Below are 115343 nucleotides of genomic sequence, written 5' to 3' on the forward strand. Positions count from 1 at the left end.
AGACACCCAGCTTCGAATCCTTGGCCAGCTCCCAGCGGCTGTCGAGCAGCGAACCGCGGCCGGCGTTGGCGATCAGGTCGGCGTCCGCCTCGTCGTCGACCCGGAACCAGGCGCCCATGCGCCGCCGGGCGCGCTCGCCCATCGGCAGGTCCGCCGCTTTGGCCGCCTCGGCCTCGGCGCGGGCCGACGCACGCGCCTGGTCGCGTGCCTGCGCCTCGGCTTCCTTCGCAGCGCGCGCCTGTTCGTCCGCGGTCCGCGTGTCGCGGGCAATCCTGCCCAGCGCGTGGTCGTAACAGGCCAGGCGGGCGGCATCGTTCTCGAGCAGGAAGCAGGCCTCGGCGGAGGGAACGGCCGGTGCGTCCTGCGCCTGGGCAGCGAACGAGAGGGAAACGCCGATGGCGAGCGGCAGGAGTCGGGCGCGGTGCGTCATGCGGGGCTCGATCAGGGAAGGCGGGTGGGGAGCGGTATTCTGCCAGCCATGGGCGCGAAGGCGCGTCGACATGGCCTAGAAGATCCAGGCGAAGGCGAACAGGCCCAGCATCGCGAAGGTCAGCCCCAGCTTCAGGACAACGCCCAGCACGATGCCCAGCCAGGTCCCCAGCCCGACCTTCGTCGCCTGCCGCAACTCGCGCCCATGCCAGAGCTCGCCGAGCAGCGCACCGATGAACGGGCCGGCCAGCAGGCCGATGGGCATGAAGAACAGGCCGGCGAAGGTGCCGATCACCGTGCCCCAGAGCGCCTTGCGGCTGGCGCCGACACGCTGCGCGCCGACCGCGGTGGAGAAAATGTCGGCCGCGAACGAGAGCGCCGTGAGCAGTCCCAGCACCACCAGCGTCACCCAGCCGATCTGCTGGAAGTCACCCGCCCAGGCGGCCAGCAGCATGCCCGCGAACACCAGCGGCAGGCCGGGCAGGGCAGGCAGGATCACCCCGGCCACGCCCACCAGGATCAGTACCACCGCCAAGGCGTAATAAAGCATCTGGATGTCCAATCAAATCTCCTGAGGAATCAAAGGGTTGTCTGGGGGTTGACTTTTCGGCTCACGTGTTTGCATTTTGCCAAATGCCGGGTTACTGTGCGGCCGCTGCCGTTGCCAAGGTCACCGTGAATCGTGGCCTGATGGGGTAGATCCATGATCCGCTGCATCCTTGTACCTCGCTTCCTCCTTGCAACCAGCCGCCCAGCAGGCGTATCCACCACCCGTTTCAAGGAGCAAGTAGATGTCTGATCGTGAAACCGGAACCGTCAAATGGTTCAACGATGCCAAGGGCTTCGGCTTCATCAGCCGCGAGAATGGTGAGGACGTATTCGTGCATTTCCGTGCCATCCAGACCCAGGGCTTCAAGAGCCTGAAGGAAGGCCAGAAGGTCAGCTTCACCGTCGTGCAGGGCCAGAAGGGCCTCCAGGCGGATGCCGTCCAGCCGGTCTGAACTGGAGAATGCAGGACCGCGCGAAGGCGCGGGCTCCACAGGAAAAAGCCCGGCGGATGCCGGGCTTTTTCTTTGCTGCGGTGTGGCGCGGGCGATCAGCGGATGACCACGCGACCGTTCTGGATGCGGACGTAGGTGTTCTCCCGGACCCCGCCGAGGTCGCGCTGGCTGATCGTCACGCGGCGTCCATCGTCCATGCGCACCGTGATGTTGTAGGTGTCACCGGTGGTGCGGTTCTGGATCGCGTTGCCGGCGGCGGCACCTGCCACCGCGCCTGCGACCGTGGAGACATTCTTGTTGCCTTCGCTGCCGCCCGTGCGGTCCGAGATCTGGCGGCCGGCGACCGCACCGACGATGCCGCCCAGCACGGCACCGGTCGCCGACGGAGCGCTGCGGCCGGACGACACCACGTCGATGCGTTCGACGATGCCGCAGTCCGCGCAATAGCGATTGGCGGGCGCATTGTTGTAGCCACCGCCGTAGCCGCTGCTGCCATAGCCCGGGGACGTGCTTGCGCAGCCGGCGAGGGCGACGGCCGTCGTCATGCCGATGGCGAGAAGACGCAGGTTCATGGATGCCTCCTGTGGATGGTAGGACCGTCAGGGTGATCGTGTCCCGTCGGGGCGCATGCTCCACATGACCGCGTGAACATCATGACAATCGGGCCGCTTGCGCGGCCCGGATGTCAGGTGCGATTCATGCCGCGGCTATCGTCATCCCCGGAAATCCTGATGGCAGGCCTTGCAGTCCGCCCCTACCTTCTCGACCAGGGCGCCTGCGGCTGCGCAGTCGGTGGGCGGCGCGCTCAGGGCCGCGTCCAGGTCCGCGCGGAACTGGCTGGTATGCGCTTTGAACCGCTGGTCGTCCGCGATCCCTGGGAATGCCATGTCCAGATCGTTCGCCATCGCTCGCAGCGTGCGTACGTGCGGGATGGTGTCGGTGGCCGCGCAGCGGTTCTGCTTCACCGTGTCGGCTAATTGCGCCGAGTGCTTGGCCATCACGTGCATCACGCTGTGGGGGAATGGATCCTGCCGCGCCTGCAACGCGCGCATCGCCATGACCGTACAGACAGCACCCACCACCAGGCCGATCAGGAAGAGGAAGAGGTAGCGCGACGCGGCGGAGGGCTTCTTGATGTCGGGTTGGCTGGCCATGCGGCGGGCTCCTTGTGGATGACGCCGCGATGGTACGACGGCCATCACGGTTTGCGCCACGGCTTACACTGGCGCCATGAAGAAAGAACTCCGGGACCGGTTCGCCGGCATCGACCGCCTCTATGGCGTGGGAACCGTAGAACGCCATGCGCAGGCGCGCGTCGCCGTGGTGGGCATGGGCGGCGTGGGCTCGTGGGTGGTGGAGGCGCTGGCGCGCTCCGGCGTGGGTCATCTCACATTGATTGATGCCGACGACATCTGCGTATCCAACACCAACCGCCAATTGCCGGCCCTCGAAGGGCACTACGGGCGCAACAAGGCCGAGGCGATGGCCGAGCGGTGCCGCGCGATCAACCCGCTGATCGATATAGATGCGGTGCCGCAGTTCCTTACGTCCGGCAACATGGGCGAGCTGCTGGATCGCGGCTTCGACCTGGCGCTCGATGCGTGCGACAGTTTCCGGGTCAAGGTGGAAATGATCGCCTGGTGCCGCCGCCGCAAGCTGCCGATCGTGGTGTCCGGCTCCGCCGGCGGTCGCACCGATCCCACCCAGATCCGCCTGCGTGATCTTTCGCGTACCGAACACGACGCGCTGCTGGCGCTGGTGCGCAAGAAGTTGCGCGCGGAGTTCAATTTCCCCAAGAACAGCGACCGCTACTTCGGGGTGCAGGCCGTGTACTCGCTCGAAAACGTCAAGTATCCGCAGGCCGACGGCAGCGTCTGTGGCCTGCGCCCGCAGCTGGGGGCGGATGCGGCGCTGAAACTGGATTGCGGCGTGGGTCTGGGGGCCGCCACCCATATTACCGGTGCGTTCGCGTTCGCGATGGTGGGCAAGGCGCTCGAACTGCTGGCCAAGCCCGCGAAGACGGCGGTCAGGCCACCGGCAGCTTGAAAAGGCGCTCGGCGTTGCGCGTGGTCGCGGCAGCGACGTCCTCCGGCGCTATGTCGCGCAGGCTGGCAATCACGTCGCGCACTACGGACAGGCGTTCGGGCTCGTTGCGTTGCCCGCGGATGCCGGCGTCCGGCTGGTCCGGCGCATCGGTCTCCAGCAGCAGGTAGTCGAGCGGCATCGTGCGTGCCAGTGCGCGCAGGCGGTTCGCACGCTCGTAAGTGACGGGTCCGCCCAGGCCGATCAGGAAACCCATCCCCCACAACTGGCGCGCCTGCTCCGGACTGCCGGAGAAGCTGTGGACGACGCCGGTCAGTCCACCCACGCGCCTGATCGCTGCGATCACGGCGTCCACCGCGCGTCGTGCATGCACGATCACCGGCAGGCCGAATTCGCGCGCCACCCGCAGTTGGCCATCGAAATACTGTTGCTGTGCGTCGGCATCCAGACCGTCCACGAAGAAGTCCAGTCCGCATTCGCCGACCGCCACAGGATGCTCGCGCTGGATCCACTGCCGCAGTGCGTCCAGATGCTCCGGGCGATGCTCGGCGAGGTACATCGGATGCAAGCCATAGGCGGGGAACAGACCGGAGTCCTGCAGGCAGACGTCACGAAGTCCGTGCCAGGTCGACGCGGCAACCGCCGGAACGATCTGGCGCGTCACCCCGGCGCTGCGCGCACGCGCCAGCACCGCGGTGCGATCGCCATCGAACTCGGCGGCGTCGAAATGGCTGTGGCTGTCGACCAGCATCTGTCAGCGCTGGGTGGGCTCGATGGCGGGCGGTGGTTCCTTGCGCCGTTTCCAGTTCGCCAGCAACAGGGTGCCCAGGCCGAAGAGGATTTCGTCCACGAACGGGAAGGGATCTGGCAGGAACAGCGTGACGACGAAGAGCGCAGCCGTGATCTTGAACAAGGTCGGATAGCGCAGCTTGCGGGCCCAGTCGAGCAACGGCAGCAGTAGCGGGTTCGGCATGGAGGAGACTCGTTCCGGAGTGCAACGGACGCCACGCTAGCATGATCCGAACGTCGCGGAAGCGTTCATTTTTCGTTCGTTTTCGTGGGCCTTCACCGGTACTTTGTTCAGGTTCCCAGTGGTGCAATGATGGCCAATGTGAATCGGGGCAGCCCGACTTGGAGGCAGCGATGAAGAGCAATACCACAACGATTCTGGTTGCCGTCGGCGCATTGCTGGTGGGCGGTGTCGCCACGGCGGCATTCCTCAAGGGCGGCGACAAGAGCCCGACCGGCCAGGACGGCCTGGTGACGTCGGCCGATGGCACGCTGGTCACGGATGACGCGGCCATGATCGACAACCAGATCCCCACGGGCACGTTGCAGTACGCCACCGTGGTGAAGTCGGAGCCGGTCACCAGTTCCGAGAAGCTGTATGCGACGGTGATCGGCACCGAGGCGGTGCGCGAGACCACCACGACCAGTTCGCCGCGCGAGGTGTGCGAAGACGTGGTCGTGCAGGAGCGCCTGCCCGAACGCGATGGCAACGCGGGGGGTACGGTGGCCGGTGCGGTGATCGGTGGCCTGCTGGGCAACCAAGTGGGCGGCGGCAACGGCAAGAAGGCGGCCACGGTCGTGGGTGCCGTCGCGGGCGGTGCGATCGGCAACCAGGTGGACAAGCGCCACGTGGGTGGCCGGGTCGTGAATCGCACCGAGCGCCAGTGCCACACCGAGAACGCGACGTCGGAGTCGTCGCGGGTGACGGGCTACAACGTGACGTACCGCAATCCTGATGGCTCCACCGGCACCATGCGCATGGACAGCAAGCCGGGCAACCGTATTGCGCTCGGCACCACCGACAAGGTGATCGGCTACGACGTCACCTACCGTTTCGAGGGCCAGGACAAGACGATCCGCCTGGACCAGAAGCCGGGCGATCGCCTGCCGGTGATCGACGGCCAGGTGGTGACCCAGACGGCCAGCGTGGATGCCCCGGACAAGGGCTGACGATCCGGCCCGGACCGGGCCTGCATTTCAACGTGGCACCCCGCAAAGGCCGGCATTTCGCCGGCCTTTGCTGTGCGGACTGGCGCTTACCGCCCCCGACGGCCACCGCATACAATCACCGGATACCTCTTATGCCGGTTGAAGCGCGATGGCCCTGAACCCGTACGACCTGTTCGATGTCCGTTCTCTGCTGAGCGAAGAGGAGCGCGCCGTCCAGGACGCCGTCGCCCGCTTCACCGACGAGCGCGTGCGCCCGATCATCGGCGACGCCTTCGACCAGGGCCGGTTTCCGAAGGAACTGGTGCCGGAGATCGCCGAACTTGGCCTGCTGGGTTCCTCGCTGCCGGAAAAGTACGGCTGCGCCGGCCTCAATGCGGTCAGCTACGGCCTGATCTGCCAGGAACTCGAGCGCGGCGACAGCGGTATCCGCAGCTTCGTCAGCGTGCAGTCCTCGCTGTGCATGTATCCCATTTACGCCTACGGCAGCGAAGAACAGCGCGAGCGCTGGCTGCCGGAAATGGCGGCCGGCAAGGTGATCGGCTGCTTCGGCCTGACCGAGCCCCACGGCGGCTCCGACCCGGCCAACATGAAGACCCACGCGCGCCGCGATGGCGACGATTGGGTCATCAACGGCTCGAAGATGTGGATCACCAACGGCAACCTGGCCGACATCGCGATCGTCTGGGCGCAGACCGACGACGGGATCCAGGGCTTCCTGCTCGAGAAGGGCATGGCCGGGTTCACCGCGCAGGAGATCAAGCACAAGATGAGCCTGCGCGCATCGGTGACCAGCGCGCTGTTCTTCGACAACGTGCGCGTGCCCGACAGCAGCCGCCTGCCCAACGTCAAAGGCCTGAAGGGGCCGCTGGGCTGCCTGACCCAGGCGCGCTACGGCATCACCTGGGGCCCGATCGGCGCCGCCATCGCCTGCCTCGACGAAGTGCTTGCCTACACCAAGGAACGCATCCTGTTCGACCGCCCCGTCGCGGCCACCCAGAGTGCGCAGATCAAGATGGCCGAGATGGCCCGCCGGATCACCCTGGCGCAGTTGCTGTCGCTGCAGCTGGGTCGCCTGAAGGATGCCGGCACCATGGCGCCTTCTCAGGTGTCGCTGGCGAAGTGGAACAACTGCCGCATGGCCATCGACATCGCCCGCGAATGCCGCGACCTGCTGGGCGGCGCCGGCATCACCACCGAGCACGCCGCCATCCGCCACGCGCTGAACCTGGAATCGGTCATCACCTACGAGGGCACGGAAACCGTGCACCAGCTGGTAATCGGCCGCGAGCTGACGGGCATCAACGCGTTCTGAGCGGGTCCCGCAACGCGCACGTCCGACGGCGTGCGCGGACCGGGTGTTCAGCGCGTGGGATGGCCTTCCGTTCTGGGATGACGTGGCACCGATGGACCTTTCCGAACTCCAACTCGACACGCCCCGCCTGCTGCTGCGCTTGCCGCGGCGGGAGGACTACGAAGCGTGGGCCGCGTTCGCCACCGATGAAGAGACCATGCGTTACATCGGCGGCACGCAGGCCCGTTCGCCGGCATGGCGCAGCCTCGCCGCCACGCTGGGCAGTTGGCATCTGCAGGGTTTCGGGATGTTCTCGGTGATCGAGAAAGCGACCGGCCGCTGGATCGGCCGGGTAGGGCCGTGGCAGCCGGAAGGCTGGCCGGGCACCGAAGTGGGCTGGAGCATCGCCCGTGAGTCTTGGGGCCGCGGTTACGCGCCGGAAGCGGCGACGGCCAGTATCGACTGGGCGTTCGAACACCTGGGCTGGGAAGAGGTGATCCATACCATCGATCCGGAGAACGCCAACTCCAAGTCGGTCGCCGCGAAACTTGGTTCGACCTACCTGCGGATGGATCGCCTTCCCGAACCGCACCACGAGAAACCGGTCGAAGTCTGGGGCCAGACGCGCGCGCAGTGGCAGGCACGCAGGGTCGCCCAACCGTGACGTCGACGTCCGCGCTGTACGCAGGCCTGCACGATGCCTTGCCCGAGCTGATGCGGACGTTCCGCGATCCCTGGTGGATCATCGGCAGTGCCGCGATGGTGCTGGCGGATATTCCGAATGTCGCACCGCAGGACATCGACGTACTCTGCAGCCGTCGCGATGCGCTGCAATTGCGGGAGGCCTGGATCGATCACGTCGATGCGGCCTACCGCCCTGCAGACGAAACCCGTTTCCGTTCCGCGTTCGCCCGCTTCGTGCACCTGCCGATGCCGGTGGAAGTCATGGGTGGACTGGAACTGATGACGGCCACGGGATGGCGGCCCGTGCAGGTGCACGAAGATCTACGCCTCGACGTCGCCGGTCATGAAGTGCGTGTGACGACGTTGGATGAGCAACGTCGCATCCTGCTCGCGTTCGGTCGGGAGAAGGATCTCGCCAAGGCCGCCCGCATTCCCGTATCGCCGGAGTACCCGCATGTCGCCTGATCCCGTCACCGTCCATGGCATGTCAACCTCCGGCAACTGCCACAAGGTGCGCCTGTTGCTCGAACAGCTCGCACGGCCTTACGCGTGGGTCGAGGTCGACAGCGCCAACGGTGGTACCCGCACGCCGGACTACCTGGCGAAAAACCCCAACGGCAAGGTGCCGATGCTGGAGCGCGCGGACGGCGCGATCCTGGTGGAGTCGAACGCCATCCTCTGCTGGCTGGCCGAGGGCAGCCCGTACTTGCCGGCCGATGCCTGGCAGCGTGCGCAGGCATTGAGCTGGCTGTTCTTCGAACAGTACAGCCACGAGCCCTACATTGCGGTGGCGCGTTTCATTCGCGGATGGACGCCCGTGGATTCGCCGCGTCGTGCCGACTTGCCTCGTCTGCAGGAGCGCGGCGCCCAGGCGCTGGCCGTGATGGAAAAACACCTGCAAGGCGCGGCGTGGTTCACGGGTGACGACTACGGCGTGGCCGACATCGCGCTGTTTGCTTATACCCATTGCGCCGATGACGGCGGCTTCGACCTCGCCGCATACCCGCATATCACCGACTGGCTGGCCCGCGTACGCGCGCAGCCGGGTTTCGTTCCCATGCCCGGCGTGAGCGACGATGTCGCCGCGCGCCTGGCGTCCTCCTGATCCGAGCGAGCACATGACTGCCAAAGCAATTCCCGCACGCATGAAGGGCCTGAACCGGGCCGAGATCTGCGACCAGAATTTCATCGAGTTCGTCAGGGAATGGGACGGCCAGGTGCGCAGCGCGCCGGCCCACGGCGAGCCCGTGCTGCCCGGCAGTGCGCTGGATGCGACTGGCTTCGTGGAACTGCTCGAATCCCAGCTCGTGAGCCGCCATCTCGACCTGATGGCGCGCGTGCTGCGCGTGCAGAACAAGATCTTCTACACCATCGGCAGCTCCGGCCACGAAGGCAACGCGATGGTGGCGCGGCTAACGCGGTATACGGATCCCGCCTTCCTGCACTACCGCAGCGGCGGGTTCATGGCAGAACGCTTCCGCAAGCTGCCCGGCATGGATCCGGTGATGGACTCCGCGCTGAGCTTTGCTGCCAGCGCGGAAGACCCCGCGTCCGGCGGTCGCCACAAAGTGTGGGGCAGCAAGCCGTTGTGGGTGCTGCCGCAGACCTCGACGATCGCCTCGCACCTGCCCAAGGCACTGGGCACCGCCGTGGCGATCGAACAGGCGCGCCGCATCGGCCATGCGCTGCCGATTCCCGACGACAGCATTGCGATCTGTTCGTTCGGCGATGCGTCCTCGAACCATGCCACCGCACAGACCGCGTTCAATGCCGCCGCATGGACCGCATACCAGAAACTTCCCGCCCCGGTGCTCTTCGTCTGCGAGGACAACGGGATCGGCATTTCGGTGAAGACACCGGACGGCTGGATCGGCCGCAATTTCCGCGACCGCAAGGACCTGGACTATTTCCACGCCGACGGCCTGGACTTGGCGAGCGGCTATGGCCAGGTGCAGGCGGCGGTCGAGCATTGCCGTCACACCCGCCGCCCGACCTTCCTGCACCTGCGCACCACCCGCATCATGGGCCACGCCGGCACCGACTTCGAAATCGAATGGCGTCCTTTGGAGGAACTGTGCGCCGTCGAGGCGACCGATCCGCTGCTGCGCAGTGCCGCGATCGCGCTGGCGTCCGGCCTGTACACCAAGGACGCTCTACTCGCGACATACGAAGCGATGCGCAAGCGTTGCTTCGCTGCCGCCGAAGATGCCGACCGCCGTCCGCGCATCACCACGCTCGATCACGTGATTGCGCCGCTCGCGCCCTATACGCCCGACGCGGTGGCGGCGGAAGCCGCGCGCGAAGCCCCGCACGAACGGCGCGTCGCGGCCTTCGGTAGCGAGGACAAGCTGCCCGAGAAGTTGCCGCCCCGGCATCTCGCCATCCAGATCAACAACGCGTTGCACGACCTGTTCTGCAAGTATCCGGAGACGCTGCTGTTCGGCGAGGACGTGGCGCAGAAGGGCGGCGTGTACACCGTCACCAAGGGCCTGCAGAAGGCGTTCAAGGGCAGCCGCGTGTTCAACACGCTGCTGGACGAGACGATGATCCTCGGCATGGCCCAGGGTTACGCCAACATGGGCATGCTGCCGCTGCCGGAGATCCAGTACCTGGCGTACTTCCACAACGCCTGCGACCAGATCCGCGGCGAGGCGGCCAGCCTGCAGTTCTTCAGCAACGACCAGTACCGCAACCCGATGGTCGTGCGCGTCGCCGGCCTCGGGTACCAGCGGGGATTCGGCGGACATTTCCACAACGACAATTCGATCACGGCCTTGCGCGACATCCCGGGACTGGTCGTCGGGTGCCCCTCGCGCGGCGATGATGCGGCTACCATGCTGCGCACGCTGGCGGCACTGGCGAAGGTGAACGGGCGCGTCACCCTGTTCCTCGAGCCGATCGCGCTGTACATGACCAAGGACCTGTACGAAACCGGCGACGGGCAGTGGCTGTTCCCGTATCCGCCGCAGGACGAGGCGATGACACTGGGCGAGGGGCGCGTATACGGTGACGGCGCGGACGATCTGGTGATCTTCACCTATGGCAATGGCGTACCGATGAGCCTGCGTGCCGCAAGGACCATCGAACGCAAGCATGGCTGGAAGGTGCGTGTGGTCGACCTGCGCTGGCTTGTCCCGCTCAATGCCGCGTTCATCGCGGCGCAGGCGAAGACGGCGAAGCGGATCCTGATCGTCGACGAAGGTCGCCATGCGGCGGGCGTGGGCGAGGGGGTCATCACCGCGATCGCCGAGGCCGGCTATCGCGCGCGTCCCTTCCAGCGCGTGGTCGGCGCGGATACGTACACCCCCTTGGCCGGCGCAGCCTTCCTGGTACTCCCGGGCGATGACGATATCGTCGCGGCGGCCGACCGGCTGGCATGATGGCGGCCACAACCTGATCGAGAAACGCACATGCCCACGCCCCGCATCGGTCTCATCATCGGCAGCCTGCGCTCCGGCTCCTACAACCGGCAGCTCGCGCATGCGGTACAGCGGCTGGCCGGTGATCGCTTCGCGTTCGAGGAGATCGGCATCGGCGAGCTGCCGTTGTACGACCAGGACGACGATGCGGATTTCCCCGCGACGGGCCGGCAGTTCAAGCAGCAGGTGGAAGCCTGCGATGCGCTGCTGTTCATCACGCCTGAGTACAACCGCTCGATTCCTGGCGTGCTGAAGAACGCCATCGACGTGGGCAGTCGTCCCGGCGGCAGCAATTCCTTCGGCGGCAAGCGCGCGGCGATCATCGGTACCTCACCGGGCGCGCATGGCACGGTGTCGGCCCAGCAACACCTGCGCAACGTGCTGGCGGCGGTCGACGTGGCGGTGCTGCCGCAGCCCGAGATCGCCATCCAGTATCGCGAAGGCCAGATCGATGCGACGGGCGATATCGCCGACGAGCGCCTGCGCAAGCGCCTGCAGCTGTTCCTGGATCGTTTCGAGGCCTGGGTGGCCTGAACCGTCAGGCCGGGCGCAACAGCGCCAGGCCATCGCGCAGGCGCTGCAGCGGCCGACGGTCGTTCGGGCTCTCGTCGGCCAGCATGCCCGCGAGCGCACGCCGGAAAGGGGTCAGTCGGCGACCCGCTCGCAGCACCCCCTCGCGCAGCAAGCGTGCCGGCGCACGGTCGTCGGTGTAGAGCTCCACGATGGCGCGCGTGGCCAGGTACAGCGGCCGCGTGCCGCGGCGATGGCTGCGCTCGTAACGCGCCAGCCCTTCCGCGCACCCGAGGTCGCCCTTGCGCTGCATCGCGTCGCGCGCCATGGCAGCCAGCCGCTCGACGCTGGCCAGCCCGAGATTGAAGCCATGCGCCGTGACCGGGTGCATGCCGACCGCGGCATCGCCGGCCAGCGCGAACCGGCGCCCGACAAACCGGCGCGCATAGACGCCCACCAGCGGATACACATGCCGGCTGCTTTCCAGCTTCATGTGGCCCAGGCGATGCCCGTAGCGCTGCTCCATCTCGCAGGCGAATGCGTCGACGTCCAGTGCGGCGAGACGTCGCGCTGCGGCGTCGGGCAGGGTGATGACGACGGAGGATTCATGCTCCTTCAGCGGGAGCAGCGCCAGTGTCTGGCCGTGGCCGAACCATTCCCACGCCACGCCCTGGTGCGGCTGTTCGTGATGCATGCGGCAGACCAGCATGCTCTTGCCGAAATCGTACTGATCGGCCCCGATACCCATCGCGCGGCGCGTCTCGGAGAAGCGGCTGTCTGCCGCGATCAGGAGCGGTGCTTCCAGGCGGAGTCCGTCGCCGAGGGTGATGCCGGCATGGTCGTCGGTCGTGCGGACGGCATGGATCCGCGCGCCATCGAAGAAATCCAGCCCGGGCAGGTCGCTGACGGCCTTCAATGCCGCTTCGCGGATCTGCTGGTTCGGCACCAGCATGCCGAGCTGTTCCTTGCCGGCCAGTGCGGCGTCGATGCGCATGTCATGCAGGCAGTCGCCTTCCATGATGCGGGCGGCGCGCAGGGGCGAGCAGGCGTCGTCGGGCAGATGCTGCCAGATTCCGAGGTCGCGCAGCAGGCGCATTGAGGCATGCGTCAACGCGATCTCACGGCCGTCGAACGCGGGCTCTGCGATGGCGGCGCGCGACTGCCGCTCCACGAGCGCGACCTTGAGGTCGAGATCGCACAAGGCCTTGGCCAGGCACAACCCCGCGGGGCCGGCGCCGATGATGATGACGTCGTGGTGCATGCGCGTGTCTTCGTGCCTGGGTTCACGGCAGTCTAGGCACGCAGTCGCCCACGTCATTGACGTGGATCAATCGCCACGCAGGATCGTCAGCGGCTCAGGCCGTCCAGCAAGGGAATGCGCGTCAGCGGCTGCGTATCGGCCAACACGCCTTCGCCGGTGTGGTCCAGCGGCAGCACGGCCAGCAGCAGGGTCTGCGGACCGTCGGCCACCGTGCTGACGACTTCCCCGATGTCGCGCTCGCTGTCGCGCACGATGGCGCCCGGAGCGACGGAGCCTGCCGCGTGGAAGCCCTGCAATGCGCGCTTGGCCTTGCCGAGGAAGTGGGTGCGCGCCACGATTTCCTGCCCCGGGTAGCAGCCCTTCTTGACGCTGTAGGCGGCCAGCCTGTCCAGCGCCAGCTGCTGCGGCGTCCATTGTTCGCGCTGGGCATCGGGAAGGCGGGGAAGACCATGACGCAGGTCGGCGGCACGCCACGAGGCCTGCTGCGCAACGTCATCGACGCCCGGTGCACCGACACGCAGCGTGCGCGGACCGCCTTGTCCGCTCCAGTCCAGCTCCAGCACTCCGCCGTCCATCCCCAAGGTCGCGCCGCGCGCAGCGTGGGGTACGGCGAAAGCGCCGCTGATCGTCGTATCGACGTGGAGTTCGATCTTCAACTTTCGTCTAAACACGAAACGTCGCAGGGACTCGACGAACGCAGGGGCAGGGTGGTCCGGCAGTACGAGCCAGACGCGATCCTCCGCCAGCCGCGCCAGCGCAAACACCGCCATCACGCGTCCCTTGGGCGTCAGCCACGCGTTCCACTGCCATTGCCCGACCGGCAGGCCGGCCACGTCGTTGGCGAACTGGGCCTGTGCAAACGCCGCCGCATCAGGCCCTTCCAGCGTCACCAGGGCATGGTCGGACAGGGCGAAAGACGGCGCGGTGGTACGGGAAAGGTTGTCAGCCAAGGGGGCGGGGATTAAAATTTTGTGCGTTGCGAGACCGCCATGATAGGTCAAACTCCCCCGACTCCCGAACCCGATCCCGGAACACAGCCATCCGCTGCCTCGACGCCCACAGCCGGCGAAGGGGCGACGGATACGGTCGTGCAGAAGGAGATCGGTGGCCGCGACGGGCCCGAACCCACGCGTTACGGGGATTGGGAAAAGAACGGACGCTGCATCGATTTCTGAGCAGTGCACGTATAGCCAACGCGGTCCCTGACTGCCCAGCCGAGACAACGAGCGCAACGAATGGCGACTCCACAACGTCCGCTTTCCCCCCATCTCCAGGTCTACCGTTGGCAGATCCAGATGGTGACCTCCATCCTGCATCGTGCGACCGGCGTCGTGCTCGCTGCGGGCGCCCTCCAGATCACGGCCGGCCTGGTCGCGCTGATGATGGGTCCTGAGGCCTGGAACTGCTTCAGCAGCCACGCCGGCGCCTGGTACGGCCAGGTGTTCCTGTTCGGCTGGACATGGGCCTTCGCCTACCACCTGTGCAACGGCATCCGCCACATCGTGCAGGACTTCGCCATCGGCTACCGGATCGCGACGTTCGTGCGCAGCAGCTGGCTGTCGGTGATCGGCAGCCTGGTCATCACCGCCCTGGTGTGGGCGTACGTAATGGCGGGAGCTGGGGCATGAGCAACTTCCGTACCCCCATCAAGAACGCGCGCGGCCTGGGTTCGGCGAAGACGGGCACCGAGCATTTCGTGCACCAGCGCCTGACCGCCACCGCGCTGGTCGCGCTGACGATCTGGTTCCTCGTGTTCGTGCTCAGCCTGGCGGGCGCGGACTACGTCGCCGCCACGGCCGCCATCGCCAAGCCTTGGAACGCGATGCTGCTGGTCGGCTTCCTGGTCGCGATGTTCTGGCATGCGCAACTGGGCCTGCAGGTCATCCTGGAGGACTACATCCACAACTCGCTGCTCGCCCTCGCGGTGCAGACCACCGTCAAGTTCATCGCCGTGCTGGGCGCCATCGTGAGCGTCTTCGCCGTGGCCCGCATCGCGCTGGGGAATTGAGTCAATGTCCGCTTACAAGATCACCGAACACAAGTACGACATGGTCGTGGTGGGCGCCGGCGGCGCCGGCCTGCGCGCGACCTTCGGCCTGGCGGCCAAGGGCCTGCAGACCGTCTGTCTGACCAAGGTCTTCCCGACCCGCTCGCATACCGTGGCGGCGCAGGGCGGCATCTCCGCCGCGCTCGGCAACATGGGCGAGGACGACTGGCGCTATCACTTCTACGACACCATCAAGGGCTCGGACTGGCTGGGCGACCAGGACGCCATCGAGTACATGTGCCGCGAGGCCATCCCGGCCATCATCGAGCTGGAGCACTACGGCGTGCCGTTCTCCCGCACCGAGGACGGCAAGATCTACCAGCGTCCGTTCGGCGGCATGACCACCAAGTTCGGTGAAGGCCCGCCGGCGCAGCGTACCTGCGCCGCCGCCGATCGCACCGGACACGCCATGCTGCACACGCTGTACCAGCAGTCGCTGGCGCACGACGCGCGCTTCATGGTCGAGTACTTCGCGCTGGACCTGATCTTCGACGAAGAAGGCGCCTGCCGTGGCGTACTCGCCCTGGACATGGCGACTGGCACGCTGCACCTGTTCCGCGCCCATGGCGTGGTGCTGGCCACCGGCGGCTACGGCCGTGCGTACTTCTCGGCGACGTCCGCGCATACCTGCACCGGCGACGGTGGCGGCATGGTGATGCGCGCCGGCCTGCCGATGCAGGACATGGAGTTCGTGCAGTTCCATCCGACCGGCATCTACGGCGCGGGCTGCCTGATCACCGAAGGCGTGCGCGGCGAAGGCGGCATCCTGCGCAACAGCAACGGCGAGCGCTTCATGGAGCGCTACGCACCGCACTACAAGGACCTGGCGTCGCGCGACGTGGTCAGCCGCTCGATGACCATCGAGATCCGCGAGGGCCGCGGCGTCGGCGAGCACAAGGACCACATCCTGCTCGACCTGACCCACCTGGGCCCGGAAGTCATCAACGAGAAGCTGCCCGGCATCGCCGAAAGCGCCCACATCTTCGCAGGCGTGGACGTGACCAAGCAGCCCATCCCGGTCATCCCGACCGTGCACTACAACATGGGCGGCATCCCGACCAACTACCACGGCGAAGTGGTGCGCAAGGTCGGCGACAACCCGGATGCCGTCGTGCCCGGCCTGTACGCCATCGGCGAAGCCGCCTGCGTATCGGTGCACGGCGCCAACCGCCTGGGTTCGAACTCGCTGCTCGACCTGGTCGTATTCGGTCGCGCGGTCGCCAACCGCTGCGCCGAGACCATCAAGAGCGGTTCTGCGCACAAGCCGCTGGCCGGCGATGCCTGCGACAAGGCGCTGTCGCACCTGGACAAGCTGCGCAACGCGAATGGCGACACGCCCACCTCGGTGATCCGCGACAACATGCAGCGCACGATGCAGGCCGACGCCGCCGTGTTCCGCACCAGCAAGACGCTGAAGGAAGGCTGCGACAAGATGGCGGACATCTTCTCCAGCTTCCAGGACGTCAAGGTCAGCGACCGTTCGCTGATCTGGAACTCGGACCTGATCGAGACCTACGAACTGCACAACCTGCTGCTCAGCGCGGTGGCCACGATCAATTCGGCCGAACAGCGCCATGAGAGCCGCGGCGCGCACGCGCACGAGGATTTCCCGGAGCGCGACGACGTCAACTGGCAGAAGCACACGCTGGTCAACGTCGCCGACGACGGCACCTGCAGCTTCGATTCCCGCCCCGTGCACATGTACACGCTCAGCAAGGACGTGGATGTGGTGCCGCCCAAGCCGCGCGTCTACTGAGCCCGGGAGACCTGACACATGGCCGAATTTTCGCTCCCGAAGAACTCGCGCGTCACCAAGGGCAAGCACTTCCCCGCGAAGGGCGCCAAGAACGTGCGCACCTTCAAGGTGTACCGCTGGAACCCGGACGACGGCGCCAATCCGCGCACCGACACCTACGAGATCGATCTCGACAAGTGCGGCCCGATGGTCCTGGACGCGCTGATCAAGATCAAGAACGAGATCGATCCCACTCTGACGTTCCGTCGCTCGTGCCGCGAAGGAATCTGCGGTTCGTGCGCGATGAACATCGATGGTACCAACACGCTGGCCTGCACCAAGGCCATCGGCGATTGCGGCAAGGCGGAAGTGCCGATCTATCCGCTGCCGCACATGGACGTGGTGAAGGATCTGGTTCCCGACCTGACCCATTTCTACGCGCAATACGCCTCGATCAAGCCCTGGATCCGCACGCAGACGCCGGCCCCGCCGGATCGCGAGCGCCTGCAGTCGCCGGAAGACCGCAAGAAGCTGGACGGCCTGTACGAGTGCATCCTGTGCGCCTGCTGCTCGACGAGCTGCCCGAGCTACTGGTGGAACGGCGAGCGTTACCTCGGCCCGGCGATCCTGCTGCAGGCCTACCGCTGGATCATCGATTCGCGCGACGAGGACACCGGTGCGCGCCTGGACGATCTGGAAGATCCGTTCAAGCTGTACCGCTGCCACACCATCATGAACTGCGCCCGGACCTGCCCGAAGGGCCTGAACCCGGCGCTGGCGATCGCCGAGATCAAGAAGCTGATGATGGCGCGTCGCGCCTGACCGCATGAGCGACGGACCCGCCACGGCAATCCTCTGGCCCGCCGTGGCGATGGCCGGCCTGACCTTCCTCGTGTGGGTCAGGCTGTACCAGCTTCGGCTGGGGGAAATGGCCCGCAAGCGCATCCACGCGCAATCGCTGGCGAATGCCGCGGATTCGGTACGCCTGCTGAGCGACACCCGCGCGTCGGACAACTTCCGCAATCTCTTCGAGCTGCCGGTGCTGTTCTATGCCGGCGTGATGCTGGCGGCGCAGCTCGGCGTCTCGGATGCGGTCTCGCTCGCGCTGGCGTGGGCCTTCGTCGCGTTGCGTACCGTGCACAGCCTGGTGCACTGCACCTGGAACCATGTCATGACCCGCTTCGTGGCCTATGCGCTGGCAACGCTGGTGTTGATCGCGTTCTGGGTGCGCCTCGCGCTGGCGATGGCCGCGGCATGAGCGACGATCCCGAACTCAAGCGCATCCGCTGGCGCTGCCGGCGTGGCATGCGCGAACTGGACCAGCTGTTCGGACGTTATCTCGACCGCTGCTGGGCGGTCGAATCCGAACCGCAGCGCGTTGTTTTCCTACGGCTGCTCGATTGCGAGGACGATAAGCTCTGGCGCTGGTTCATGGGCTACGAGCACTGTCCCGATGCGGAACTCGCCGCGCTGGTCGAACGGATCCGTCAACTGCCGGCTTGAGTGGCGGCCGTCGCGCCTGCTGCAGGCGGTGCTGATCCTGCTGGGTGCGCTGGGTGCCGTCTCGATCCTGACGAGCGAAATGCCGCGACCGATCGCCTGGCCTGCCGGTGCTTTCGCGCTCGGGTATGGCCTGTGGCTGTCGCGCAAGGAAGGGCGGAAGTCCCCCCTGGTTTTCTGGTTTCCCGGCGACGAGCGGGCCCCCAGCGTCGACGGCGTGCCGATGTGCGCGGTTTGCCTGCGGTGGCGGGGTCCGCTGGCGTTTCTCCGTTGGCGCGAGCGCGCCGGCGGGCGCTGGCGTCATGCTGCCTGGTGGCCGGATACGCTGCCGGCTTCACGGCGGCGTGAACTCCGGCTTGCTGCGGGCGGCGGGGATGCTGGGCGGCACCGGAGGGATCGGGCACCATAGGGGCATGTTCAAACCCATCCCTGTCGCCATCGGCCTGCGCTATCTCCGCGCCAAGCGCCGCAACGGTTTCATCTCCTTCATCTCGCTGGCCTCGGTCGTCGGCATCGCGCTGGGCGTGATGATCCTGATCACCACGCTGTCGGTGATGAGCGGCTTCCAGCGCGAAATCCGCGACCGCTTGCTCCAGGCCACGGCGCACGCGACGGTAATGGGCGCAGGCGAGGCCATGCACGACTGGCCGCATGCCACCAAGATCGCGATGGACGACCCGCGCGTGTCGGGTGCCGCCCCTTTCATCAACGTGCAGGCGATGCTGACCGGCAATGCCGATCCTCAGGGTGCGCTGGTCACCGGCATCCTGCCTGGCGAGGAGCCGAAGGTTTCCGTGATCGGCGACAAGATGAAGGCCGGCACGCTGGACTCGCTGAAGCCGGGTGAATTCCACATCCTGCTGGGTCAGGAGCTGGCGGCCTGGCTCCGCGTCGGCGTAGGCGACAGCGTCGTCGTTACCGCGGGCGACTTCCAAGGCACGCCGATGGGCGCGATGCCCAAGATCAAGCGCTTCACCGTCAGCGGCATTTTCTCGGTCGGTCACAACGACGTCGACCGCAACCTCGCGCTCGTGCACATGGGCGACTTGCAGCGTGTGTTGCGGATGGGCGAGGGCGTGACCGGCGTGCGTCTCAAACTGCACGACATGTACCAGTCCTGGGAGGTGGCACGCGACCTCGCGCTGCGTCTGCAGGGCCCTTACCGGATCAGCGACTGGACCAGCGAGAACGCCAACCTCTACCACTCGCTGAAAATGGAGAAGACGGTGATGGGCATCCTGTTGTCCTTCATCATCCTGATGGGCGCGTTCTCGCTGGTGAACTCCCAGGTCATGCTGGTCACCGACAAGCAGGCCGATATCGCCATCCTGCGCACGCTGGGCCTGACGCCGCGCGGCGTGATGCAGGTGTTCATGGTGCAGGGCCTGCTGATCGGCGTGATGGGCACGGTCCTTGGCGTGGTCGGCGGTATCCTGCTGACCATCAACCTCGAGTACATCCTCGCCGCCATCGAAGCCGTGTTCAAGGTGACGTTGCTGCCGCCGGACGTGTACTACATCACCGGCTTGCCCTACGAACTCAGCGGCAGCGAAGTCGTGCTGATCGCCGCCGTGGCCTTGACGATGAGCTTCCTCGCCACGCTCTATCCGGCATGGCGGGCCGCCCGCACCCAGCCCGCGGAGGCGCTGCGCTATGAATGACGCCATCCGTTCCGCTGTCGTCCACGCCGAGGCGCTGGGCAAGACCTATGCCGAAGGCAAGCTGCGCACGCCGGTGTTCGACGGGCTGGAGTTGAACGTGCAGCCCGGCGAGACCGTCGCGATCGTGGGCGCGTCCGGCGCGGGCAAGAGCACGCTGTTGCACCTGCTCGGCGGCCTGGATACGCCGACCTCGGGCGAGGTGTACGTCGCCGGACAGAAGATGTCGTCGCTGTCCGACGCAGCGCGTGGCCAGCTGCGCAACCGCTCGCTCGGGTTCGTCTACCAGTTCCATCACCTTCTGCCCGAGTTCACCGCGCTCGAGAACGTCATGATGCCGGTGATGCTGGGTGGCGCGAACGCGGAAACGGCGTCAGGCAAGGCGAGGGCTTTGCTGGAGTCGGTCGGCCTGGGGCATCGCCTGGCGCACAAACCTGGTGAATTGTCGGGCGGCGAGCGGCAGCGTGCCGCGGTGGCGCGCGCCCTGGTCAACCAACCGGCCTGCGTGCTGGGCGATGAGCCCACGGGCAATCTGGACGAGAAGACCGCGGCGACCGTGTTCGACCTGATGCTTGAGCTCAACCGGGCGCAGAAGACCAGTCTGGTACTGGTGACCCATGATCGCCGCCTGGCGCGCCGGCTGGACCGGGTGCTGGAACTGCACGAAGGCAAGCTGCGCGAGCTGCCCCGCGACGCCGTCTGATCGGTGGCGGCGCGACCACGCGCCGCGCTCCTGTATCAAGCGGCAGGCGCGCGCTTCCGATAGGTCGCGATCCGGATCGCCAGCCACGCCATCGGCATGTAGGCGAACAACAGGTCGCAGACCTTGAACCAGATGGGTGCGGGAATCATCACGCTGGCGGCGATGCCTCCACACAGGAACAGAAGGCCAATCACCCAAGCGAACAGTGCCTTGCGGCTGCCGGCGATCGCATGCGCGGCAAGCGCACCGACCAGCGTCCCCAGTGCGTGCGCAACAAACGGTGCGATGAAATGCCGGGGCTGCAACAGGGGCATGGCCTGTCGCAGGCCCTCCGCCGTCGTCATGTCCACGCCCGGCGGGGGCGGGAAGAGCGCGGGTCCGAGCATGACGACGGTCATGTTGGCGAGACTGCCGAGTACGAGGCCGGCGACGACGGCAGCGATGTTGCGAAGCATCTTCGACATGGCAGGCTCCAAGAACGTGCGGGGATCTTACCCCCGTACTCGGCTGGAAGGGATCCTGTCCGTTCGGCGCCGCGGGACGGACGCCGCTGCTAAGGCGCTGAGCTACCTGCGCTTGGCTGACGCGATCTTGCCGGCGACGTACAGCAACACCCCACCCACGCTCAAGCCCGCGACAAGAAAACGTCTGACTTCGTCACTGGGCACAGGATCTTTGGCAAGTCCCTCCAGAAAAAGGAAGACTGCGATGGTGACCAGCGCGATACCCGTCTTGCAGTACGTATCGGGTGAACAATGCAGGCGAGTTTTCATGCTGCTGACTGCAAGTTCCCCATATGGCTCACGCGGGGCCTGATCCCAGAATCAACCCGAACCGCGAAACGGGTTCGGCTTGAATGAATTGTTAGGCCGCATCACTGCGACCTGACAGCCTTAACCTTGCAGTGCATTTCCTCTAGAAGTTCATATCCTCTGCGCGCCTCCCCCGACACATACGCAGAGTAGGCTCTGTCTGTCAGGTCGATGCAGGTGGCTAGCAAATCCCTCTTGCCGGCAAGATAAGCGAATCCCTCACGGAGCCCTTGGAACGCCAGCGACAGCGACCATTGCTCGTCAAGGCCGACACCTTCCCGATTTGGGAAGAGATCTGGAGAGCATAGTTTCACGAACCCAATATAGTCCTTGAAGCTATGCAGGTCGTTGAACGGGAAACGTGCCATGCACTCTCCTATGCGGCCTAACACCAGAATTAAGCCGACCCGCGAAGCGGGTTCCGCTTGAATGAAATGTTAGGCGGCACTCGGCGATCAATCATTGATCATGCGGCCAAACTTGAATAAAGCAGTGCTGTCGCGAAATAGGCCAAAGTAGTTTTCACCCGTATCACAGTTGACGTGGCGGAGCTGGTCGCCTGGCTGCATTATGGGAATGGCCGTCGCCCATCCTGCCGAGTCTGCAAGATTTGGGTTACCCAACAGATCAGCAAAGTCTAAAGTTTCATAGCGCCTCATTGACTCTGAAATTTCGCACCCGGCGGCAAGCACAAAACCGCGCGCAACGCGTGCGTGCTCCGTTTTTGGTCCAAGGCGATGATGAACACAGCTTGTGATGAGAGCGGCGCCCAGCGTTGCCAATACAAGCTTTGAGAGCAGGTTCCTTGGATATCGACAGTGCATGGTGTGCCGCCTAACGCCTGAATTAAGCCGACCCGCGAAGCGGGTTCGGCTTGAATGAATTGTTAGCCCCCAGCTTATACTTTGATGTGCCCACTGACCCACCACTGTAGGAACTTGCCCAAGGAAGGGGCAATCCAGGTGCGGCTATCATCCTCATGGGACCAAACAAAGATATCAGGCCGCCTTACCTCTCCAGCTTGAATCGGGAAGGCGAACTGGTCGCCATTGCCTGCGTCACCGAAAAAGAGAAGCGAGTCAAACGGCATGTAAAGTTCGGGGAAGCTTGGATCGCTACGGAACTGCAAATTGTCACTCTTGATCCGCTCGGCAGGCCAAACCAATCCGAGCTCATACTCGCCGAGCACACCATCCGACGCCGCAAGAAGAGACTTGAGGTCGTCGGGGAGCAATAAGCCAAGCCCTTGCTCGCATGCGAGAACTTCCGCGTCGGTGGCGCCGGACGTCAGTTCAATACTGGGGTATAGGTCTTGGAGTGTCCTGAGCCATTCCATGGGAGCTAACACCAGAATTAAGCCGACCCGCGAAGCGGGTTCGGCTTGAATGAATTGTTAGCACTCATGGCATGACCCTACAGCATGTAAAGCCGTTTGCGGGGCCCCAGCGATACTGACGTCAGACTGGACCTGCATTCATGCACGTAGCGAACAACGTGCAGATCGGCTGGAACAGAGTAGGCGGCAACGCTGGTCAGGGGTCCCGATGTGTACACCCAGACATCGGAAGGCTTGGCACTAACCAGTTTTTGGTCTAAGCCACGCCCCTGCACTGGATGCTTCTCCAAGTACCTGGCCGCTTGGGCACGACAGTCGTCAGCGTGCAGGTGAGGTAAGACGTAAGCGCCAGCGCCAAAAAGAACTGCAATAGCTGTAGCTGCTCCGACGAATAGAAGAGGGGATCTCTGTCCGCTCATGAGTGCTAACACCTGAATTAAGCCGATCCGCGAAGCGGGTTCGGCTTGAATGAATTGTTAGGCGTCATCTTGAAACTGGCGGTCAAAGTCTGCAACTGCCTCCTCAATCGAGCTTCGTGGCGACATGCGCTGCTCTGGAGGTGCCTCGCACATCAACTCTTCGAACTGCCGATCAAGCCGAAGTATTTGTTCTTGTGCGGTATCTGGGAAGATGTGATCGCAGCTCTGAACTACAAATCCGACACCCAAAATCTCCACGACGCGATACAGGAGCAGGTGGCCATCGTGACGGCGCCAAGTTGGGATGTAGCGATACAAGTAGGACGACGTTTCGAGACTCATGTGACCGTCAATGACGCCTAACACCTAAATTAAGCCGACCCGCGAAGCGGGTTCGGCTTGAATGAATTGTTAGAGCCCTGCCCGCGATAGCACATGAGTCAACTCCAACTGGTTGCAGCCATGGTCTTGCAGGATGCCGTCAGCATCTAGCACTCCAACCTCAAATCCCCCCTCAACATCCTCGTAGTAAAGCAGGCCAGAGGGTAACTCCGCAACGACAAGGACATGCTCCAAGACGCGGTTGCGATGGAAGGGTGCCGAGTAAAAAGGTACGCGATACGAGGCAAACGCAATCTGCTGAGCAGGTGAGCAGTTGGGAAGCTGATCGGCAACCAGCGCCTCAAGCTCAATGACTGTAATGGGCTGCCAAGTTTCCAAAGGGCTCTAACACCAGAATTAAGCCGACCCGCGAAAGCGGGTTCGGCTTGAATGAATTGTTAGGCGCGTCACTCCGTATAGCCGCGCGCATAGCCATTCCAATGCAGGACATGAGTTGAGATGGACATCTCACGGAATGCCTTGCCCTCGACGGTTCTGGAGTCGCGCCGAATTACTTGTACCAGACCATAGGGATCTGCCACGAGCTGAAGGCCATTGGCCAAATGGCAATCTACTACACCTGGCCCTCCGCCGAGACAGAAGCCAAGATCAAGTCCCGTCTTGGCTGGGAAATCCTCAAGCCTGTCTCCGACGCTGACGAATGTCGAGAGTCGGGCCAGCATTACTGGCTTGGGCAGATCCGAGTAGATGATTCTGGAAATCTCATCTGATACGTCAGATGGCGTCGTTTGAGACCACGCGGCAACTGAGCTGAGCGTGGCTGCGGCAACCAGCAAGACGGAAGTGATCTGGCATTGAACTTTCATAAGCGCCTAACACCTGAATTAAGCCGACCCGCGAAGCGGGTTCGGCTTGAATGAATTGTTAGGCCCCGGACAGTGACTGCCAGAACCCGGACCAGTCTTGTGACTCAGGATACTTTGTCCTGACAGAAAGTCGAACGGAGCGAGGCTGACGTGACCACCATGTGTCGAAGTCATCCCGATAGGACTCTCCGATGCCCATGCGCCACCCCGAGGATCTGCGGGGAAGATTGGGAAACTTGACCCATGGCGGGTGCATGAACCCCTCCGCATCAAAGTCCGGAAAGGGCGGGTCGGGCCAATGCTCTACTTTGAGATTCTCGTCGTGGCTCATACGGGGCCTAACACCAGAATTAAGCCGACCCGCGAAGCGGGTTCGGCTTGAATGAATTGTTAGGCCTGCACTCCAGGCTGACTCGGCTGCTGGCGCCAAAGCTGGCCCTCGATGATGACCTCAGTGATAGCAGGCGGAATGTAACTCATCTTTGTTGTACCAGCGATGCCATCCGCCACTCGTCGTGCAGTCAGTGGCCTTGGGAAAAAAGTCGGAGATCGGGCCGGGCATGTGCACGCGAAGCCAAGTCCGCAGTCGGTGCGGATGACGTGTATCCCAGAAATTCTCGGGCATATGCAGATCGACTGAGTTGTGAGGCATTGCGACCCCAAGATGCTGTTGTGCAGGCCTAACACCAGAATTAAGCCGACCCGCGAAGCGGGTTCGGCTTGAATGAATTGTTAGGCTGCAGCGCCATGTAACGTTGCAACCAGCTCGCCTGCAGATTGTCTTGTGAGTGGGCGGGTGAGCAAGGGGTTGGCTAGCTCCCAGATTGCCTCAGCGATCGCCGGGGGCTGGGGAAAGCTGATGTCCTCACGGCACTCAATAGCATTGGCCCAGGCCTCTACGTCAGCATCTGAAATATCACCCGCTAGGAACCGACCGAGAATGGCCGAGATGTGCCCCGACTCCAAGGTGGCCAACTCCTCCTCCGAGTCCCAGGAAAAGGCCGATAGATCATGGGTCACGTCGGCGAGAGGGCGGCTGAAGTGAAGAAGGTCTTCTAGGTGGGATGTGCGCGTCTCTGTCACTGCAGCCTAACACCAGAATTAAGCCGACCCGCGAAGCGGGTTCGGCTTGAATGAATTGTTAGGCGGCAACCTACTTGCGTAACGCGACCTCACGAGTTGCCGCCGTGTAGCAATCAGAGTCCGCGCCGCTGTATGACTCACTGTGGGTAGGATTGATCTCATGGGAAAGGTCCAAGAGTGACTGAGTGTCCAGATGTTGCCCGGACAGCAGAGAACGGCAAAGGTCTGCTCTGGAGAGCGCGGGCCTAGTGGGCTGAGAGCCAGCCCTGGTCGCCGTGTCCGTGGCATCAGGTGTTTCAGACCCGCACGCCGCGAGGACGAGAGACCCGAGAACTAGAAGAGCTAGAGCTGAAAGCGTGCGATAACTCATCATTGCCGCCTAACACCGGAATTAAGCCGACCCGCGAAGCGGGTTCGGCTTGAATGAATTGTTAGGCGGCAAGCTAGTTGCCTTGCCGCGCCGCCGACAGAGTGAGAGTGGATAGGTCATTGCTATCAAAGCGTACCGTGACCTGTATGTGCTTGTCTGGAAGTAGCCGCAGTGACGAAGTTATCGCGGCCGGCCACTCATCCTTATCCATACGGCGGATGAAATCTTGCCGGTTTGGAGAGTCTAGGCAAGTCGCTGCCCTCTTAGCGTTGTAGTGCCCAAACTCCCAAGAGGTGTTGGGTAGCAGGTAGGTGCAAAGCGACTTGCCAGGCTCGTAGCCGGAATGCTGGCAGTCATGCGTCATGAGTGCATCGGGAGTGTCTCCGCCCCAGCCGCCACGCAATGTGATCGCGTGGCTTTCTCCGGTCGTGGCCGCCGATGCGAACTTGGCAATCTCGGCGCACATCTCGTCTTGCGATCTCATCGTGCCCGTCGAGCACGACGCTACCAAAGGCAGGAGCACTGGGGACAGATAGCGAATCCACATTGATGTCTCCATGCCGCCTAACACCAGAATTAAGCCGACCCGCGAAGCGGGTTCGGCTTGAATGAATTGTTAGGCTGCAGCGCGACGTAACGTTGCAACCAGCTCGCCAGCAGATTGCCTTGTGAGTGGTCGGGTGAGCAAGGGGTTGGCTAGCTCCCAGATTGCCTCAGCGACCGGCGAGGGCTGGGGAAAGCCGATGTCCTCACGGCACTCAATAGCATTGGCCCAGGCCTCTACGTCGGCATCTGAAACATCACCCGCTAGGAACCGACCAAGAATGGCCGAGATGTGCCCCGACTCCAAGGTGACCAACTCCTCCTCCGAGTCCCAGGAAAAGGCCGATAGATCATGGGTCACGTCGGCGAGAGGGCGGCTGAAGTGAAGAAGGTCTTCTAGGTGGGATGTGCGCGTCTCTGTCACTGCAGCCTAACACCAGAATTAAGCCGACCCGCGAAGCGGGTTCGGCTTGAATGAATTGTTAGAGCCCACCAAGCCAAGGCTCCAGCTTTGAAGAAGCCACAGAAAACGCAGCCTGCCAATCGTCACCTGGGCCGAATCCATTTGGATCAAATTTGACGACGGGATTGTCAGGTGAGGCCAAGTCTATGCAGTAGTGGATGGCACAGCCAGCATGAATAATGGGGAGCAAATGCTTAGGCCAAGCCCAGCCGGGATCTTCTGTGTCTGGCTCGTTGAAGATGCGGTAGAGGCTTAGAGCCGTGTCGCCTTGATCCGTCAGATGGCCGGAGCCCAAGCCGAGCAAGCCGTAGTCCGGCCCGAAGCCACCATTGCCTCGTTTGGCATAAAGCTCGACGAGCGCAGATGGGAGCGAATAACCGATCGTGCTCTCAACCTCGGCGATTTCTTCATTTGTAGGTGCCGGGTATCTCACGTGGGCTCTAACACCAGAGTTAACCGGACCCGCCATGGGTCCGCTCCGACACCGATGATAGCCGGATCCCTGCCGAAGACGCGGCCCCGATGCGGGTTCCGGTTGAACGACTAGTTATGCGGCAGCGGTCCGGATGCGTGCGATGCGGAGCGTCCGTCCCAGCGATGCCTGCTACCTGAAACCCCTCCGCTGAAGCGCCCGGCAAAAGCGGCTGACCGGAGCACCGCAAGCCTCGGCTTGTGGCGCGCCGGTTGCGCCGCTTTTGTAGCAGCTGATCGCGGCCGCGGGCAATCAGAAAGCGGCGTGCAGTGATGTCAGACCTTGCCCAAGCAGAAACAGATCTGATTCCGCCCTGCCGTATAACACCAGAATTAAGCCGACCCGCGAAGCGGGTTCGGCTTGAATGAATTGTTAGGCACGGGCTGCGCGCCGCGATGACAGGAATCTGCGTGTGGCCGGTGCTAAGAGCAGAAGTAGTAGGAATGCCATAAAGATGCCAATGGCGGCTGCGATAGCTACCGGAATCTTTGCCGCAGCGAAGAGAGAGAAAGCGATGGCCAGGGCAGTGCAGACAACCAGAAACCAGTAGGCAAAGCTAGAACCGCGCCAAAGGAACCAGCAGGTCGCAAGGGTCACGGCGGTGCCACCCGCTTGGCTCCACCGGAGGCTTCCGGCAGCGAGAAGCAGTCCTTTGAGAAGCAGGTCGCCAATCACCAAGATGGCTATGAAGGCGAGCAAGTAAAGACGCCCACGATCTTCTGCTGATTGCATTGATGCCTCTCCCCGTGCCTAACACCTAGTAGACCCCATTCCGGGGTAATAGCGCCGAGTATTCAGGCTCCTCCACACAGCGTCAATCAGGCTTTCCTTACGTCCGTTCAACGGCTTGGCTGATGGTTTCGATGCGAGCTGCCTGCGACGCTGGCAGCGTTATCCGCATGGAATGCGATCGCAATGGAATATCAGCCTGAGGACGGGGCGGTATCGGATGGGGTGTCGGCGGCCCGGCGGGGTTTGTTGGAGGAGGTGGAGCGCCGGCTTCGGGTGGGTCACTACAGCATACGCACGGAGCGGGCGTACGTGGGGTGGATACGCCGGTTCATTGCTGCCAATGGCAGGCGTCACCCGCGGGAGCTGGGGGTGGTGCAGGTCGAGGCGTTCCTGACGCAGCTGGCGGTCGAGGGGAAGGTGGCTGCGAGTACGCAGAACCAGGCGCTGTCGACGGTCCTGTTCCTCTATCGCGAGGTGTTGGGGTTGAAGCTGGCGTGGATGGAGGATGTGGTGCGCGCCAAGCGACCGCAGCGGGTGCCGACCGTACTGTCGCAAACCGAGGTGCGTGCCTTGCTCGCGCACATGGATGGCCGCATGGCGGTGCTGGCGCGGCTGCTGTACGGCAGCGGCATGCGCCTGATGGAAGGGGTTCGCTTGCGGGTGAAGGACGTGGACTTCGCCCGCAACGAGATCACCGTGCGCGAGGGCAAGGGCGGCAAGGACAGGCGGACGGTGTTGCCGGCGTCGCTGGTGCCGGCATTGCAGGCGGAGGTGGAGCGGGTCCAGGTACTGCATGCGCAGGATCTCGCGCGCGGCGCCGGCGAGGTGTGGCTGCCGCATGCGTTGTCGCGCAAGTATCCGAACGCGGCGCGCGAGCTCGGCTGGCAATACGCGTTTCCCGCGCGCGCCATCAGCCTGGATCCGCGCGATGGCCGTTGGCGACGGCACCACATCGACGAGGCCATGCTGTCGCGTGCGCTGAAGCGTGCGCGGGTGGCGGCGGCCATCGTCAAGCCGGTGAGCGCGCATACGCTGCGCCATTCGTTCGCCACCCACCTGATCGAAAGCGGCTACAACATCCGCACCGTGCAGGAACTGCTGGGGCACAAGGATGTCGCCACCACGCAGATCTACACGCACGTGCTCAATCGCGGCGCGGGCGCGGTGCTCAGTCCGCTGGATCGCTGAGATGGGGCGGACGGACGCACCCGTTCCGGCGCCGGCCGGGTTGGCATGCGTGGCGGCGCTCCTGCTCGGCATGGTGGGCATGCTGTGGCAGGCGACCCTGCCGGCGGTGGCCATGCTCTGGCTGGGACTCGCCGCAGGCGCCGCAGGCTGGTGCGCCGCATGGCGCTGGCGCTGGGCGGGCGCGCTGCTCGCGGGTGCGGCATGGGCGGGCCTGCATGCCACGTGGAGCCTGGGTGTGCAGCTCCCGGTGGCGTGGGAGGGCAGGGAGGTGGAGGTCTCCGGGCGGGTCATGGGCCTGCCCGAGCCCGGCGCGCGACGAACCCGCTTCCTGTTGCGGGTCGACGCCGATGCGCATCAACCGGCCCCGTTGCGGGGTCGCCTGTTGCGGCTTTCGTGGTACGACGACTTCGGGGCCACCGCACCCGGTGCGCGCATGCAGATGGGGGCTGGCGAACGCTGGCATCTGCGGATCCGCGTGCGTGCGCCGCGTGGGCTGGCGAACCCGGGCGGGGTTGACACCGAGCGTTACGCCGCGGCGCAGCGCATCAGCGCGATGGGCTACGTGCGCGACCCCGGCACGGCGCGTCGGCTGTCGCCGGGGCGTGGCATCGATGCCTGGCGCAGCCGCATGTCAGCGCGCATCGCTGCCGCCGTGCCGGACCGCATGGCGCGTTTCGTGCGGGCACTGGCACTGGGCGACACGCAGGGGCTGGATGACCACGACTGGCAGGTGCTGCGGGCTGCCGGGCTGACGCATCTCATCGCGATCTCGGGCTTCCATGTCGGCATGGTGGCCGGCGCCTGCGCGCTGGTGGCCGCAGGTGCGTGGTGGGTGTTTCCCGCGCTGGCCCGTCGCATTCCGCGCCCACAGGCCGCGGGTGCGGCGGCATTGGCCGGAGCGCTGGCGTATGCCGCCGTGGCCGGATTCGCCCTGCCGACGGTGCGCACGGTGTTGATGATCGGCGTAGTGGTGCTGGCGCGCGTGGCAAGACGCCACGTGCGGGTCGTCGACTTGCTGGCGCTGGCGATGTGGGCAGTGCTGCTGTGCGATCCGCTGTCGCTGCTCGCGGCGGGCTTCTGGCTGAGTTTCGGCGGCGTTGCGTGGCTGGCCTGGTGCCTGCCGGCATCGATGCACTGGGCGAAAGCCTTCCTGCCGGCACAGGGCGTCGCGACGATCGGCCTGTTGCCGTTCACCGTCGTGCTGTTCGGCCAGGCCTCGCTCGCGGGTCCGCTGGCGAACCTCCTGGCGATTCCCTGGTGGAGTCTGGTCGTCGTGCCGCTGGCCCTGCTCGGGACGGCACTGGAGGTGCTGCACCCGGGTGCCGGTGGATGGGCCTGGAGCTTGGCGGCGACCTGCTTCGAACCGAGCTGGGGATGGTTCGAGCGGGTGGCCGCGCATCCCCACGCGTTGTGGTGGTTGCCGGAAAGCCCCGCGTGGACGCTGTGGCTGGCGTTGATCGGCGGATTCTGGTTGTTGCTGCCCCGCGGTGTGCCGGGGAAATGGCTGGCGGTGCTGCTGTGGTTGCCGTTGCTGTGGCTGGATCGCGAAAGGCCCGGCGCGGGCGAGGTGGAGCTGGTCGTGATCGACGTGGGACAGGGGCTCTCCGCGCTGGTACGCACGGCGAACCATGCGCTGCTGTTCGATGCCGGGCCGGCGGTGGAGGAGGGATTCGATGCCGGCGAACGTGCGGTGGTGCCGGCCCTGCGAGCGCTGGGGGTGCCGCGCCTGCATGCGCTGGTGGTCAGCCATGCGGACAACGACCATGCCGGAGGGGTCGACGCCGTGCGCGACAGCCTGCCGGTAAACGTCGTGCTGGCGCCTCCTGGCAGCGGCGTGGACGCCAGCGCGGCCTGTCTCGCCGGCGCGTCGTGGACGTGGGACGGCGTGCATTTCCGCTTCCTGCACCCGGGTCTGCATTTCCCTTATCTGGGCAATGAATCGAGTTGCGTGCTGAAGGTGGAGACCGCGCACGGGAGCGCGCTGCTGCCGGGCGATATCGGCGCCATCGTCGAGCGGAGCCTGGTCCATCGCGATGCCGCCGGATTGCGCGCCGACGTCGTCGTGCTGCCGCACCATGGCAGCGCGGGGTCGTCGGATCCGGCCTTCATCGCCGCCACCTCGCCGCGGCTTGCACTGAATGCCAGTGGGGCCGGCAATCGGTTCGGCCACCCGCGGGCCGGGGTGGTGGCGCGCTGGCGCACCCAGGGGGCGGAGGTCGTCGATACCCAGACGGGCGGAGCCCTGCGCGTGTGGCTGGGCAAGGGCGGGCTGCAGCTGCGTGAACGGCGTCACGCGCGACCGCGCTGGTGGGACGCCGTACGGTGGCGGCAGGCCGGTGGGCTATCCTATCGGCTGGAAGAAGGACGGCCGGATGCGCCGGAGGACTGAACGTGCTGGAACTGGTGAAGGCCGGCGGTTGGCCGATGATCCCGCTGCTGCTGCTCGGCGTGCTGGCCCTGGCCATCGTGGTGGAGCGCTTCTGGTCGTTGCGCCGCAAGGAGATCCTGCCGCCCGGACTGGGCGAGGAAGTCCGTGCCTGGGCCGCGCGGGGCCAGCTCGAGGCCGCGCACGTGGAATCGCTTCGGCGCAACTCCCCGCTGGGTGAACTGCTGGCGGCGGCGCTGGACATGCGCAGCAAGCCGCGCGACCAGATCCGCGAGCGGATCGAGGACACCGGCCGCCACGTGGTCCACCGGATGGAGAAGTTCCTAAACGCGCTCGGCAGCATTGCATCGGCAGGCCCGCTGCTCGGCCTGCTGGGAACGGTGGTCGGCATGATCCAGATGTTCCTCGGCATCCAGGACAGCGGCGTCGGCGATGTCAATGCGCTGGCGGGCGGTATCGGCAAGGCGCTCGTGTGCGCGGCGGCCGGCATGATCGTCGCCATCCCTGCGCTGCTGTTCCATCGCTATTTCCGGGGCAAGGTCACCGGCTACGTGATCGAGATGGAGAAGGAGGCCACCGCCCTGGTCGATGCGCTGGAGGCGCGCCACCCGCGCGCGGTCGTCCGGCCGGGCGGCGCGGTCGCGCCGGCCACAGCACCGACGAGCGCCTGAGGCCCGCGCATGCGCATCCGCGACGACCGCTCGCAGGAAGAGCCCGAGATCAACCTGGTGCCGTTGATCGACGTGATCCTGGTGCTGATCATCTTCTTCGTCATCACCACCACCTTCGATGCCCGCTCGATGCTGCAACTGCAGTTGCCGAGCGCGGCGGGCGAACCGGTCGCCGCACAGGTGAAGGCCCTCAGCGTGCTGGTCAACGCCGACGGACGCTATTTCGTCGACGAGCACGAGGTCATCCGTCCCGACATCGACGCGCTCAAGCAGATCCTGCAGCAGGTGGCCGGCAGCGACCGCAGCCGGCCCGTGCTGTTGCGTGCCGACGCGCGCACGCCGCACCAGGCGGTGGTGACCGCACTGGATGCGCTGGGCCAGCTGGGCTTCCGCCGGATCAACATCGCCACTGCGCCGGAGGCGCAGAAGTGAGCGGAACCGATTCGCCCTGGCAGGTCTACAAGCGGCTGCTCGGCTTCGCCACTCCCTATCGGGGACTTCTGCTGCTGGCGGCGATCGGCATGCTGCTGGAAGCCGGTGCCGGCGGCGCGTTCGCCAAGCTCATGGAGAGCGTGGTCGACGAGACCTTCATCAAGCGCGACGAGGCGAAAAGCCTGCTGTTGCCGGCCTACATCGTGGGTCTGTTCGTGATCCGCGGGCTGGCGGGCTACATCACCGACATGGGCATGGGCAAGGCGGCGCGCAGCATCGCCCGCGATTTCCGGGTCGATGTCCTGGGCAAGTACCTGCGCCTGCCGGGCCTGCGCTTCGACACCGAACCGGTGCCCTCGATGCTGGTCCGCCTGGGATCGGACAGCGACCAGGTGGCCCAGGCCGCCGTCGATGCGATGAAGGTGATGGTGCAGCAGTCGTTGCAGGTCATCGCCATGCTCGCGGTGATGCTGTACACCAGTTGGCAGGTGACGATCGCCATCCTGCTGATGGCGCCGCCGCTGGCCTGGATGATGGATACGGTGGCCAAGCGGTATCGCCGCATCAGCCACCGCATCCAGGAAAGCGGTGCGCAGATGATGCAGGCCGCCGACCAGACGCTGTCCAACCAGCAGGAAGTGAAGATCTACGGCGCCCAGCAGAACGAACTGGCCCGCTATGCCGGGCTGGCGGACACCAACCTGCGGCTGGCCATGAAGGTGGAGGCGACCCGCAGCATCTCGTCGGCCATGGTGCAGCTGATGGGTGCGGTGGGACTGGCGCTGCTGCTGTTCTTCGCCGGGCGCGAGGCGATGGCGGGACGCCTGACGGCGGGCGGCTTCGTTTCGCTGATGGTGTCGATGATGGCCATCATCCCGGCGCTGAAGCAGCTGACCAACGTGCAGAACATGCTGCAGCGGGGCGTGGCCTCCGCACAGCGCCTGTTCGCCGTGCTCGATGCCGAGGACGAACAGGACCATGGCCGGCGTCCGCTGGACCGTGCCAGCGGCGTGATCGAGTTCCGCGACATCACCACCCGCTATCCGGGCCAGAGCCGGCCTGCGCTGGAGGGCATCAGCTTCACCGCGCGCCCTGGCACGGTGACCGCCATCGTGGGACGCTCCGGCAGCGGGAAGTCGACCCTCATCAAGCTGATCCCGCGGTTCTACGAGGCCGAGTCCGGCCAGATCCTGCTCGATGGCCATCCCCTGCAGGACTACCGGCTGGCCGACCTGCGCCGGCAGATCGCGCTCGTCGGCCAGCAGGTGATGCTGTTCGATGGCACGGTGGCCGCGAACGTCGCCTATGGCGAACTGCAGGGCGCGGATGCCGCGGCGATGGAGGATGCCGTGCGCGGCGCCAACGCGATGGAGTTCGTGCACGAGCTGCCCGAAGGCATGCAGGCGCCGATCGGCAACAAGGGCGGACGCCTGTCGGGCGGGCAGCGCCAGCGCCTGGCGATCGCACGCGCGATGCTGAAGGACGCGCCGATCCTCATCCTCGACGAAGCGACCGCAGCGCTCGACAACGAGTCCGAGCGCCTGGTGCAGAACGCGCTGCAGAAGCTGATGCCGGACCGCACCACGCTCGTCATCGCGCACCGCCTGTCGACCATCGAGCATGCAGACCAGGTGTTGGTGCTGGACCAGGGGCGTCTGGTTGAGCAGGGCACCCATGCCGAACTGCTCGCGCACGGCGGCCTGTACGCTCACCTCTACCAGATGCAGTTCCGCGAGGGCGAGGCGGGGTGAGCAGGCGCGCGATGCCGCAACCTCCCGCGTACTGGTTCGGCGACGGCACGGTGCCGCTGTGGGCGCGTGCACTGGCCGCCGTCTACGGCGCGCTGGTCGCGGCGCGGGCGCGCCTGTACGGGCTGGGCGTGTTGCGCCGGCACCGCGTCGGCGTTCCGGTCATCGTGGTGGGCAACATCACGGCCGGCGGCACCGGCAAGACACCCCTGACCATCGCGCTGGTCGAGCGGCTGCGCGCGGCCGGGTTCAAGCCGGGTGTGGCCAGCCGCGGCTACGGCCGCGACGACGACGGCCAGGCCCGGTGGGTCGACGCCGCCACGCCGCCGGCCGACGGCGGCGACGAACCCGTCCTCATCGCCCGACATACCGGTACCCGCGTGCGCGTGGATCGTGATCGCGTCGCCGCCGCCAGGGCACTGGTGGCCGCGGGCTGCGACCTGGTCATCTGCGACGACGGTCTGCAGCACTATCGCCTGCAGCGTGACGTGGAGATCGAAGTGATCGACGGCGCGCGCCGCTACGGCAACGGCCGCTTGATGCCTGCCGGTCCGTTGCGCGAGCCGGTCGAGCGCGCGGCGGCGTGCGCGTTCCGCGTCGTCAACCTTCCCGATGCACAGGCGGATGCCGCATTCGGCGAATGGCCCATGCATTTGCAGGCGGACGATGCGCTGCCCTTGCGCGGTGGCCGGCCGAAGCCGTTGTCTGCCTTCGTCGGCCAGCGTGTGCATGCGGTGGCCGGCATCGGCAATCCAGGCCGTTTCTTCGCCATGCTGCGCGCGAAAGGCCTGGGCGTGGTGCCGCATGCGTTCGCGGACCACCATGCGTACCAGGCCGAGGATTTCTCGTTCGGCAGCGAACTGCCGGTGCTGATGACCGAGAAGGACGCCGTGAAGTGCGCGACGTTCGCCAACGCATGGTTCTACAGCGTGCCGGTCGTAGCGAAACTGCCGGAGGCGTTCTGGATAGCCCTGCTGGAACGACTCACGCCCGCTGCCAATGCGGCCGCAGAATAGAAATCCTCTCCCGACCCGCTCCGGATTCCGATGACCGATTTCATCGTCGCCATTCCCGCTCGCTATGCGGCTTCACGGCTGCCGGGCAAACCCTTGCGACTGCTCGGCGGCACGCCGCTGGTCGTGCATGTCGCCCGTCGTGCGCTGGCCGCTGGCGCGCGCGAGGTGTGGGTGGCCACCGATGACGCCCGCATTCGCGAGGCGTTGCAGGGCACCGAGGTTCTGGTCGCGATGACGTCCGAGCGCCACGCGTCGGGCAGCGACCGGCTCGCCGAGTGCGCCGACATCGCCGGCTGGGCCGATGATGCGCTGGTGGTTAACCTGCAGGGCGACGAACCGTTCGCGCCACCGGCCGGCATCCGTGCCGTGGCCGATGCGCTGGCTACGAGCGGCGCGGACATGGCGACGCTGGCCGTGGCCGTCGACGATGCGGCGACGCTGTTCGACCCGAATGCGGTCAAGCTGGTGCGCGCAGCCAATGGCGATGCCTTGTATTTCAGCCGCGCGCCCATTCCGTGGGACCGCGACGCGTTCGCACGGTCGCGCGACGTGCTGCCGCCGGGTGCATGGCTGCGGCACATCGGCATCTACGCCTACCGCGCGGGATTCCTGCGTCGCTTCTCGGCGATGCCGCCGGGCCGGCTCGAGCAGGTCGAGTCGCTGGAACAGTTGCGGGTGCTGGAGGCGGGGCACCGCATTGCCGTCGCGCTGACGCCGGAACCCTTCCCGCCCGGCGTCGACACACCGGAAGATCTCGCGCGTGCCGAGGCCATCCTGCAGGCGCAGGCGTGAACCTGCTGGTCGTGTGCCTGGGCAACATCTGCCGGTCACCGATGGCCGAAGGTGCGTTGCGCGCGCGTCTTGAGGCCTCCGCGCTGGCCGGGCGGGTGCGGGTCGATTCCGCGGGCACCGGCGGCTGGCATGCCGGCGAGCCCCCCGATCGGCGCGCGATCGCCTGCGCACGCGGACACGGCGTCGACATCGGCGGACAGCGGGCACGCCAGGTGACCGCGGACGACTTCGACACCTTTGACTGGATCCTGTGCGCCGACCGGGCCAATCTCCGCGATGTCCTGCGCATGGCGCCGGCCGCGGCCCGGGGACGCGTCGTGCTGCTGCTGGAGTGGGCCGGCCTGGAAGCCGCAGGCGAGGTACCCGATCCCTACACGGGCGGGCCGGAAGACTTCCAGCAGGTCTGGCGACTGGTCGATTCGGCGGCACAGGCGGTCGTGGCCCGACTCGCCGCCAACTGAGACTGGGGCATAATCGAAGCGGATGAACGACACGACCCTGGCTCCCGAACTGCCGCGAGGCCTGCAATGGCTGAACGCGCCCGCGACCTCGCTGCACGAGCAGCGCGGCCGCATCGTGGCCCTCGCGTTCGTCAATAGTGCCTCCGCCTGGTGCGCGCAACGGCTCAACGACCTGGCGGTCCTGCAGGCGCGTTACCTGGGGCGGCTGCAGGCCCTGGCGATCAACGTACCCCGTTTCGACAGCGAGCGGGACCCGCAGAGCGCGGTGAAGCGCCTGCGCCGCCACGGTGTTTCGCTGCCGGTAGCGCACGACGGGGATTGGGTCGCCTGGCAGCGCTATGGCGTCGACGCCTGGCCCACGGTGCTGCTGATCGATGGCGAAGGCCACGTGCGCCACCGTGCGATGGGGGCCGAAGGGCTGGCAGACCTGGAGCGGCAGATCGCACGCCTGTGCGATGGCCTGCATGTGCCGCCGGACGATGACCTGCGGGTGTTCCGGGACGCCCACCCCGAGCCCCGGATGCCATTGTGCTTTCCGACCGGACTGGTGGCCACGCCGGACCGGCTGTTCGTCGCCGACAGCGGCCACCACCGGGTGCTGGAGTGCAACCATCATGGTCGGGTCATCCGCCAGTTCGGCATGGGTACGCCGGACTTCGCCGATGGTGAGTTGAACCATGCCGCATTCCGTCGCCCGCAGGGCCTGGCGCTGGTGCGCGAGTCGCTTTACGTCGCGGATACCGGCAACCACGCGCTCCGCCGCATCAACCTGCCGACCAGCACGGTGGATACGCTGTGCGGCAACGGCCGCGCGGGTGATCCGACCGAGGGCGTGGTCGGCGCCGCGCGGGACGTGGCGCTGAACCAGCCGCAGGCGCTGGTGGTGAACAACAACCAGATCTTCCTGGCCATGGCTGGCGACAACCGGATCTGGAGCTACGATCTGGGGACGCGTGAGATCCGCGCGCGCGCCGGGTCGGGCCAACTGGATGTCCGCGATGGCAGCGGTCCGATGGCGGCGTTCGCGCAGCCCGTGGGACTGGCCGCGGTCCTGCAGACCCTGTACGTCTGCGACGCCCTGGGTTCGGCCGTGCGCTCCCTGCAGCTGCGTGGCGATACCGTGCAGACGCTGGTCGGCCAGGGCGTCTGGAGCTTCGGCGACGAGGACGGTCCGCGCGACCGCGCCCGCCTGCAGCACCCGCAGGCGGTGGCGCTGAGCCCCGATGCGCCGGTCATGTGGATCGCCGACAGCGGCAACGGCACGCTGCGTACGCTGCGATTGGGCGGCGGCGAACTGACCACGGTCTCGCTGCCGCGACGCTTGCAGGGACCGGCCGGCCTGTCGGTGGCGGCAGGTGCCGTGTGGATCGCGGAAACCGATGCCCACGCGGTGCTCCGTTACGATATCGCCACCGGCGAACTGAGCCACGTCCCGATCGACGAATGAGCGGCAGTCCCCAGGCGGAATTCGACGGCAAGGCATTCGCCGCCGGCTTGAGCACGGCACCCGGCGTGTACCGCATGTACGCGGCCGACGATACGCTGCTCTACGTCGGCAAGGCCGGCGCGCTGCGCAAGCGCGTGGCCAGCTATTTCAGCAACTCGCCCAAGTCGCCGCGGACCCTGTCCATGCTGACCCAGGTCGCGCGCATGGACGTGACGGTCACGCGCACAGAAGCGGAGGCGCTGCTGCTGGAGAACCAGCTGATCAAGTCGCTGACGCCGCGCTACAACGTGCTGCTGCGCGACGACAAGAGCTATCCGTACGTGCTGCTCACGCGCGAGGCGTGGCCGCGCATCGCATTCCATCGTGGCGCGCGCGCAGTGCCCGGGCGCTACTTCGGTCCGTATCCCAGCGCCGGCGCGGTTCGCGAAACCCTGAACCTGATGCAGAAGCTGTTCCGCATCCGCAATTGCGAGGACAGCGTGTTCCGCAACCGGTCGCGGCCTTGCCTGCAGTACCAGATCGGCCGCTGCAGCGCGCCGTGCGTCGGACTGGTGGAAGAGGCGGACTACGCGGAAGCGGCGCGGCGAGCGACGCTGTTCCTCGACGGCCGCAGCGACGAACTGACGCGCGAACTGGGCAGCGCGATGGAGCAGGCCAGCGCGAACCTGGAGTTCGAGCAGGCGGCGCGGCTGCGCGATCTGGTGGCTTCGATCCGCACGCTGCAGGCGCGCCAGTACGTGGACGGACACGCCGCCGACCTCGACGTGCTGGCCTGTGCGATGCAGGGCAGCCAGGCGTGCGTGCTGTTGCTGGCCTTCCGCGATGGGCGCAACCTCGGCACGCGCACGTTCTTCCCGAAAACCAACGGCGAGGACTCCGCCGCCGAAGTGCTGGGTGCCTTCGTGTCGCAGTACTACGCCGAGCAGCCGGCACCGCAGGAGATCGTGCTGGACCGCGAGATCCCCGAGGCGGAGCTGATCGAACATGCACTGGCGGCCGCGGCCGGTCGCAAGGTGCAGCTGAAGTGGAACGTCCGCAGCGAACGCGCGGGCTACCTGGACCTGGCGCGGCGCAATGCGGAGATCGCGCTGGTGACCGAACTCGGCAGCCGGAACGCGCAGACCGCACGCAGCGAGGCGCTGAAGGAACTGCTGGGACTGCCCGAGGTCGCCAAGCGCATCGAGTGCTTCGACATCAGCCACACCATGGGCGAAGCGACGGTCGCGTCCTGCGTCGTGTTCGACGCCGCCGGCGCGGTACGTTCGCAGTACCGTCGCTACAACATCACCGGGATCACGCCCGGCGACGATTTCGCCGCCATGCACCAGGCCATCGAGCGGCGCTTCCGGCGCGCGGTGGAAGAAAGCGGCGTGCTGCCGGACGTGCTGCTGATCGACGGTGGCGCGGGACAACTCGCGCAGGCGCAGTCCGCGCTCGCGGACCTGGGCGTGGATGGCGTCACGCTCGTCGGAGTGGCAAAGGGAGTCGAACGGCGCGCGGGGCACGAGGCGCTGGTCCTGCCCGATGGCCGCGAATTGCGGCCGGGTGCCGCGTCGCCGGCCCTCCAGCTGATCCAGCAGGTACGCGACGAGGCGCACCGCTTCGCCATCACCGGGCATCGCGGCAAGCGGCAGAAGGCGCGCATGACCAGCAAGCTGGAGGACATTCCCGGCATCGGTCCGCGCCGGCGCGCGAGCCTGCTCAAGCACTTCGGCGGGCTGGCCGGGCTGAAGGCCGCCGGTGCCGACGAGATCGCCCGCGTCGACGGGGTGAACGCCGCACTGGCCGAGCGAATCTACGCTAACCTGCACGGGCTGCCGTCCCCCGAGGCAGGAAACGAGTAAGCCTGCGATGAAGTTGACCGTTCCCACCTGGCTCACGTTGCTGCGGATCGTGCTAATCCCCGTGCTCGTGCTGGTGTTCTACCTGCCGTACTCGTGGACCAACTTCGCGGCGGCCTTCATCTTCGTGCTCGCGGCGGTCACCGACTGGCTGGATGGCTGGATCGCCCGGCGTTACCACCTGTATTCCGCCTTCGGCGCCTTTCTGGACCCGGTGGCCGACAAGCTGATGGTGGCGGTGTCGCTGTTCCTGATCGTGCAGGACACCCCGACCATGTGGATGGCCATCTGGGCCGCGGTCATCGTGGGTCGGGAGATCGCGGTGTCCGCGTTGCGCGAATGGATGGCGGAACTGGGCCAGCGCGCCACGGTGAAGGTCGCCGCGCTGGGCAAGATCAAGACCATCGTGCAGATGGTGGCATTGTCCTGCCTGCTGTACGCCTCGACGCCGGGCAAGCAGGTGCTGGCCGACATCTGGATGGGGCGCTGGGTGTTCCTGCTGGGCGACTGGCTGCTGGCCATCGCTGCGTTGCTGACGCTGTGGTCGGGCATCCAGTACCTGATCGCGGCATGGCCGATCCTTCGCGACGGCGATAGGAAGCCTGTTGACATGCCGGAACAAGACGCTACAATTTCGTCTCTCTCGACGCGGGAATAGCTCAGTTGGTAGAGCACGACCTTGCCAAGGTCGGGGTCGAGGGTTCGAGTCCCTTTTCCCGCTCCAGTTTTTCGTCCTGAGAGGGACGGTCCACAAAACCCCGTTCGCGGGGTTTTGTGTTGTAGGGCGCCTTGAAAACGTGCCTTGATTGCGCCAGTCTGGCGCGGTCGCCATCGGCCTGGTGGCAGAGTGGTCATGCAGCGGACTGCAAATCCGCGTACGCCGGTTCAATTCCGACCCAGGCCTCCAAACCAGAAGGACCGCGATGGTCTTTCGATGCGGGAATAGCTCAGTTGGTAGAGCACGACCTTGCCAAGGTCGGGGTCGAGGGTTCGAGTCCCTTTTCCCGCTCCATACATGCTCCTCGTCGAGCACGCACGAAGCCCCGCCCGCGGGGCTTCGTCGTTCCTGGCATTCGCATGCACGCCGCTTTCCAAGGCGGCCGCAGTGAGGCAGGCTATCCCCGGGCCCGGATGGCGAAACTGGTAGACGCATCGGACTTAAAATCCGCCGGCCGCAAGGCCATGCCGGTTCGATTCCGGCTCCGGGCACCACGCACGCGTTATCGCCTCAGCGCTGCCGCTTCTTCTCTTCTTCGCGCACCTTGCGCCGGACGAACAGCGCCACGAAGACGCTGATTCCCACCATGACGATGCTGCCGCCGATGGCCAGCCAGCCGACGGGTTCCATCAGGATTTCGCGCAGGATCGGATGCATGTCGTGCTCTCCCGGTTGTGGTGATGTCAACCTCGCATTGCGCATGGGTGCGGGCATTGATCCGGATCAACCGTGCGGGACGCCTGCGGCATGCCGTCGCAGGGCATGGCATAGAATCGACGCTGGCCCTCGGGAGACTGCCGATGCAGCGTTACCTCGCCTATGCCGCCAGCCTCGTGCTGGCCTTCGTTTCGCTGGCACTCGCGCTGGCCTGGCCGGTCGCGTGGTGGGGTGTCGCCGTCTTCGGTGCCTTGGCGCTGCTCGGTACCTGGGACGTGCTGCAGACGCGCAGCACGCTGCGCCGCAACTATCCGGTGCTGGCGCATTTCCGCTACGGACTGGAATCGGTCGGTCCCGAGATCCGCCAGTATTTCATCGAGGGCGATACCGCCGAGGTGCCGTTCTCGCGGCAGCAGCGCGCGCTGGTCTACCAGCGTGCCAAGGGTGTCAGCGACGTGGTCCCGTTCGGCAGCCAGCAGGATGTCTATGGCGTGGATTACGAATGGATCAACCATTCGATGGCGCCCGCGAGCGTGGACTCGCACGACTTCCGCATCGTCATCGGCGCGGGTACGGCGCAGCCGTATTCGGCGAGCGTGTTCAACATCTCGGCGATGAGCTTCGGCTCGCTGTCCGCCAACGCGGTGCGTGCACTGAACGAAGGCGCGCGACGCGGCAATTTCTACCATGACACCGGCGAAGGCTCGATCTCTGCGTATCACCGCGAGAAGGGCGGGGACCTCGTATGGGAAATCGGCTCCGGGTACTTCGGTTGCCGTGACGACCAAGGGCGATTCGACGAACAACGCTTCACCGAGAACGCGCGGTCGCCGCAGGTGAAGATGATCGAGGTGAAGCTGTCGCAGGGCGCCAAGCCCGGCCACGGCGGTGTGCTGCCGGCCGCCAAGGTCAGCGCGGAGATTGCCGCCACGCGCGGGGTGCCGATGGGGCACGACTGCGTCTCGCCGGCGAAGCACTCCGCGTTCTCCACGCCGGTGGAGCTGCTGCAGTTCATCGCTCGCCTGCGCGAGCTGTCGGGTGGCAAGCCCACCGGCTTCAAGCTGGCGATCGGGCACCCCTGGGAGTGGTTCGGCATCGCCAAGGCGATGCACGAGACCGGGCTGCTGCCGGACTTCATCGTGGTGGACGGGGCCGAAGGCGGTACGGGCGCCGCGCCCGCTGAATTCATCGACCATGTCGGCGTGCCGATGCACGAGGCGTTGCTGCTGGTCCACAACACGCTGGTCGGACTGAACCTGCGCGACCGCATCCGGATCGGTGCGGCAGGCAGGATCATCAGTGGCTTCGACATCGCCCGGACCATGGCGATGGGGGCGGACTGGTGCAACGCCGGGCGAGGGTTCATGTTCGCGCTGGGCTGCATCCAGGCGCAGAGCTGCCACAACAACCGTTGCCCGACCGGTGTCGCCACCCAGGACCCGAAGCGCTGGAAGCACCTGGATGTGTCCGACAAGTCCGTGCGCGTGCAGCAGTTCCACGACAACACGCTGAAGGCCCTGCGCGACATGCTGTGCGCGGCCGGCCTCGAGCATCCGCAGCAGCTGGGGCCCGAGCACATCCTGAGGCGGGTGTCGCCCATCGAAGTGCGTTCACTGGCAGCGCTGTACAAGTTCCTGGCGCCGGGCGAGCTGCTGGCGGGGGTCCCCACGCACGCGGTGTTCCGCGACTTCTGGCCGGATGCGCGCAGCGACTGTTTCGCGCCGCCGCGGCGGGTCAGTGCACTGTGCGACACCAAGGACCGCTGACCGGCGGGTGCGTTGACCGCCCCCCCGGTCGACGGCTATCATTCGCGCCCCGATGATTTCGGGCGGTTAGCTCAGCGGTAGAGCACTGCTTTCACACGGCAGGGGTCACAAGTTCGAAACTTGTACCGCCCACCAGTTCCAGCGAAAAGCCCGGCCTCGGCCGGGCTTTTTCGTTCCCGAACGGAGCTGCGCGGGAGTGCATGGGCGGCCGCGTCGGCCACCGCTTCCCGGGTAGGGCGAGCAGGCGCATAAGTGCTTGTTTCCCCGGCTGAAACCGTCGGTCTGGCGCGCCTGCTGTGGTACACTCCACCGGTTGCAGAACCCGCCGGAATCCCCGCCTGTCGCTGCCTCGCCGACCTTCGTCGGCTAGGCGTGTTTTGGCCCGGATTCGGGCCCGAGACAACCAGAGAAACACGGAACCCGAATGGCCGAGACCGCCAAGGAAATCATCCCCGTCAACCTCGAAGACGAGATGCGTCGCAGCTATCTCGATTACGCGATGAGCGTGATCGTGGGGCGCGCGCTTCCGGATGTCCGCGACGGACTGAAGCCCGTCCACCGGCGCGTCCTGTTCGCCATGAACGAACTGGGCAACCACGCCAACAAGCCGCACGTGAAGTCTGCCCGCATCGTCGGTGACGTGATCGGTAAGTACCACCCGCACGGCGACCAGTCGGTCTACGACACGCTGGTGCGCATGGCGCAGCCGTTCTCGCTGCGCTACATGCTGGTCGACGGCCAAGGCAACTTCGGCTCGGTCGACGGCGACGCCGCGGCGGCCATGCGTTACACCGAAGCGCGCATGGCGCGGCTCACCCATGAGCTGCTGGCCGACATCGACAAGGAAACCGTCGATTTCCAGCCCAACTACGACGAGAAGGAACAGGAGCCGACGGTCCTGCCGACGCGCTTCCCGAACCTGCTGGTCAACGGTTCGGCCGGCATCGCCGTGGGCATGGCCACCAATATCCCGCCGCACAACCTCTCGGAAGTGGTCAACGGCCTGATCGCGCTGATCGACAACCCGGAACTGGATGTCGACGGGCTGATGCAGTACATCCCCGGCCCGGACTTCCCCACCGGCGGCATCATCAACGGCACCGCCGGCATCGTGGCCGGCTACCGCACCGGCCGCGGCCGTGTGCGCATGCGCGCCAAGGCCGACATCGAGGTCAACGACGACAACGGCCGCGAATCGATCATCGTCACCGAGATCCCGTACCAGGTGAACAAGGCCCGGCTGATCGAGAAGATCGCCGAGCTGGTGAAGGAGAAGAAGCTCGAGGGCATCAGCGAGCTGCGCGACGAGTCCGACAAGGACGGCATGCGGATCTACATCGAGGTCAAGCGCGGCGAGTCGGCCGAGGTGGTCCTCAACAACCTGTACCTGCAGACGCCGATGGAGTCGGTGTTCGGCATCAACATGGTTGCGCTGGTCGACGGCCGCCCGCAGCTGCTGAACCTGAAGCAGATGCTGGAAGCGTTCGTGCGCCACCGCCGCGAAGTGGTGACCCGCCGGACCATCTTCGAACTGCGCAAGGCGCGCAACCGCGCCCACATCCTGGAAGGCCTGACGGTCGCGCTCGCGAACATCGATGAGATGATCGAGCTGATCAAGACATCGGCCAACCCGCAGGAAGCGCGCGAGCGCATGCTGGCCAAGACCTGGGAGCCGGGTCTGGTCGGCGCGCTGCTCGCCGCCGCAGGCGCCGAGGCCTCGCGTCCGGAAGACCTGCCGGCCGCGATCGGCTTCGTCGACGGCCGCTACCAGCTCAGCGAGGCCCAGGCCACGCAGATCCTGGAAATGCGCCTGCACCGCCTGACCGGCCTGGAGCAGGAAAAGCTCACCGAGGAGTACCGCCAGCTGCTGGAGACCATCGCCGGCCTGATCCGCATCCTCGAGAATCCGGACGTGCTGCTGCAGGTGATCCGCGACGAGCTGCTGAACGTCAAGGCCGAGTTCGGCGACGAGCGCCGCAGCGAGATCCGCCACAGCGAAGAAGACCTGGACATCCTGGACCTGATTGCGCCGGAGGACATGGTGGTCACGCTGTCGCATGCGGGCTACGCCAAACGCCAGCCGGCCAGCGCCTACCGCGCGCAGAAGCGCGGCGGCCGCGGCCGCAGCGCGGCAGCGACCAAGGAAGAGGATTTCATCGACCAGCTGTGGCTGGTCAACACGCACGACACGCTGCTGACCTTCACCAGCAGCGGCAAGGTGTTCTGGCTGCCGGTGTACCAGCTGCCCGAGGCCGGCTCCAATGCGCGCGGCCGGCCGATCATCAACTGGATCCCGCTGGAACCCGGCGAGAAGGTCCAGGCCGTGGTGCCGGTGCGCGACTACGAGGAAGGCAAGTTCGTCTTCTTCGCCACGAAGAACGGCACGGTGAAGAAGACGCCGCTGACCGAGTTCGCGTTCAAGCTGGCGCGCGGCAAGATCGCCATCAACCTGGATGAGGGCGATGCGCTGGTGGGCGTGGCGCTGACCGATGGCGAGCGCGACGTCATGCTGTTCGCCTCCAACGGGCGTGCCGTGCGGTTCTCCGAATCGCTGGTGCGCGCCATGGGCCGTACCGCCACCGGCGTGCGCGGCATGCGGCTGGCGGAAGGCGCCGATGCGGACGGCGAGGGTGAGCAGGACGAGGGCGAAGCGGCCGACGGCGAGGGCGGCACGACGATCGCCGAGGCCGGGTCCGAAGTGGTCAGCCTGGTCGTCATCGATGGCGATGGCGACATCCTGACCGCCAGCGAACGCGGCTACGGCAAGCGTACCCCGGTGGTCGATTACCCGCGCAAGGGGCGCGGCACCCGCGGCGTGATCGCGTTGAAGACGACGGAGCGCAACGGCCGCCTGGTCGGCGCCATCCAGTTGTCCGACCACCACGAGGTCCTGCTCATCTCCGACGGCGGCACTCTGGTACGTACGCGCGCGGCGGAAATCTCCCAGGTGGGGCGCAATACCCAGGGCGTCACCCTGATCCGCCTGGCGGACGGCGAGACCTTGCAGGCGGTGGAGCGCCTCGACGCCTCGCTGGACGAGGACGAGGCGGTCGACGGCGTGGTGGCGGCAGGCACCCCCGTGCCGGAGGCCACCGATGCGCCGCCGGAGGCCTGATCGCCGCGTGAGATGAAAGTGCGCGGGGCTTGAACCCGCCACTGTCATTCCTGCGTTCTATACTGCCGGTACGACCACGGCAGGGAATGGCACATGGGATCGGCAATTCGCAACACCCGTAGCGCGCGCAGCCGCTGGATGCGCGCGTTTTTTATTGGCCTGATCGCAGCGGCGTCGCTCGCCGGTTGCAAGCGCAACGAATCCGGGCAGCTGCCCGAGGCCAGTGGCGAGCCGATCAAGGCGCAGGCCGCGAAAGTCGAGGGCTTCGCGCTCGTGGGGGTCTATCCGGACCAGCACGATGGCGACCTCGCCATCGCGCTCGAGTTCAGCCAGCCCCTGGTCAGTTCCCAGGACTTCGACACGCTGCTGGTGGTCAAGGATGCCAATGGCGCGGTGGTGAAGGGCAGCTGGGTGCTCGACGACAAGGGCATGATCCTGCGCTTCCCGTCGGTCGAAGCGGCGAAGGATTACGAGGTCACGCTGAAGGCTGGCATGTCCGCTGCCGACGGCACGCGCCTGGGCAAGGACGACACCCGCAAGGTGCATACCGGCGAACTCGACCCGGCGGTCGGCTTTGCGTCGCAGGGCAGCGTGCTGCCGGCGCGCGAGAGCCGCGGACTGCCCGTAGTGTCGATCAACGTGCCGGAAGTGGACGTGGAATTCCTGCGCGTCACCGAAAAGCAGCTGCCGAAGTTCTTCGCCGAATACCAGCGCGGCGGCCGCCGCGGCAGCTGGGACCTGGACAGCGAGTACGGCGACAGCACGCCGTTGGGCAAGCTGGCCGAACCCGTGTACCTCAACCGCTTCGTACTGGGTGGCAAGCCGAACGAGCGCGTGCTGACCTACCTGCCGATCCAGGATATCCGCGAGCTTCAGGATCCCGGCCTCTATTTCGCGGTGATGAAACGTACCGGCAAGTTCGCCGGCGAATTCGAGACCGCATTCTTCACCGTCAGCGACATCGGCCTCCACACGCGCGCGTACAAGGACAAGCTGTTCGTCCATACCGCCTCGCTGCAGGACGGCTCGGCGACCGGCAGCGTGGAACTGAAAGTGCTGGACGCGCGCGGCGAAGCGATCCTGGCCGGCGAGACCGACGGCAACGGCAATGCGCTGCTGAACTACACGCTTGACGCCGGCCACGTGCTGGTGGCAACGCGCGGCAAGGACGTATCGATGCTGCCGTTCAACCAGCCGGCGCTCGATCTGTCCGAGTTCGCCGTCGCCGGTCGCGAGCAGGCCTGGTTCGACGTGTTCGCGTGGTCGGGACGCGATCTGTACCGTCCCGGCGAGACCGTGCGCATCTCCGCCCTGCTGCGCGACAACGACGGCAAGCCCGTGCCGGCACCCAAGCAGGGGGGCGGACAGCCCGTCTTCCTGCGCTTCAAGCAGCCCGACGGCAAGGTCTTCCGCGAAACGCGCCTGCAACCGGGCGCGCAGGGCTATTTCAGCTTCGAGCAGGCGATCCCGGTGGAAGCGCCGACGGGTCGCTGGCAGGTGGAGTTCCGCACCGATCCGGCCAGCAAGGAGGCGGTGCAGGGCATGACGCTGCGCATCGAGGAGTTCCTGCCCGAGCGCATGAAGCTGGACCTGGACGCGGCGCCGGTGCTGAAGCCGGGCCAGCCGCTGAAGCTCAAGGCGACAGCGGCCTACCTGTATGGCGCGCCGGCCGGCGGCAACCGCTTTACCGCGAAGCTGGCGGTGGCGGTGGAACAGCATCCGCTGGAGCAGCTGCCGGGCTATTTCTTCGGTGACCCGACGATGGAACTGCCGAAGGAGGCCAAGGATGTCATCGACACCACGCTCGGCGAGACCGGGGTGCTGGAAGAGGACATCGCGTTGCCGGCGGAAGCCAAGCCGCGCAGCACCATCGCCGCGCTGGTGTCCGGCAGCGTGTACGAGACCGGCGGAAGGACGGTGAACCGCACGCTCAAGCGCGTGTTGTGGCCTGCCGACGCACTGGTCGGCATCCGCCCGCTGTTCGACGACAAGGACGGCGCGGACGCGAACGGCAACGCGGGCTTCGAACTGGTGCGCGTGGATGCGGCCGGCAAGCCGCGACCCGGCAGGGGCCTGAAGGCGACGCTGGTGCGCGAGCTGCGCGACTACCACTGGAACTACGACGAAGACGGCGGCTGGGACTACGACTTCACCCGTCGCTTCGAGAACAAGGACACGCGCGCGCTGGACGTTGGCACGGGAGCGTCGAAGATCGATTTCCCGGTGGAGTGGGGCGAGTACCGGCTGGATGTGTTCGACCCGGCGACCGGCCTGACCACGCGTTACCCGTTCCGTGCCGGCTGGAGCTGGGACGACCAGAACCGCGGCCTCGATGCGCGCCCCGACAAGGTCAAGCTGGCGCTGGACAAGACCGGCTACAAGGCCGGCGACACCTTGAAGGTCACCGTCACGCCGCCGCACGCCGGCAAGGGCCTGCTGATGGTTGAGAGCGACCGCATGCTGTACGTGCAGGCGATCGACGCCAAGCCGGGCAGCACGTTCTCGATTCCCGTGACCAAGGAATGGGAACGCCACGATGTCTACGTCACCGCGCTGGTGTTCCGTGGCGGCTCGGCGCCCAGCAAGATCACGCCGGCGCGTGCGGTCGGCGTGGCGCATGTGCCGATGGATCGCCGCGACCGCCGCGTGGCGGTGGGCCTGTCCGTGCCCAAGCAGATGCGTCCCGAGCAGAACCTGCCGGTCACCGTCAGCGTGCCGGAACTCGCAGGCCAGACCGCCCATGTCACCGTCTCTGCGGTGGACGTGGGCATCCTCAACATCACCCGCTTCCCCGTGCCGGACGCCAACGCGCAGTTCTTCGCGCAGCGCCGGCTGGGGGTGGATGCGTACGACATCTACGGACGCGTGATCGAGAGCTTCGAAGGCGGCAGCGCGAAGATGCGCTTCGGCGGCGACATGGCGCTGTCGGCGTTGCCCCAGGCCAAGCGGCCGACCGCGCGCGTGCAGACGGTGGACCTGTTCTCCGGGCCGGTGAAGCTGAACGGCAAGGGCAACGCACGCGTAGCGCTGAAGGTGCCCGATTTCAACGGCACGCTGCGCGTGTCGGCTCTGGTCTATTCGGACACGCGGTACGGCAACCGCGACCGCGAGACGGTCGTGCGCGCGCCCATCGTCGCCGAAGCCAGCCTGCCGCGGGTGCTGGCGCCTGGCGACAGGAGCACGGTGACGCTGGACGTGCAGAACTTCACCGGCAAGGCCGGCGCGTTCAAGGTGCTGGTGAATGGCGAGGGACCGCTCACCATCGGTGACGGCAGCAAGGCCGCCGACCTGGCGATCGACGCCAAACGCACGCTGACGTTCCCGATCACGGCGGGCGAGGGCTATACCACCGCGCAGGTACGCGTGCGCGTCGAAGGCAACGGCTTCAAGGTCGATCGTCGCTACGACGTGCCGGTGCGCGCGGGCTGGCCGGCGGTGCTGCGCTCGCGCACGCAGGTGCTGGACAGCCTGGTGCCGGTGGACATGGGCGCGGGCTTCGCCGACGGACTGATGCCGGGTTCGGTGACCGCGCGCATGACCGTCTCCGCGCTGCCACCGATTCCGTTTGCCAGTGCGCTGAAAGGCGCGCTGGAGTATCCGTACGGTTGCGCGGAGCAGACCACCAGCAAGGGCTATGCGGCGCTGGAACTGGACGACGCCACCGCCAAGCTGCTGGGCATCGATGGACTGGAGGCGAAGAAGCGCCGCGAGCGCATGGAAGGCGCGTTCGGTCGGCTGGCATCAATGCAGGTGGCAAACGGCCATTTCTCCATGTGGGGCGACGACGACTATGTCAATCCGGGCCTGACGCCGTACATCGCCGAGTTCCTGCTGGACGCGCGCGAGGGTGGATTCGCCGTGCCGGACACCGTGCTGCAGAAGGCGCTCACCCGCCTCAACGAAGACCTGCTGGCCGGTGGCGCGCAGTTCTACGGTTACGACCGGCGCGACCACCTCAAGTTCGCCAACCAGGCCTATGCCGGCTACGTGCTCGCACGCGTCAACCGCGCACCGCTGGGCACGCTGCGCGCGCTGTACGACAACGAGCGCGGCAAGACGCTCACCGGCCTGCCGCTGGTGCACCTGGGCATCGCGTTGACGTTGCAGGGCGACAAGGCGCGTGGCGCGAAGGCGATCGCCGAAGGCTTCGCCAAGACCGGCGACCGGCCGGAGTACCTGGGCGACTACGGCACGAAGCTGCGCGATGATGCGTTGATGATCGCGCTGGTGCACGAGCGCAAGCTCGCCAAGCCGGAGTACGACCGCCGGGCGATCTCGCTGGGCCGTGAACTGGATGCGCGCCGCAACAGTGGCTGGATGTGGCTGAGCACGCAGGAGCAGGTGGCGCTGGCAAGGTTGGGCAAGGCGCTGATGGTGGACCAGAAGAAGCTGGTCTCCGGCCAGTGGAGCATCGGTGGGGACGCCGAGGTGATCGCGCCGGTACGCCTGTTCGGCCGCAGCGTCGACTACGCGACGCTGGCACGTGGCGTGCGTTTCGCCCCGGAAGGCTCGCCGCCGCTGTACGCCTCGCTGGACGTGGCAGGCATTCCGCGCAATGCGCCGGCACCCGATGATCGCCAGATCGGCATCGAGCGCCGTTATTACACGACGGATGGGCAGGAGTGGAAGGGCGGGTCACTGAAGGAAGGCGAAGCGCTGATCGTGCGCGTCGGCATCACCGCCAACGTCGCCATGCCGGATGCACTGTTCACCGACCTGTTGCCGGCAGGCCTGGAGATCGAAAACTTCAACCTGGGCGACGCCAAGCAATGGGCCGAGGTGGTCGTGGACGGCATCGCGATCAGCGATCGCGGCAGCGCCGCCGACGTCAAGCACGAGGAGTTCCGGGATGACCGCTACGTGGCGGCGCTGAAGCTGGAGCGCCGCGATACCGCCAAGCTCTTCTACCTGGTCCGCGCGGTGACGCCGGGCACGTACACCGTCCCCCCGTCGCTGGTGGAAGACATGTACCGTCCGGACATCCGCGGTGTCGGCAGGGCTTCGCCGGCGACGATCACGGTGGTGCAGCCGTGAGGCATTTCTTCTCCACACATGCGGGGAGAAGGCTCCGCACACCTGTTCGCCGTGGGAGCGATGTAAGTCGCGACAGATGACCGAAGGAGCCTATTCGCGACTGACGTCGCTCCCACGGTCATACACGGCGCTACGAGCCTCCATGCGAAAGCGGCGTTTTCCCAGGCTCTTGAGCTGTCTGCGCTGGGCGACTGTCGCCGGGCTCGTGGGACTGCTGCTTCTCGACCTCGCATTCCCGCCACCGCTCCCGAAGACCCGCGACACCAGCACCCTGGTCGTCGCGCGTGACGGCACACCACTGCGTGCCTTCGCCGACCGCGAGGGTGTCTGGCGCTATCCCGCGACGCCCGAGACGGTATCGCCGCTCTACCTGCAGGCCCTGCTGAACTACGAAGACCGCTGGTTCTGGCGACATCCCGGCGTTAACCCGTGGGCGCTGGTGCGCGCCGCCGGGCAGTTCGTCCGCCATGGGCGCGTCGTGTCCGGTGGATCGACGCTGACCATGCAGGTGGCGCGCATGCTGGACCGGCACTCGCGCACACCCTGGGGCAAGGCCAAGCAAATGCTGCGCGCCGTGCAGCTGGAAGCCCATCTCTCCAAGCGCGAGATCCTCACGCTCTATCTGGAGCGTGCGCCGTTCGGTGGCACCATCGAGGGCGTGGACGCGGCCAGCTGGGCTTACCTCGGCAAGCCGGCCGCGCGCCTGTCGCATGCCGAAGCCGCGCTACTCGCCGTGCTCCCCCAGTCGCCGAGCCGCTTGCGCCCGGACCGCCATCCCGACGCCGCGCGCATCGCGCGCGACAAAGTGCTGCAGCGGATGGTCGATCTCGGCGTCTGGTCGAAGGCCGATGTCGACGATGCCCGCATCGAGCCCGTCGTCGCCCGCAGCCTGCAGGCCCCGTTGAGCGCTGCGTTGCTGGCCGAGCGCCTGCGTCGGCAGCAACCGCGCGCATCGCGCATCGTCTCCACGCTCGACGCCAGCCTGCAACGGACCCTGGAAGAACGCGTCCACAGCTACTTCTCCACCTTGCCGGCGCGCACGTCGGCCGCCCTGCTGGTGGTCGACAACGCGACGATGCAGGCCCGTGCCTACGTGGGATCGGTCGCCTTCGGCGATCGCGAACGGCTGGGACACGTGGACATGGTGCAGGCCTGGCGCTCTCCCGGTTCCACCCTCAAGCCGTTCCTGTACGGGCTGGCGCTGGACGATGGGCTGATCCATTCCGAGAGCCTGCTGGTCGATGCGCCGCAGTCCTTCGGCGGATATCGGCCCGGCAACTTCGACGCCGCCTTCAACGGCCCCGTCAGCGCGGCCGATGCGCTGCGCCTGTCGCTCAACGTGCCGGCGGTGGACCTGCTGGATCGCGTGGGTCCGGCGCGCTTCTCCGCGCGGCTGGCGAACAACGGTCTGGTGCTGCGCTATCCGCGCGGTGCGCAGCCCAACCTGTCGCTGATCCTCGGTGGCACGGGGGCGCGTCTGGAAGACCTGGTGGGCGCGTACGCCGGACTGAACCGGGGCGGGCTGTCCGGCCGCGTGCGTTACACGGACGAGGATCCCGCCTCCGATCGACGCCTGCTGTCGCCCGGGGCGGCATGGATCATCCGCGAAGTGCTGGAGGCGCATCCGCGCCCGGGGTACGGCAGCGGGCTACTCGATACCGGCAACAGGCCGCGCGTGGCGTGGAAGACCGGCACCAGCTACGGCTTCCGCGACGCATGGGCATTGGGAAGCACGCGCCGCTATACCGTCGGCGTGTGGGTGGGCCGACCCGACGGCACCCCGCTACCCGGCCAGTACGGCGCGGTGACGGCCTTGCCATTGATGTTCGAAGTGATCGACAGCCTGCCGCGTGCGCCGGGGGATGCCGGGCCGACGCCGCCCCCGGCCGGCGTGATCGAACAGGCGATCTGCTGGCCCTTGGGAACGCTGGCGGACACGGAGTCGACGCCGCTGTGCCACCGCAAGCGCGATGCTTGGACACTGGGCGGCAACGTGCCGCCCACCTTGCCCGAGCGCGACGCGCGGCTGTGGAATGCCGGACGCGAACGGTTCGAGGTGGACGCGCGCACCGGCTTGCGGCTGTCCGGTGAGTGCGCCCGCTCGCATGAGACAAGGCCCGCGGAGATCGCGCGCTGGCCCGCGCTGGCATCGCCGTGGCTGCCGGCCCGCGAGCGCGACGCCGCGCGCCTGCCGAGGCTGTCGCCCGACTGCCAGCCCGACGGCCGCGACGCGGGCGAGGAACTGCGCATCGACGGGCTCAACGACCTCGCCACCCTTGCGCGTGCGCCAGGCAGCCCGCATGGCGTGCGCCTGCAACTGCGCGCGCTCGGTACCGATACCCGTGTGCAGTGGCTGCTCGACGGCCGCTGGATGGCCGAAACGCACGGCGCGCAGGCATTCCAGCAGGACTTCGGCGAACCTGGCCAGCACCAGCTCACCGCGCTGGCCGACAGCGGTGCGTGGGCGAGGGTGCGGTTCAACGTGTTGCAGTGATCTCAGCGGTAATGCGCGATGAATTCACCGAGTGAGGCGGCATTCGGTACCAGCAGATTCATCACGGCGCCTGCAACGAGGAGGGACAGCATCGCCGCTGCGAAGGGCTTTCCGGTATGCCGCAGCGTGGTGGAGAGCCAGTGATCGTCGGTGCCCGGGTGTTTCAGGCGACGGTAGAGGCCAGCCGACAGCACGGCATCCAGTGCAAGCTCGGCCATCAACACCGGTGCAATCCAGATCACCCAGCCTATCGCAAGCAGGGCGCCTCCCAGCACCACCATCACCACGACGACAGGCAGCGCCTCGTCGGCATCAAGGCTGTTGTCGAGGGAGGGAAGTTCTACGGACGTCGGGACGGTATCAATGGAAGCCAGCGAGGGTGGCGAGGCCGGTGCGTCGAACGATGCGCTGGCGCCCCCACCGCCGGAATGGCCACCTCCACCCTGCCACTCGTGCTTCCCGCCGGATGGCGACGGTGATGCGCCGTCGCCGGAGGGAAGGTTGCCGAGGTCCCATTCACGGTGACGACGCCACGACCAGATGAGCGCCAAAAATACGCCGTACGCGACCAGCACGCAGACCGGATAACGCAGCCACAGCGCATCCATGCCGACCGCGGAAAACACGACGGATGCAAGGAACCCGCTGGCAGCCGTCAGCAGCACCAGCAGGCTCATCTGCAGACGCGGCACGCTGACCTGTGCCGCGATCAATCCCCTCAAGGCAGCGTCCGAGGCGCCACGGCGACCCATGCGTCAGCCGATCTGTTCCAGCACATGCTCGGCGCCGGAGACCTTGTATTCGCCCGGTGCCTCGACGAACACGTTCTTCACCACCCCGTCCTCGGCGTACAGCGCGAAACGCTTGGCGCGGATGCCCATGCCGTACGCGCTGGCATCCATCTCGAGGCCGAGGGCCTTGGCCAGGTCGGCGTTGCCGTCCGCCAGCATCTGCAGCCCGTCCGGCACGTGCTGGGTCTTGCCCCATGCCTGCATGACGAAGGGGTCGTTGACGGATACGCAGAACACCTCGATGCCGCGGCTGCGGAAGTCGTCGAAGTGCTGCACGTAACTGGGCAGGTGCTTCTCCGAACAGGTCGGCGTGAACGCGCCCGGCACGGCGAACAACACAGCCTTGCGGCCTTCGAACAGCGCGGCGGTATCGACCGTCTCGACGCCTTCGCGGATGCGCTTGAGGGTGACTTCGGGGATGCGCTGGCCTACCTGGATGCTCATGGGATTGCCTTGTCTGGACGGAAACTGAATCCAGTGTAGCGTGCCCGCGTGGTCGGATCGTCACGGGCTTGAAAGCAGCGGGCGCGCGCCTATTTCCCCGGCATCGGCGCCGCCGTGATGGCGCCCTTTTCGAGGAGACATCGACATGAGCATCGTGCAGTACAACCCCTGGGGCAACGCCCGCGGCCTGCAGGACGAGATCAAGCAGGTCTTCGACCGCTTCCTGGGCGAAGCTGACGCCGACCAGTCCAACGTCGTGACGAGCCAGTGGGCGCCGCGCGTGGACATCCGCGAGGATGCCGACCGGTTCGTGATCCTGGCCGACATTCCGGGCGTGGATCCGCAGGACATCGAGATCCACATGGACAAGGGCATCCTGACCCTGCGCGGCGAACGCGCGTCCGAGAAGAAGGACGAGGGAAGCCGCTATTCGCGCATGGAGCGCGTGCACGGCACCTTCTACCGCCGCTTCTCGCTGCCGGACAGCGCCAACCCCGACGGCATTACCGCCACCGGCCGGCACGGGGTGCTGCAGATCGACATTCCGAAGAAGCCGGAGACCACGCCGCGCCGCATCCAGGTGCAGTGATCCGCCGGGTCTCTGCCGCACCCCGGCAGGGCCACGGGCGTAGCGATAGAATCGGCCCGTGGCGCCCGCGTCGCGGGCCGTTCTTTTTCCGATGCCGTGCGGTCGCGCGGCATCCGTCTGCGGAGATTCCATGCAGTTCAAGGACTATTACGCGGTACTGGGCGTGGAACCCAGCGCCGGCGACGCGGAGATCAAGACCGCGTACCGCCGCCTCGCCCGCAAGTACCATCCGGACGTCAGCAAGGAGCCTGGCGCCGAGGACCAGTTCAAGGCCGTCAACGAGGCCTACGAGGCGTTGCGCGACCCGCAGAAGCGCGCGGCCTACGACCAGTTGCGGGCGCGCGGCTACCGGCCCGGCGAAGAGTTCCGTCCGCCACCGGACTTCGGGCGTGGTGGGGCGGGATCGCAGGAGTTCGACTACGAGGAGATCTTCGGCGGTGCCGGCGGCGGAAGCGGGGGGTTCAGCGATTTCTTCGAAGGCCTGTTCGGCCGCCGTGCCCGCGCCGAACAGGGTGCGCCGCGTGGGCCGCAGCCGTCGCGCGATTCGCGCGCCAAGCTGGCCGTGCCGCTGCAGGCGGTCCATGACGGCGGCAGCGTGCGCGTGAACGTCAACAACAAGCAGTTGGACGTGAAGGTACCCAAGGGCGTCAAGCCGGGCCAGGTGATCCGGCTGGGCGGGCAGGGCAGCCAGGGCGGCAACCTGTTGCTGGAAGTCGAATACGCACCGCATCCGCAGTTCGACGTGGACGGCCGCAACATCATCCATGTGCTGGCGTTGACGCCGTGGCAGGCGGCACTGGGCGCGACCGTCAGCGTGCCGACGCTGGGGGGCGAGGTCGAACTGAAGATTCCGCAGGATTCGGACACGGGCCGCAAACTGCGCCTGCGCGGCCGCGGCCTGCCCGGCACGCCGCCCGGGGACCAGATCGTCGAGCTGGAAGTCACCGCGCCGCGTGCGGAGACGGACGAGCAGCGCAAGGCCTACAGCAAGCTGGCCAAAGCATTCGGAAACGCGTGAGGCAGCGCATGCCCTCGTTGTAGGTGCGGGCCATGCCCGCGATGCTTTTCATGAATCCGGTTCGCGAGCATTGCGGGCATGGCCCGCTCCTACAGAGTTCGGGGGATTGCGACATCGCCCGCCGTCACGCGTGCCGGAGCATGGCGAAAATTTCGCCATCCATCTTGACAGGCCCGTCGTGCAAGGCCGTCGCGCGGTTATCCACAGTTTCGTGCACGCGTCATCCACACCCGCTGTGGAGAACCCCGCGACCGGCGATGGACGTTCCCGGCCCTGAAAGCATCACGCCACCCGAAGGTGGCGTGATGGAACGCGTCGGGATGCGTCGAGTGCTTACTTGACGGGCTTGCCCGCCGGTGCGCTGGACGGCGCGGTCAGGCCGCGCTTCTCCAGCAGCGGCTCGATCTTCGGATCGTGGCCGGCGAAGTCGCGGAACAGCTTCATCGCATCCTGGCTGCCGCCCTGCGACAGCAGGGTCTTGCGGAAGTGGTCGCCGTTCTCGCGCTTCAGGCCGCCGTTGTTCTTGAACCATTCCACGCTGTTGGCGTCCAGCACTTCCGACCAGATGTAGGCGTAGTAGCCGGCCGAATAGCCGCCCATGATGTGGCTGAAGTACGGCGTCTTGTAGCGCGGCGGCACCGGCTTGTAGTTGATGCCGTCCGCGGCCAGCGCATCGGCTTCGAACTTCATCACGCCAGCCGCATCCGGTACCTGGTCGGCGGTGATCTGGTGCCAGCGCTGGTCGAGCATCGCGGCGCCCAGATACTCGGTCGTCGCGAAGCCCTGGTTGAATTTGGACGCTGCGATCACTTTGTCCAGCAGCGCCTGCGGCATCGTTTCGCCGGTCTTGTGGTGCTTGGCGTAGTTCGCCAGGATCGAAGGCCAGTCGGCCCACATCTCGTTGACCTGCGACGGGTACTCGACGAAATCGCGCGGCACGCTGGTGCCGCTGAAGTACGGGTACTTCACGTCGGAGAACATGCCGTGCAGCGCATGGCCGAACTCGTGGAACGTGGTGGTCACTTCATCCCACGTCATCAGCGTGGGTTCGCCGGCCGGTGGCTTGGGCACGTTGAGGTGGTTGGCGACCACCGGCTGGTCGCCGGTCAGGCCGGACTGCGACACGTACGAGTTCATCCATGCGCCGCCGCGCTTGGAGTCGCGCGCATACGGGTCGAAGATGAAGATCGCCAGCTGCGACCCGTCGGCGTTGAACACGTCGTAGGTCCACGTGTCGGCGTGGTACTTCGGCAGGTCGGTGCGTTCCTTGAACGTCAGGCCGTACAGCTGGGTGGCGGCGAAGAACACGCCGTTCTCCAGCACGTTCTTCATCTCGAAGTACGGCTTGAGCTGCGATTCGTCGAAGTTGTACTTCGCGGCGCGCACCTTCTCGGTGTAGAACGCCCAGTCCCACGGCTCGAGCTTGAACGTCGGTTCGCCCTTGGCCTTCTGCTCTTGGTCGATCATCGCCTGCAGGTCGGCGGCTTCGCGCTTGGCGTTGGCCACCGCGGCCGGCGCCAGCTTGCCCAGCATCGCGTTGACGGCTTCGGGCGTGCGTGCGGTCTGGTCTTCCAGGCCGTAAGCGGCGTGGTTCGGGTAGCCCAACAGCTTCGCGCGGTCGGCGCGCAGCTTCATGATGCGCGAGACCAGCGCGGTGGTGTCGAATTCGCCGCCGCGGCTACCGCGCGCGACCGAAGCTTCGTGCAGGCGCTGGCGCAGGGCCCGATTGGTCAGCTGCGACTCCGGCGGCTGGCCCGTGGTATTGAGCAGGGTCAGCACGTACTTGCCTTCCAGGCCGCGCTTCTTGGCCACGTCGGCTGCGGTGGCGATCTGGCCTTCGGTCAGGCCGTCGAGCTGCTTCACGTCGTCGACCACGACCGCCGACGCGTTCACTTCCTTCAGCACGTTGTCGCTGAAGGTGGTGCCCAGCGAGGCCAGTTCGCCGTTCATCTTCTTGAGCGTCGCCTTGTCGGCGTCGTTGAGATTGGCGCCCGACCGCACGAAGCTGGTGTGGTAACGCTCGATGAGGCGAACGCCTTCCGCATCCAGCCCCAGTTCGTTGCGCTTGTCGAACAGCGCCTTGATGCGCGCGAACAGCTTCGGGTTCAGGCTGATGGCATCGCCGTGGGCGGCGAACCTGGCGGAATAGTCGGCACGCAACTTGTTGCGCGCGTCATTGGTGTCGGTGCCCACGAGGTTGAAGAACACCGTGGTGGCGCGGTCCAGCACCTGTCCGCTCTTTTCCATCGCGATGATGGTGTTCTCGAACGTGGGCGCGGCCGGGTTGTTGGTGATGGCATCCATTTCCTTCAACTGCTCGGCCATGCCGGCGTCGAAGGCGGGAGCGAAGTCGCTGTCCTTGATCTTGTCGAACTGCGGGTAGTGCAGCGGCAGCGGGCTTTCCGCGAAAAAGGGGTTGGCGGCCTGGGCGGCCTGGGTGGCCGGCGTTGCTGCCTGGCTGTAGGCGGGCATGGCGAGTCCGAGGGTCGCGGCGAGCGCGAGGGCGAGGCGGGTGGTCATGAAGCGCGACGTCCTTACAAAGGTGGATTCCCAAGGGTAACCCAGCGAAATGGGCCGGACCCATGACGAAAGGCATGGGCCGCCGGCCCGGCGTGCCTTCACGCTGCGGCAGAATGCGCCGAGCGCCCCCGACGGAGAGTCCTGTGAAGCCTGTCCTTGCCTTCTGCTGTGCATTGTTGCTGGCGCCGTCGGCGCTGGCTGCCGAGACGCTGAAGTACGTCGCCCTGGTCGATGGCGGAAAGAAGGCCGGCGAGCAGACGGTCACGGTGGGCGACGATGGCGTGACGCGCGTCGACTTCATCTTCAAGGACAACGGGCGCGGTCCGGAACTGAAGGAGGAATTCCGCCTGCGCGATGACGGCACCTTCGATCGCTACCAGGTCAAGGGCGCGTCCACGTTCGGCGCGCCGGTGGACGAAACGTTCACTCGCACGGGCGACACCGGTACCTGGAAAAGCACGTCGGACAGCGGCACCCATGCCTACACCGGCACCGCGCTGTATACGCCGCTGGGCGGCACGCCTGCGGCCACGTCGGTCGCGCTGGCCGCACTGGCCAAGCGTCCCGACGGGAAGCTGCCGCTGGTGCCCAGCGGTACGCTGACGCAGCGCAAGGTTGCCTCGATGCAGATCGCCAGCGGCGGGAAGACCCAGACGGTCGACCTGGTGGCGCTGACCGGCATCGGGTTCACGCCGAGTTTCGTGTGGGTGACGCGCGACGCCGTGCCGCGCATGTTCGCCTACATCTATCCCGGGTTCCTGCAGTTGATCGAGGACGGTTGGCAGGGCAGCGCCAACGCACTGGAAGCGCGACAGAAGGTCGCCGAGCGTGAAGCGCTGGTAGCGCTGCAGCAACGCCTGGCGCATCCGTTGCCGGGCACCACGCTGATCCGCAACGCGCGCGTGTTCGACAGCGAGAATGCGGTCCTTGGCGCCGCCGCGGACGTCGTCGTGCGGGATGGCAAGATCCTATCGGTGTCGCCGGTCGGGCAATCGAGGGTCGCGGCCGACATCGTGATCGACGCCGGCAATCGCGTGCTGCTGCCCGGCCTCTACGACATGCACGTGCATGCGGGCAGCTGGGAAGGCGGACTGCATCTTGCGGCCGGCGTGACCAGCACGCGCGACATGGGCAACGACAACGCGACGCTGCAGCAGCTGATGGCGGAAGTGAAGGCCGGCACGCTGATGCATCCGCGGGTGATTCCCGCGGGTTACATCGAGGGTCAGAGTCCGCATTCGTCACAGGGCGGATTCGTGGTGAAGGACCTGGCCGGCGCGAAGCAGGCCATCGACTGGTACGCCGACCACCATTATCCGCAGATCAAGATCTACAACTCGTTCCCGAAGGAGATTCTGCGCGACACGACGGCCTACGCCCACCAGCGCGGCTTGCGGGTCAGCGGGCACGTACCGGCCTTCCTGCGCGCGCAGGACGTGGTGGAGCAGGGCTACGACGAGATCCAGCACATCAACCAGGTGATGCTGAACTTCTTCGTCACGCCGGAAACCGACACGCGCACGCTGGCGCGCTTCTACCTGGTCGCCGACAGGACCGATGGCTTGGACTTCGACAGCAAGCCGGTGCAGGACTTCATCGCGGAGCTGGCCAAGAAGCAGATCGTCATCGACCCGACGCTGGCGACGTTCGAGTTCATCCACCAGCGCGAAGGACAGCTGTCGCCGATCGTCGCCGACGTGGCCGACCACCTGCCGCCGGACGTGCAGCGCAGCCGGCGTGCGGCCGAGATGGACATCAAGGACGATGAAACCGGCGCGCGCTACAAGCGCAGCTTCGACAAGCTGGTCGATTTCACCGGTCGCATGTACCGCGCGGGTGTCCCGCTGGTCGCCGGGACCGACGAACTGCCGGGCTTCACCCTGCAGCGCGAACTCGAACTCTATGTGCAGGCCGGACTGAGCCCGTCGCAGGCCCTGCAGGTAGCGACCTGGAACGGTGCGAAGTACAGCCGCACGCTGGACGATGCCGGCTCCATCACGCCGGGCAAGCGCGCGGACCTGGTGCTGGTGGATGGGGACCCCACCGCCAACATCGCGGACATCCGCAAGCTGGCGCTGGTCATCAAGGATGGCCGGGCGTATTACCCGGCGGAGATCCACGAAGCGCTGGGGATCACGCCGTTCGCGCCAGCCATCAAGGTACAGCCGGCTCGGTAAGCCGAAATGACGTTGTGGGAGCGATGTCAGTCGCGATCAGACTGCCGCTGCGTTTCATTCGCGACTGACGTCCCTCCCACAACAGCAGTCAATCACACCAGGATTTCGCAGCGCCGCCAGATCCACGAGAGGATGCACAGGCCGACATGGCTGGCGGGGTTGGGGTCGTGCATGGCGGTGTCGTGGGTCCGTATCGACACGGTAGCCGAATCGGGACCCCGTTCCCGTGGGGCGGCATGCTCCCCGGCGGCTTGCCCGGCGGACGCGCCGGGTGTCTGATAGCGCCTTTCCCGGAGCCAATCACCCCATGACCACCGCCTACGATTTCTCCGCCCAGGACCTCGACGGTCGCGAACGCTCGCTGTCCGAATACCAGGGCAAGGCCCTGCTGATCGTCAACGTGGCCTCCAAGTGCGGCTTCACGCCGCAGTACACCGGCCTGGAAGCCCTGTGGCGCGAGTTCGGTCCGCAGGGTCTGGTCGTGCTGGGATTCCCGTGCGACCAGTTCGGCCACCAGGAGCCGGGCGACGAGGCCGAGATCCGGAATTTCTGCTCGCTGAACTACGACGTGACCTTTCCGATGTTCGCCAAGATCGACGTCAATGGCGACGGTGCGCATCCGCTCTGGAAATGGCTGAAGAAAGAGAAGGGTGGCCTGCTGGGCATCAGCGCGATCAAGTGGAACTTCAGCAAGTTCCTGGTCGGGCGCGACGGACGGGTCATCAAGCGCTATGCGCCTACCGATACGCCGGAATCGCTGGCGGGCGACATCCGCGCCGCACTGGGTTGAGCGCGACGGCATGAGCGGTGTGCACGCCCCGTCGTTCCATATCGCGTTCGGTACCACCGACTACGGACTGCGCGCGTGGGTGACCGGTACGAACGGCACGCTGGAAACGACGCTGGCGTACTGGCAGGCCATCGCGGAGGAAGTGCGTCGGCTCACGCCGCCGTCTCTGCTGGTGGTGGACGACATGGAAGGCTTGCCGCCTCCGCCCGCGCAGTTGCTGCAGTTCGTGCAGGCCATGCAGGGGCAGGGGATGGAGGCCGTCCGCATCGCGTACGTGGAGAAGCACGCCGAACAGCTGCCCGAGGTGGAGTTCGCCGGCCTGCTGGCCAACGAGAACGGCTTCGATGCGCGTGTCTTCGCGGACGAAGCCGCGGCGATCCGCTGGCTGCGTTACGGCGAACGCTGAGCGTCCAGGCGTGCAGGGCCGGCGTCCGTGAGCATGCGCCGGGCGAGGGGAGACCACACCTTCCACGCATGGCCGCCCTCTGCCACGACCACGTGGTCCGCCGGCAACAGTCCGGCCAGCGGCGGCATGGCGTCGGCCAGCCGGTCCTCCGCGCCATAGCCCAGCCAGACGGAGCGCGTACGTGCCGGATCGGCTTGCCAGCCCTGCAGGTGGCGCCACAGTTCGCGCTGGTAGTTGCTCGCATCCACCTCGGCCGGTACGGGCCCCGCGTCCCACTGCCGCAGGCCCCGCGTGCGGATGTCCTTCACCAGCGAGCGGTCGCCCAGATAGGGCGCCAGCAGCACCAGGCCATCGGCGTCGCCGGGATAGGCGCGGTCGTACATGAGCGTACCCATGCCTCCCATGGAGGCGCCGATCAGCCAGACCTCGCGATAACCGCGGGCACGGGCGGGCACGATCACTTCATCGTGCAGCCGCTGCGGCGCGCGTCCCTGCATGTAATAGGCGAAGCCAAGCCCGGTGAGCACGACATCCGCATCGGGCCACGCTGACTGGATGGCCGGCGCGATGCCGCTTTCGCGGAGCGCCTGCACGTCGTCGCCGCGTCCGGGCAGCACCACCACCAGGCGCGTGGGTGGTGACGCCGCCGGCACCAGCGCCTGCGGCACGGGCGCCCGGGCATCGATCGCCGGCAGGCAGCCCGCGAGCGCCAGCGCCATCACGATCACGACCCACCGTTTCCCCGTGCCTACCATACCGTGCTCCCCGCGTGCGATGCGCGGAGACTAGCATCGGCCAGGCGACGCGCGCGTGCACGCGGGGCTGGACGCAGCGCCATGTCCCGACCGCGACGGGCTTGGCGTTCTATGCGTCATGCGGGAAACAAGTTTCCGGGAGATGACGGTGGTCAAGAAGGCGTGGGCGTTCGCGCTGCTGGCGTGTGCCGGCATCTGTGCGGACGCATCGTTCGCGGCACCGGTGCCGCTGGCCGTGGTGGGCGACTCGGACAGTCACGCTTACCACGACCGCACGCAGTTCACGGGCGAAGACGGCGCGCGCGGTGGCGTCTTCCACGACACGACATGGCAATGGACCGAGTGGCTGCATCGCCTGCGCGGCGGCGAAGTCGACCAGGGGCACTGGGGCCGTTCCGGCAGCCGACGGATCGTTGCGATGGTGGAGGAGGCGCTGGGCCTGCCGGCGCGGACGCCGGAGAAGGAGGACTTCGGCTACAACTTCGCCGTGTCCGGCGCGGTCTGCAACGACCTGATGAACGTACAGCGCCAGGTGCCGCACCTCGTGCAGCAGATGGACGAAGTACCCGCCGCGTGGCGGGGAGGCATCGTCGTCGTCCGCATCGGAGTGAACAGCTTCGGCCAGCGTGAGCACCTCGAGCGGCTGGCCGCCTCCGCCGACGATCCTGCCGTGGCAGCGGAGATCGACGGATGCATCGACGATGTACGCGCGGCGGTGTCGTACCTCCATCGCCACCATCCCGATACGCGGGTGGTGCTGGTCGGCATCTTCGACAACGCCAACATCGGCGAGAACGTACGACGCTGGTCGTCAGCGCGCGAACAGGCCAACATCACCCGCGCACTGGATCGCTACGACGCCGCGCTGAAGGCCATGGCGGTGCGGGATCCCCGCATCGCTTTCTTCGACGACCGGGCCTGGTTCGCAGCGCTGTGGGGTGGCCGCGACGCGACGGCTCGCGCGGCATACAAGGCCGTCCGCATCGGCGAGGACCTGGTCGTCACCAACACGCAGGGCGATGCGCCCTGCCACGCGATCCTGTCGGACGGGCACGCCGGCACGGTCTGGAATGCCTTGTGGGCGAAAGCGCTTGTGCACGTGGTGAACCAGCGCTTCGGCGCCGGCATCACGCCCATCACGTCCCAGGAGTTGGCTTCACGCCTGGGCGGCGAAGCACTGCGCGGCAGCGAGACCTGCAGAGCGCAGTGAGTCGCCACCGGGTCGCGCTCACTTTTCGACGAAAGCGCGCTCGAACACGTACTGCCCCGGCGTGCCGATGCGTGGCGCGGCGGTGAACCCGCGGCCGTCGAGCAGGGCGCGGAAATCGGCCAGCATCTGCGGGCTGCCGCAGATCATCGCGCGGTCGTGTTCCGCATCCAGCGGCGCAATGCCCAGGCTGTCCATCATCGCGCCGCTGGCCATCAGGTCGGTCAGGCGCCCCTGGTGGACGAAGTCCTCGCGCGTCACCGCCGGGTAGTACAGCAGCTTCTCGCGGATGGTCTCGCCGAGGAACTCGTGCTGCGGCAGTTCCTTCTCGAAATAGTCGCGATAGGCGAGGTCCTCGGCATGGCGCACGCCATGTGTCAGGATGACCTTGTCGAAACGCTCGTAGGTGTCCGGGTCCTTGATCACCGACAGCCAGGGCGCCAGGCCGGTGCCGGTGCCCAGGAGATAGAGGTTGCGGCCGGGATGCAGGTCGCTGATCAGCAGCGTGCCGGTCGGCTTGCGCCCGATCAGCACGGTGTCGCCGGGCTTGATGTGCTGCAGGCGCGAGGTCAACGGGCCGTCCTGCACCTTGATGCTGAAGAACTCGAGCTGTTCTTCCCAGTTGGCGCTGGCGATCGAATAGGCGCGCAGCAGCGGCTTGCCGTCGACTTCCAGCCCGATCATGACGAACTGGCCGTTCTCGAAGCGGAAACCGTCGTCGCGGGTGGTGGTGAAGCTGAAGTAGGCGTCCGTCCAGTGACGGACGTCGAGCACCGTCTCGGTGCCGAACGCAGAGGACATGGGGGAAGTCAGGCGAGTGAAGCGACGCGCCATTGTAGCCGACCCGCATTCGACGGCCTTGATCCTGCTCAATCGCCCGCCGCCGGGGCGGGGGGCGGATCGCCGCGCCGGTGGAAGCAGAGTTGCTCGACGACGCGCCGCATCGGACGTGCCGCCAGCAGCAGGTTCACCGGAACATCGAACTGCGCGTGGTCGAAGGCCCATCGCAGGGCGCGCTTGAACGCGAACCCCGGGACCGGCGGCGGCGACGCCACATCCGGCCCGGCGCGTCCCGACAGGGAACGGGCCAGGCTGCGTCCCACCATCGCGCCGTGCGTCAGTCCGGCATGGATGCCGCCTGCGGTCAGCGGCGACACCATGCCGGCCGCATCGCCGATCAGCACGACGTCGTCGCGCTGCATGGGCCGGACCGGACCGCCGCAGGGAATCAGCCCCGCGCGGATGCTGTCGGGTCGTCGCGTGACGGACAGTCCGGTCATCGGCGCGACGTGCTGCAGGAAGCCCGCCATGTCCGGCACATGCGTGCCGCCGGAGCGGTATCGCCGGGCGAGACCGGCCTGCACGCCGGTCGGTGTCTGCGCTACCCAGCCCAGGTAGCCCGGCGCGAAGCGCTTGCTGATGAAGCAGTGCAGGGCATCGGGTTCGCGCAGGGCGAAGCCGTCGAACTCGTATTCCACGCCATGGAGATACTGGTCCACACGACCCAGCCCCAGCTTCTCCGCGACCCGCGAGCGTGCGCCGTCGGCGCCGACGAGCACGCGGGCCTCGCCGATGCCGTCCAGCCGCCATCCGGTTGTCGTACGGGTGGCGTCACGGAAGGCAAGGCCACGTTTCAGCTCGACGCCGCAGGCTTCGGCGCGCTGGCCCATCCAGCGCAGCAGCGCCGGTGTATCGGTGGTGTAGAAGCGATAGCCCTCCGCGCCGAGCCGCACGCTGCGCAGGTTGGGGGCGTACAGGCGCACGTGCGGCACGGCACGCACGAGTGCCGGCGGCAAGCCGGCCAGCAGCGGCGCATCGCAGGCTTCCTGTACCAGGATGCCGGTGGTGTGCATGCGTTCGCCGAGGTCCTGCTTGCGGTCGATCACGCAGACCCGCAGGCCATGCATGGCAAGTTCCCGTGCGCAGGCGAGGCCGGCGAAGCCGGCCCCCACGACGATCACGTCATAACGGCAATCCTGCATGATCTGGCACGCGCTCCATCACGGAAAGGCGTGCAGCGTGCAGGCCGTTCGCGGAGCGGCGATGAAGTCGCCATGAAGTCCGCGCCTCCGATCCGCACATGCGAAGAAGGCGCCCGTGGGCGCCTTCTTGGTGTCGCTTCAGCCGTGGCCACCGCCGCGGGGGCCGCGCTGGCCGCCACCGCCGGGCCTTCCACCGCCTCCACCCGGTCGACCGCCAGGACCACGGCCGCCTGCAGGACGACCGCCCGGCCCTGGCCGCGGACCGGCCTGCTGCGGGCGATTGCCGCCGCCAGGCCGTCCCTGCGGACGCGGGCCGCGCGGCTGCTGGCCGTACGGATTGAAACCGGGGTTGGCATGGTCGGAGGGAAAGCTCGGCGCGCTGGCCGGGTGGCCGTACGGACGCGCCGCACGCTGAGGCTTGCCGGCGCCCTGGCCGCCACGCGGTCCACGTTCGGCGCCGAATCCGGGGCCGCGTTCGTTGCCGAAGCGGTCGCCGCCGAAGCCGCCCTGGCCGCCGCCCGGGCCACGCTTGCCTGCGCCGCCACCGGGCTTGCCACCGGCACCGAGACGTCCGCCCGGCTTGCCGCCGTAGGGCTTCTTCGGGCCGCCGGGACCGGCGTTGCGATGCCCGGCAGGACCGGTGTCCACGCCGTCCGGCACGTACCAGCTGCGGAAGGCGGCCGGATTGCCATCGGGCAACGGCTTCGGGCCCTTGGGCGTGCGCTGCTTGAACGGGCGCTGCGACTGCTTGGCCGCCTGTTCGCCGCTGACGGTCAGGCCGCCGTGCGGCTTCTTGCCGCGACCGCCACGACCGCGGTCTTCGCGCACGTGGTCGAAGCGGCGCAGCTCGCGGCCTTCGTCGGCGCTGTTGTGGCCGTTGACGTAGGCGCTGCCGCTGCGGCCGCCGCCGACGTGCACGGTCGACTTGGCGGCCTTGCGCTGGCCGATCACCGGCTGCAGCGTCAGGGCGGCGGGGGTGCCGACATCCAGGCCCAGGTCCTTGCGCAGCGCTTCGACCTGCGCGTCCGGCAGTTCCTGCGTCTGGCCGCGCAGCAGCGGCTGCGGCAGGCTGACCTTGCCGTAGCGCACGCGCTTCAGGCGGCTGACCTGGCAGCCCTGGGATTCCCACAGGCGACGCACTTCGCGGTTGCGGCCTTCCTTGACCACCACGCGGAACCAGTCGTGCGAGTCGGTGCCGCCGATGCGCTCGATCTCGTCGAACTTGGCCGGGCCGTCGTCCAGCGCCACGCCGCGGCGCAGGCGGTCGACGATGTTGTCCGGCACGCTTTCCTGGCCTTCCGGCGCACGCACGCGCACGACGTACTCGCGCTCGACCTCGTAGGACGGGTGCATCATCGCGTTGGCGAGTTCGCCATCGGTGGTCAGCACCAGCAGGCCGGTGGTGTTGATGTCCAGGCGGCCGATGGCGATCCAGCGCGCGCCCTTCAGTGCGGGCAGCGCTTCGAAGATCGTCGGGCGGCCTTCGGGGTCTTCACGTGTGGTGACTTCGCCTTCCGGCTTGTTGTAGATCAGCACGCGCGAGGGTTCGGTCAGCGCGCTGGCGACGAACGTCTTGCCGTCCAGCTCGACGCGGTCGCCGCCCTTGACCGACATGCCGGTCTGCGCGGTTTCGCCATTGACCTTGACCAGGCCGTCGGCGATGCGCTGTTCGAGCGCGCGGCGCGAGCCCAGGCCGGCCTGGGCCAGCACCTTGTGCAGGCGTTCCTCCAGGCGGGTGGTTTCCGGCGTCTCGGCGCCTTCGCCGCGCTTCAGCGACAGCTTGCCCAGGGGGGCTTTCTTCGGGGGGGTGTTGCTCATTGTTTCTGCTCCGACGGTGCCTGGTCTTCCTGCTCGGAAGCAGCGGCGTCGTCATCTTCGGGTTGAGGTGCTTCGTCGTCCCCGGCGTCGTCGCCGGTTTCATCCGAGTGGGTGTCTTCGTCGGCATCGACAGATGCCGGGATGTCCTGCTGTTCATCGTCCTTGTCGCCGTGGTCGCCCACGTCTGCGTCCGCGTCCTGCGGGCTTTCAAGCCCGGCGTCGTCGACGGCATCGCCGCTGGCGATGCTGACCGGCAGCGGCGCGCCATCCAGCGGCAGCTGCGGTTCCAGTTCGCCGATGTCCTTCAGCTCGGACAGCGGCGGCAGTTCGTCCAGCCGCTTCAGGCCGAAATAGTCCAGGAAAACCTTGGTCGTGCCGAACAGCGCCGGCTTGCCGGGCACGTCGCGGTGGCCGACGACGCGGATCCACTCGCGCTCTTCCAGCGCCTGGATGATGTTGCTGCTGACCGCCACGCCGCGAACCTGTTCGATCTCGCCGCGGGTGATCGGCTGGCGGTACGCGATCAGGGCCAGGGTCTCCAGCGTGGCGCGCGTGTACTTGGTTTTGCGCTCGGTCCACAGGCGCGCGACCCACGGATGCACGTCGGCCTTGACCTGGTAGCGGTAGCCCGAGGCGACCTCCACCAGTTCGACGCCGCGGTCGGCGCAGCCGGCGGCCAGATCCTCGAGGGCCTGCTCGACGCTGCTTTCCGGCGCCGGCTCGTCCTCGGGGAACAGGCCATGCAGCTGCGCCAGCGTCAGGGGCTGGGTGGCCGCCAGCAGGGTGGCTTCCACGATGCGGTTGATGAGCGATTGATCCATGCGGTCCTGTCGTTCGGAAGTGCGGCGGGGCGTTCGTGGCCCCGGCCGGGTTCACTGGCTGTCGTTGGCGGCGTCGCTGTCGTCGAATTCGCTGGAGAACTGCAGCGGTTCGTTGGTGTTGTTCAGTGCCAGCGACTTGATGTAGATCGGGGCGAGCGGAGCTTCCTGCACGATGTCGAGCAGCTGCTCCTTGGCCAGTTCCAGCATGGCCAAGAAGGTCACCAGCACGCCCAGCTTGCCTTCCTCGGGCGTGAACATGCTTTCGAAGCGATGGAACTTGCCGTCCTCCAGCCGCGTCAGCACGTCGCCCATGCGCTGGCGCACGCTGAGCGCCTCGCGCTTGATCGCGTGGCCGGTGAACAGCTCGGCGCGCTTGAGCACGTCGTGCAGCGCCAGCAGCATTTCCTTCAGTTCCACCGGCGGCGGCAGCTTGACCGCGGCGCGATCCGGCACGTCGGCGTGCACCGGCGTGGTGTCGCGGTCCTGGCGGGGCAGGGCGTCCAGGTCCTCGGCGGCCTGCTTGAAACGCTCGTATTCCTGCAGGCGGCGGACCAGTTCGGCGCGCGGGTCGCCTTCCTCGCCTTCCTCGCTGACCGGCCGCGGCAACAGCATGCGCGACTTGATCTCGGCCAGGATGGCGGCCATCAGCAGGTACTCGGCGGCGAGTTCGAACCGCAGTTCCTGCATCACGTTGATGTAGTCCACGTACTGCCGGGTGATCTCGGCGACGGGGATGTCAAGGATGTCCAGGTTCTGCCGCCGGATCAGGTACAGCAACAGGTCCAGCGGACCTTCGAACGCATCCAGGATGACTTCCAGCGCATCCGGCGGGATGTACAGGTCCTGGGGAATCTGCAGAACAGGCTGGCCATGCACCACCGCCAGCGGCATTTCCTGCTGCTGGGGGCGCGTGGTCGGGGGTTGTGGGTTCGCGTCGGACGCGAGTTCTGGGCTCATCAAGGAACAGCCATCGTGCGGGTCACCCTGCGGGCCTGCCCGAGGCAGGACGGCGCGGCACCGGCAATGCACCAACCATCATCTACGCGTCGCAGGGCGAACGCTTCCCTTACAGCAACCGGCAAAGCACACCGCAGGAATGCGGGGAGCGAACAGCGAGGTCGTCGGGCGCGGGCGGAGGGGGGCAGCGAATCGAACGTCCAGGAGGTCCCTCGACAGGGCAGGGAGGCCGGCGTGGCCGGGTTTTCCCCTGGACGGGCCGCTGCTTCCGGCCGTGCAATGGATGACAGGGTAAGCGTTGGCCCTGACCGTGTCCAGCACCCGCCGCGCGGGTCGCACGTACAATTCAGTCTTCGCCCTGGGAGTGAACACCATGTGGTATGCCATTGAAGGCCATGACGGGACCGATGTCCTTCCGTTGCGCTTGGCCTCGCGACCGGCGCACCTGGCGCGCCTGACCGCCCTGCGCGACGAGGGGCGCCTGCTGCTCGCCGGTCCCTGCCCGGCGATCGATGCCGAGGATCCGGGTCCGGCCGGTTTCAGCGGCAGCATCGTCATCGCCGAATTCGATTCGCTGGAAGACGCGAAGGCCTGGGCCGATGCCGATCCCTACGTAGCCGCAGGCGTCTATGCCCGCGTCGATGTCCGGCCGTTCCGCAAGGTCCTGCCGTGAATCGGGTGGAGCGCATCCGGGCAGCTCTCGAATCCGCCCTGCGGCCGCTCGCGCTGGAGGTCGACGACGACAGCCACAAGCACGCTGGCCATGAGGGCGCCCGCGATGGGCGTGGGCATTTCACGGTGCGGATCACCAGCGAGGCCTTCGCCGGCAAGCTGCCGCTCGCCCGCCACCGGGCCGTCTACGCAGCCCTCGGCGACATGATGCAGACCGACATCCACGCCCTGGCCATCGAGGCCCGCACGCCCGACGAATCGCGCTGAGGGGCTGCCCGCATCTGGCAGCGCGACATGCAGGGTGCGGTGAAAACGTTTACATTCGCCCCCCTCCGATAGGCCGGGAGGGCCCCCATGAACCTGAAACCCCTCGTTTCGCCGCGACCCCTGCTGATCGGGATGTTCGCCGCGCTCTTGTCGGCGCCCGCCGTTGCGACGCCTCCGGTCTATGCCACGCCCGAAGAGAAGGCGTTCGTCGACGCCCTGCTGGCGAAGATGACGGTGGAGGAAAAGCTGGGCCAGCTGAACCAGCCGCCAGGCGTCGGCAACAACACGGGCCCGGCGGCCATGGCCGGCAACGAGGACCAGATCCGGCGTGGCGAGATCGGCTCGTACCTCGGAACCCAAGGCGCGGCGTTGACCTGCCGCCTGCAGAAGATCGCCGTCGAAGAGTCCCGGCTCGGCATTCCGCTGCTGTTCGGTTACGACGTCATCCACGGCCACCGCACCGTGTTCCCGGTGCCACTGGGCGAATCGGCCAGCTTCGACCCCGCGGAAGTGCAGCATGCCGCCCGCGTCGCCGCGATCGAAGCGTCGGCGCATGGCATCCACTGGACCTATGCGCCGATGGTCGACATCTCGCGCGATCCGCGCTGGGGCCGGGTGGTCGAGGGCGCAGGCGAGGACCCTTACCTGGGTTCGGTGCTGGCGGCCGCGCGCGTGCGCGGTTTCCAGGGCGACGACCTGCGCAAGCCGGATGCGGTGCTCGCCACCGCCAAGCATTTCGTCGCCTATGGCGCGGCCGAGGCGGGGCGCGACTACAACGTCGCCGACATCTCCGAGCGCACGCTCCACGAGCTCTACCTGCCGCCGTTCAAGGCTGCCGTGGATGCGGGTGCGCAATCGATCATGGCGGCCTTCAACGAGATCGCCGGCGTTCCGATGCACGCGCACCGGCCGCTGATCGAGGACCTGCTGCGCAAGGAGTGGGGCTGGGATGGGTTGCTGGTCAGCGACTACACCGGTGTGATGGAGCTGATGCCGCACGGCATCGCCGCGGACCGCAAGCAGGCCGGCGCGCTGGGCTTGCGGGCCGGCGTGGATGTCGACATGGTCAGCCAGATCTACGTGAAGGATCTTCCCGCCGAAGTTAAGGCCGGCAGGGTGCCGATGGCGCAACTGGATGCATCCGTGCGTCGCGTGCTCAACGCGAAGTACCGGCTGGGCCTGTTCGACGATCCCTACCGCTCCTGCACTCCGGATGGCGCCCACGAGCGCGCGATGACGCTGACCCCTGCGCATCGCGCCGATGCGCGCCGGATGGCGCAGAAGTCGCTTGTGCTGCTGGAGAACGACAACGACGTGCTGCCGCTGTCCAAGTCCGTGCGCACGCTGGCGGTGATCGGGCCGCTGGCCGATCACCGCCGCGCGATGCTGGGCAACTGGGCGGTGGCGGGTAAGGAAGAAGATGCCGTCACGCCGCTGGAAGGCCTGAAGGCCGCGCTCGGCAATGACACCCGCATCACGGTGGCGAAGGGCGCCGAGATCGACAGCCAGGATACGTCCGGCTTCGCCGACGCGGTGGCGGCGGCGCAGAGTGCCGACGCGGTGGTGATGTTCCTCGGCGAACATCCGGACATGAGCGCCGAGGCGAACAACCGCACGACGCTGGACCTGCCGGGTGTCCAGGAGCAGCTCGCCCTGGCGGTGGCAGCGACCGGCAAACCGGTGGTGGTGGTGCTATTGAACGGCAGGCCGCTGTCGATCGGTCGCCTGAAGGGCAAGGTGCCGGCCATCCTCGAAGCCTGGTTCCCGGGCGTGGAGGGCGGCCATGCGATCACCGACGTGCTGTTCGGCGACGTCAATCCGTCCGCCAAGCTGCCGGTGACGTTCCCGCACAACGTCGGCCAGGTGCCGATCTACTACGCGCACAAGAACACCGGCCGTCCGCCGCGCGAGGAAGAGAAGTACACCAGCAAGTATCTCGACGTCCCGTGGACGCCGCTCTACGCGTTCGGCCATGGCCTCAGCTATACGACGTTCCGCTACGACGCGCCCAGCGTGGCATCGCCGACGCTGAAGCTCGGCGATCTGCGGCAACGCGTCAGCGTGCGCGTCAGCAACACCGGCAAGCGCGCAGGCGAAGAGGTGGTGCAGCTGTACGTGCGCGACGACGTTGCCAGCATCACCCGTCCTGTGAAGCAGCTGCGGGGTTTCCAGCGGGTGGCATTGGCGCCGGGCGAGTCGAAGGTCGTCACGTTCGAGCTCGGCTTCGAGGATCTGGCGATGTACGACGATCGCATGCAGCGGGTGGTGGAACCCGGCACGTTCACGGTCTTCGTCGGTGGCAGTTCCGATCGCACGCGCGATGCCGCATTCGAGGTCGTGCCGAAGTAAAAGTGGGAATTGCAGCAGCGGATCATGCTGCAATGCAAAATTTTCCCGGCCGCTCGGAGGTTCATGCAAGTGCATGAATTTCCGAGGGTTTGCGTGTCGAATAACGCGGGCTTTACACGTTTCCGTGAAAACGGTTACAGTCCGCGCCACTTGCAGCAGTCATCACCGCGGAGGGGCGGGGAATGGCGCGAACCTCGGTCACCATCAAGGACGTCGCACGTGAGGCGCGGGTTTCCGTCGCCACCGTGTCGCGTGCGTTGAATGGCCACGAGAATGTCGCCGAGTCCGTCCGCCAGCAGGTGCTCGCCACCGCCGACCGCCTCCGCTACCAGCCACACGCCGCTGCGCGCAGCCTGAGCAGCCGGCGCACGCAGACCATTGGCGTGGTCCTGCCCGATCTGTACGGCGAGTTCTTCTCGGAACTGGTACGCGGCATCGACCAGGTCGCCCGCGCGCGTCGCCAACATCTGCTGGTCTCCAGTTACCACGGTCACCCGGAAGAGCAGGGCGAGGCGCTGCGTGCGATGCGGGGCCGCGTCGACGGATTGCTGGTGCTGTCCCCGTACAGCGACCGTCCTGGCTTCCTCGTCGACAACCTGCCGTCCTCCCTGCCGGTCGTGCTGATCAATACCGACGTGCAGGATGCGTCCTATCCTGCATTGACCATCGACAACTACGGCGCTGCCGTGGCAATGGTGGAACACCTGGCGAACGCCGGGCACCGCCGCATCGCCTTCATCGGTGGCCCCGAGGGCAACTTCGATGCGCGCGAACGCCTGCGCGGTTACCGCGATGCCATGGCGCGTTTCGTGCCGGGGACGCCACCGCAGGAATTCGCCGGCGACTTCAGTGAGTCTTCGGGCTATGAGGCCGGCAAGCGCATGGCGCAGTCGGCGGACCGGCCGCAGGCCGTCTTCGCCGCCAACGACATGACGGCACTGGGCTGCCTGTACGCCTTCAACGAGGCCGGCGTGCGCGTCCCGCAGGATGTGGCGCTGGCCGGTTTCGACGACATTCCGCTGGCGCGTTTCGTTCACCCGACCTTGACCACGATGCGCGTCAGTATCGCGGAGCTGGGTGGACAGGCGATGAGCCGCCTGCTGGATGCGATCGATTCCGACGGCGCGCGCGTCGCGCCGTCCGCCATGCTGATTCCAGAACTGATCGTCCGGGCTTCGAGTGTGGGAGAGGGCCGCCACGCAAAGACTTAGGTTGAGACAGGACCGCTTTTTTTTGGGCGGGGATGTAATCGATTACAAGCGGCATCAAGCCGATATGCACCACATCAATCTTTGGAGGGAGAGCCAATGAAACAGCGCAACCGGAACATGTTCCAACCCAAGCGCAAACTGCTGACGTGCGCACTGGCCAGCGTGCTGGTCGTGGCGAGCGGCCACGCGATCGCGCAGTCGTCCAACGCCACGCTGCGCGGCAAGGCTGACGCTGGCGCGCAGGTCACGGCGGTCAACACCGCTACTGGCAGCAAGCGTCAGGTCACCGCGAATGCCGACGGAAGTTACGCGCTGGCCGGTTTGCCGCCCGGCACCTATACGGTGTCGTCGGGCGGCACCGAACGCACCGTCACCCTGCAGGTAGCGACGTCGGTCAGTCTGGACCTGGTGGGTGGTGCGCCTGCCGCGCCGGCGGGTGACGCGACCACGCTCGACACCGTGCGCGTGTCCGCACCGCCGCTGCAGGAGGTCAAGACGTCCGAAGTCGGTACCAATGTCTCGCTCAAGCAGATCAACACCGTCCCGCAGCTGACGCGCAACTTCCTCGAGTTCGCCGACACGGTCCCGGGCATGCAGTTCGAGACAGACCAGAGCAGCGGCCAGTCCAAGCTGCGTGGCGGCGCGCAGAAGACGAGCGCCATCAACGTCTACATCGACGGCGTCGGCCAGAAGAACTACGTGTTGACGGGCGGCGTAGCAGGTCAGGACCAGAGCGCGGGCAACCCGTTCCCGCAGCTGGCCATCGGCGAATACAAGGTCGTGACCTCGAACTACAAGGCCGAGTTCGACCAGGTGGGTTCTGCGGCGATCATCGCGCAGACCAAGTCGGGAACGAACGAGTTCAAGGGTGAACTCTTCACCCGTTACACCAATACCTCCATGCGCCAGCCGACGGTCGGCGAAGAGGCCAAGGGTGAAGACAAGTCCCAGACGAAGCAGAACGAGTATGGCTTTGCGTTGGGCGGCCCTATCATCCAGGACAAGATGCACTTCTTCTTCAGCTACGAAGCCAAGGATTTCGTGCTGAATGTCAATCCGGTCGCTACGGAACGTCAGTGGGAGTCGTTCGAGGACTTCCTGCCTGCGGGCGTGCGCGCGCAGCTTGGGCCGACGACGCAGCCTTTCAATGAGGACCTGTACTTCGGTAAGTTGAGCTGGGATGTCGGCGACAATGACAGGCTTGAACTGTCAGCCAAGTATCGCGACGAAGAGGGCGTCAGCGGTGCGGGCGGCACCACCACGGACAGTGCGGCCAAGGTCAACTTCAACACCGACAAGCGCTATGACCTACGTTGGATGCATTACGGCGAAACATTCCTCAACGAAGCGCGCGTTACCTACGAGGATTCACTGTTCAATCCGGCGGCTTTCACGATTGGCAACCAGTCGGTCTACACCCGCGGTCCGAATCGAAACGACGTACTGATCACCGCCGATTCGACAAGCGCCTTGTCGATCCAGCGCAAGGGGCAGAAGGGGCCAGCGTTCCAGAACGACCTTACCTTCAACTCGTTTGAGTGGATGGGCGACCACGTCGTTAAGATGGGTGTCAAGTACAAGTCGGTCGAACTGACCCAGAGCGAGAATTCGGCTATCAACCCGACATTCCGGTACTCCGTCAACGACGGTTCGCTCGCCGTCACGCCGTATTCTCCGGTGGGCACCAACAGCATTCCCTACATGGTGAGCTTCAATGCGCCCTTCGAGGGTGCCTCGCCCATCGTAGAAACCACCGCCAAGCAGTACGGCATCTACATCCAGGATGATTGGGATGTCACCGATCGGCTCCAGCTGAACCTCGGCCTGCGCTGGGACTACGAGGAAATCCCGTCCTACGTGGATTTCCGTACGCCGCAAGAAGTCGTCGACGCCCTGTACGGTCCGGGCACGGGCAGCAATTCGGGCGGCATCTATGCCGACCAGCTGCGCGCGGGCGGCGTCAATATCGAGGACTACATCAGCACGGGCAACAACCGCAAGTCCGACAAGAACAACTGGGCGCCGCGCCTGGGCTTCTCGTACGATCTGGCTGGCGACGAACGCTGGGTGTTGTTCGGTGGCGCAGGCCGCAGCTACGACCGAAATCTCTACGACTATCTGGGCCTGGAACAAGTCAAGGCCGCCTTGGCGACTTACGACATCAGTTTCGTTGAGAGCTCGGGTTGCACGCCGGCCCCTGGCACCTGCGTCAACTGGGACCCGCGCTTCCTCAACGGTATCGATGAGCTCTACTCGCTGATCGACACGCGCCGTCGCAACGGCGAAATCGATTTGATGAACAACGATCTGGTGACGCCTTACTCGGACCAGTACTCGTTGGGCATTCGCGGCACCATCGGAGAATGGAATTCGTCGGCCACCGTCGCGTACGTCCATAGCAAGGAGGGCTTCGTCTTCACTCTGGGTAACCGCTATCCGAATGGCAACTTTTATGACGCGCCGTCCTGGGATGCGGCAGATCTGGCACAGCCGTGGGAGCACCAGCCGCCGGGCTTCGGTGCGCTCATCTTGGGCGACAACGGGATAGAGACCAAGACCACCCAGTTGCTGCTGTCCACGGAAAAGCCGTACACGGAAGAGTCGGGCTGGGGTTTCACGGCGGCGTATACGTTCTCGCGCGCCAAGGGTAACCGCGGCGGCGATGAGCATTACTCGTTCGATGCCGCCACCATCGATGGCTATCCCTTCATCGACTTGAAGGCCGTACCTCGCCACCGCTTGGTGATGACCGGCATCTACGATTTGCCGTGGGGCTTCACTGCATCGGCAAAGGTCACGCTTGCAACGCCGCCCCCGCTTAATGCGGTCGTCGGCTGGCGTGACTACGGTAGCAGCACCGCCGCCCCGCCGCTCATCGTCTCGACCGACACGCCCGGTACCTTCGGCACCAAGCAATTGGACCTATCGTTGTCCAAGCGCTTCGACATCGCCGAAGACATGGCATTCGAAGTACGTGCGGACATGATCAACGTCACCAACGCGAAGAACTACAGCTCGTACCGCACGGTCTGGGGTTCTGGTGGCGTATACGATCCGGAGACCAGCGTGGTCAGTACCGGCAACGGCGTCACCAGCTACACGCCGCCGCGTACGCTGTTCGTCAGTGCACGTCTGACCTGGTAGCGGGACGGCGTCATCGGTCATGTTCGGGACCCGCGCAAGCGGGTCCCGTCATATGGGGGAGGGGAGATGGACGGGAATTCGATTCGCGAGGTCGTCGTGGTGGGCGGTGGCTCCGCCGGCTGGATGGCGGCGTCGGCACTGGTCCGGCATCTGGACAGAAGCTGCAAGGTGCGGCTGGTGGAGTCGGACGAGATCGGCATCGTCGGCGTCGGCGAAGCGACCGTGCCGCACATCCGGACGTTCAACGCGCAGGCACTCGGGCTGGATGAGGCCGAGTTCGTGCGTGCCACGCAGGGCACCTTCAAGCTCGGCATCGAGTTCCGCGACTGGGCGCGCATCGGCGACCGCTATATGCACGGCTTCGGAACGGTCGGCCACGATCCCGGCCCCGCCGCGTTCCATCACTACTGGCTGCGGCTGCTGATGGCAGGCAAGGACGTGGGTGATATCGGCTCCTATCAGTTGCAGACGCTCGCGTCGCGCGAAGATCGGTTCCTGCCCGGTGCCAACGACGTACCGCCGACGTCGCCGCTCGCCAACGTTGCGTATGCCTATCACTTCGATGCGACGCTGTACGCCCGCTACCTTCGCGCATTCGCCGAACGCTTGGGAGTCGAGCGGGTGGAAGGCAAGGTGGTCGACGTGGAACGGGTGCCGGAAACGGGATTCGTGAGCGCTGTGGTAATGGAAGACGGTCGCCGCGTCACCGGCGACCTCTTCATCGATTGCTCCGGCTTCCGCGGGCTGTTGATCGAACAGGCGCTCCAGACCGGTTACGAAGACTGGAGCCATTGGCTGCCCTGCGACCGTGCGGTCGCCGTTCCCTGCGACCGCGTCGGCGATCCCACGCCTTACACGCGATCCACCGCGCGTACCGCCGGCTGGCAGTGGCGGATTCCGTTGCAGCACCGCACCGGCAACGGCATGGTCTACTGCAGCGATTTCATGAGCGAAGACGAGGCGATCGGAACGCTGCTGGGCAACCTCGACGGAAAACCACAGGCAGAGCCGAGACCGCTGCGCTTCGTCACCGGCAAGCGGAAGCAGTTCTGGAACCGCAATGTCGTCGCCATCGGGTTGGCCAGCGGGTTCATGGAGCCGCTGGAATCCACCAGCCTGTTGCTTATCCAGACCGGCATCCTGCGCCTGCTGGACATGTTCCCGCATCGCGACATGGATCCGGGGCTGGTGGCGCGCTACAACGCGCGTACCCACTTCGAATACGACCATATCCGCGACTTCCTGATACTGCATTACAAGGCCGTCGAACGCGACGAGCCTTTCTGGCGGCGATGCCGGGACATGCCGATTCCCGATACGTTGCAGGCGAACCTGGACCTGTTCCGCGCTACCGGGCGCTTCTACCGTGACGGCGAGGAATTCTTCGCGCTGCAGAGCTGGGTGCAGGTGATGTTGGGGCAGCGGATCGTGCCGCATGCGTATTCGCCCCTTGTGGATCGCATGCCGGAGGAGGATGTGGTTCGGTTGGTGGCCAGTGTCCGCGAGACGCTCCAGCGATGCGTGCAGGCCATGCCCAAGCATCAGGCCTTCATCGACCGTCATTGCCGGGCACCTGCGACGGTGTCGTGAGGGCGAGCGTGGGGCGAGCGCTGGGCGCTGGACACGCCACGAATCTACGTTGCGATGCAGCAGAGAGCGGCTGGAATTTCCCCTTTTTGTCGGCGGCCTGCACGGCGTGACGGGGATCGCACAAACGCTTTTGCCACCCCCGCTGAAAACGGTTACATTGCGTCCAGTGAAGGTCAGCCGTGGAGGGCGGACGTGACGCACGGGTGGCTCACCTGCGAGGTGCGCAAAGGGTGGCAGGTCATGACGCGACGTCCTGCCTGGTCATCGAGCCGTCAACGCATGGCCCATCCCGTGGATTTTCTCTGGCACGCGACAACGCCACGAAGCGGCATGCCTTCGGGCGTGTTCGGCACATCCATGAGACGGACGGGCGCGGGGAGCGTCACGGTACACGGCAGCGATGCCGCTTTTTTGGTGCGAAAGATGTAATCGATTACACGCGGCATGAGTGTCGCAAACGCTGTACCCATCCTGGAGGGGAGACCGCATGAAGCATCACGGCCGCAACACGTTCCAACTCAATCGCAAACTGTTGTCCTGCGCACTGGCGAGTTGCCTGGCGATGGCGGCACCCCACGCGCTTGCACAGTCGACGTCCGCCACGCTGCGAGGCGCGGTTGCCAGCGATGCCACCGTCACCGTGATCAACGTGGATACCGGTCTCACCCGCAGTGCGAAGGCGACCAATGGCAGCTACAACATCGGTGGTTTGCCGCCCGGTGCGTACCGCATCGAGGTGACGGCCGGCGGGCAGACCAGCAGCCGTGCGGTGACGTTGGCGGTCGGCCAGACGGCAACCTTGAATCTTGAGGGATCCGCCGCCCCGGCGCCCGCCGGCGACGCCACCACGCTCGATACGGTTCGCGTGACCGCGCCGATGCTGGTGGAAACCAAGACATCGGAAGTCGCGACCTACGTGTCCAACAAGCAGATCGAACTGCTGCCGCAGAATTCGCGCAATTTCCTCGCGTTTGCGGACACCGTGCCGGGCATGCTCTTCACCACGCCGCCGAGCGGGCAGGAGAGCCAACTTCGCAGTGGTGCGCAAGGCGCCAGCAACATCAATGTCTACATCGACGGCGTGGGCCAGAAGAACTACGTCACCCCGGGTGGCATCACCGGACAGGACGACAGCGAAGGCAATCCGTTCCCGCAACTCGCCATCGGCGAGTACAAAGTCATCACGTCGAACTACAAGGCCGAGTACGACCAGATCAGCAGTGCGGCGGTCACTGCCGTTACGAAGTCGGGCACCAACGAGTTCAGTGGAAGTTTCTTCTGGGATCGCACCAGCGAGAAATGGCAAAGTCCGACGCCCCAAGAGAAGCGCTTGGGGGCCGAAGCCATCGAGCGTGTGGAGCAGTATGGGCTTTCGGTCGGTGGCCCCCTGATTCGCGACAAGCTGCATTTCTTCGTTACTTACGAGGCGAAGGACATCCTCCGACCTGCGCTCATGCTGCTGCCCACGGACGCTGCCGGCGCGAACCTGCCGTCGCAGATCCTCGCGCCATACGACAGTCTCTACAGCCGTCCCTTCAACCAGGATACCTACTTCGGAAAGTTGAGCTGGCAGGCAAGCGACAATCACCTGGTCGAGTTCTCGGCACGCCGTCGCGACGAAGTCGGTGTTTCGGGCATCGGTGGCGTCAACCTGCCCGAGGCCGGTACCGGCCTGGTCAACGATGAAACGCGTTACGACCTTCGATCGGTCTACTCGGCCGAGCGCTGGATGAATGACGCGCACATCACCTTCGAGGAATCGTCCTACAACCCCTCTCCGCTGGTGAATGCGCCCAGCAGCCGTTACACCATCGTCAACCCGCGTAATCCGAGCCAATTGGACCTGGTCGTGCTGAATGCCGGCGGCGGACCCAATTTCCAGGACAAGGGCCAGAAAGGCTGGTCGCTGCAGAATGACTTCACGTTCTACGGGTGGGAGGGACACACCCTCAAGGCCGGCATCAAGTACAAGCGGGTCGACCTGACGGCGTTCCAGCAGTTCCCGCCCTATCCGCGCTACTGGTACGACGTCAACGAAAGCCTGACGCAGCCATACCGCATCGAGTTCACGACAGCGCGTCTCGGCCGTGACCCGTTCGTGGAGTCCGCCAACAAGCAGTTCGGCATCTACCTGCAGGACGACTGGGCCGTCACCGACAAGCTGACACTCAACCTCGGCGTGCGCTGGGACTACGAAGAAATCCCGAGTTACACCGACTATCGCCTTGATCCCCGCATCGCCACCGCGTTGCGTGGCTGGACCAACATCCGCGATACCGACTACGACATCGAGGATTACATCAGCGATGGCAGCAATCGCAAGGACTTCAAGGGGGCCATCCAGCCACGCCTGGGCTTCTCCTATGACCTGACCGGCGATCAGCGTCATGTGATCTTCGGTGGTGCAGGCCGCGCGTACGACCGCAATCTGTTCGACTACATGGCGCGCGAGTACTACGGCGGTGCGTTCACCACTTACAGCATCCGTTTCCCGACACCACTGCATCCCTGTGCCGCCAGCGCCAGTTGCATTCCTTTCAATACCGCGTTGCTGACTCAGGCAGGCCTGGACGCCTACAGCGCCGCCAATCCGACGGCGGGCGGCGAGGTCAATCTGCTCAACAACGACCTCAAGACCCCGTATTCCGACCAGTTCAGCCTGGGCATGCGCAACATCGTTTCGCTTTGGGGCCTCGACTGGAACACGTCGGTCACGCTCTCCCATATCCGCAGTCGCGACGGCATTTACTCCCATTTGGGCAACAGGCGTCCGAATGGAACGTTCCATGAGTTCGAGGCGCTGGGCCAGACATGGGGCGGGGCGCCGTTCGGCTTCGCCATCCCCGGTTACGGCAGTCTGATCCTCGGAGACAACGGCTTCGAGTACAACCTGAATTCGCTGCTGCTCTCCATCGACAAGCCGTATACGGCGGAATCGCCGTGGGGCTTCAATGCGGCATATACCTACAGCGATGCGGAAGAGAATCGCCCGAACGCATCGACTGGCGAGACTTATCTCTTCGACTACGCCTTCGCGAATGACCAGATGTACACCTCGACCGGCGTGCCGAAGCATCGCCTTGTCCTGAGCGGCATCTACTCGCCGGGCTGGGATGTCGTGTTCAGCGGCAAACTGGTGCTGGCAACACCGATTCCGAAATCCGGTACGAACTGCCTGAATTCGCTGCCTGCGCCTGCACCCAATTATCTGTGCTTCTACGATCCGTATACGCCCAATGGCACCATCGGCTTCAAGCAGTTCGACTTTGCAGCCGAGAAGCGGTGGGATACCGGCACGGACCTGAGCTTCAAGGTCCGGGTCGATCTGATCAACGCGTTCAACTGGAGGAACTGGAATCAGTACGACGGCGCGTACGGTACGGGCAACGGTGGGCGCGGCCCGGTCAATCCGAACCTGGGTAACCGCACGGGCATCGAGATTTTCGAACCCACCCGCACCTTCAAGCTCTCCTTCGGCTTCGACTGGTAATACCCACCCGCCCTCGGGCGACGTCTTCGGGCGTCGCCTGACCGGCGGGTTTCTTCCACACACGTCTGTAAACGGTTACAACGGGAAATCGCTTTGAACAAGATCACCCCAGCCCCGCGCATGTCCTGGTTCATCGGCGTCGCGCTGACTCTGTTGATCGCCGGTTGCCAGAAAGCGCCAGAAGACAAGGCTGCGCCTGCACCGGCGGCGAAGCCGGCCGTGCCTGCTGTGGCGGCCAAGCCCGAGCCTCCGGCAAAGCCGGAATTGCCGCCGCTCTTCCGCGACATCGAACGCCGCACCTTCCAGTTCTTCTGGGACACCACCAACGAGGTGAACGGCCTCACGCCCGACCGTTACCCGTCGCGCCCGTTCGCCAGCATCGCGTCCATCGGCTATGCGCTGACCGCGTATCCGATCGGCATCGAAAACGGCTGGGTCAGCCGTACCCAGGCGGTGGACCGCACGCTGACGACGCTGAAGTTCCTGCGCGACGTGCCGCAGGGGCCGCAGAAGGAAGGGAAGGGCGGCCACAAGGGCTTCTACTACCACTTCCTCGACATGAACACCGGCGAGCGCTTCAACACCTGGGTGGAACTGTCCAGCGTCGACACCTCGCTGCTGCTTATGGGCGTGCTGTTCGCGCAGTCCTACTACGACCGAGACGACGCGCGCGAGAAGGAAATACGCGACATCGCCGACACGATCTACAAGCGCGTCGACTGGACCTTCCTGCAGAACAACAAACCGCTGATCTCGATGGGGTGGTTTCCCGAGAGCGGCGTCATTCCGCATGACTGGAAGGGCTACAACGAGGCGATGATGGTGTACGTGCTGGCGATGGCATCGCCGACGCATCCGGTCGGTCCCGAGGCCTGGGAAGTGTGGACGCGCAGCTACAGCGAGCTGTGGGGTGTGTTCCAGGGCCAGGAATACCTGACGTTCGCGCCGCACTTCGGCCACCAGTACAGCCACGTCTGGATCGACTTCCGCGGCATCCAGGACGACTACATGCGCGAGCGCGGCATGGACTATTTCGAGAACAGCCGCCGCGCCACGTACGCACAGCGCGCGTACGCCATCGAAAACCCGATGAAGTGGAAGGACTACGGCGAGAACGTGTGGGGCCTGACCGCGTCCGATGGCCCGCAACAGACCCAGCAGGAGTACCGTGGCGAGCAGCGCTCGTTCCGCCATTACTCTGCCCGTGGCGCCGGCTTCCGCGAGAATTTCGACGACGGCACCGTCGCGCCGACCGCGGCGATCGCCTCGTTGCCGTTCGCCCCGGAGATCGTCATTCCCGCGACCGAGGAAATGCATCGTCGCTACGGCGACTACCTGTACTCCAGCTACGGCTTCCTGGATTCGTTCAATCCGAGCTTCGACTACGACATCCCGCTGAAGACGGGGCGCATCGTCCCGGGCAAGGGCTGGGTGGCCAGCGACTACATCGGCATCGACCAGGGCCCCATCCTGGCGATGATCGCGAATTACCGGAACGACTTCGTCTGGAGCGTGATGAAGAAGAACCCCTACATCCGCGATGGCCTGAAGAAGGCCGGCTTCGAAGGGGGCTGGCTCGACGCGAAGACCGAGCAGGCCGCGGCCAGCGCCGCGACCGCGCCGACCGCTCCCCCCGATCTCGATGCCGCGGCGGCACGCGCACTGGGGACGGCGGAATCGCGCGCCAACCAGGCCGCACAGCCCGAGGCGGCGCGTCCGCAGCAGCCGGAGTAAGCTGCTCGCATGGATCGGCGTGCGCCAGCAAAGGTCTCTCCAGCACGCATCAGGGCCTTCTCCGGTGGAAGGAGGGCCCTGGTGCGCTGCTGTTCTTTCGTGACGCTGCTGTGCGCGCTGGCGATCGCGGGTTGCGCGCGCACGAACGACGACCGCACCGTCGTGCGGTTCTGGGTGATGGGGTATGAAGGCGAAGTCGTCGCACGGCTGCTGCCCGAGTTCGAACGCCAGCACCCGGATATCGATGTCGACCTGCAGATCGTGCCGTGGCTGTCGGCGCACGAGAAACTCCTGACCGCGTTCGCGGGCGAGTCGCTGCCCGACGTCAGCCCCATCGGCAACACCTGGATTCCCGAATTCGCGGCGCTCGGCGCGCTCGAGCCGCTCGACGACGAGATCGCGGCGACGCCTGGCTTCGACCAGCCGGACTTCTTTCCGGGCGTGTGGGATACGGGCGTGATCGACGGGCGCGCGTATGCCGTGCCCTGGTACGTCGAGACGCGCCTGCCGTTCTACCGTCGCGACATGCTGGCCAAGGCCGGCGTGCGGACGTTGCCCGCCAGTTGGGACGAATGGCGCGTCGCGATGCGGCAGGTCAAGCAGGTCGCAGGGCAGGGCAACTATTCGATCCTGCTGCCGCTCAACGAGTTCGAACCACTGCTCAGCCTTGCCATCCAGCAGCCCGAGCCCTTGCTGCGCGACGATGGACGCTACGGCAATTTCCGCAGCGAAGGATTCAGGCAGTCGCTCGGGTTCTACAAGGAAATGTTCGACCAGCAGTGGGCGCCGGTCGTCACCAACAACCAGATCTCCAACGTCTGGGACGAGTTCGGCAAGGGGTTCTACTCGTTCTACATCTCCGGTCCCTGGAACATCGCCAAGTTCAAGGAGCGCCTGCCCGCCGCGCAGCAGGCGGACTGGGGGACGATGCCGCTGCCGGGGCCCCGTGGCCCGGGCGCATCGCTGGCCAATGGCACCAGCTTCGTCGTGTTCAGGGACTCGCCGAACAAGGATGCGGCGTGGACGCTGATCGCGTGGTTGTCGTCGCCGGACGTGCAGGCCGAGTTCCACGCGCTGACCGGCGACCTGCCGCCGCGTCGTTCGCCGTGGCTCACTCCCGCACTGGCCGATGATCCCTATGCGAAAGCGTTCCGCGAGCAGCTGGAGCGTGCCGTGTCCACGCCGAAGGTGCCGGAGTGGGAGCGCATCGCCACGGAGATGCGCCTGGTGGGCGAGCAGGTCGCCAACGGCCGGCTGACCGTCGACCAGGCCGCGGAAGAACTCGACCGACGCGCCGACCGCATCCTCGAGAAGCGCCGCTGGATGCTGGACCAGGCGGGCAAGCCGGGGCCTGCGCCATGAGGTCCACGCACTCACTGGCCGGCTGGCTCTTTGCCGCCCCCGCGCTGACGGTCATCGTCGTGTTCTTCGGCCTGCCGGTGCTGGCGGCGCTGGCGCTCAGTCTCACCGACTTCGACATCTATGCGCTGGCCGACATCGGAAACCTCCGCTTCGTCGGCGTCGACAATTACTTGGGCCTGCTGCAGAACCCGATGTTCTGGAAGTCGCTGGGCAATACGGTGTACTTCGTGGTGGTCGGCGTTCCGCTATCCGTGGCGCTGTCGCTCGGCGCCGCGCTGTTGCTGCACTCGAAGCTCGGCCGCTTCAAGGGCTTCTTCCGGACTGCGTTCTTCGCACCGGTGGTCACCACCGTGGTCGCGGTCGCGGTGATCTGGCGCTATCTCTTCCACACCAAGTACGGCCTGGTGAACTGGGGGCTGTCGTGGGTGGGCATCGATCCGATCGACTGGCTCGGCGATCCCACCTGGGCGATGCCGACCATCATCCTGTTCGCCGTATGGAAGAACTTCGGCTACAACATGATCATCTTCCTCGCCGGCCTGCAGAGCATTCCGGAAGACCTGTACGAAGCCGCGCGCATCGACGGTGCCTCGCGCTGGGCGCAGTTCCGCCACGTCACCCTGCCGCAGCTGGGGCCGGTGCTGCTGCTCGTCGGCATCCTGACCATGGCCGGGTATTTCCAGTTGTTCGCCGAGCCGTACGTGATGACGCAGGGCGGGCCGCTGGAGAGCACCAAGAGCGTGCTGTACCTGATGTACGAAGAAGGCTTCAAGTGGTGGAACCTGGGCAACGCGTCCGCGGTGGCGTTCCTGCTGTTCCTGCTGATGACGGCGGTGACCAGCGGGCTGCTGTGGTTCGCACGCAGGCGGGGTGTCGAATGAACCAGCGCGTCGCCGCCGTCACCGTCAACGCGCTGCTGGTCGCGCTGGCGATCCTCAGCATCGGTCCACTGCTGTGGATGCTGTCGGTGTCCTTCATGCAGACCGGCGAGGCGGGGCACTTCCCGCCGCCGCTGCTGCCGTCGGCGCCGACGCTCGACAACTACCGCGAGCTGTTCGTGCGCGCGGGCATGGGCCGCTACCTGCTCAACAGCTTCATCGTGTCGACCAGCGTCATGCTGCTGTCGCTGCTGTTCAACACGATGGCCGGCTACGCGTTCGCGAAGCTGCGCTTCAAGGGTAGGGACCGTACCTTCCGTGCGCTGCTGGCGGCGCTGGTGATACCGGCGCAGGTGGCGATGATGCCGCTGTTCCTGCTGCTCAAGCAGATGGGCCTGGTGAACACCTACGCGGGCGCCATCGTCCCCGGCATGGCGGCGATCTTCGGCATTTTCCTGGTCCGCCAGTACGCACGCTCCATTCCGGATGAGCTGCTCGAAGCGGCCCGCATCGACGGCGCAGGCGAGGCGCGCATCTTCTTCCAGATCGTCCTGCCCGGACTGAAACCAATCCTGGTGACGCTGGCGATCTTCAGTTTCCTGGGCGCATGGAACGACTTCATGTGGCCGTTGATCGTCCTGAGCGACGATGCCCTGCAGACGCTGCCGGTCGCGCTGGCCGGCCTGTCGCGCGAGCACGTGATGGACTACGAACTGATGATGGCCGGCTCCGTCGTGACCATCCTGCCGGTGCTGCTGCTGTTCCTCGCTTTGCAGCGTTACTACATCCAGGGCCTGTTGCTGGGCAGTGTCAAAGGCTGATCCGAAGCGGGTCATTGTGGAGCTTGAATCACCATGAACATCGAACCGTCCTTTCCGCGCAAGCGGGAATCCCGTGATGTCGCTTTCTGCCGCGCGGCACTGGCGTGCAGCGTCCTGCTCGCAGGCGCCACGCCCGTCCTCGCCGCGCCGGAAGGCGTGCGCGTCCTCGACGACTTCAGCGATCCGTCGACGTGGCGCGTGGTGACGTCCAACCAGGTCAGCGGCGCGCTGCGGCAGGTCGACGGCGCGGAAGGCAAGGCCCTGTGCCTCGACTACGATTTCAACGGGGTATCGGGACATGCCGGTATCCAGCGCGACCTGTCGATCGCGTATCCGCAGAACTACCGGTTCGATTTCCAATTGCGCGGCGATTCACCGCGAAACGACCTGCAGTTCAAGGTGGTCGATGCCAGTGGCGACAACGTCTGGTGGGTCAACCGGCCGAAGTACGACTACCCGACAGCGTGGACACCCGTGCGTTACAAGCAGCGCCACATCGACAAGGCGTGGGGTCCGGATCCGGACCGCGTGCTGCGCCGGAGCGAGAAGCTCGAGTTCACCGTCTACAACAACGTCGGCGGCAAGGGATCGGTCTGCTTCGACCAGCTGACGTTCCAGGCGCTGCCGATCGACGATGGTGCGCCGTTGACGGGCGCGGCGAGTGCCTCCGTGGCGTTCCCCGCCGGTGCGGCGCGCATGGCGGTGGACGGCAAGCCCGGCACCGCCTGGTCGGCGGACCTGCACGGCGATGCCGATCCGCAACTGACGCTGGATCTGGGCAAGTTGCGCGAATTCGGTGGTCTTGTGCTGCGCTGGAAGCCCGATCAGCACGCCTCCGACTATCTGGTGCAGCTGTCCGACGATGGCCAGCAGTGGCGTGATGTCCGCACCGTGGTCGACGGCAACGGCGGCAACGACTACCTGGCGCTGCCGGAATCGGAAGCGCGCTACGTGCGGCTCACCATCGGCGACGGACCGGGCCGCTCGTTCGCACTGGCCGAGCTCGAGGTGAAGCCGCTTGCCTTCGCCGCGCATCCCAACGACCTGATCAAGGCGATGGCGTCCGAAGCGCCTAAGGGCTGGTTCCCGCGTGGTTTCAGCGGCGAGCAGCCGTACTGGACGATCGTGGGACTGGATGGCGGGCGCGAGCAGGGGCTGATCGGTGAGGACGGTGCCATCGAGATCGCGAAGGGCGGCCTGAGTGTCGAGCCGTTCGTGCGGGTCGATGGACGCTGGGTCGGCTGGTCGGACGTGCAGGCGACGCCGTCGCTTCAGGACGGTTACCTGCCGATCCCGACGGTCGCCTGGCAACACGCGGACTTCGCGCTGTCGACCACGGCATTCGCTGCCGGCACGCCCGGCGACGCGCGTCTGGTCGCGCGCCATCGCCTGACCAATACCGGCAAAGCCCCTCGCGACTATGTGCTGGCGCTCGCCGTGCAGCCGTGGCAGGTCAATCCGCCCAGCCAGTTCCTCAACACGACCGGCGGCTTCAGTCCCATCAACGATCTTGCGATCCGCGATGGCGTGGTCAGCGTGAACGGGCGCGCCAGCCTGCGCTTCGCCAAGCCGGATGCGGCGCTGGCCTCGCGGTTCGATGAAGGGTTGGTGCGCGAACGTCTGGCATCGATGGACGCAGGCTTAGCCAGCGGCCTTGATGCGCAGGTGGCAGGAGAATCGACCGGACTCGCCTCCGCCGCGGTGTTGTACCGGATCACCTTGGCGCCGGGCGAAAGCCGCGATGTCGCGTGGGTCGCTCCGCTCGAAGGCACGCTACCCGCCCGGATCGACGCGGAACGCGACCAGCAGGCCATGGCGACCGTATGGCGCGGCAAGCTGGATGAAATGAAGCTGCAGGTCCCGGCCGAAGGCCAGGCCATCGCCGACACCCTGCGCACCGCGCTGGCCCACATGCTGATTTCGCGCATCGGTCCGCGCCTGCAGCCGGGTACGCGATCGTACTCGCGCAGCTGGATCCGCGATGGCGCGATGATTTCCGAGGGCCTGCTGCGCCTGGGCCGCCCGGAAGTGGTGAAGGAGTACGTCGAGTACTACGCGCCCTACCAGTTCGATAACGGCAAGGTGCCGTGCTGCGTGGACGACCGTGGCAGCGATCCCGTACCCGAGAACGACAGCCACGGCGAGCTGATCTTCAACATCGCCGAGTACTACCGCTATACCGGCGACAAGGTGTTCCTGAAGAAGATGTGGCCGCACGTGCAGGGCGCTTTCGCCTACATGGAAGAGCTGCGTCTAAGCGAGCGGACCGAGGCCAACTGTGCGGTGAATGCGGCGTTCTACGGGATGATGCCGGCCTCGATCAGCCACGAAGGCTACTCGGCCAAGCCGATGCATTCGTACTGGGACAATTTCTGGGCCCTCCGCGGCTACAAGGATGCCGTCGAGATCGCCGATGCGCTGGGCGACAGCGCAGCCTCGCGGCGCATGGCCGCCTCGCGCGACCAGTTCCGCGACGATCTCTACGCCTCGCTGCGGGCGGCGACCGCCCTGCACGGCATCGCGTATATGCCGGGTGCGGCGGAGATCGGCGACTTCGACCCGACATCCACGACCATCGCGTTGGCGCCGGGTGGGGAGCAGGACGCGCTGCCGGCGGATCTGCTGCACGGCACGTTCGAGCGCTACTGGACCGAGTTCGTGCAGCGCCGAGACGGCAAGCGCGAATGGAAGGACTACACGCCGTACGAATGGCGCAACGTGGCGGCTTTCGTCCGGTTGGGCTGGCGCGAACGCGCATGGGACGTGCTGGACTTCTTCTTCAAGGACCGTGCGCCGCAGGCGTGGAACCAGTGGGCGGAGGTGGTGTCGCGTACGCCGCGCAAACCGTTCTTCGTCGGCGACCTGCCGCATGCCTGGGTGGCGTCGGATTTCGTACGCTCGGCGCTGGACATGTTCGCCTACACCCGCGAAGCGGACGACAGCCTGGTGCTGGCGGCCGGCGTGCCCACGGGCTGGCTGGACGGCGAGGGCATCGCCATCGATGGCCTGCGCACGCCCAGCGGTGTACTCGGCTACGCGCTGCGCAAGCAGGGGGATGAGGTCGTCCTCGATGCGAAGGCCGGGCTGAAGCTGCCGGCCGGCGGTCTGGTACTGCCCTGGCCTTACGAAGCCGCGCCTGGCGAGACGCGCATCAACGGCAAGCCCGCGCAGTGGAAGGACGGCGAGCTCCGCATCACCACGCTGCCGGCGAAGGTCAGCATCCTCACGCGCTGACCGTCTCGTAGAGCGGAGCTTGGTCCGCTGATCCGGCGTGCCCTGAACGCGGACCGGTCTTCCATCGCCGGGCCAGCCCCGCTCTACGTCATGTCGCGGGACGGAGTACATTGCGCTGCACGTTCCGTCCCCTCTCGCCGCGATGGTCGCCGACAGCCCGCGCATCCCGCTCTGGCCCTTGCCGCTGCTGTTGACGTTGCTGTTCGTGATGGCGGCGCACGTCGCCTACCTGCTGTCGATCCAGGGCGGCCATGTCCCGGCATGCGTGCCGTACATCGACGGCTGTGTGTCGATCAGTCGCGCTGCACGGCACGGTTGGGGCAATCACCTGTTCCAGTTGCTGGTGATCCCCTGCGCGGTGCTGCACGCGCTGGCGTGGTGGCTGGCCAGGCATTGGCTGCGTGGCGGTCGCGTCATGGTGGTGCTGGGCGTGATGTCGGCCCTTGCGCTGGCGGTGTACGCGACCTTCCTCGGCACCGAAGGCGAGGCGTATCGCTTCCTGCGGCGCTACGGCGTGGTGGTGTACTTCGGATTCGGCTACCTGGCGCAGCTGGCGTTGATGCGGCGTGCGGCCGCGACGAAAGCACTGCCTGCGGGCATCATCGTGGCGATGTCGTGGATCTCGATCGCGATGCTCGGATTGGGCGTGGCGAACGTCGTGGCCGGGGTGGTGGTCGATGATCCGTCAGCCAAGGACCGCTGGGAGAACATTTTTGAGTGGTGGCTGGGGCTGCTGATGGTCGGCTGGCATGCGGTGCTGGCATACGGCTGGAAACGGCAAGGCCTGGCGCTGGAGCTGACGTGAAACGATGCAATGCAGGAGCGGCATCAGTATGTTTCCGGCAGCGAGGGCGTGACGGCGCACGCGCCTCACGGCATTTCACTTCTGCGGTCGCGACTTGCGTCGCTCCCACGGAAAAATTCAGCCGCCCCGAACCCGCTGTACGATACCGGCCGCCTTCGCCGAGCTCTCGGTGACCTTGTCCCACTCGCCGTTGTCCAGCCAGCCCTTCGGCACCATCCACGAGCCGCCGATGCAGACGACGTTCGGCTGCGAGAGGTAGTCGGCCGCGGTGTCCTCGGTGATGCCGCCGGTGGGGCAGATCTTCAGCTCCGACAGCGGTCCGGCCAGACCCTTCAGCATGGCCAGGCCGCCGACCGCGGTGGCCGGGAAGAGCTTGCAGACGCGGAAGCCGCGCGCCATGAGGGCCAGCAGCTCCGTAGGCGTGGCCGCGCCCGGGACCACCGGAATGTCGGCGGCGGCCAGCGCATCGGCCAGCGCCGGCGGCGTGCCGGGGGTGACCAGGAAGTCGGCGCCCGCATCGATGGACTGCTGCATCTGCTCGGTCGTCAGCACCGTGCCGGCACCGATCACGATGTCCGGAAGTTCCTTCTTCAACATCGCCAGCGCGTCCATCGCCACCGGCGTGCGCAGCGTCAGCTCGATCGCGGGCAGGCCGCCCTGCAACAGCGCTTCGGACACCTTGCGCGCTTCATCCAGGGTGTGGACGGTGACGACCGGCAGGATGCCGGCGGCGCGGAGGAGGGATTCGGCTTTCTGCTGGCGGGCTTCGATGGTCATGGGGGCAAGTGTGGCGATTCGTGTTGTGGGAGCGACGTAAGTCGCGATCGGCGTCAGGTGGAAGCTTCGCGACTTACGTCGCTCCCACGGAAATGATGTCCGGAAGAAGAGCCTGATTCGACGTTACGCATCCTTGGCTTCGTGGGGTGCCTCCGCGGCGTGCGCGGCGTCGCCCAGTTCGTACTCGGCGTCGTATTCCCAAGTGCCATCGTGGTACGGCAGGCCACAGGAAATCGACATCGCGCCGCGGTCGGCCGGCGTGACCACGTCGCGGCTGACCGCGAAGAGGTTGCGGCCCAGGTCCAGTGCCGCGGGCGACGTGTTCGGTGCGATCTCGCGCGCCGCCCATTCGGCGGCGTCGACCAGCGCTTCCAGCGTGCCGGCTTCGGCATCGAGCCGGATGATGTCGCCTTCGCGCAGCTTGGCCAACGGACCGCCGCGCGCGGCTTCCGGGGTCAGGTGGATTGCGGCGGGAATCTTGCCGGAAGCACCGGACAGCCGGCCGTCCGTCACCAGGGCCACGCGGCGGCCCTGGTTCTGCAGCAGGCCGAGCAACGGCGCCAGCGAATGCAGTTCCGGCATGCCGTTCGCGCGCGGGCCCTGGTAGCGGACCACCGCGACGAAGTCCTGCGGCAGTACACCGGCGGCGTGCAGCTTGTTGAGCGCACGCGGATCGTCGACGACAACGGCAGGCGCTTCGATGAAGCGGTATTCCGCCTTCACGGCCGAGGTCTTGATGAGCGAACGGCCCAGGTTGCCGCGCAGCAGGCGCAGGCCACCCTGTCCCTCGAACGCGCGCGAGACCGGGCGCACCACCTCTTCGTCCGCGCTCTGGGCGATGCCCGGCGCATAGGCCAGCTTGCCGTCCTGCAGGCGGGGTTCATCGCAGAAGGCGCGCAGGCCTCCCGGCACGATGGTGGTGATGTCGTGCATCAGGCCGGCGTCGAGCAACTCGCGGAACACCAACTGGGTGCCGCCCGCCGCGGCGAACCGGTTCACGTCGGCTTCGCCGTTCGGATACACGCGCGCCAGCAAGGGCACGGTCTGTGCGATCACGTCCATGTCGTCCCACGTCAGCACGATGCCGGCCGACCGTGCCACGGCGATCCAGTGGATCGTGTGGTTGGTGGAACCGCCGGTCGCCATCAGTGCGGCCATGGCGTTGACGATGGCGCGTTCGTCGATCAGGCGTCCGATCGGTCGGTAGTCGTCGCCCAGCGCGGTGATCGCCAGCGCGCGCTCTGCGGCCGCGCGCGTCAGTACATCGCGCAGCGGCTGGTCGGGATTGACGAACGAGGTGCCCGGCAACTGCAGGCCCATCGCCTCCAGCAGCACCTGGTTGGAATTGGCGGTGCCGTAGAAGGTGCAGGTGCCCGCCGCGTGGTAGCTCGCGGCTTCGGCTTCCAGGAGTTCCTCGCGCGTGGCTTCGCCCGCGGCATAACGCTCGCGTACCGCGGCCTTTTCCTTGTTGGGGATGCCGGGCGACATCGGGCCGGCCGGCACGAACACCGCCGGCAGGTGGCCGAACGCCAGCGCGCCCATCAGCAGGCCGGGGACGATCTTGTCGCAGACGCCCAGGTACAGCGCGGCATCGAACATGTCGTGGCTCAGCGAGATCGCCGTGGCCTGCGCGATCACGTCGCGCGAGAACAGCGACAGCTCCATGCCCGGGCGACCCTGCGTCACGCCATCGCACATCGCCGGCACGCCGCCGGCGACCTGCGCGGTCGCGCCGAGGTCGCGTGCGGCCTGGCGGATCATCTCCGGGTAATGCTCGAACGGCTGGTGCGCCGACAGCATGTCGTTGTAGGCATTGATGATGCCGAGGTTCGGCGTCACGTCCGCGCGCAGGCGCCCCTTGTCGGTGGGGCCGCAGGCAGCGAAAGCGTGCGCGAGGTTCCCGCAGCTAAGGCGCGCGCGTTGCGGGCCGTCGCGGTGGGCGGCGTCGATGCCGTCGAGGTAGGCACGGCGCAACGGGGCGCTGCGCTGGCGGATGCGTTCGGTGACTTCCTGGATGCGGGGGTGCAGGCTCATGGGCGTAGGACTAGGCTGCAGACGGATGCATTCTGCATGGCATGGCGGAAAAGGGCCGTGCGGAGCGGCCTTCCTGCAGCTCCAGCGCGTGGAGGGGAAGGGCGACGAACGACGGCGACGGCATGCTGCTTTCTACCGCCTTTGCCGCAGGCGCGAAAGCGACCAAAGGCAGACCAGTCCGCGTGAGGGCGCGCCGCGCGTGCTGCGTTGCAGCGCGTATCTGCGCAAAACCTCAGGCGTGCGCGGGCGTTTTCGGTCCGAACAGTTCGACCGCATACGCGGCCGCGCCGAGCAGGCCGGGACGCGGATGCATGTTGGCGAGCGTGGGCACGCGTCCCATCGCGGGCGAGAAGCGGCCCTTGTGTTCGAAACGCTGGCGGAAGCCGGAATGCTGCAGCGACGTGAGCAGTTTCGGCACCAGGCCACCGGTGAGGAACACGCCATCCCAAGCGCCGGTCGTCAGCACGAGGTCGCCGGCGATCGCGCCGAACACGGCGCAGAACACGTCCAGCGTGCGCACGCAGCGCGGATCGCCCGCGGCGGCGCGCGCAGTGACATCCTTCGGCTCCAGCGGACCGCCGGGATCTTCGCCGGCGATCTCGCTCAGGGCGCGATACAAGTTGACCAGGCCGGGACCGCAGATCAGGCGCTCGTTCGAGACGCGGCCGAACTGCGCGGACAGGATTTCGAGGATGCGGATCTCTTCCGGCGTACCGGGCGGGAAGCTGACGTGGCCGCCTTCGGTTTCCAGCGGATAGGCGCGTCCGTCGCGGATCACCAGCGCGGCGACGCCCAGGCCCGTGCCCGGGCCGATCACGGCGTACGTGCGTGGCACCGACAGCGGCGCGGGGGCCCAGTGCGCGCCCCCGATGGCGACCACATCGCGCGGCGTGAGCAGCGACACCGCCATCGCCTGCGCAGCGAAATCGTTGACCAGTTTCAGGCCCTGGAAGCCCAGCGCCTGGCGCGTGCGGTTCACCGAGATGACCCACGGATGATTGGTGATGCGTGCTTCATCGCCGTCGACCCGTCCGGCGACCGCAAACACGCCGTTCTGGGCGGTGGCGCCGGTCTCGTCCAGGTAATGCTGGGCGGCGTCGGCGAGCGAGGGAAAATCGGCGACGACGAATTCACGCACGCTGTCGTCGATGAGCGGCACGGACGCGGACGTATCGGCCAGCGCGAAGCGCGCATTGGTGCCGCCTATATCGGCGAGAAGGACACGATCGGCGCTGCTCATGCGGCCAACATCCTGTTCGAGGCGGGGTGGCTTCCAAAACGGGTCCGCTGCATTCGCCTGATCGATCCTGTGCTGCCGTGGGAGGGCCACGCTGTGTGGGCGGCGAATGATAGCGCGCACCCGCATCGTGGGAAGACGGAGGCGAACCTGTCCGCGCGATGCGTATACGTATGCGCGGTACCGGCATGCGCGTGCGCGGCGGGACGTGTGCAGGGGCGAGGAGAAAGCAGGGTCGGCGGCACGTGAGGTGAAGACTCCAGGTTCTTCGCGGCGTTGCCGCTTGCGCCGTGAAAACGGTTACATGGCAGAATAGCGCACCTTCCCCGCCCACGGAACGGGAAGCCGAGCGCATCGCCTGTGAAGGCATGCCTGCACCCGGGAGGGCCGGGACGCAGCGAACCAGCACGGGCGCCGCCCGACCGGAGCAATGATGGCCAGTGTCCAACTCGACCGCGTGCGCAAGGTGTACGACAACGGCCAGGTGGCCGTGCACGGGGCCAGTTTCGAGATCGCCGACGGCGAACTCATGGTGCTGGTCGGTCCCTCGGGCTGCGGCAAGTCCACGCTGTTGCGCATGATTGCCGGCCTGGAAGAGATTTCGGACGGCACCCTGTCGATCGGCGGCCGCCGCGTCAACGACGTGGCGCCGAAGGACCGCGACATCGCGATGGTCTTCCAGAGCTACGCGCTGTACCCGCACATGACGGTGGCCGAGAACCTCGCCTTCGGGTTGAAGCTGCGCGGCACGCCACGCGCCGAGATCGAACGCCGCGTGCACGATGCCGCGCAGACCCTGGGCATGACCCACATGCTGGGCAAGCTGCCGCGTGAAATGTCGGGCGGCCAGCGGCAACGCGTGGCGCTGGGGCGCGCGCTGGTGCGCGAGCCCTCGGTGTTCCTGCTCGACGAACCCCTGTCGAACCTCGATGCCAAGCTGCGCCATTCCGTGCGTACCGAAATCGGCCGCCTGCACCGGCAGCTCGGCGCGACGATGATCTACGTCACCCATGACCAGGTGGAAGCCATGACGCTGGGCCAGCGCATCGTGGTGCTGAAGGATGGCGAGATCCAGCAGATCGACACGCCGATGGCGCTTTATGAGAAGCCGGCCAACCTGTTCGTCGCCGGCTTCCTCGGTAGCCCGGCGATGAACGTACTGTATGGCACGCTGCAGCAGGAAGATGGTTTGCAGCTGGCGCTGGACGGCGGTGGCCAGATTTCGCTGGGCCATGCGGCCGTCGCCGGTGCCTGGATCGGACGGCGCATCGCGCTCGGCATCCGCCCTGAGCACCTGCAGCCGGCGGGTATCGGCAAGCCCGCGTTCGAGGCCCATGTCGACCTGATCGAGCCGGTGGGTAACGAAGTGTTCGTCAACCTTCGCTTCGTCGGCCAGCCACTGGTGGCGCGCATGCCGCCGCAGGTGTTGCCGGAGCCGGGGCAGGGCCTGCGGGTCACGGTAGAGAACGCGCCGCTGCACTGCTTCGATCCGGACAGCGGCCTGCGCTTGGGCTGAGGTCGTCCACCGCAGCAAGGAAAAAAGGAGGCCATGGCCTCCTTTTTTCGTGCCCGCCGACGGTATCGGTCAGCCGCGGCTGACCGTGCGCACCGCTTTCGCCACGTACGCCAGGTTCTGCTGGTTCAGCGCGGCCACGCAGATGCGACCGGTCCCGACCGCATAGATGCCGAACTCGTCGCGCAGCCTGTCCACCTGGGCCTTGCTCAGGCCGGAGTAGGAAAACATGCCGGCCTGCTGCTGGATGAAGGCGAACTCCGGTGCGCCGAGTGCGGCCAGCTTGTCCACCAGACCGGCACGCAGCGCGTGGATGCGCTCGCGCATGCCGCCCAGCTCGCTTTCCCACAGCGCGCGCAGTTCGCTGCTCGCGAGTACGCCCGCGACAAGCGCCGCGCCATGCGTCGACGGGCTCGAATAAATGGTGCGGATGATGCGCTTGACCTGCGACTGCACGGCCTTGGTCGCATGGGCGTCCGGGCCGACCACCGAGAGTGCGCCGACGCGCTCGCCGTACAGCGAAAACGACTTGGAGTACGAGTTGGCGACGATGAAGCTGTCGATGCCGGCCTCGGCGACGATGCGCACGGCCGCGCCATCCTCGGCGATGCCCTTGTCGAAGCCCTGGTAGGCCATGTCGATGAAGGGGAACAGTCCGCGGTCCTTCATCAGCGCCGCGACCTGGGTCCATTGAGCGACCGTCAGGTCGGCGCCGGTGGGGTTGTGGCAGCAGGCATGCAGCAGCACGACGGTACCGGGCTCCAGCTTGCCCAGGTCGGCGAGCATGCCGGCAAAGTCCAGCCCATGCGTGGCGGCGTCGAAGTAGGTGTAGTCGACGATGTCGAAACCCGCCGCGCCGAACACCGCGCGATGGTTTTCCCAGCTCGGGTTGCTGATCGCGATGGTCGCGTGCGGCAGCAGCTTCTTCAGCAGGTCCGCGCCCACGCGCAGCGCGCCGCTGCCGCCCACGGTCTGGGTCGTGGCGACACGGCCGGCAGCGACCAGACCCGACTCCTTGCCGAACACCAGTTCGCGGGTGGCGGCGTCATAGGCGGCCAGGCCGTCGATCGGCAGGTAGCCGCGCGGTTTGCCCTCGGCGGCCAGCGCCTGCTCCACCTGGCGGACGCAGTCGAGCAGGGGAATGCGCCCCTGTTCGTCGTAATAGATGCCGACGCCGAGATTGACTTTCCGGGTGCGGGGATCGGCGTTGTACGCCTCGGTCAACCCCAGGATGGGATCGCCGGGTACGAGTTCTACGGATGCAAAAAGAGACACGGAGTGGGGACCGTTGGTGGATGAGGGAGGGGGGTGAAGCCGCCCGCGATCCTAACAGGCGGGCGCTTGCGCCGTACGCGGACGGCGCGCGGGCGTACGGGCCTGGCAGGCCCGGGCATACGGTGGCGGGGGCGGCTATACTCATCCGTTGGCGTGCCAGCAGGCAGGCCGGATTGCCGTGGAATCAAGGCCTTGGCAGTCGAAGCTGATCCCATTTCATACTTGCGGCAGCGCGTCGGACCGGTCCGGTCGCGGTGCCCGGAAGACACCGCCGCATGCGCCTTTCCACCATCAAGCTGTCCGGTTTCAAGTCGTTCGTCGATCCCACCGTGCTCCACCTGCCGACCAACATGACCGGCGTGGTCGGCCCGAACGGGTGCGGCAAGTCGAACATCATCGACGCCGTGCGCTGGGTCATGGGCGAGAGTTCCGCCAGCCGCCTGCGCGGTGACTCGCTGACCGACGTCATCTTCTCCGGATCGGCGGCGCGCAAGCCGGTGTCGCAGGCTTCGGTCGAACTGATCTTCGACAACAGCGACCACACCATCAGCGGCGAGTTCGCCGCGTTCAACGAGATCTCGGTCCGGCGCCTGGTCAGCCGTGACGGTCAGAGCAACTATTACCTCAACGGCACCAAGTGCCGTCGCCGCGACATCACCGACCTGTTCCTCGGCACCGGCCTGGGCCCGCGCAGCTACTCGATCATCGAGCAGGGCATGATCAGCCAGATCATCGAGGCCCGCCCGGAAGACCTGCGCGTGTACCTGGAAGAAGCCGCCGGCATCTCCAAGTACAAGGAACGCCGCAAGGAAACCGAGACCCGCATCCGCCACACCCGCGAAAACCTGGACCGCCTCAACGACCTGCGCGAGGAGATCGGCAAGCAGCTCGAGCACCTCAAGCGGCAGGCCAAGCAGGCCGAGCAGTACAAGGCGCTGCAGGAAGAGCGCCGGGTCAAGGACGCCGAGTGGAAGGCGCTGGAATACCGCGGCCTGGACGGCAAGCTGCAGGGCCTGCGCGAGGCGTTGTCCCAGGAAGAGACGAAACTGCAGCAGCTGATCGCCGAGCAGCGCGAAGCCGAACGCCTGCTGGAAACCGACCGCGTGCGCCGCGAGGAGGCTGCCGACGGCCTCAACAAGGCGCAGGGCGAGGTCTACCAGGTCGGCAGCACGCTGGCCCGCGTCGAACAGCAGATCCAGCACCAGCGCGAACTCGCCGACCGCCTGAAGCGGGCCCGCGACGAGGCCCACAACGCGCTGCAGGAACTCGGCCAGCACATCAGCGGCGACCAGACCCGCCTAGACGTGTTGCGTGAATCGGTCGCCGATGCCGAACCGCAGCTCGAGCAGCTGCGCGAGGAGGACGTGTTCAGGCAGGATGCGCTGCGCGAGGCCGAAGCCCGGCTGGCCGACTGGCAGCAGCGTTGGGAAACCCACAGTCGCGACTCCGCCGAGGCCTCCCGGGCCGGCGACGTGGAGCGCACGCGCGTCGATTATCTCGACCGGCAGTCGCTGGAAGCCGAACGCCGTCGCGAAGCGCTGGCCAATGAACGCGCCGGGCTCGACCTCGATGCGCTGGCATCCGCGTTCGAACAGCTGCAGCTGCAGCACGACACGCAGAAGGAATCGCTGGAGTCGCTGACCGAGCAGGTCGAGGCGCGCAAGCAGGGCGCGGCCGACGTGCAGGAACAGCAGCGCGCCACCCAGGCCGAACTCTCGGACGTGCGCAAGCGCGCCCAGGAAGCCCGCGGTCGACTGTCCTCGCTGGAAACCCTGCAGCACGCTGCGCTGGGCCAGGAACAGGGCGCCGCGATGAGCTGGCTGAAGGCGCGCGGCCTGGACAATGCCTCGCGCGTCGGCGAGAAGCTGACTGTCGAGCCCGGTTGGGAGAACGCCGTCGAAGGCGCGCTCGGCCAGCTGATCGAAGGCGTGCTGGTCGATGCACCGGAAGCGCTGGTCGATGCCTTGGGCGAACTCGGCGATGGCCGCATCGCGCTGGTGTCGGACGACCGCAGCGACGTTGCCTTCGCGCCGACGTCCCTCGCGGCCAAGGTGCAGGGCCCGGCCGCGATCCGCCGCCTGCTGGCCCGCCTGCACGTGGCCGACGACCTCAATGAAGCCCGCCGTCTGCAGTCTCAGCTGGGCGAGGGCGATTCCGTCATCACGCGCAACGGCGAACGCCTGGGTGCCGGCTGGGTCCGCGTGCTGCGTTCCGGCGCGGCCAAGCAGGGCGCCCTGCTGCGAGAGCGCGACATCCAGTCGCTGCGCGCCGAGATCGAAACCCTGCAGGCACGCGAAGCGGGGCTGGAAGAACGCTTGGCCGGGCTGCGCGATGCGTTGCTCGCCGCCGAACAGCAGCGCGAAGACGCCCAGCGAACGCTGTACATGGCGCACCGTGGGGTGTCCGAGCTGGCCGGCCAGCTGCAAAGCCAGCAGGGCAAGGTGGACGCTACGCGCACGCGCCTCGAGCGCATCGATGGCGAGATCGCGCAGTTGGTCGACACGCTCGATACCAGCCGCGAGCAGGCCCGCGAAGCCCGCGCGAAGCTCGAAGACGCCGTGACCCGCATGGGCGACCTCGAATCCGCCCGCCAGGCGCTGGAAAGCGAGCGCCGCCAGCTGGTCGACGCGCGCGATCAGGCCCGCGAGGCCGCGCGCGCCTCGCGCGACGCCGCGCACGCGCTGGCGCTGACGCTGGAGTCGCAACGCACCCAGATCGTGTCGTTGAGCCAGGCACTGGATCGCATGGGCGGCCAGCGTGGCCACCTCGATTCGCGCCTGGAAGAACTCACCCTGCAGCTGAGCGAAGGCGATTCGCCGGTGCAGGAACTGGAAGCGCAGCGCCAGGCGGCGCTGGAGCATCGCGTCACCGCCGATCGCCAGCTTGCCGAGGCCCGCTCCCTGCTGGAAAGCATCGACAACGAACTCCGCAAGTACGAACAGACCCGCCAGCAGCGCGACGAACAGGCCGTCGCGCAGCGCGAGCGCATCTCGCAGCGCAAGCTCGACCAGCAGGCGCTCGCGTTGAAGGCCGAACAGCTGTCCGAAGGCGTGGTCGCCGGTGGTTTCGTGCTCGAGGACGTCATCAACACGCTGCCCGAGGTGGCCGACGTGCGCGAGTGGGAACAGGCCGTCACCCAGATCGATGGCCGCATGCGCCGGCTGGAGCCGGTCAACCTGGCCGCCATCCACGAGTACGGCGAAGCCAGCCAGCGCTCGGAATACCTGGATGCGCAGCACGTCGACCTCACCACCGCGCTGGAGACGCTGGAAGAAGCCATCCGCAAGATCGACCGCGAGACGCGCGGCCGCTTCAAGGACACCTTCGATCGCGTCAACGCGGGCGTGCAGCAGCTGTATCCGCGCCTGTTCGGCGGCGGCCACGCCTATCTGGAACTGACGGGCGAGGATCTGCTCGACACCGGCGTGGCCATCATGGCGCGTCCGCCGGGCAAGCGCGTGTCCAACATCTCGCTGCTGTCCGGTGGCGAAAAGGCAATGACGGCGGTGGCCTTGGTCTTCGCCATCTTCCAGCTGAACCCCGCGCCGTTCTGCCTGCTCGACGAAGTCGACGCACCACTCGACGAAGCCAACGTTGGTCGCTTCACCAACATGGTGAAAGAGATGAGCGAGAAGGTGCAGTTCCTCTTCGTGTCGCACAACAAGGCGACGATGGAAGCCGCACACCAGCTCAGTGGCGTTACCATGCGGGAACCCGGTGTCAGCCGGCTGGTGTCGGTGGACCTGGAAGAGGCCGCCCGCCTGGCCGGCGCCGCCTGACCCTTCATTCCACCTTGCCGGAGAATCCCCTGTGTCCGACATGGCCATGCTTCGTATCGGAATCATCGTCGCCGGCATCCTGTTGCTGGTCGCGATCTTCCTGTTCGGTCGTCCCAAGAAACCCAGCCAGGGCCGCCGGCTGGATCCCTCCGAACGCGATACCGCGCGCGTCGAGCCCAGCCTTGCCGGCGACGACACCAGCGAGCAGGTGCAGGACTACAGTGGCGAGCGCGTCAGCCAGCCCGAACTCGGCCTGCCCGGCGGCACGCCGGTCGCAGGCGCGGAAAGCGACCTCGGCAAGCGGCCCAACCAGGATTTCGACAAGATCGTCTCGCTGTACGTCGCGGCCAAGGCCGGGCAGGTGCTGCGTGGCGAGGACATCGTGGTCGCCGCCGAGAAGACGGGCCTGACCTTCGGCCACATGAATGTCTTCCACCGGCTGGTGGAAGGCCACCCCGAGCGCGGCCCGGTCTTCAGCATGGCCAACATCATGCAGCCCGGCAGTTTCGACATGGCCACCATCCGCACGCTGGAAACCCCGGCCATCGCGTTCTTCCTCACACTGCCCGCGCCGATGACCGCGCTGGAAGCCTGGGAAAAACTGCTGCCCAATGTGGAGCGCATGGCCGAACTGCTGGGCGGCGTGGTCCTCGACGACAGCCGCAACACGCTGGGTCGCCAGCGCATCCAGCACATCCGCGAAGAGCTGCGCGCGTATGACCGGCAGCATGAAGCGCCGCCGCTGACGAAGGCGCCGCGGTGGTGAACCGAGCACCGTAGGGCCGCAGTGGCTGGCCCAGGTCATGGCTGTATCTTCGCTCGGATGGCTTGCAGGGGAGACTGGCGATGACACGCAAACGGATCGCGACATGGATGCTGCTCCTGCTCGGCGTGTCTGCCGTAGCGCTGGCGCTCCCCTTGCTGAAAGCGCGGCCAACCCTGTTGCCGCCACCTCCGACTGAAATCCCGCCGTTCGTACTGACGCCGGCGTTCGCGATGGAATACGACGCGCATGTATTGCGGCTTGCGCTGGATGGCCGCTGCCGGATGGAACGCGAGTTCTTCATCGTCGCGTCGCCACCGCGCGACCGGATGGATGGGCGCCGTGAAATGGGCCTGCTGGCGTTCCCCGAGGATCTCGGGTGTCCTTCCGTGCGGTTCGAGGATGAGGCGCGGTTCGACGCGAACGTCCACCGTTGCCTGGGCAGGATGGCGCGTGAGCAACTGCACTCTCCGCTGCCATGTCTTCAGGAAACCTATCCGGGACTGGCGTCCTGGATGTCGCTTGAGATGCCGCGCTATCGCAGTAATGCGCAGGGCCTGTCCGCCACCGTCGATTTCGGCATCCACTGCGGACCGCTCTGCGGTAGCGGGTGGAGATCGACGCTTCGTCTGAAAAACGGTGTCTGGCGCGTGATCGGCACGGAGCCGACGCGGATATCGTAAACCGTAGGCTGGGTTGGAGCGTAGCGCAAACCCAGCACATCGGTTGGAGTGAGCGAAGCGAACCCCAAACTATATCGATCTTGTCGACGCCATATTCGTGGAGTGATTTCGATGTCGCACCGCATCTTCACCACCTCCTTCGCCAGCGTGTACCCGCTGTACGTGCAGAAGGCTGAGCGCAAAGGCCGGACGAAAGCAGAGGTGGACGAGGTCATCCGCTGGCTGACCGGCTACGACCAGGCCGGACTCGATCGGCAGATTGAGGCGAAGAAGGATTTCGAGACCATTTTTCCCCGAAGCCCCGCAGCTCCATCCACATGCCTCGCTCATCAAAGGTGTGGTCTGCGGCGTCCGTGTGGAGGACGTTGAAGATCCGCTGATGCAGAAGATCCGCTACCTCGACAAACTGGTGGACGAACTGGCAAAGGGGAAGGCGATGGAGAAGATCCTGCGGTCTCCGACATAGAGGAATGCACCGTAGGCTGGGTTGGAGCGCAGCGAATACCCAGCATCAGGCGCGATGACGGCTCTGCTGGGTTTACGCTTCGCTCCAACCCAGCCTACGGCCGTCGTGCGGCCTTGGCTCGCCGTCATGCCATCCCGCACACTTCTTCCATGCCCCGCAACATCCTCTTCATCTGCACCCAGAACCGCCTGCGCAGTCCGACGGCCGAGCAGGTGTTCGCTGATTGGCCGGCCGTAGAGACGGCGTCCGCAGGATTGGGCAACGACGCCGAAGTCCCCGTGTCGCCCGAGCTGCTGGCGTGGGCGGACCTTATCTTCGTGATGGAGCCAGCGCATCGCAGCCGCCTGTCCGCGAAGTTCAAGCGCCACCTCAACGGCAAGCGGGTGATCTGCCTGGATATTCCGGACGATTACGCGTACATGGACCCCGTGCTCATCCGATTGCTGAAACAGAAGGTCGTTCGGTTCCTGCCTGCCGGCGCGGGGCTCGCATGAGTCGCCCCCTGCAGACCTGGACCGGCCGCTGCCACTGCGGCGCCGTCCGCTTCGAGATCGACACCGACTTTCCCGAGCTGACGCAGTGCGACTGCTCGATCTGCCGCAAGAAGAACGCGCTGATGGTGAAGGTGCACGAAAGCGCGTTCCGCCTGCTGGCCGGCGCCGACGTGCTCGCCGACTACCAGTTCCACACGCACACCGCGCACCACCATTTCTGCACGATCTGCGGCATCTATCCGTTCCACCGCAAGCGCGTCACCCCGGACTACTACGGCATCAACGTCTATTGCCTGGACGGATTCGATCCGGCCGGCATCCCGGTAAGGATGACGGTGGGCGCGGGCATGCCGTGACGGGATCGCACCATACGTAAATCCATTGCTATAGCCGAATCCCCGTGACCCCTTATATCGTCGCTTGCAATCGGCAAAAGGGCGGAGTAAGTTTTACTAGAGTAAAACTTACGGGGCGATACCATGTCCTGCACCGCCATCCTCCGCCAGTCCGGCGGCTCGGTCATCCTGTCAATTCCGAAGGCCATTGCCAGCACGCTGGCCGTCGAGGCAGGCTCGGTCGTGGAATTGACGGTGGAAGGTCGCACCCTGACGGTGTCGCCGGCGCGTCGTTCGCTGGCGGATCGCCTGGCCCGCAGCCCCGCCACGCCTGCCGCGTGGACCAGGGACGAAGTGTGGCTCGAGGATGAGCCGGCGGGGCGCGAACTGCTCTAGGAGGAGCGGACATCATGGGCAAGGGAATCCCACAGCGCGGCGACATCCTGGAACTTAGCCTGGACCCGACACAGGGTCGTGAGATCCGCGGCGCCCGTCCGGTGCTGGTGTTGTCTGCCAGCGCCTTCAATCAGGCCTCCGGCCTGCTTCTGGTCGCTCCGATTACGCAAGGCGGTCAGGCGGCACGTGTGAACGGATTCAGCGTGACGCTGATGGGCACGGGGCTGCGTACGCAGGGGATCGTGCTGTGCGACCAGACGCGAACCGTGGACGCACGTGCGCGTACCTTCAAGCGGATCGAGAAGGCGCCGGATGGGCTGGTGCAGGAGGCATTGGACGCGGTGCGCGCAATCCTCGAGTGACGCTCGCTTCGCGCCGCGGCCGGTAGAATCGCACCATGGAACCCGCTGCCCGCATCGCCGACCTCCGCCGCCAGCTGGAGGACGCCAACTACCGCTATCACGTCCTCGACGAGCCCAGCATCCCGGACGCCGAGTACGACCGCCTGCTGCGCGCGCTGGACGAACTGGAAGCCGCGCACCCCGAGCTGGTCACCGCCGACTCGCCCACCCAGCGCGTGGGCAATGCCCCGGCCGGCAAGTTCGCCGAGGTGCGCCACGCCATCCCGATGCTGTCGCTGGGTAATGCCTTCAGCGACGAGGAAGTGCAGGACTTCGTCCGCCGCATCGCCGACAAGCTCAAGCGCCCGGCGTTGCGGTTCTCGGCCGAACCCAAGCTCGACGGCCTGGCCATCAGCCTGCGCTACGAGAACGGCGCGTTCGTACAGGGGGCGACGCGTGGCGACGGCGCCACCGGCGAGGACGTCACCCTCAACCTGCGCACCATCAAGGCCATTCCGTTGACGCTGCGTGGCACCGGCTGGCCCGCCGTGCTGGAAGTGCGCGGCGAGGTCTACATGCCGCGCGCGGACTTCGAGAAGTACAACGAACACGCGCGCAAGCACGGCGGGAAGGTGCTGGCCAACCCGCGCAACGGCGCGGCCGGTTCGCTGCGCCAGCTCGACCCGCGCATCACCGCGCAGCGGCCGCTGGCGTTCTTCGCCTACGGCACTGGCTTGGTCGAGGACGGTGAACTGCCGGATTCGCATTCGGCCACGCTGAAGCAGCTGCGCGGCTGGGGCTTCCCGGTCAGCAGCCTCAGCGACGTGGTGGAAGGCGTGGACGGCCTGCTCGGTTACTACCAGCGCATCGGCGAAGCGCGCGACGGCCTGCCGTTCGACATCGATGGCGTGGTCTACAAGCTGGACGACGGCGAAGGCCAGCGCGAGATGGGCTTCGTCTCGCGCGCGCCGCGCTGGGCGATCGCGCACAAGTTCCCGGCGCAGGAACAGATGACGGTGCTGGAATCGATCGAGGTCAACGTCGGCCGCACCGGCGCGGTGACGCCGTGGGCGCTGATGCAGCCGGTGCACGTGGGCGGCGTGACCGTCACCCGCGCCACCCTGCACAACGCCGATCAGGTCGCGCGCCTGGACGTGCGCAACGGCGACACGGTGATCGTGCGCCGCGCCGGCGACGTGATCCCGGAAGTCGTCGGCGTGGTGCCGGAACGCCGCCCGGCCGGCACCGTGCCGTGGCAGATGCCTACCGAATGTCCGGTGTGCGGCTCTGAGATCGTCCGCGAGGAAGGCGAGGCCGTGTGGCGCTGCAGCGGTGAGCTGACCTGCCCGGCGCAGCGCAAGGAGTCGATCATCCACTTCGCCTCGCGCCGGGCGATGGACATCGAGGGCCTGGGCGAGCGCTTCGTCGAGGACCTCAGCGACCTCGACTTCGTGCAGAACGTGGCCGACCTCTACAAGCTGACCGTCGACGATCTGCTCGAGATGAAACGCCGCGTGGACGAGCGCGACGGCACCACCCCGCTCGCCCTTACTAAGAGCGGGGTGAAGGCCGGCAAGGTGGCGACGAAGTGGGCGGAGAACCTGATCGAGGCCATCGACCGCAGCCGGCAGACCACGCTGGAGCGTTTCCTGTTCGGGCTGGGCATCCAGCACGTGGGCGAAAGCACGGCCAAGGCGCTGGCGCAGTGGTTCGGCGACCTGCAGCTGATCCGCCGCCTGCCGTGGCCGTTGTTCAAGCGCGTGCCGGACATAGGCGGTGAAGTGGCGCGTTCGCTGGGCCACTTCCTCGACCAGCCCGGCAACCAGCAGGCCATCGATGACCTGCTGGCGCGTGGCGTCGTCATCGGCGATACGCATCCGCCGTCGGGCAAGCTGCGCGCGACGCTGGACCTGGCGACGCTGCTGGTTGACCTGGAGATTCCCAAGGTCACCCGCGTGCGCGCCGAACAACTGGCCTCCGCGTTCCCGTCGGTGCCGGCGTTGCTCGATGCCCCGGTGCACAACTTCGTCACCGCCGGCCTGCCCAGCGATTCGGCCAATGCCTTCGCCGCCTGGCTGGAAGACGAGGCCAACGCGCAGCTGCTGTCGCGCAGCGGGGCGGCGCTGGAGGCGCTGTTGCAGCTGACGCCGGAGGAGGTCACCACCGCCACGGGTCCACTCGACGGCAAGACCGTCGTGCTCACCGGCGGGTTGGTGGCGATGAGCCGCGATGAAGCCGGCGAGAAGCTCGAAGCGCTCGGCGCCAAGGTCGCCGGCAGCGTGTCGAAGAAGACGCATCTGGTCGTAGCGGGTGAAGCCGCCGGCTCCAAGCTGGCGAAGGCGCAGGAGCTGGGTATCGAGATCTGGGACGAGGCGCAGTTGCTGGACTTCCTGGCAAAGCACGGGAGCGGTGCGTGAGCCGCTGGCGACCGGGGCCCGGCTGGAGCGAAGGCGTCGCCGGCCTCGACTGGGCACCGTCCGGCTCGCGCGACGCGTTGCGCCTGCGGGCCTGGGTCAACCGGCTGGTGCGCGAATTCTTCTTCGCGCGCGACGTGCTGGAAGTGGAAACGCCGATGATGTCGCGCGCGGGCAATACCGACGCCAACATCGCCTCGTTCGCGCTTGAATTCTCCGGTCGCACCGACGGCGCTTCGCGCAAGCGCTGGTTACGCACCTCGCCGGAGTTCCCGCTGAAGCGCCTGCTCGCCGCCGGCGTGGGCGACTGCTTCGAACTTGGGCGGGTTTTCCGCGATGGCGAGGCGGGCGGGCGGCACAACCCGGAGTTCACCATGCTCGAGTGGTACCGCGTGGGCTGGACGCTGGAGCCGCTGATGGACGAGACGGTGGCGCTGGTGCAGGCGGCGTTGTCGATGATCGGGCGGGAGGCGACCGTGTCGCGCGTGAGCTTCCGCGATCTCTACCGGCAGCAGCTGGGCGTCGATCCGATGACGGCCGATCTGGAGACGGTGCGCAACGCCGCGGCCGGCATCGCCATCGACGGCGAGGGCCTGACCCGCGACGACTGGCTGGACCTGCTGATGACGCACCGGCTGCAGCCAACGTTCGGTCGCGACGAGATCCGCGTGGTGCACGATTACCCGGCCAGCCAATGTGCGCTGGCCAAGGTGGTGAAGCGCGACGGCGTGCCGGTGGCGGAACGCTTCGAGCTTTACCTGGGCCCGCTCGAACTGGCCAACGGCTACCACGAGCTCACCGATGCGGCGGAGCAGCGCCTGCGCTTCGAACGCGACGTGGCGACGCGTACCGCGCGGGGCGAGGATGCGCCCGCCATCGACGAAGGCCTGCTCGCCGCGCTGGCGCATGGCATGCCGGCCTGTGCGGGCGTCGCGCTCGGCGTGGACCGGCTGCTGATGGCGATGCTCGATACGCCGCGCATCGCGGACGTTGTCGCCTTCGATTTCGCGCGCGCCTGAAAGCCCGCCAAACACGCCACGCGCGTGGCTTTGGCTGCAAACGATTACGTGGGCGCACGTTCATGATCGCTGCGTAGATTGCGTTCCAACACCCACGAGGACGCACGCCATGGAACGCTCCCTGATCGCAACGCTGGTGCTGGGCACCGTCGCACTTTTCGGCGCCGTCTCTGCGAAAGCCGCACCCCAGTATGACGATCGCTATTACGGCGGTGGGCAGGTGGTCCGCTGCGATTCCAACGACAACCGCTACCGCGAGTGCCGCCTGGATACCCGCGGCGGCGTGCAGATCGTGCGGCAGATTTCCAAGACGCGCTGCGAGGAAGGCCGCACCTGGGGCCGCACGCGGGATGGCGTGTGGGTCGATCGCGGCTGCCGCGCCGAATTCGCCAGCGGTCGTGGCGGCTATGCGGGTAACGCCCAGCGCATCCGCTGCGAGTCGAACGACGGTCGGTCGCGTACCTGCGCCATCAACGGCCGTGGCGACGTGCGGCTGGTCCGCCAGTTGTCCAAGGCGCGCTGCACCGAGGGCTACAGCTGGGGCCAGGACCGCAACGCGATCTGGGTGTCGCGCGGCTGCCGGGCCGAGTTCGAGGTTTACGGCCGCGGTAATGGCTGGAATGGCGGCGGCTGGAACAACGGCGGCTACGACAACGGGTACGGCAATGGCCAGACCTTCCGCTGCGAATCCGAGAAAGGCCGCACGCGCACCTGCGGCGTCGACGGCCGCGGTCGCGTGCAGCTGGTCCGTCAGCTGTCCAATGCGGCCTGCATCGAAGGCCGTACCTGGGGCCAGGATGCCCGCGGCGTCTGGGTGACCGACGGCTGCCGTGCCGAGTTCCGCAGCTGGTGATTCCGCAGGTGTGAGGAGAGGCGGGGAGGGGCCGGTACAATGGCCCCATGACCGACCCCATCGATTACGCCCGCTACGACCGCATCCGTCCCATCCGCTGGACCGGGAGCGCGCTGGAACTGCTGGACCAGCGCAAGCTCCCCTTCGTGGTCGAATACCTGAGCTGCACCACCAGCGACGAGGTGGCCGCGGCCATACATGACCTGGCCGTGCGCGGTGCGCCGGCGATCGGCATCGCCGCTGCCTGGGGCGTGGTGCTGGCATCCCGCGAGGTGATGGCCGCGACGCCGGCCGAGGCGATGGAGAAGCTGGAACCCGCCCTGCAGCGCCTCAACGCCGCCCGCCCCACGGCCGTGAACCTGGCCTGGGCGCTGGCCCGCATGCGCGCGGCGTTGAAGAGCGCCGGCAGCGACTGGCGCGGCGTGCTGGAACTGGAAGCGCTGGCGATCGCCGAGGAAGACCTCGCCGCCAACCGCCACATGGGCGAGCTGGGCGCGGCGCTGATCGGTGAGGGCAGCGGCGTGCTGACCCACTGCAACACCGGGTCGCTGGCCACGGCCGGCTTCGGTACCGCGCTGGGCGTGATCCGCGCCGGCGTGGCCCAGGGCCGCATCGGCAAGGTCTACGCCGGCGAGACCCGGCCCTGGCAGCAGGGCGCGCGGCTGACCGCGTGGGAGCTGCAGCAGGACGGCATTCCCGCGACACTGATCGCCGACTCGGCGGCCTCGCACCTGATGAAGACCGGCGCCGTGCAGTGGGTGGTGGTCGGTGCGGACCGCATCTGCGCCAACGGCGATACCGCCAACAAGATCGGTACCTACCAGCTGGCGATCGCCGCACGCCACCACGGTGCGAAGTTCATGGTGGTGGCGCCGTCGTCCACGGTCGACATGGCGACGCCGAATGGCGACGCGATCCATATCGAAGAGCGCGACCCGGCCGAGCTGCTGGGCATCGGCGGCACCCGCATCGTGGCCGAGGGCGTGGCCGCATGGAATCCGGTGTTCGACGTCACCCCGGCCACGCTGATCGACGCCATCGTCACCGAGAAGGGCGTGATCGAGCAGCCCGACGAAGCGCGCATGCGCGCCGCGTTCGGCGGATGACCGGCGCCAACGGCACGCCCGCGATACCGTCATGACCGACACTGCATGTCGGCGGCGTGCCCATCACCACCCGCGGAAGGCGGAGCGCGCATGAGCGGCGTCCGGCGACCCGGGGAGGACGACGACATCGCCGTCGGCGCGGCGCGCCGATTGCTTGGCGATGCGGATTCCGCCCGGGAGCCGCGCATGCGTGCCCGTGCTGTCCCTGCACCTGCGGCGGCGCCGGGCCTGATGCACAGCCTGCGCGCGCTGCTGTCGCGCGATTCGACGCGGATGCTGGATGCGGCCGAGCGCGAGGACCTGGCACAGGCGCAGTTGCGCGCGACGCGCCCGATCGTCAGCGGCGTGCTGCTATGCGGGGCGGTGCTGTTGGCCATCATCGCGGTGTTCGACGCCAGCGGCGTTACGCCCACGATCGGATATCCCCTCTGGGTGCAGCTGCTGGCGGCGGTCGCCGTGGCCGCCTGCGCCGTCGGCGTGGCCCGACTGGACGCGTGGCAGCACCGCCTCGTCCTGGTGCTGGGCGGCACGCTGCTGACGGGCATCGTCATGAGCATGCCGCTGCCGGGCGTCACCGGGCAGCTGGCCCTGCGTACCGGCCTGTTCCAGCTGTTGCCGCTGGCGCTGATGGCGTTGACCGTTCGGCCGATGTCGGTACTCGCGCTGGCCCTGCTGATCGTGGTGATGGCGCAGCTGCGCATCGTGCTGTACGGCGCGCCGGGCACCGGCAGTGCGCTGTACTGGCTGTATACGGTCACCACCATCGGGTTCGGCCTGGTGCTGGCCGGCTACCGTACGGATTTTGCCGTGTCCGCATGGCGCATGCGGCGCCGGCTGGTGCAACAGGCGCATACCGACGAACTGACCGGGCTGTTGAACCGCAATGGCTGGAGCGAACGGGCGATCGCCGTGCATGCGCGGGCGACGGCGGCCGGGCGTCCGGTTGCGGTGATCGTGCTGGATATCGACTACTTCAAGCGCATCAACGACGACCATGGCCACGACGGTGGCGACGCCGTGCTGCAGCGCCTGGGCGACCTGATGCGGGCGCGGGTCGGCGACGATGGCTGCGCGGCCCGCATCGGCGGCGAGGAGTTCGCCGTCCTGCTCGACGGCGAGGATGCCGTCTCGGCACGTGCATTCGCCGAGCGCCTGCGCGGCGAATTCGGCAAGGCGCATGGCGGTGTCGTCGCCACGCTGTCCGCCGGTATCGCAGGCCACCTGCCGGGCGAATCGCTACGCGACCAGATGCGTCGTGCCGACCTGGCGCTGTACGACGCCAAGCACGAGGGACGCGACCGCGTTCATGTTGCCGACGCTTCCTGAACGCCTCAATGTGATTCCAAATGTGACAACCCTGCGCTAGCATCTTTGCAACGTTCGCGCGGGCATGTAACCAGCCCTCACGCGTCCAGCTGACGCCAGGGGAACATGAACGAAACACGCACCCGCACGCTGTGGGAAAAATCCCGCCTGCCCCTGTTGGGGCTGGTGATCGTGCTGATTGTGGTGGTCCCGGTCATCCTGCTGCAGAGCCTGTCACGCGCCAACCAGGAAGCCGCCGACGTCCTCATCCACACGCACGAGGTGGAGGCGACCGTGCTGGCGCTGGCGCTGGACGTCCGCGAGATGGAAAGCTCGGCCATGCTGATCGCACTGGGCGCCGACCACCCGCTGGCGCGCGAGCGCCTGGTCGCCGGACGCGCATCGTTGCCCGAGCGGTTCGATGCGCTGGCCCGCCTGACCGTGGACAACCCCGAACAGCTGGTGCGCGTGGGCCGCCTGCGCGAACTGGTCAACGCCAGGATCGAGGTGGTGGACCAGTTGCTCGAGGCGCCGGATGCCTACAAGGCGAATGTCGTCGCGCCGCTGGCCACGCGTTTCCCCATTCGTGGCCTGCTCACCGAGATCCTGGACGACGAACGCTCGCTGCTGAAGGCGCGCAGTGAGGACGCCACCGAGCAGCGCCGCCGGATGGAATGGATCCGCATGATCGCGCTGGGCGCGCAGCTGCTGTTGCTTTCGCTGGTGCTGATGGCGCTGGGCAAGCAGGTGGGGCGCCGGCTGGCGGCCGAAAAGCGGACCGCGCAGGCCAGCCAGCGCGCGCTGGTGGTGCTGGACACGGTGCGCGAACCCATCGTGCTGTTGGACGACGAGCAGCACATCCAGATGCACAACAGCGCCTTCGCCGAGCTGTATGGCGTGCCGAAGGGCGGCAAGGTCGGGACGCTCGACGAACTGGGTGCGGCCTGGCAGGACAAGGTGATGCGCCAGCGGCTGGACGACGTGCTGTCGCGCGGCCGCGAGCTGTGGGACTACGAGCTGCAGCAGGAGACCGCCGATGGGTTGCGCCGCACGGTGCTTCTCAATGCGCGGCGCATGCCGCTGCCTGACTCCGACGATCACGCCGTGCTGATGACGGTCAGCGACATTTCGTTGCAGAAGACCGCCCAGCAGGAAATCGCAGCCCTGAACCGCCAGCTCGAGGGCAAGGTGGAGCAGGTGTCGGAAGTGAACCGCGAGCTGGAAGCCTTCAGCTACTCCGTCTCGCACGATCTGCGTGCCCCGCTGCGGCACGTGGCGGGTTTCTCCGACAAGCTGGGCCGCCACCTCGGAGAGGGCATCGACGACAAGAGCCGGCATTACCTGAGCGTGATCGGCGATTCGGCGCGCCGCATGTCGCAGTTGATCGACGACCTGCTGGTCTACTCGCGCCTGGGTCGCAGCGCACTGCGCCTGCAGGCGGTGGACATGCAGTCGATGGTCGCCGAGGCGCGCGCGATGCTGGATGCCAACGAGGCCAACGAAGGGCGTGCAGACCGCGTGGAATGGCGCATCGCGCCCTTGCCCATCGTGCTGGCCGACGAGAACATGATGCGCCAGGTCTGGAGCAACCTGCTGGGCAACGCGCTTAAGTACAGCAGCCAGCGGGAGCGCGCGGTCATCGAGGTCGAGCACCGCAACCAGGAAGACGGCAGCCATCTGTTCACCGTGCGCGACAACGGTGCCGGCTTCGACATGGCCTATGCGGACAAGCTGTTCGGCGTGTTCCAGCGCCTGCACAAGGCGAGCGAATTCAGCGGCACCGGCATCGGCCTGGCCAGCGTGCGCCGCGTGCTGAGCCGCCACGGCGGCCGCATCTGGGCCGAGGCCGCCCCCGACCAGGGCGCCACGTTCTTCTTCACCCTTCCGGCAGCGCTCGACGCTCCGCCTTCCCGAGAGAGAGACGCATGAGCGACATCCGCACCATCCTGCTGGCCGAAGACAGCCTGGCCGACGCTGAAATGGCGATCGACGCCTTGCGCGAAGCCAACCTGGCCAACCCCATCGTGCACGTCGAGGACGGCGTGGAAGCGATGGACTACCTGCTGCGGCGCGGCGCCCACGCCAACCGTGAGGAAGGCATGCCGTCGGTGCTGCTGCTGGACATCAAGATGCCGCGCATGGACGGGCTGGAAGTGCTCAAGCAAATCCGCAACGACGAGAAGCTGAAGGCGCTGCCGGTGGTCATCCTGTCGTCCTCGCGCGAGGAAAGCGACCTGGCACGCAGCTGGGACCTGGGCGTGAACGCCTACGTGGTCAAGCCGGTGGACATCGACCAGTTCTTCCAGGCGGTTAAAACGCTGGGCACGTTCTGGGCCGTCATCAACGAAACCCCCAGCCTGGACTGAGCCGTGCCGCAGAGTGGATCACCGCTGGGCCGCGTCCGCATCCTCCTGGTCGAGGATTCGGAACTGGACGCCGAATTGCTGATCGAGCAGCTGCAGGACGCGGGGCTCGACGCCGAGTTCCTGCGCGTCGATGGCGCCGACGACATGCGCACGGCGCTGGCTGGCGGAACCTTCGACCTGGTGCTGTCGGACATGGAACTGCCGGGGTTCTCCGGCTACCAGGCGCTTGAAATCCTGCGCGCGCACGATGCGCGGCTGCCGTTCGTGTTCTTCTCGGGCACGATCGGCGAGGAGGCGGCGGTCAAGGCGCTGCAGCAGGGCGCCAGCGACTACGTGCTGAAGCACACGCCGGCGCGGTTGCCGGCGGCGGTGGCGCGCGCCATCCGCGAGGCGCGCACCGAGCGCGAACGCGAGCACGCCGAGCGCGAACTGATGCGCTCGCAACGGCTGGACTGCCTGGCGATGCTGGCGGCAGGCCTGAGCCATGACCTGCGCAACATCCTGCAGCCCCTGCTGATCGTGCCGGACCTGCTGTCCACCTACAGCGACGATCCGAAGATCCTGCGCCTGGGCGCGGTGATCTCGGAGAGCGGCAAGCGCGGCCACGAGATGGCCGATTCGATGCTGTCGTTCGTCCGCGGCTCGCGCAAGGCCAGCGAAACCATCAGCGTGGCCGCGTTGTTCAGCGCGGTGCAGCTGCTGTTGCAGGGAAGCCTGTCGCGGCAGGTCCGGTTGACGGTGGAACTGCCGCCGGAGGATCTGCTGATCGAAGGCAACTACACCGAATTCCAGCAGTGCCTGATCAACCTGTGCCTCAACGGGATCCAGGCGATGGCCGAACGGGGCGGACAGCTGACGCTGTCGGCGACGCCGACGGTGGCGGCGGATGGCCAGCCGTACGTGGTGGTGCG

The 115343-nt window shown here is 66.6% G+C and carries 99 protein-coding genes, 5 tRNA genes and 1 pseudogene (2 of these 105 cut by a window edge); 76 read left to right on the top strand and 29 right to left on the bottom strand.

Going from position 1 to position 115343, the window contains the following annotated elements; all coding sequences use genetic code 11:
• Together Q0907_RS08305 and Q0907_RS08310 are read right to left on the bottom strand one after the other, a co-directional pair.
• Positions 1 to 430, bottom strand: partial view of a phospholipase A gene (locus Q0907_RS08305; RefSeq protein WP_299343187.1) — the 5' end (the start) only. It extends 755 nt beyond the left edge of the window; only the first 430 of its 1185 coding nucleotides appear in the window; it begins with the start codon at positions 428 to 430; its stop codon lies beyond the left edge, outside the window.
• A 75-nt stretch (positions 431 to 505) separates the two neighbouring features.
• Positions 506 to 991, bottom strand: coding sequence for a DUF456 domain-containing protein (locus Q0907_RS08310; protein WP_299343188.1), 486 nt, complete (start codon positions 989 to 991; stop codon positions 506 to 508).
• 229 nt (positions 992 to 1220) lie between these two features.
• On the opposite strand from Q0907_RS08310, the gene Q0907_RS08315 reads away from it, so the two are divergent.
• Positions 1221 to 1430: a cold-shock protein gene (locus Q0907_RS08315; RefSeq protein WP_055944114.1), complete on the top strand. Its 210-nt coding sequence runs from the start codon at positions 1221 to 1223 to the stop codon at positions 1428 to 1430.
• Positions 1431 to 1525: 95 nt separating this feature from the next.
• Here Q0907_RS08315 and Q0907_RS08320 read toward each other — a convergent pair whose 3' ends face one another.
• Both Q0907_RS08320 and Q0907_RS08325 read right to left on the bottom strand, forming a co-directional pair.
• Positions 1526 to 2002: a glycine zipper 2TM domain-containing protein gene (locus Q0907_RS08320; RefSeq protein WP_296282445.1), complete on the bottom strand. Its 477-nt coding sequence runs from the start codon at positions 2000 to 2002 to the stop codon at positions 1526 to 1528.
• Between the two features lie 141 nt (positions 2003 to 2143).
• Positions 2144 to 2584: a cytochrome c gene (locus Q0907_RS08325; RefSeq protein ID WP_299343191.1), complete on the bottom strand. Its 441-nt coding sequence runs from the start codon at positions 2582 to 2584 to the stop codon at positions 2144 to 2146.
• Between the two features lie 76 nt (positions 2585 to 2660).
• Between Q0907_RS08325 and Q0907_RS08330 the strand changes: the two genes are divergently transcribed.
• A complete protein-coding gene (locus tag Q0907_RS08330; RefSeq protein ID WP_299343193.1) occupies positions 2661 to 3476 on the top strand; it encodes a tRNA threonylcarbamoyladenosine dehydratase in 816 nt (271 codons plus the stop codon).
• Here Q0907_RS08330 and Q0907_RS08335 read toward each other — a convergent pair.
• The gene (locus Q0907_RS08335; protein WP_299343195.1) at positions 3457 to 4224 is read right to left on the bottom strand and encodes a TatD family hydrolase; all 768 of its coding nucleotides are present in this window, start codon (positions 4222 to 4224) and stop codon (positions 3457 to 3459) included. The two genes, Q0907_RS08330 and Q0907_RS08335, sit on opposite strands and share 20 nt — an antisense overlap.
• Positions 4225 to 4227: 3 nt before the next feature.
• The gene (locus Q0907_RS08340) at positions 4228 to 4446 is read right to left on the bottom strand and encodes a DUF6116 family protein (protein ID WP_296282438.1); all 219 of its coding nucleotides are present in this window, start codon (positions 4444 to 4446) and stop codon (positions 4228 to 4230) included.
• A 170-nt stretch (positions 4447 to 4616) separates the two neighbouring features.
• Here Q0907_RS08340 and Q0907_RS08345 point away from each other — a divergent pair, with 170 nt between their 5' ends.
• The 7 genes from Q0907_RS08345 to Q0907_RS08375 all read left to right on the top strand — a co-directional run bounded on the left by Q0907_RS08345 (position 4617) and on the right by Q0907_RS08375 (position 11360).
• Entirely contained in the window at positions 4617 to 5432 is an 816-nt protein-coding gene (locus Q0907_RS08345) for a glycine zipper 2TM domain-containing protein (protein ID WP_299343197.1), read from the top strand.
• Between the two features lie 148 nt (positions 5433 to 5580).
• Complete coding sequence (locus Q0907_RS08350) at positions 5581 to 6744, top strand: acyl-CoA dehydrogenase family protein (RefSeq protein WP_299343198.1); 1164 nt, start codon at positions 5581 to 5583, stop codon at positions 6742 to 6744.
• 91 nt (positions 6745 to 6835) lie between these two features.
• Positions 6836 to 7387, top strand: coding sequence for a GNAT family N-acetyltransferase (locus Q0907_RS08355; RefSeq protein WP_299343200.1), 552 nt, complete (start codon positions 6836 to 6838; stop codon positions 7385 to 7387).
• Positions 7384 to 7872: a hypothetical protein gene (locus Q0907_RS08360; protein ID WP_299343201.1), complete on the top strand. Its 489-nt coding sequence runs from the start codon at positions 7384 to 7386 to the stop codon at positions 7870 to 7872. The genes Q0907_RS08355 and Q0907_RS08360 overlap by 4 nt, the downstream gene beginning before the upstream one ends.
• A complete protein-coding gene (locus Q0907_RS08365; protein WP_299343203.1) occupies positions 7862 to 8512 on the top strand; it encodes a glutathione S-transferase family protein in 651 nt (216 codons plus the stop codon). The genes Q0907_RS08360 and Q0907_RS08365 overlap by 11 nt, the downstream gene beginning before the upstream one ends.
• A 13-nt stretch (positions 8513 to 8525) precedes the next feature.
• Positions 8526 to 10787, top strand: coding sequence for a thiamine pyrophosphate-dependent enzyme (locus Q0907_RS08370; protein WP_299343205.1), 2262 nt, complete (start codon positions 8526 to 8528; stop codon positions 10785 to 10787).
• Positions 10788 to 10817: 30 nt separating this feature from the next.
• On the top strand, positions 10818 to 11360 hold the full coding sequence (locus tag Q0907_RS08375; RefSeq protein WP_299343207.1) for an NADPH-dependent FMN reductase: 543 nt from the start codon (positions 10818 to 10820) through the stop codon (positions 11358 to 11360).
• Positions 11361 to 11364: 4 nt separating this feature from the next.
• On the opposite strand, the gene ubiM is transcribed toward Q0907_RS08375, so the two are convergent.
• On the bottom strand, positions 11365 to 12597 hold the full coding sequence (gene ubiM, locus Q0907_RS08380; protein WP_299343209.1) for a 5-demethoxyubiquinol-8 5-hydroxylase UbiM: 1233 nt from the start codon (positions 12595 to 12597) through the stop codon (positions 11365 to 11367).
• An 86-nt stretch (positions 12598 to 12683) separates the two neighbouring features.
• The gene (locus Q0907_RS08385) at positions 12684 to 13547 is read right to left on the bottom strand and encodes a folate-binding protein (RefSeq protein ID WP_299343210.1); all 864 of its coding nucleotides are present in this window, start codon (positions 13545 to 13547) and stop codon (positions 12684 to 12686) included.
• A 39-nt stretch (positions 13548 to 13586) separates the two neighbouring features.
• Between Q0907_RS08385 and Q0907_RS08390 the strand changes: the two genes are divergently transcribed.
• From Q0907_RS08390 to lolD, 10 genes are read left to right on the top strand one after another with little or no spacing between them, the layout of a single operon-like run.
• Entirely contained in the window at positions 13587 to 13772 is a 186-nt protein-coding gene (locus tag Q0907_RS08390) for a DUF1674 domain-containing protein (RefSeq protein WP_299343212.1), read from the top strand.
• Between the two features lie 60 nt (positions 13773 to 13832).
• Entirely contained in the window at positions 13833 to 14225 is a 393-nt protein-coding gene (gene sdhC, locus Q0907_RS08395) for a succinate dehydrogenase, cytochrome b556 subunit (protein WP_299343214.1), read from the top strand.
• On the top strand, positions 14222 to 14605 hold the full coding sequence (sdhD, locus tag Q0907_RS08400; protein ID WP_296282418.1) for a succinate dehydrogenase, hydrophobic membrane anchor protein: 384 nt from the start codon (positions 14222 to 14224) through the stop codon (positions 14603 to 14605). The genes sdhC and sdhD overlap by 4 nt, the downstream gene beginning before the upstream one ends.
• A 4-nt stretch (positions 14606 to 14609) precedes the next feature.
• The gene (gene sdhA, locus Q0907_RS08405) at positions 14610 to 16400 is read left to right on the top strand and encodes a succinate dehydrogenase flavoprotein subunit (RefSeq protein WP_299343217.1); all 1791 of its coding nucleotides are present in this window, start codon (positions 14610 to 14612) and stop codon (positions 16398 to 16400) included.
• 18 nt (positions 16401 to 16418) lie between these two features.
• A complete protein-coding gene (locus tag Q0907_RS08410; RefSeq protein WP_055944159.1) occupies positions 16419 to 17201 on the top strand; it encodes a succinate dehydrogenase iron-sulfur subunit in 783 nt (260 codons plus the stop codon).
• 4 nt (positions 17202 to 17205) lie between these two features.
• A complete protein-coding gene (locus Q0907_RS08415) occupies positions 17206 to 17637 on the top strand; it encodes an MAPEG family protein (protein WP_299343240.1) in 432 nt (143 codons plus the stop codon).
• Positions 17634 to 17882, top strand: coding sequence for a succinate dehydrogenase assembly factor 2 (locus Q0907_RS08420; RefSeq protein WP_296282411.1), 249 nt, complete (start codon positions 17634 to 17636; stop codon positions 17880 to 17882). Before Q0907_RS08415 ends, Q0907_RS08420 begins: the two co-directional genes overlap by 4 nt.
• Positions 17833 to 18288, top strand: a complete 456-nt coding sequence (locus Q0907_RS08425) for a hypothetical protein (RefSeq protein ID WP_299343241.1) — start codon at positions 17833 to 17835, stop codon at positions 18286 to 18288. Before Q0907_RS08420 ends, Q0907_RS08425 begins: the two co-directional genes overlap by 50 nt.
• A gap of 4 nt (positions 18289 to 18292) precedes the next feature.
• Complete coding sequence (locus Q0907_RS08430) at positions 18293 to 19540, top strand: lipoprotein-releasing ABC transporter permease subunit (RefSeq protein ID WP_296282408.1); 1248 nt, start codon at positions 18293 to 18295, stop codon at positions 19538 to 19540.
• On the top strand, positions 19533 to 20240 hold the full coding sequence (gene lolD, locus Q0907_RS08435; protein ID WP_299343242.1) for a lipoprotein-releasing ABC transporter ATP-binding protein LolD: 708 nt from the start codon (positions 19533 to 19535) through the stop codon (positions 20238 to 20240). The genes Q0907_RS08430 and lolD overlap by 8 nt, the downstream gene beginning before the upstream one ends.
• A 35-nt stretch (positions 20241 to 20275) precedes the next feature.
• On the opposite strand, the gene Q0907_RS08440 is transcribed toward lolD, so the two are convergent.
• From Q0907_RS08440 to Q0907_RS08460, 5 genes are all read right to left on the bottom strand, one after another.
• Positions 20276 to 20704, bottom strand: a complete 429-nt coding sequence (locus Q0907_RS08440) for a hypothetical protein (RefSeq protein ID WP_299343243.1) — start codon at positions 20702 to 20704, stop codon at positions 20276 to 20278.
• A 102-nt stretch (positions 20705 to 20806) separates the two neighbouring features.
• Positions 20807 to 21013 (bottom strand): hypothetical protein, encoded by a 207-nt coding sequence (locus Q0907_RS08445; RefSeq protein ID WP_299343244.1) that lies wholly within the window; start codon positions 21011 to 21013, stop codon positions 20807 to 20809.
• Between the two features lie 101 nt (positions 21014 to 21114).
• Complete coding sequence (locus Q0907_RS08450) at positions 21115 to 21420, bottom strand: hypothetical protein (RefSeq protein WP_299343245.1); 306 nt, start codon at positions 21418 to 21420, stop codon at positions 21115 to 21117.
• Between the two features lie 87 nt (positions 21421 to 21507).
• Positions 21508 to 21834, bottom strand: a complete 327-nt coding sequence (locus Q0907_RS08455; protein WP_299343246.1) for a hypothetical protein — start codon at positions 21832 to 21834, stop codon at positions 21508 to 21510.
• 116 nt (positions 21835 to 21950) lie between these two features.
• Complete coding sequence (locus Q0907_RS08460; RefSeq protein WP_299343247.1) at positions 21951 to 22388, bottom strand: SMI1/KNR4 family protein; 438 nt, start codon at positions 22386 to 22388, stop codon at positions 21951 to 21953.
• Between the two features lie 488 nt (positions 22389 to 22876).
• Between Q0907_RS08460 and Q0907_RS08465 the strand changes: the two genes are divergently transcribed.
• The gene (locus Q0907_RS08465) at positions 22877 to 23170 is read left to right on the top strand and encodes a hypothetical protein (RefSeq protein ID WP_299343248.1); all 294 of its coding nucleotides are present in this window, start codon (positions 22877 to 22879) and stop codon (positions 23168 to 23170) included.
• Between the two features lie 425 nt (positions 23171 to 23595).
• Here Q0907_RS08465 and Q0907_RS08470 read toward each other — a convergent pair whose 3' ends face one another.
• Positions 23596 to 24015 (bottom strand): hypothetical protein, encoded by a 420-nt coding sequence (locus Q0907_RS08470; protein ID WP_299343249.1) that lies wholly within the window; start codon positions 24013 to 24015, stop codon positions 23596 to 23598.
• A 2478-nt stretch (positions 24016 to 26493) separates the two neighbouring features.
• The gene (locus Q0907_RS08475) at positions 26494 to 26943 is read right to left on the bottom strand and encodes an SMI1/KNR4 family protein (protein ID WP_299343250.1); all 450 of its coding nucleotides are present in this window, start codon (positions 26941 to 26943) and stop codon (positions 26494 to 26496) included.
• A 918-nt stretch (positions 26944 to 27861) separates the two neighbouring features.
• Here Q0907_RS08475 and Q0907_RS08480 point away from each other — a divergent pair.
• The 15 genes and pseudogenes from Q0907_RS08480 (at position 27862) to Q0907_RS08550 (ending at position 40872) form a co-directional block, all read left to right on the top strand.
• Positions 27862 to 28866 (top strand): integron integrase, encoded by a 1005-nt coding sequence (locus Q0907_RS08480; RefSeq protein WP_299343252.1) that lies wholly within the window; start codon positions 27862 to 27864, stop codon positions 28864 to 28866.
• A gap of 1 nt (position 28867) precedes the next feature.
• Positions 28868 to 31292, top strand: a pseudogene (locus Q0907_RS08485) (DNA internalization-related competence protein ComEC/Rec2); the annotation flags it as partial.
• Positions 31258 to 31923, top strand: a complete 666-nt coding sequence (locus Q0907_RS08490; protein WP_299343254.1) for a MotA/TolQ/ExbB proton channel family protein — start codon at positions 31258 to 31260, stop codon at positions 31921 to 31923. The pseudogene Q0907_RS08485 and the gene Q0907_RS08490, both read left to right, overlap by 35 nt.
• Before the next feature lie 9 nt (positions 31924 to 31932).
• Positions 31933 to 32355, top strand: a complete 423-nt coding sequence (locus tag Q0907_RS08495) for a biopolymer transporter ExbD (RefSeq protein ID WP_299343256.1) — start codon at positions 31933 to 31935, stop codon at positions 32353 to 32355.
• Complete coding sequence (gene msbA, locus Q0907_RS08500) at positions 32352 to 34106, top strand: lipid A export permease/ATP-binding protein MsbA (RefSeq protein ID WP_299343258.1); 1755 nt, start codon at positions 32352 to 32354, stop codon at positions 34104 to 34106. Before Q0907_RS08495 ends, msbA begins: the two co-directional genes overlap by 4 nt.
• Positions 34103 to 35119 carry a tetraacyldisaccharide 4'-kinase gene (gene lpxK, locus Q0907_RS08505; protein WP_299343259.1) on the top strand — a complete coding sequence of 339 codons (1017 nt, stop codon included), beginning with the start codon at positions 34103 to 34105 and terminating at the stop codon, positions 35117 to 35119. Before msbA ends, lpxK begins: the two co-directional genes overlap by 4 nt.
• A 30-nt stretch (positions 35120 to 35149) precedes the next feature.
• The gene (gene kdsB, locus Q0907_RS08510) at positions 35150 to 35911 is read left to right on the top strand and encodes a 3-deoxy-manno-octulosonate cytidylyltransferase (protein WP_299343261.1); all 762 of its coding nucleotides are present in this window, start codon (positions 35150 to 35152) and stop codon (positions 35909 to 35911) included.
• Positions 35908 to 36372, top strand: a complete 465-nt coding sequence (locus Q0907_RS08515; protein ID WP_296281255.1) for a low molecular weight protein-tyrosine-phosphatase — start codon at positions 35908 to 35910, stop codon at positions 36370 to 36372. Before kdsB ends, Q0907_RS08515 begins: the two co-directional genes overlap by 4 nt.
• Before the next feature lie 22 nt (positions 36373 to 36394).
• Positions 36395 to 37819 carry a redoxin domain-containing protein gene (locus Q0907_RS08520; protein ID WP_299343262.1) on the top strand — a complete coding sequence of 475 codons (1425 nt, stop codon included), beginning with the start codon at positions 36395 to 36397 and terminating at the stop codon, positions 37817 to 37819.
• Complete coding sequence (gene uvrC, locus Q0907_RS08525; RefSeq protein ID WP_299343264.1) at positions 37816 to 39663, top strand: excinuclease ABC subunit UvrC; 1848 nt, start codon at positions 37816 to 37818, stop codon at positions 39661 to 39663. Before Q0907_RS08520 ends, uvrC begins: the two co-directional genes overlap by 4 nt.
• A 7-nt stretch (positions 39664 to 39670) precedes the next feature.
• On the top strand, positions 39671 to 40318 hold the full coding sequence (gene pgsA / locus Q0907_RS08530; RefSeq protein WP_299343266.1) for a CDP-diacylglycerol--glycerol-3-phosphate 3-phosphatidyltransferase: 648 nt from the start codon (positions 39671 to 39673) through the stop codon (positions 40316 to 40318).
• Positions 40309 to 40384: transfer RNA gene (locus Q0907_RS08535), tRNA-Gly, on the top strand. The genes pgsA and Q0907_RS08535 overlap by 10 nt, the downstream gene beginning before the upstream one ends.
• Positions 40385 to 40493: 109 nt before the next feature.
• A tRNA-Cys gene (locus Q0907_RS08540) sits at positions 40494 to 40567 on the top strand.
• 29 nt (positions 40568 to 40596) lie between these two features.
• Positions 40597 to 40672 (top strand) — tRNA-Gly (locus tag Q0907_RS08545).
• A 113-nt stretch (positions 40673 to 40785) separates the two neighbouring features.
• A tRNA-Leu gene (locus Q0907_RS08550) sits at positions 40786 to 40872 on the top strand.
• Between the two features lie 16 nt (positions 40873 to 40888).
• On the opposite strand, the gene Q0907_RS08555 is transcribed toward Q0907_RS08550, so the two are convergent.
• A complete protein-coding gene (locus tag Q0907_RS08555) occupies positions 40889 to 41035 on the bottom strand; it encodes a hypothetical protein (RefSeq protein WP_296281243.1) in 147 nt (48 codons plus the stop codon).
• A gap of 143 nt (positions 41036 to 41178) precedes the next feature.
• Here Q0907_RS08555 and Q0907_RS08560 point away from each other — a divergent pair, with 143 nt between their 5' ends.
• From Q0907_RS08560 to pbpC, 5 genes are all read left to right on the top strand, one after another.
• Positions 41179 to 42801 (top strand): glutamate synthase-related protein, encoded by a 1623-nt coding sequence (locus Q0907_RS08560; protein ID WP_299343268.1) that lies wholly within the window; start codon positions 41179 to 41181, stop codon positions 42799 to 42801.
• Positions 42802 to 42861: 60 nt separating this feature from the next.
• A tRNA-Val gene (locus Q0907_RS08565) sits at positions 42862 to 42936 on the top strand.
• A gap of 289 nt (positions 42937 to 43225) precedes the next feature.
• A complete protein-coding gene (gene gyrA / locus Q0907_RS08570; RefSeq protein WP_299343270.1) occupies positions 43226 to 45916 on the top strand; it encodes a DNA gyrase subunit A in 2691 nt (896 codons plus the stop codon).
• Positions 45917 to 46054: 138 nt separating this feature from the next.
• A complete protein-coding gene (locus Q0907_RS08575) occupies positions 46055 to 50950 on the top strand; it encodes an alpha-2-macroglobulin (protein WP_299343862.1) in 4896 nt (1631 codons plus the stop codon).
• A 142-nt stretch (positions 50951 to 51092) separates the two neighbouring features.
• Positions 51093 to 53444, top strand: coding sequence for a penicillin-binding protein 1C (gene pbpC, locus Q0907_RS08580; protein ID WP_299343272.1), 2352 nt, complete (start codon positions 51093 to 51095; stop codon positions 53442 to 53444).
• A gap of 2 nt (positions 53445 to 53446) precedes the next feature.
• On the opposite strand, the gene Q0907_RS08585 is transcribed toward pbpC, so the two are convergent.
• Together Q0907_RS08585 and Q0907_RS08590 are read right to left on the bottom strand one after the other, a co-directional pair.
• On the bottom strand, positions 53447 to 54121 hold the full coding sequence (locus Q0907_RS08585; protein ID WP_296281238.1) for a hypothetical protein: 675 nt from the start codon (positions 54119 to 54121) through the stop codon (positions 53447 to 53449).
• A 78-nt stretch (positions 54122 to 54199) separates the two neighbouring features.
• Entirely contained in the window at positions 54200 to 54679 is a 480-nt protein-coding gene (locus Q0907_RS08590) for a peroxiredoxin (RefSeq protein WP_296281236.1), read from the bottom strand.
• A gap of 145 nt (positions 54680 to 54824) precedes the next feature.
• Here Q0907_RS08590 and Q0907_RS08595 point away from each other — a divergent pair, with 145 nt between their 5' ends.
• Together Q0907_RS08595 and Q0907_RS08600 are read left to right on the top strand one after the other, a co-directional pair.
• Complete coding sequence (locus tag Q0907_RS08595) at positions 54825 to 55268, top strand: Hsp20/alpha crystallin family protein (protein ID WP_296281235.1); 444 nt, start codon at positions 54825 to 54827, stop codon at positions 55266 to 55268.
• Between the two features lie 130 nt (positions 55269 to 55398).
• Complete coding sequence (locus tag Q0907_RS08600) at positions 55399 to 56286, top strand: DnaJ C-terminal domain-containing protein (RefSeq protein WP_299343275.1); 888 nt, start codon at positions 55399 to 55401, stop codon at positions 56284 to 56286.
• Between the two features lie 333 nt (positions 56287 to 56619).
• Here the strand turns inward: Q0907_RS08600 and Q0907_RS08605 are convergent, their stop codons facing one another.
• The gene (locus Q0907_RS08605) at positions 56620 to 58806 is read right to left on the bottom strand and encodes a M3 family metallopeptidase (protein WP_299343277.1); all 2187 of its coding nucleotides are present in this window, start codon (positions 58804 to 58806) and stop codon (positions 56620 to 56622) included.
• A 143-nt stretch (positions 58807 to 58949) separates the two neighbouring features.
• Here Q0907_RS08605 and Q0907_RS08610 point away from each other — a divergent pair, with 143 nt between their 5' ends.
• The 3 genes from Q0907_RS08610 to Q0907_RS08620 all read left to right on the top strand — a co-directional run bounded on the left by Q0907_RS08610 (position 58950) and on the right by Q0907_RS08620 (position 62179).
• Entirely contained in the window at positions 58950 to 60983 is a 2034-nt protein-coding gene (locus tag Q0907_RS08610; RefSeq protein WP_299343278.1) for an amidohydrolase family protein, read from the top strand.
• 307 nt (positions 60984 to 61290) lie between these two features.
• A complete protein-coding gene (locus tag Q0907_RS08615) occupies positions 61291 to 61773 on the top strand; it encodes a glutathione peroxidase (protein WP_296281227.1) in 483 nt (160 codons plus the stop codon).
• A 10-nt stretch (positions 61774 to 61783) separates the two neighbouring features.
• Positions 61784 to 62179: a hypothetical protein gene (locus Q0907_RS08620; protein WP_296281226.1), complete on the top strand. Its 396-nt coding sequence runs from the start codon at positions 61784 to 61786 to the stop codon at positions 62177 to 62179.
• Here the strand turns inward: Q0907_RS08620 and Q0907_RS08625 are convergent.
• Positions 62164 to 62934 (bottom strand): alpha/beta hydrolase, encoded by a 771-nt coding sequence (locus Q0907_RS08625; protein ID WP_299343281.1) that lies wholly within the window; start codon positions 62932 to 62934, stop codon positions 62164 to 62166. The two genes, Q0907_RS08620 and Q0907_RS08625, sit on opposite strands and share 16 nt — an antisense overlap.
• Positions 62935 to 63082: 148 nt before the next feature.
• On the opposite strand from Q0907_RS08625, the gene Q0907_RS08630 reads away from it, so the two are divergent.
• Complete coding sequence (locus tag Q0907_RS08630; protein ID WP_299343283.1) at positions 63083 to 64144, top strand: SGNH/GDSL hydrolase family protein; 1062 nt, start codon at positions 63083 to 63085, stop codon at positions 64142 to 64144.
• Positions 64145 to 64162: 18 nt separating this feature from the next.
• Here Q0907_RS08630 and Q0907_RS08635 read toward each other — a convergent pair whose 3' ends face one another.
• The 5 genes from Q0907_RS08635 to Q0907_RS08655 form a co-directional block, all read right to left on the bottom strand.
• Positions 64163 to 64942, bottom strand: a complete 780-nt coding sequence (locus Q0907_RS08635; RefSeq protein WP_299343285.1) for a ferredoxin--NADP reductase — start codon at positions 64940 to 64942, stop codon at positions 64163 to 64165.
• A gap of 68 nt (positions 64943 to 65010) precedes the next feature.
• Entirely contained in the window at positions 65011 to 66123 is a 1113-nt protein-coding gene (locus Q0907_RS08640) for an NAD(P)/FAD-dependent oxidoreductase (RefSeq protein WP_299343287.1), read from the bottom strand.
• A gap of 138 nt (positions 66124 to 66261) precedes the next feature.
• Entirely contained in the window at positions 66262 to 67941 is a 1680-nt protein-coding gene (locus tag Q0907_RS08645; protein ID WP_299343289.1) for a pseudouridine synthase, read from the bottom strand.
• A complete protein-coding gene (gene scpB, locus Q0907_RS08650; RefSeq protein ID WP_299343292.1) occupies positions 67938 to 68762 on the bottom strand; it encodes an SMC-Scp complex subunit ScpB in 825 nt (274 codons plus the stop codon). The genes Q0907_RS08645 and scpB overlap by 4 nt, the downstream gene beginning before the upstream one ends.
• Before the next feature lie 51 nt (positions 68763 to 68813).
• Positions 68814 to 69719 (bottom strand): ScpA family protein, encoded by a 906-nt coding sequence (locus Q0907_RS08655; RefSeq protein ID WP_296281214.1) that lies wholly within the window; start codon positions 69717 to 69719, stop codon positions 68814 to 68816.
• A gap of 373 nt (positions 69720 to 70092) precedes the next feature.
• Between Q0907_RS08655 and Q0907_RS08660 the strand changes: the two genes are divergently transcribed.
• From Q0907_RS08660 to Q0907_RS08720, 13 genes are all read left to right on the top strand, one after another.
• The gene (locus Q0907_RS08660; RefSeq protein ID WP_299343294.1) at positions 70093 to 70392 is read left to right on the top strand and encodes a YciI family protein; all 300 of its coding nucleotides are present in this window, start codon (positions 70093 to 70095) and stop codon (positions 70390 to 70392) included.
• Complete coding sequence (locus tag Q0907_RS08665; protein WP_296281210.1) at positions 70389 to 70658, top strand: BolA family protein; 270 nt, start codon at positions 70389 to 70391, stop codon at positions 70656 to 70658. The genes Q0907_RS08660 and Q0907_RS08665 overlap by 4 nt, the downstream gene beginning before the upstream one ends.
• A gap of 87 nt (positions 70659 to 70745) precedes the next feature.
• Positions 70746 to 73007 carry a glycoside hydrolase family 3 N-terminal domain-containing protein gene (locus Q0907_RS08670; RefSeq protein WP_299343296.1) on the top strand — a complete coding sequence of 754 codons (2262 nt, stop codon included), beginning with the start codon at positions 70746 to 70748 and terminating at the stop codon, positions 73005 to 73007.
• Positions 73008 to 73189: 182 nt separating this feature from the next.
• A complete protein-coding gene (locus Q0907_RS08675; protein WP_296281206.1) occupies positions 73190 to 74218 on the top strand; it encodes a LacI family DNA-binding transcriptional regulator in 1029 nt (342 codons plus the stop codon).
• Between the two features lie 117 nt (positions 74219 to 74335).
• Complete coding sequence (locus Q0907_RS08680) at positions 74336 to 77362, top strand: TonB-dependent receptor (RefSeq protein ID WP_299343297.1); 3027 nt, start codon at positions 74336 to 74338, stop codon at positions 77360 to 77362.
• 66 nt (positions 77363 to 77428) lie between these two features.
• Positions 77429 to 78952, top strand: a complete 1524-nt coding sequence (locus tag Q0907_RS08685; RefSeq protein WP_299343298.1) for a tryptophan halogenase family protein — start codon at positions 77429 to 77431, stop codon at positions 78950 to 78952.
• Between the two features lie 487 nt (positions 78953 to 79439).
• The gene (locus Q0907_RS08690; RefSeq protein WP_299343300.1) at positions 79440 to 82442 is read left to right on the top strand and encodes a TonB-dependent receptor; all 3003 of its coding nucleotides are present in this window, start codon (positions 79440 to 79442) and stop codon (positions 82440 to 82442) included.
• Positions 82443 to 82562: 120 nt separating this feature from the next.
• Positions 82563 to 84176 carry a glucoamylase family protein gene (locus Q0907_RS08695; RefSeq protein WP_299343302.1) on the top strand — a complete coding sequence of 538 codons (1614 nt, stop codon included), beginning with the start codon at positions 82563 to 82565 and terminating at the stop codon, positions 84174 to 84176.
• 81 nt (positions 84177 to 84257) lie between these two features.
• Positions 84258 to 85538 carry a sugar ABC transporter substrate-binding protein gene (locus tag Q0907_RS08700; protein ID WP_299343303.1) on the top strand — a complete coding sequence of 427 codons (1281 nt, stop codon included), beginning with the start codon at positions 84258 to 84260 and terminating at the stop codon, positions 85536 to 85538.
• Positions 85535 to 86419 carry a sugar ABC transporter permease gene (locus Q0907_RS08705; protein WP_299343305.1) on the top strand — a complete coding sequence of 295 codons (885 nt, stop codon included), beginning with the start codon at positions 85535 to 85537 and terminating at the stop codon, positions 86417 to 86419. The genes Q0907_RS08700 and Q0907_RS08705 overlap by 4 nt, the downstream gene beginning before the upstream one ends.
• Entirely contained in the window at positions 86416 to 87237 is an 822-nt protein-coding gene (locus Q0907_RS08710) for a carbohydrate ABC transporter permease (RefSeq protein WP_296281199.1), read from the top strand. Before Q0907_RS08705 ends, Q0907_RS08710 begins: the two co-directional genes overlap by 4 nt.
• Before the next feature lie 33 nt (positions 87238 to 87270).
• Positions 87271 to 90471 carry a discoidin domain-containing protein gene (locus Q0907_RS08715; protein ID WP_299343308.1) on the top strand — a complete coding sequence of 1067 codons (3201 nt, stop codon included), beginning with the start codon at positions 87271 to 87273 and terminating at the stop codon, positions 90469 to 90471.
• A 142-nt stretch (positions 90472 to 90613) separates the two neighbouring features.
• Entirely contained in the window at positions 90614 to 91276 is a 663-nt protein-coding gene (locus Q0907_RS08720; RefSeq protein ID WP_299343310.1) for a hypothetical protein, read from the top strand.
• Positions 91277 to 91393: 117 nt separating this feature from the next.
• Here Q0907_RS08720 and Q0907_RS08725 read toward each other — a convergent pair whose 3' ends face one another.
• From Q0907_RS08725 to glk, 3 genes are all read right to left on the bottom strand, one after another.
• On the bottom strand, positions 91394 to 92053 hold the full coding sequence (locus Q0907_RS08725) for a bifunctional 4-hydroxy-2-oxoglutarate aldolase/2-dehydro-3-deoxy-phosphogluconate aldolase (protein WP_299343312.1): 660 nt from the start codon (positions 92051 to 92053) through the stop codon (positions 91394 to 91396).
• A 123-nt stretch (positions 92054 to 92176) separates the two neighbouring features.
• Complete coding sequence (gene edd / locus Q0907_RS08730) at positions 92177 to 94087, bottom strand: phosphogluconate dehydratase (protein ID WP_296281194.1); 1911 nt, start codon at positions 94085 to 94087, stop codon at positions 92177 to 92179.
• Positions 94088 to 94319: 232 nt separating this feature from the next.
• Complete coding sequence (gene glk, locus Q0907_RS08735; RefSeq protein WP_299343314.1) at positions 94320 to 95327, bottom strand: glucokinase; 1008 nt, start codon at positions 95325 to 95327, stop codon at positions 94320 to 94322.
• 430 nt (positions 95328 to 95757) lie between these two features.
• Between glk and ugpC the strand changes: the two genes are divergently transcribed.
• The gene (gene ugpC, locus Q0907_RS08740) at positions 95758 to 96840 is read left to right on the top strand and encodes a sn-glycerol-3-phosphate ABC transporter ATP-binding protein UgpC (RefSeq protein WP_299343316.1); all 1083 of its coding nucleotides are present in this window, start codon (positions 95758 to 95760) and stop codon (positions 96838 to 96840) included.
• 69 nt (positions 96841 to 96909) lie between these two features.
• On the opposite strand, the gene Q0907_RS08745 is transcribed toward ugpC, so the two are convergent.
• A complete protein-coding gene (locus tag Q0907_RS08745) occupies positions 96910 to 98112 on the bottom strand; it encodes an amino acid aminotransferase (RefSeq protein ID WP_299343318.1) in 1203 nt (400 codons plus the stop codon).
• Positions 98113 to 98387: 275 nt separating this feature from the next.
• On the opposite strand from Q0907_RS08745, the gene smc reads away from it, so the two are divergent.
• From smc to Q0907_RS08825, 16 genes are all read left to right on the top strand, one after another.
• Positions 98388 to 101891: a chromosome segregation protein SMC gene (smc, locus tag Q0907_RS08750; protein ID WP_299343320.1), complete on the top strand. Its 3504-nt coding sequence runs from the start codon at positions 98388 to 98390 to the stop codon at positions 101889 to 101891.
• A 31-nt stretch (positions 101892 to 101922) separates the two neighbouring features.
• On the top strand, positions 101923 to 102657 hold the full coding sequence (gene zipA, locus Q0907_RS08755) for a cell division protein ZipA (protein ID WP_296281188.1): 735 nt from the start codon (positions 101923 to 101925) through the stop codon (positions 102655 to 102657).
• A gap of 107 nt (positions 102658 to 102764) precedes the next feature.
• Positions 102765 to 103337 carry a hypothetical protein gene (locus tag Q0907_RS08760; RefSeq protein WP_299343322.1) on the top strand — a complete coding sequence of 191 codons (573 nt, stop codon included), beginning with the start codon at positions 102765 to 102767 and terminating at the stop codon, positions 103335 to 103337.
• 111 nt (positions 103338 to 103448) lie between these two features.
• Positions 103449 to 103706 (top strand): DUF2200 family protein, encoded by a 258-nt coding sequence (locus Q0907_RS08765; RefSeq protein ID WP_299343324.1) that lies wholly within the window; start codon positions 103449 to 103451, stop codon positions 103704 to 103706.
• Positions 103707 to 103952: 246 nt separating this feature from the next.
• The gene (locus tag Q0907_RS08770) at positions 103953 to 104297 is read left to right on the top strand and encodes a low molecular weight protein tyrosine phosphatase family protein (RefSeq protein ID WP_299343326.1); all 345 of its coding nucleotides are present in this window, start codon (positions 103953 to 103955) and stop codon (positions 104295 to 104297) included.
• Positions 104294 to 104653, top strand: coding sequence for a GFA family protein (locus tag Q0907_RS08775; RefSeq protein WP_299343328.1), 360 nt, complete (start codon positions 104294 to 104296; stop codon positions 104651 to 104653). The genes Q0907_RS08770 and Q0907_RS08775 overlap by 4 nt, the downstream gene beginning before the upstream one ends.
• A 123-nt stretch (positions 104654 to 104776) precedes the next feature.
• The gene (locus Q0907_RS08780; RefSeq protein WP_299343330.1) at positions 104777 to 105028 is read left to right on the top strand and encodes an AbrB/MazE/SpoVT family DNA-binding domain-containing protein; all 252 of its coding nucleotides are present in this window, start codon (positions 104777 to 104779) and stop codon (positions 105026 to 105028) included.
• Between the two features lie 14 nt (positions 105029 to 105042).
• Entirely contained in the window at positions 105043 to 105390 is a 348-nt protein-coding gene (locus tag Q0907_RS08785; RefSeq protein WP_299343336.1) for a type II toxin-antitoxin system PemK/MazF family toxin, read from the top strand.
• 35 nt (positions 105391 to 105425) lie between these two features.
• Positions 105426 to 107786 (top strand): NAD-dependent DNA ligase LigA, encoded by a 2361-nt coding sequence (gene ligA, locus Q0907_RS08790; protein ID WP_299343338.1) that lies wholly within the window; start codon positions 105426 to 105428, stop codon positions 107784 to 107786.
• Positions 107783 to 108802: an EF-P lysine aminoacylase EpmA gene (epmA, locus tag Q0907_RS08795; RefSeq protein ID WP_299343340.1), complete on the top strand. Its 1020-nt coding sequence runs from the start codon at positions 107783 to 107785 to the stop codon at positions 108800 to 108802. Before ligA ends, epmA begins: the two co-directional genes overlap by 4 nt.
• Before the next feature lie 109 nt (positions 108803 to 108911).
• Positions 108912 to 109655 carry a DUF3011 domain-containing protein gene (locus Q0907_RS08800; RefSeq protein WP_299343341.1) on the top strand — a complete coding sequence of 248 codons (744 nt, stop codon included), beginning with the start codon at positions 108912 to 108914 and terminating at the stop codon, positions 109653 to 109655.
• Between the two features lie 47 nt (positions 109656 to 109702).
• Positions 109703 to 110761 (top strand): S-methyl-5-thioribose-1-phosphate isomerase, encoded by a 1059-nt coding sequence (gene mtnA / locus Q0907_RS08805; RefSeq protein WP_299343343.1) that lies wholly within the window; start codon positions 109703 to 109705, stop codon positions 110759 to 110761.
• A gap of 90 nt (positions 110762 to 110851) precedes the next feature.
• A complete protein-coding gene (locus Q0907_RS08810) occupies positions 110852 to 112087 on the top strand; it encodes a GGDEF domain-containing protein (RefSeq protein WP_299343345.1) in 1236 nt (411 codons plus the stop codon).
• Positions 112088 to 112192: 105 nt separating this feature from the next.
• Positions 112193 to 113995 carry an ATP-binding protein gene (locus Q0907_RS08815; protein WP_299343347.1) on the top strand — a complete coding sequence of 601 codons (1803 nt, stop codon included), beginning with the start codon at positions 112193 to 112195 and terminating at the stop codon, positions 113993 to 113995.
• Positions 113992 to 114432 carry a response regulator gene (locus tag Q0907_RS08820; RefSeq protein WP_296281805.1) on the top strand — a complete coding sequence of 147 codons (441 nt, stop codon included), beginning with the start codon at positions 113992 to 113994 and terminating at the stop codon, positions 114430 to 114432. The genes Q0907_RS08815 and Q0907_RS08820 overlap by 4 nt, the downstream gene beginning before the upstream one ends.
• Before the next feature lie 3 nt (positions 114433 to 114435).
• Positions 114436 to 115343 carry the 5' portion of an ATP-binding protein gene (locus tag Q0907_RS08825; RefSeq protein WP_299343349.1) on the top strand. 598 nt of this gene lie beyond the right edge of the window, so only the first 908 of its 1506 coding nucleotides appear in the window; its start codon is at positions 114436 to 114438; its stop codon lies beyond the right edge, outside the window.

The sequence above is a fragment of the uncultured Pseudoxanthomonas sp. genome, assembly GCF_947498795.1.
In the GTDB taxonomy this organism is placed as follows: domain Bacteria; phylum Pseudomonadota; class Gammaproteobacteria; order Xanthomonadales; family Xanthomonadaceae; genus Pseudoxanthomonas_A.

What these genes read in the sequence shown, in the direction of transcription:
- Q0907_RS08315 (WP_055944114.1), top strand. Translation starts at nt 1,221, where the DNA reads ATGTCTGATCGTGAAACCGGAACCGTCAAATGGTTCAACGATGCCAAG.
- Q0907_RS08320 (WP_296282445.1), bottom strand. Translation starts at nt 2,002, where the DNA reads ATGAACCTGCGTCTTCTCGCCATCGGCATGACGACGGCCGTCGCCCTC.
- Q0907_RS08325 (WP_299343191.1), bottom strand. Translation starts at nt 2,584, where the DNA reads ATGGCCAGCCAACCCGACATCAAGAAGCCCTCCGCCGCGTCGCGCTAC.
- Q0907_RS08330 (WP_299343193.1), top strand. Translation starts at nt 2,661, where the DNA reads ATGAAGAAAGAACTCCGGGACCGGTTCGCCGGCATCGACCGCCTCTAT.
- Q0907_RS08335 (WP_299343195.1), bottom strand. Translation starts at nt 4,224, where the DNA reads ATGCTGGTCGACAGCCACAGCCATTTCGACGCCGCCGAGTTCGATGGC.
- Q0907_RS08340 (WP_296282438.1), bottom strand. Translation starts at nt 4,446, where the DNA reads ATGCCGAACCCGCTACTGCTGCCGTTGCTCGACTGGGCCCGCAAGCTG.
- Q0907_RS08345 (WP_299343197.1), top strand. Translation starts at nt 4,617, where the DNA reads ATGAAGAGCAATACCACAACGATTCTGGTTGCCGTCGGCGCATTGCTG.
- Q0907_RS08350 (WP_299343198.1), top strand. Translation starts at nt 5,581, where the DNA reads ATGGCCCTGAACCCGTACGACCTGTTCGATGTCCGTTCTCTGCTGAGC.
- Q0907_RS08355 (WP_299343200.1), top strand. Translation starts at nt 6,836, where the DNA reads ATGGACCTTTCCGAACTCCAACTCGACACGCCCCGCCTGCTGCTGCGC.
- Q0907_RS08365 (WP_299343203.1), top strand. Translation starts at nt 7,862, where the DNA reads ATGTCGCCTGATCCCGTCACCGTCCATGGCATGTCAACCTCCGGCAAC.
- Q0907_RS08370 (WP_299343205.1), top strand. Translation starts at nt 8,526, where the DNA reads ATGACTGCCAAAGCAATTCCCGCACGCATGAAGGGCCTGAACCGGGCC.
- Q0907_RS08375 (WP_299343207.1), top strand. Translation starts at nt 10,818, where the DNA reads ATGCCCACGCCCCGCATCGGTCTCATCATCGGCAGCCTGCGCTCCGGC.
- ubiM (WP_299343209.1), bottom strand. Translation starts at nt 12,597, where the DNA reads ATGCACCACGACGTCATCATCATCGGCGCCGGCCCCGCGGGGTTGTGC.
- Q0907_RS08390 (WP_299343212.1), top strand. Translation starts at nt 13,587, where the DNA reads ATGATAGGTCAAACTCCCCCGACTCCCGAACCCGATCCCGGAACACAG.
- sdhC (WP_299343214.1), top strand. Translation starts at nt 13,833, where the DNA reads ATGGCGACTCCACAACGTCCGCTTTCCCCCCATCTCCAGGTCTACCGT.
- sdhD (WP_296282418.1), top strand. Translation starts at nt 14,222, where the DNA reads ATGAGCAACTTCCGTACCCCCATCAAGAACGCGCGCGGCCTGGGTTCG.
- sdhA (WP_299343217.1), top strand. Translation starts at nt 14,610, where the DNA reads ATGTCCGCTTACAAGATCACCGAACACAAGTACGACATGGTCGTGGTG.
- Q0907_RS08410 (WP_055944159.1), top strand. Translation starts at nt 16,419, where the DNA reads ATGGCCGAATTTTCGCTCCCGAAGAACTCGCGCGTCACCAAGGGCAAG.
- Q0907_RS08415 (WP_299343240.1), top strand. Translation starts at nt 17,206, where the DNA reads ATGAGCGACGGACCCGCCACGGCAATCCTCTGGCCCGCCGTGGCGATG.
- Q0907_RS08420 (WP_296282411.1), top strand. Translation starts at nt 17,634, where the DNA reads ATGAGCGACGATCCCGAACTCAAGCGCATCCGCTGGCGCTGCCGGCGT.
- Q0907_RS08425 (WP_299343241.1), top strand. Translation starts at nt 17,833, where the DNA reads ATGCGGAACTCGCCGCGCTGGTCGAACGGATCCGTCAACTGCCGGCTT.
- Q0907_RS08430 (WP_296282408.1), top strand. Translation starts at nt 18,293, where the DNA reads ATGTTCAAACCCATCCCTGTCGCCATCGGCCTGCGCTATCTCCGCGCC.
- lolD (WP_299343242.1), top strand. Translation starts at nt 19,533, where the DNA reads ATGAATGACGCCATCCGTTCCGCTGTCGTCCACGCCGAGGCGCTGGGC.
- Q0907_RS08440 (WP_299343243.1), bottom strand. Translation starts at nt 20,704, where the DNA reads ATGTCGAAGATGCTTCGCAACATCGCTGCCGTCGTCGCCGGCCTCGTA.
- Q0907_RS08445 (WP_299343244.1), bottom strand. Translation starts at nt 21,013, where the DNA reads ATGAAAACTCGCCTGCATTGTTCACCCGATACGTACTGCAAGACGGGT.
- Q0907_RS08450 (WP_299343245.1), bottom strand. Translation starts at nt 21,420, where the DNA reads ATGGCACGTTTCCCGTTCAACGACCTGCATAGCTTCAAGGACTATATT.
- Q0907_RS08460 (WP_299343247.1), bottom strand. Translation starts at nt 22,388, where the DNA reads ATGGAATGGCTCAGGACACTCCAAGACCTATACCCCAGTATTGAACTG.
- Q0907_RS08470 (WP_299343249.1), bottom strand. Translation starts at nt 24,015, where the DNA reads ATGAAAGTTCAATGCCAGATCACTTCCGTCTTGCTGGTTGCCGCAGCC.
- Q0907_RS08475 (WP_299343250.1), bottom strand. Translation starts at nt 26,943, where the DNA reads ATGGCGGGTCCGGTTAACTCTGGTGTTAGAGCCCACGTGAGATACCCG.
- Q0907_RS08480 (WP_299343252.1), top strand. Translation starts at nt 27,862, where the DNA reads ATGGAATATCAGCCTGAGGACGGGGCGGTATCGGATGGGGTGTCGGCG.
- Q0907_RS08495 (WP_299343256.1), top strand. Translation starts at nt 31,933, where the DNA reads ATGCGCATCCGCGACGACCGCTCGCAGGAAGAGCCCGAGATCAACCTG.
- kdsB (WP_299343261.1), top strand. Translation starts at nt 35,150, where the DNA reads ATGACCGATTTCATCGTCGCCATTCCCGCTCGCTATGCGGCTTCACGG.
- Q0907_RS08520 (WP_299343262.1), top strand. Translation starts at nt 36,395, where the DNA reads ATGAACGACACGACCCTGGCTCCCGAACTGCCGCGAGGCCTGCAATGG.
- uvrC (WP_299343264.1), top strand. Translation starts at nt 37,816, where the DNA reads ATGAGCGGCAGTCCCCAGGCGGAATTCGACGGCAAGGCATTCGCCGCC.
- pgsA (WP_299343266.1), top strand. Translation starts at nt 39,671, where the DNA reads ATGAAGTTGACCGTTCCCACCTGGCTCACGTTGCTGCGGATCGTGCTA.
- Q0907_RS08555 (WP_296281243.1), bottom strand. Translation starts at nt 41,035, where the DNA reads ATGCATCCGATCCTGCGCGAAATCCTGATGGAACCCGTCGGCTGGCTG.
- Q0907_RS08560 (WP_299343268.1), top strand. Translation starts at nt 41,179, where the DNA reads ATGCAGCGTTACCTCGCCTATGCCGCCAGCCTCGTGCTGGCCTTCGTT.
- gyrA (WP_299343270.1), top strand. Translation starts at nt 43,226, where the DNA reads ATGGCCGAGACCGCCAAGGAAATCATCCCCGTCAACCTCGAAGACGAG.
- Q0907_RS08575 (WP_299343862.1), top strand. Translation starts at nt 46,055, where the DNA reads ATGCGCGCGTTTTTTATTGGCCTGATCGCAGCGGCGTCGCTCGCCGGT.
- pbpC (WP_299343272.1), top strand. Translation starts at nt 51,093, where the DNA reads ATGCGAAAGCGGCGTTTTCCCAGGCTCTTGAGCTGTCTGCGCTGGGCG.
- Q0907_RS08585 (WP_296281238.1), bottom strand. Translation starts at nt 54,121, where the DNA reads ATGAGCCTGCTGGTGCTGCTGACGGCTGCCAGCGGGTTCCTTGCATCC.
- Q0907_RS08590 (WP_296281236.1), bottom strand. Translation starts at nt 54,679, where the DNA reads ATGAGCATCCAGGTAGGCCAGCGCATCCCCGAAGTCACCCTCAAGCGC.
- Q0907_RS08595 (WP_296281235.1), top strand. Translation starts at nt 54,825, where the DNA reads ATGAGCATCGTGCAGTACAACCCCTGGGGCAACGCCCGCGGCCTGCAG.
- Q0907_RS08600 (WP_299343275.1), top strand. Translation starts at nt 55,399, where the DNA reads ATGCAGTTCAAGGACTATTACGCGGTACTGGGCGTGGAACCCAGCGCC.
- Q0907_RS08605 (WP_299343277.1), bottom strand. Translation starts at nt 58,806, where the DNA reads ATGACCACCCGCCTCGCCCTCGCGCTCGCCGCGACCCTCGGACTCGCC.
- Q0907_RS08615 (WP_296281227.1), top strand. Translation starts at nt 61,291, where the DNA reads ATGACCACCGCCTACGATTTCTCCGCCCAGGACCTCGACGGTCGCGAA.
- Q0907_RS08620 (WP_296281226.1), top strand. Translation starts at nt 61,784, where the DNA reads ATGAGCGGTGTGCACGCCCCGTCGTTCCATATCGCGTTCGGTACCACC.
- Q0907_RS08625 (WP_299343281.1), bottom strand. Translation starts at nt 62,934, where the DNA reads ATGGTAGGCACGGGGAAACGGTGGGTCGTGATCGTGATGGCGCTGGCG.
- Q0907_RS08635 (WP_299343285.1), bottom strand. Translation starts at nt 64,942, where the DNA reads ATGTCCTCTGCGTTCGGCACCGAGACGGTGCTCGACGTCCGTCACTGG.
- Q0907_RS08640 (WP_299343287.1), bottom strand. Translation starts at nt 66,123, where the DNA reads ATGCAGGATTGCCGTTATGACGTGATCGTCGTGGGGGCCGGCTTCGCC.
- Q0907_RS08645 (WP_299343289.1), bottom strand. Translation starts at nt 67,941, where the DNA reads ATGAGCAACACCCCCCCGAAGAAAGCCCCCCTGGGCAAGCTGTCGCTG.
- scpB (WP_299343292.1), bottom strand. Translation starts at nt 68,762, where the DNA reads ATGGATCAATCGCTCATCAACCGCATCGTGGAAGCCACCCTGCTGGCG.
- Q0907_RS08655 (WP_296281214.1), bottom strand. Translation starts at nt 69,719, where the DNA reads ATGAGCCCAGAACTCGCGTCCGACGCGAACCCACAACCCCCGACCACG.
- Q0907_RS08660 (WP_299343294.1), top strand. Translation starts at nt 70,093, where the DNA reads ATGTGGTATGCCATTGAAGGCCATGACGGGACCGATGTCCTTCCGTTG.
- Q0907_RS08670 (WP_299343296.1), top strand. Translation starts at nt 70,746, where the DNA reads ATGAACCTGAAACCCCTCGTTTCGCCGCGACCCCTGCTGATCGGGATG.
- Q0907_RS08675 (WP_296281206.1), top strand. Translation starts at nt 73,190, where the DNA reads ATGGCGCGAACCTCGGTCACCATCAAGGACGTCGCACGTGAGGCGCGG.
- Q0907_RS08680 (WP_299343297.1), top strand. Translation starts at nt 74,336, where the DNA reads ATGTTCCAACCCAAGCGCAAACTGCTGACGTGCGCACTGGCCAGCGTG.
- Q0907_RS08685 (WP_299343298.1), top strand. Translation starts at nt 77,429, where the DNA reads ATGGACGGGAATTCGATTCGCGAGGTCGTCGTGGTGGGCGGTGGCTCC.
- Q0907_RS08690 (WP_299343300.1), top strand. Translation starts at nt 79,440, where the DNA reads ATGAAGCATCACGGCCGCAACACGTTCCAACTCAATCGCAAACTGTTG.
- Q0907_RS08695 (WP_299343302.1), top strand. Translation starts at nt 82,563, where the DNA reads ATGTCCTGGTTCATCGGCGTCGCGCTGACTCTGTTGATCGCCGGTTGC.
- Q0907_RS08705 (WP_299343305.1), top strand. Translation starts at nt 85,535, where the DNA reads ATGAGGTCCACGCACTCACTGGCCGGCTGGCTCTTTGCCGCCCCCGCG.
- Q0907_RS08710 (WP_296281199.1), top strand. Translation starts at nt 86,416, where the DNA reads ATGAACCAGCGCGTCGCCGCCGTCACCGTCAACGCGCTGCTGGTCGCG.
- Q0907_RS08715 (WP_299343308.1), top strand. Translation starts at nt 87,271, where the DNA reads ATGAACATCGAACCGTCCTTTCCGCGCAAGCGGGAATCCCGTGATGTC.
- Q0907_RS08720 (WP_299343310.1), top strand. Translation starts at nt 90,614, where the DNA reads ATGGTCGCCGACAGCCCGCGCATCCCGCTCTGGCCCTTGCCGCTGCTG.
- Q0907_RS08725 (WP_299343312.1), bottom strand. Translation starts at nt 92,053, where the DNA reads ATGACCATCGAAGCCCGCCAGCAGAAAGCCGAATCCCTCCTCCGCGCC.
- edd (WP_296281194.1), bottom strand. Translation starts at nt 94,087, where the DNA reads ATGAGCCTGCACCCCCGCATCCAGGAAGTCACCGAACGCATCCGCCAG.
- glk (WP_299343314.1), bottom strand. Translation starts at nt 95,327, where the DNA reads ATGAGCAGCGCCGATCGTGTCCTTCTCGCCGATATAGGCGGCACCAAT.
- ugpC (WP_299343316.1), top strand. Translation starts at nt 95,758, where the DNA reads ATGGCCAGTGTCCAACTCGACCGCGTGCGCAAGGTGTACGACAACGGC.
- smc (WP_299343320.1), top strand. Translation starts at nt 98,388, where the DNA reads ATGCGCCTTTCCACCATCAAGCTGTCCGGTTTCAAGTCGTTCGTCGAT.
- Q0907_RS08760 (WP_299343322.1), top strand. Translation starts at nt 102,765, where the DNA reads ATGCTGCTCCTGCTCGGCGTGTCTGCCGTAGCGCTGGCGCTCCCCTTG.
- Q0907_RS08765 (WP_299343324.1), top strand. Translation starts at nt 103,449, where the DNA reads ATGTCGCACCGCATCTTCACCACCTCCTTCGCCAGCGTGTACCCGCTG.
- Q0907_RS08770 (WP_299343326.1), top strand. Translation starts at nt 103,953, where the DNA reads ATGCCCCGCAACATCCTCTTCATCTGCACCCAGAACCGCCTGCGCAGT.
- Q0907_RS08775 (WP_299343328.1), top strand. Translation starts at nt 104,294, where the DNA reads ATGAGTCGCCCCCTGCAGACCTGGACCGGCCGCTGCCACTGCGGCGCC.
- Q0907_RS08780 (WP_299343330.1), top strand. Translation starts at nt 104,777, where the DNA reads ATGTCCTGCACCGCCATCCTCCGCCAGTCCGGCGGCTCGGTCATCCTG.
- Q0907_RS08785 (WP_299343336.1), top strand. Translation starts at nt 105,043, where the DNA reads ATGGGCAAGGGAATCCCACAGCGCGGCGACATCCTGGAACTTAGCCTG.
- ligA (WP_299343338.1), top strand. Translation starts at nt 105,426, where the DNA reads ATGGAACCCGCTGCCCGCATCGCCGACCTCCGCCGCCAGCTGGAGGAC.
- Q0907_RS08800 (WP_299343341.1), top strand. Translation starts at nt 108,912, where the DNA reads ATGGAACGCTCCCTGATCGCAACGCTGGTGCTGGGCACCGTCGCACTT.
- mtnA (WP_299343343.1), top strand. Translation starts at nt 109,703, where the DNA reads ATGACCGACCCCATCGATTACGCCCGCTACGACCGCATCCGTCCCATC.
- Q0907_RS08810 (WP_299343345.1), top strand. Translation starts at nt 110,852, where the DNA reads ATGAGCGGCGTCCGGCGACCCGGGGAGGACGACGACATCGCCGTCGGC.
- Q0907_RS08815 (WP_299343347.1), top strand. Translation starts at nt 112,193, where the DNA reads ATGAACGAAACACGCACCCGCACGCTGTGGGAAAAATCCCGCCTGCCC.
- Q0907_RS08820 (WP_296281805.1), top strand. Translation starts at nt 113,992, where the DNA reads ATGAGCGACATCCGCACCATCCTGCTGGCCGAAGACAGCCTGGCCGAC.